General features: G+C 54.9%; 105 protein-coding genes, 1 tRNA gene and 1 riboswitch (2 of these 107 cut by a window edge). Of the genes, 86 read left to right on the plus strand and 20 right to left on the minus strand.

Annotated elements, in window-relative coordinates; genetic code table 11:
• The 3 genes from EYC82_RS01060 to EYC82_RS01070 form a co-directional block, all read left to right on the plus strand.
• Positions 1–185: the final stretch of a hypothetical protein gene (locus EYC82_RS01060; protein WP_279247700.1), read on the plus strand. The gene continues 424 nt to the left of window position 1, outside the view; only the last 185 of its 609 coding nucleotides appear in the window; the start codon falls outside the window, past its left edge; it ends in the stop codon at positions 183–185.
• 80 nt (positions 186–265) lie between these two features.
• Positions 266–3,469 (plus strand): carboxypeptidase regulatory-like domain-containing protein, encoded by a 3,204-nt coding sequence (locus tag EYC82_RS01065; RefSeq protein ID WP_279247701.1) that lies wholly within the window; start codon positions 266–268, stop codon positions 3,467–3,469.
• Between the two features lie 341 nt (positions 3,470–3,810).
• Positions 3,811–4,785 (plus strand): aldo/keto reductase, encoded by a 975-nt coding sequence (locus EYC82_RS01070; protein ID WP_279247702.1) that lies wholly within the window; start codon positions 3,811–3,813, stop codon positions 4,783–4,785.
• 84 nt (positions 4,786–4,869) lie between these two features.
• Here EYC82_RS01070 and EYC82_RS01075 read toward each other — a convergent pair whose 3' ends face one another.
• From EYC82_RS01075 to EYC82_RS01085, 3 genes are all read right to left on the minus strand, one after another.
• Positions 4,870–5,073, minus strand: coding sequence for a hypothetical protein (locus EYC82_RS01075; RefSeq protein ID WP_279247703.1), 204 nt, complete (start codon positions 5,071–5,073; stop codon positions 4,870–4,872).
• Positions 5,074–5,111: 38 nt separating this feature from the next.
• Positions 5,112–6,131: an SDR family oxidoreductase gene (locus EYC82_RS01080; RefSeq protein ID WP_279247704.1), complete on the minus strand. Its 1,020-nt coding sequence runs from the start codon at positions 6,129–6,131 to the stop codon at positions 5,112–5,114.
• 105 nt (positions 6,132–6,236) lie between these two features.
• On the minus strand, positions 6,237–6,686 hold the full coding sequence (locus EYC82_RS01085; protein WP_279247705.1) for a TerB family tellurite resistance protein: 450 nt from the start codon (positions 6,684–6,686) through the stop codon (positions 6,237–6,239).
• A gap of 590 nt (positions 6,687–7,276) precedes the next feature.
• Between EYC82_RS01085 and EYC82_RS01090 the strand changes: the two genes are divergently transcribed.
• The 3 genes from EYC82_RS01090 (at position 7,277) to EYC82_RS01100 (ending at position 11,488) form a co-directional block, all read left to right on the plus strand.
• Positions 7,277–9,241 carry a tetratricopeptide repeat protein gene (locus EYC82_RS01090; protein WP_279247706.1) on the plus strand — a complete coding sequence of 655 codons (1,965 nt, stop codon included), beginning with the start codon at positions 7,277–7,279 and terminating at the stop codon, positions 9,239–9,241.
• A gap of 391 nt (positions 9,242–9,632) precedes the next feature.
• Positions 9,633–10,160, plus strand: a complete 528-nt coding sequence (locus EYC82_RS01095) for a porin family protein (protein WP_279247707.1) — start codon at positions 9,633–9,635, stop codon at positions 10,158–10,160.
• A 212-nt stretch (positions 10,161–10,372) separates the two neighbouring features.
• Positions 10,373–11,488, plus strand: coding sequence for a linear amide C-N hydrolase (locus tag EYC82_RS01100; protein ID WP_279247708.1), 1,116 nt, complete (start codon positions 10,373–10,375; stop codon positions 11,486–11,488).
• 167 nt (positions 11,489–11,655) lie between these two features.
• On the opposite strand, the gene EYC82_RS01105 is transcribed toward EYC82_RS01100, so the two are convergent.
• Positions 11,656–11,895, minus strand: a complete 240-nt coding sequence (locus tag EYC82_RS01105) for a diguanylate cyclase domain-containing protein (protein WP_279247709.1) — start codon at positions 11,893–11,895, stop codon at positions 11,656–11,658.
• Between the two features lie 846 nt (positions 11,896–12,741).
• Between EYC82_RS01105 and EYC82_RS01110 the strand changes: the two genes are divergently transcribed.
• The 3 genes from EYC82_RS01110 to EYC82_RS01120 all read left to right on the plus strand — a co-directional run bounded on the left by EYC82_RS01110 (position 12,742) and on the right by EYC82_RS01120 (position 15,204).
• A complete protein-coding gene (locus EYC82_RS01110) occupies positions 12,742–13,356 on the plus strand; it encodes a ZrgA family zinc uptake protein (RefSeq protein ID WP_279247710.1) in 615 nt (204 codons plus the stop codon).
• A gap of 44 nt (positions 13,357–13,400) precedes the next feature.
• A complete protein-coding gene (locus tag EYC82_RS01115) occupies positions 13,401–13,820 on the plus strand; it encodes a MerC domain-containing protein (protein WP_279247711.1) in 420 nt (139 codons plus the stop codon).
• A gap of 376 nt (positions 13,821–14,196) precedes the next feature.
• Positions 14,197–15,204: a CobW family GTP-binding protein gene (locus EYC82_RS01120; protein ID WP_279247712.1), complete on the plus strand. Its 1,008-nt coding sequence runs from the start codon at positions 14,197–14,199 to the stop codon at positions 15,202–15,204.
• 1 nt (position 15,205) lies between these two features.
• On the opposite strand, the gene EYC82_RS01125 is transcribed toward EYC82_RS01120, so the two are convergent.
• Positions 15,206–15,802, minus strand: a complete 597-nt coding sequence (locus tag EYC82_RS01125; protein ID WP_279247713.1) for a DUF3299 domain-containing protein — start codon at positions 15,800–15,802, stop codon at positions 15,206–15,208.
• Positions 15,803–15,924: 122 nt separating this feature from the next.
• Between EYC82_RS01125 and EYC82_RS01130 the strand changes: the two genes are divergently transcribed.
• The 4 genes from EYC82_RS01130 to EYC82_RS01145 are packed head-to-tail and all read left to right on the plus strand — an operon-like array spanning position 15,925 to position 18,900.
• On the plus strand, positions 15,925–16,596 hold the full coding sequence (locus tag EYC82_RS01130; RefSeq protein WP_279247714.1) for an ABC transporter ATP-binding protein: 672 nt from the start codon (positions 15,925–15,927) through the stop codon (positions 16,594–16,596).
• A gap of 6 nt (positions 16,597–16,602) precedes the next feature.
• Positions 16,603–17,841 (plus strand): ABC transporter permease, encoded by a 1,239-nt coding sequence (locus tag EYC82_RS01135; protein ID WP_279247715.1) that lies wholly within the window; start codon positions 16,603–16,605, stop codon positions 17,839–17,841.
• Complete coding sequence (locus tag EYC82_RS01140; RefSeq protein ID WP_279247716.1) at positions 17,834–18,406, plus strand: hypothetical protein; 573 nt, start codon at positions 17,834–17,836, stop codon at positions 18,404–18,406. Before EYC82_RS01135 ends, EYC82_RS01140 begins: the two co-directional genes overlap by 8 nt.
• A 23-nt stretch (positions 18,407–18,429) precedes the next feature.
• Positions 18,430–18,900: a transcriptional repressor gene (locus EYC82_RS01145; protein WP_279247717.1), complete on the plus strand. Its 471-nt coding sequence runs from the start codon at positions 18,430–18,432 to the stop codon at positions 18,898–18,900.
• A 373-nt stretch (positions 18,901–19,273) separates the two neighbouring features.
• On the opposite strand, the gene EYC82_RS01150 is transcribed toward EYC82_RS01145, so the two are convergent.
• Positions 19,274–21,097, minus strand: a complete 1,824-nt coding sequence (locus tag EYC82_RS01150; protein ID WP_279247718.1) for an amidohydrolase — start codon at positions 21,095–21,097, stop codon at positions 19,274–19,276.
• Between the two features lie 331 nt (positions 21,098–21,428).
• On the opposite strand from EYC82_RS01150, the gene EYC82_RS01155 reads away from it, so the two are divergent.
• A complete protein-coding gene (locus tag EYC82_RS01155) occupies positions 21,429–23,003 on the plus strand; it encodes a hypothetical protein (protein WP_279247719.1) in 1,575 nt (524 codons plus the stop codon).
• Positions 23,000–25,327 (plus strand): fibronectin type III domain-containing protein, encoded by a 2,328-nt coding sequence (locus tag EYC82_RS01160; RefSeq protein WP_279247720.1) that lies wholly within the window; start codon positions 23,000–23,002, stop codon positions 25,325–25,327. The genes EYC82_RS01155 and EYC82_RS01160 overlap by 4 nt, the downstream gene beginning before the upstream one ends.
• A gap of 244 nt (positions 25,328–25,571) precedes the next feature.
• On the opposite strand, the gene EYC82_RS01165 is transcribed toward EYC82_RS01160, so the two are convergent.
• Positions 25,572–28,613, minus strand: a complete 3,042-nt coding sequence (locus EYC82_RS01165; RefSeq protein WP_279247721.1) for a glycosyl hydrolase — start codon at positions 28,611–28,613, stop codon at positions 25,572–25,574.
• A gap of 595 nt (positions 28,614–29,208) precedes the next feature.
• Here EYC82_RS01165 and EYC82_RS01170 point away from each other — a divergent pair.
• From EYC82_RS01170 to EYC82_RS01180, 3 genes are all read left to right on the plus strand, one after another.
• Positions 29,209–29,625, plus strand: coding sequence for a hypothetical protein (locus EYC82_RS01170; RefSeq protein ID WP_279247722.1), 417 nt, complete (start codon positions 29,209–29,211; stop codon positions 29,623–29,625).
• Positions 29,626–30,398: 773 nt separating this feature from the next.
• A complete protein-coding gene (locus EYC82_RS01175; RefSeq protein WP_279247723.1) occupies positions 30,399–30,878 on the plus strand; it encodes a hypothetical protein in 480 nt (159 codons plus the stop codon).
• Between the two features lie 553 nt (positions 30,879–31,431).
• A complete protein-coding gene (locus tag EYC82_RS01180) occupies positions 31,432–32,100 on the plus strand; it encodes a hypothetical protein (RefSeq protein WP_279247724.1) in 669 nt (222 codons plus the stop codon).
• Between the two features lie 694 nt (positions 32,101–32,794).
• On the opposite strand, the gene EYC82_RS01185 is transcribed toward EYC82_RS01180, so the two are convergent.
• Together EYC82_RS01185 and EYC82_RS01190 are read right to left on the minus strand one after the other, a co-directional pair.
• Positions 32,795–33,199, minus strand: a complete 405-nt coding sequence (locus tag EYC82_RS01185; RefSeq protein ID WP_279247725.1) for a ubiquitin-like protein — start codon at positions 33,197–33,199, stop codon at positions 32,795–32,797.
• 106 nt (positions 33,200–33,305) lie between these two features.
• Positions 33,306–33,530 (minus strand): sigma factor-like helix-turn-helix DNA-binding protein, encoded by a 225-nt coding sequence (locus EYC82_RS01190; protein ID WP_279247726.1) that lies wholly within the window; start codon positions 33,528–33,530, stop codon positions 33,306–33,308.
• Positions 33,531–33,721: 191 nt separating this feature from the next.
• Here EYC82_RS01190 and EYC82_RS01195 point away from each other — a divergent pair, with 191 nt between their 5' ends.
• Both EYC82_RS01195 and EYC82_RS01200 read left to right on the plus strand, forming a co-directional pair.
• Positions 33,722–34,759 (plus strand): hypothetical protein, encoded by a 1,038-nt coding sequence (locus tag EYC82_RS01195; protein WP_279247727.1) that lies wholly within the window; start codon positions 33,722–33,724, stop codon positions 34,757–34,759.
• Positions 34,760–35,138: 379 nt separating this feature from the next.
• Positions 35,139–36,938 (plus strand): leucine-rich repeat protein, encoded by a 1,800-nt coding sequence (locus EYC82_RS01200; RefSeq protein ID WP_279247728.1) that lies wholly within the window; start codon positions 35,139–35,141, stop codon positions 36,936–36,938.
• Between the two features lie 296 nt (positions 36,939–37,234).
• Here the strand turns inward: EYC82_RS01200 and EYC82_RS01205 are convergent.
• Positions 37,235–37,321, minus strand: a tRNA-Leu gene (locus EYC82_RS01205).
• A 199-nt stretch (positions 37,322–37,520) separates the two neighbouring features.
• Here EYC82_RS01205 and EYC82_RS01210 point away from each other — a divergent pair.
• From EYC82_RS01210 to EYC82_RS01240, 7 genes are read left to right on the plus strand one after another with little or no spacing between them, the layout of a single operon-like run.
• Positions 37,521–37,778 (plus strand): hypothetical protein, encoded by a 258-nt coding sequence (locus EYC82_RS01210; protein ID WP_279247729.1) that lies wholly within the window; start codon positions 37,521–37,523, stop codon positions 37,776–37,778.
• Between the two features lie 48 nt (positions 37,779–37,826).
• Positions 37,827–38,891: a tRNA preQ1(34) S-adenosylmethionine ribosyltransferase-isomerase QueA gene (gene queA / locus EYC82_RS01215; RefSeq protein WP_279247730.1), complete on the plus strand. Its 1,065-nt coding sequence runs from the start codon at positions 37,827–37,829 to the stop codon at positions 38,889–38,891.
• Between the two features lie 20 nt (positions 38,892–38,911).
• The gene (gene tgt / locus EYC82_RS01220) at positions 38,912–40,015 is read left to right on the plus strand and encodes a tRNA guanosine(34) transglycosylase Tgt (protein WP_279250633.1); all 1,104 of its coding nucleotides are present in this window, start codon (positions 38,912–38,914) and stop codon (positions 40,013–40,015) included.
• Positions 40,015–40,335 (plus strand): YqfO family protein, encoded by a 321-nt coding sequence (locus tag EYC82_RS01225; RefSeq protein ID WP_279247731.1) that lies wholly within the window; start codon positions 40,015–40,017, stop codon positions 40,333–40,335. Before tgt ends, EYC82_RS01225 begins: the two co-directional genes overlap by 1 nt.
• Positions 40,336–40,337: 2 nt before the next feature.
• Entirely contained in the window at positions 40,338–40,949 is a 612-nt protein-coding gene (locus EYC82_RS01230) for an NUDIX hydrolase (RefSeq protein ID WP_279247732.1), read from the plus strand.
• The gene (locus EYC82_RS01235) at positions 40,946–41,470 is read left to right on the plus strand and encodes a gamma carbonic anhydrase family protein (protein WP_279247733.1); all 525 of its coding nucleotides are present in this window, start codon (positions 40,946–40,948) and stop codon (positions 41,468–41,470) included. Before EYC82_RS01230 ends, EYC82_RS01235 begins: the two co-directional genes overlap by 4 nt.
• A complete protein-coding gene (locus EYC82_RS01240; protein ID WP_279247734.1) occupies positions 41,467–41,664 on the plus strand; it encodes a DUF1289 domain-containing protein in 198 nt (65 codons plus the stop codon). The genes EYC82_RS01235 and EYC82_RS01240 overlap by 4 nt, the downstream gene beginning before the upstream one ends.
• Here the strand turns inward: EYC82_RS01240 and EYC82_RS01245 are convergent, their stop codons facing one another.
• Entirely contained in the window at positions 41,665–42,921 is a 1,257-nt protein-coding gene (locus EYC82_RS01245; protein ID WP_279247735.1) for an HlyC/CorC family transporter, read from the minus strand.
• 88 nt (positions 42,922–43,009) lie between these two features.
• Positions 43,010–43,813 (minus strand): cytochrome C assembly family protein, encoded by an 804-nt coding sequence (locus EYC82_RS01250; protein ID WP_279247736.1) that lies wholly within the window; start codon positions 43,811–43,813, stop codon positions 43,010–43,012.
• Between the two features lie 117 nt (positions 43,814–43,930).
• Here EYC82_RS01250 and ffh point away from each other — a divergent pair, with 117 nt between their 5' ends.
• The 16 genes from ffh (at position 43,931) to EYC82_RS01330 (ending at position 60,364) form a co-directional block, all read left to right on the plus strand.
• Complete coding sequence (gene ffh, locus EYC82_RS01255; protein ID WP_279247737.1) at positions 43,931–45,304, plus strand: signal recognition particle protein; 1,374 nt, start codon at positions 43,931–43,933, stop codon at positions 45,302–45,304.
• A gap of 198 nt (positions 45,305–45,502) precedes the next feature.
• Positions 45,503–45,751 (plus strand): 30S ribosomal protein S16, encoded by a 249-nt coding sequence (rpsP, locus tag EYC82_RS01260; protein WP_279247738.1) that lies wholly within the window; start codon positions 45,503–45,505, stop codon positions 45,749–45,751.
• Positions 45,752–45,781: 30 nt separating this feature from the next.
• Positions 45,782–46,324, plus strand: coding sequence for a ribosome maturation factor RimM (rimM, locus tag EYC82_RS01265; RefSeq protein WP_279247739.1), 543 nt, complete (start codon positions 45,782–45,784; stop codon positions 46,322–46,324).
• Entirely contained in the window at positions 46,302–47,093 is a 792-nt protein-coding gene (gene trmD / locus EYC82_RS01270) for a tRNA (guanosine(37)-N1)-methyltransferase TrmD (RefSeq protein WP_279247740.1), read from the plus strand. The genes rimM and trmD overlap by 23 nt, the downstream gene beginning before the upstream one ends.
• A 50-nt stretch (positions 47,094–47,143) precedes the next feature.
• The gene (rplS, locus tag EYC82_RS01275) at positions 47,144–47,494 is read left to right on the plus strand and encodes a 50S ribosomal protein L19 (RefSeq protein ID WP_279247741.1); all 351 of its coding nucleotides are present in this window, start codon (positions 47,144–47,146) and stop codon (positions 47,492–47,494) included.
• Positions 47,495–47,625: 131 nt separating this feature from the next.
• Positions 47,626–48,531 carry a site-specific tyrosine recombinase XerD gene (xerD, locus tag EYC82_RS01280; protein ID WP_279247742.1) on the plus strand — a complete coding sequence of 302 codons (906 nt, stop codon included), beginning with the start codon at positions 47,626–47,628 and terminating at the stop codon, positions 48,529–48,531.
• Between the two features lie 83 nt (positions 48,532–48,614).
• Positions 48,615–49,364, plus strand: a complete 750-nt coding sequence (locus EYC82_RS01285) for a thioredoxin fold domain-containing protein (protein WP_279247743.1) — start codon at positions 48,615–48,617, stop codon at positions 49,362–49,364.
• 175 nt (positions 49,365–49,539) lie between these two features.
• The gene (gene alaC, locus EYC82_RS01290) at positions 49,540–50,730 is read left to right on the plus strand and encodes an alanine transaminase (protein ID WP_279247744.1); all 1,191 of its coding nucleotides are present in this window, start codon (positions 49,540–49,542) and stop codon (positions 50,728–50,730) included.
• Between the two features lie 34 nt (positions 50,731–50,764).
• Positions 50,765–52,075, plus strand: coding sequence for a homoserine dehydrogenase (locus tag EYC82_RS01295; RefSeq protein ID WP_279247745.1), 1,311 nt, complete (start codon positions 50,765–50,767; stop codon positions 52,073–52,075).
• Positions 52,076–52,095: 20 nt separating this feature from the next.
• The gene (gene thrC / locus EYC82_RS01300) at positions 52,096–53,493 is read left to right on the plus strand and encodes a threonine synthase (RefSeq protein WP_279247746.1); all 1,398 of its coding nucleotides are present in this window, start codon (positions 52,096–52,098) and stop codon (positions 53,491–53,493) included.
• 6 nt (positions 53,494–53,499) lie between these two features.
• Positions 53,500–55,227 carry a single-stranded-DNA-specific exonuclease RecJ gene (recJ, locus tag EYC82_RS01305; RefSeq protein WP_279247747.1) on the plus strand — a complete coding sequence of 576 codons (1,728 nt, stop codon included), beginning with the start codon at positions 53,500–53,502 and terminating at the stop codon, positions 55,225–55,227.
• Between the two features lie 274 nt (positions 55,228–55,501).
• Complete coding sequence (cueR, locus tag EYC82_RS01310) at positions 55,502–55,909, plus strand: Cu(I)-responsive transcriptional regulator (protein WP_279247748.1); 408 nt, start codon at positions 55,502–55,504, stop codon at positions 55,907–55,909.
• The gene (locus EYC82_RS01315; protein ID WP_279247749.1) at positions 55,906–56,991 is read left to right on the plus strand and encodes a permease; all 1,086 of its coding nucleotides are present in this window, start codon (positions 55,906–55,908) and stop codon (positions 56,989–56,991) included. Before cueR ends, EYC82_RS01315 begins: the two co-directional genes overlap by 4 nt.
• 77 nt (positions 56,992–57,068) lie before the next feature.
• Positions 57,069–58,167 (plus strand): peptide chain release factor 2 gene (gene prfB / locus EYC82_RS01320; RefSeq protein WP_423243892.1). Its coding sequence is split into 2 segments (ribosomal slippage): positions 57,069–57,143 and positions 57,145–58,167, totalling 1,098 coding nucleotides; the frame shifts between segments, so codons are not numbered across the junction.
• 29 nt (positions 58,168–58,196) lie between these two features.
• The gene (lysS, locus tag EYC82_RS01325) at positions 58,197–59,690 is read left to right on the plus strand and encodes a lysine--tRNA ligase (protein ID WP_279250635.1); all 1,494 of its coding nucleotides are present in this window, start codon (positions 58,197–58,199) and stop codon (positions 59,688–59,690) included.
• A gap of 95 nt (positions 59,691–59,785) precedes the next feature.
• On the plus strand, positions 59,786–60,364 hold the full coding sequence (locus tag EYC82_RS01330; protein ID WP_279247750.1) for a hypothetical protein: 579 nt from the start codon (positions 59,786–59,788) through the stop codon (positions 60,362–60,364).
• On the opposite strand, the gene EYC82_RS01335 is transcribed toward EYC82_RS01330, so the two are convergent.
• The 3 genes from EYC82_RS01335 to EYC82_RS01345 are packed head-to-tail and all read right to left on the minus strand — an operon-like array spanning position 60,330 to position 63,672.
• Positions 60,330–61,859: a sensor histidine kinase gene (locus tag EYC82_RS01335; protein ID WP_279247751.1), complete on the minus strand. Its 1,530-nt coding sequence runs from the start codon at positions 61,857–61,859 to the stop codon at positions 60,330–60,332. The genes EYC82_RS01330 and EYC82_RS01335 overlap by 35 nt on opposite strands.
• On the minus strand, positions 61,859–62,230 hold the full coding sequence (locus EYC82_RS01340; protein ID WP_279247752.1) for a response regulator: 372 nt from the start codon (positions 62,228–62,230) through the stop codon (positions 61,859–61,861). Before EYC82_RS01340 ends, EYC82_RS01335 begins: the two co-directional genes overlap by 1 nt.
• Positions 62,227–63,672, minus strand: a complete 1,446-nt coding sequence (locus tag EYC82_RS01345) for a response regulator (protein ID WP_279247753.1) — start codon at positions 63,670–63,672, stop codon at positions 62,227–62,229. Before EYC82_RS01345 ends, EYC82_RS01340 begins: the two co-directional genes overlap by 4 nt.
• 266 nt (positions 63,673–63,938) lie before the next feature.
• On the opposite strand from EYC82_RS01345, the gene EYC82_RS01350 reads away from it, so the two are divergent.
• Complete coding sequence (locus EYC82_RS01350; protein ID WP_279247754.1) at positions 63,939–64,586, plus strand: Crp/Fnr family transcriptional regulator; 648 nt, start codon at positions 63,939–63,941, stop codon at positions 64,584–64,586.
• 13 nt (positions 64,587–64,599) lie between these two features.
• Here EYC82_RS01350 and xseA read toward each other — a convergent pair whose 3' ends face one another.
• Positions 64,600–65,961, minus strand: coding sequence for an exodeoxyribonuclease VII large subunit (xseA, locus tag EYC82_RS01355; RefSeq protein ID WP_279247755.1), 1,362 nt, complete (start codon positions 65,959–65,961; stop codon positions 64,600–64,602).
• Positions 65,962–66,218: 257 nt separating this feature from the next.
• Here xseA and guaB point away from each other — a divergent pair, with 257 nt between their 5' ends.
• The 3 genes from guaB to tadA all read left to right on the plus strand — a co-directional run bounded on the left by guaB (position 66,219) and on the right by tadA (position 69,846).
• Positions 66,219–67,688 carry an IMP dehydrogenase gene (gene guaB / locus EYC82_RS01360; protein ID WP_279247756.1) on the plus strand — a complete coding sequence of 490 codons (1,470 nt, stop codon included), beginning with the start codon at positions 66,219–66,221 and terminating at the stop codon, positions 67,686–67,688.
• Between the two features lie 73 nt (positions 67,689–67,761).
• Positions 67,762–69,339 (plus strand): glutamine-hydrolyzing GMP synthase, encoded by a 1,578-nt coding sequence (gene guaA / locus EYC82_RS01365; RefSeq protein WP_279247757.1) that lies wholly within the window; start codon positions 67,762–67,764, stop codon positions 69,337–69,339.
• Positions 69,340–69,378: 39 nt separating this feature from the next.
• Positions 69,379–69,846 carry a tRNA adenosine(34) deaminase TadA gene (tadA, locus tag EYC82_RS01370; protein ID WP_279247758.1) on the plus strand — a complete coding sequence of 156 codons (468 nt, stop codon included), beginning with the start codon at positions 69,379–69,381 and terminating at the stop codon, positions 69,844–69,846.
• A 104-nt stretch (positions 69,847–69,950) separates the two neighbouring features.
• Here tadA and mltF read toward each other — a convergent pair whose 3' ends face one another.
• Entirely contained in the window at positions 69,951–71,378 is a 1,428-nt protein-coding gene (gene mltF, locus EYC82_RS01375) for a membrane-bound lytic murein transglycosylase MltF (RefSeq protein ID WP_279247759.1), read from the minus strand.
• A gap of 144 nt (positions 71,379–71,522) precedes the next feature.
• Here mltF and purL point away from each other — a divergent pair, with 144 nt between their 5' ends.
• The 30 genes from purL to EYC82_RS01525 all read left to right on the plus strand — a co-directional run bounded on the left by purL (position 71,523) and on the right by EYC82_RS01525 (position 102,013).
• The gene (gene purL / locus EYC82_RS01380; protein ID WP_279247760.1) at positions 71,523–75,422 is read left to right on the plus strand and encodes a phosphoribosylformylglycinamidine synthase; all 3,900 of its coding nucleotides are present in this window, start codon (positions 71,523–71,525) and stop codon (positions 75,420–75,422) included.
• 107 nt (positions 75,423–75,529) lie between these two features.
• Positions 75,530–77,410 carry a protein translocase subunit SecD gene (secD, locus tag EYC82_RS01385; RefSeq protein ID WP_279247761.1) on the plus strand — a complete coding sequence of 627 codons (1,881 nt, stop codon included), beginning with the start codon at positions 75,530–75,532 and terminating at the stop codon, positions 77,408–77,410.
• On the plus strand, positions 77,407–78,321 hold the full coding sequence (gene secF / locus EYC82_RS01390; RefSeq protein ID WP_279247762.1) for a protein translocase subunit SecF: 915 nt from the start codon (positions 77,407–77,409) through the stop codon (positions 78,319–78,321). Before secD ends, secF begins: the two co-directional genes overlap by 4 nt.
• Before the next feature lie 21 nt (positions 78,322–78,342).
• On the plus strand, positions 78,343–79,137 hold the full coding sequence (locus EYC82_RS01395) for an inositol monophosphatase family protein (protein ID WP_279247763.1): 795 nt from the start codon (positions 78,343–78,345) through the stop codon (positions 79,135–79,137).
• Positions 79,138–79,171: 34 nt separating this feature from the next.
• Entirely contained in the window at positions 79,172–79,915 is a 744-nt protein-coding gene (gene trmJ / locus EYC82_RS01400; protein WP_279247764.1) for a tRNA (cytosine(32)/uridine(32)-2'-O)-methyltransferase TrmJ, read from the plus strand.
• A 99-nt stretch (positions 79,916–80,014) separates the two neighbouring features.
• The gene (gene iscR / locus EYC82_RS01405; protein WP_279247765.1) at positions 80,015–80,491 is read left to right on the plus strand and encodes a Fe-S cluster assembly transcriptional regulator IscR; all 477 of its coding nucleotides are present in this window, start codon (positions 80,015–80,017) and stop codon (positions 80,489–80,491) included.
• A 30-nt stretch (positions 80,492–80,521) separates the two neighbouring features.
• Positions 80,522–81,736, plus strand: coding sequence for an IscS subfamily cysteine desulfurase (locus EYC82_RS01410; protein WP_279247766.1), 1,215 nt, complete (start codon positions 80,522–80,524; stop codon positions 81,734–81,736).
• 21 nt (positions 81,737–81,757) lie between these two features.
• Complete coding sequence (iscU, locus tag EYC82_RS01415) at positions 81,758–82,138, plus strand: Fe-S cluster assembly scaffold IscU (RefSeq protein ID WP_279247767.1); 381 nt, start codon at positions 81,758–81,760, stop codon at positions 82,136–82,138.
• Positions 82,139–82,144: 6 nt separating this feature from the next.
• On the plus strand, positions 82,145–82,468 hold the full coding sequence (gene iscA / locus EYC82_RS01420; RefSeq protein WP_279247768.1) for an iron-sulfur cluster assembly protein IscA: 324 nt from the start codon (positions 82,145–82,147) through the stop codon (positions 82,466–82,468).
• A 17-nt stretch (positions 82,469–82,485) separates the two neighbouring features.
• Complete coding sequence (gene hscB, locus EYC82_RS01425) at positions 82,486–83,025, plus strand: Fe-S protein assembly co-chaperone HscB (RefSeq protein ID WP_279247769.1); 540 nt, start codon at positions 82,486–82,488, stop codon at positions 83,023–83,025.
• Positions 83,026–83,030: 5 nt separating this feature from the next.
• Positions 83,031–84,911: a Fe-S protein assembly chaperone HscA gene (gene hscA, locus EYC82_RS01430; RefSeq protein ID WP_279247770.1), complete on the plus strand. Its 1,881-nt coding sequence runs from the start codon at positions 83,031–83,033 to the stop codon at positions 84,909–84,911.
• Positions 84,908–85,246 (plus strand): ISC system 2Fe-2S type ferredoxin, encoded by a 339-nt coding sequence (gene fdx / locus EYC82_RS01435; RefSeq protein ID WP_279247771.1) that lies wholly within the window; start codon positions 84,908–84,910, stop codon positions 85,244–85,246. The genes hscA and fdx overlap by 4 nt, the downstream gene beginning before the upstream one ends.
• 12 nt (positions 85,247–85,258) lie before the next feature.
• Positions 85,259–85,453: a Fe-S cluster assembly protein IscX gene (iscX, locus tag EYC82_RS01440; protein ID WP_279247772.1), complete on the plus strand. Its 195-nt coding sequence runs from the start codon at positions 85,259–85,261 to the stop codon at positions 85,451–85,453.
• Between the two features lie 240 nt (positions 85,454–85,693).
• Positions 85,694–86,125: a nucleoside-diphosphate kinase gene (gene ndk, locus EYC82_RS01445; protein ID WP_279247773.1), complete on the plus strand. Its 432-nt coding sequence runs from the start codon at positions 85,694–85,696 to the stop codon at positions 86,123–86,125.
• Between the two features lie 8 nt (positions 86,126–86,133).
• Positions 86,134–87,288, plus strand: a complete 1,155-nt coding sequence (rlmN, locus tag EYC82_RS01450; protein ID WP_279247774.1) for a dual-specificity RNA methyltransferase RlmN — start codon at positions 86,134–86,136, stop codon at positions 87,286–87,288.
• Between the two features lie 20 nt (positions 87,289–87,308).
• On the plus strand, positions 87,309–88,082 hold the full coding sequence (gene pilW / locus EYC82_RS01455; protein ID WP_279247775.1) for a type IV pilus biogenesis/stability protein PilW: 774 nt from the start codon (positions 87,309–87,311) through the stop codon (positions 88,080–88,082).
• Entirely contained in the window at positions 88,079–88,555 is a 477-nt protein-coding gene (locus EYC82_RS01460) for a helix-turn-helix domain-containing protein (RefSeq protein WP_279247776.1), read from the plus strand. Before pilW ends, EYC82_RS01460 begins: the two co-directional genes overlap by 4 nt.
• Entirely contained in the window at positions 88,552–89,679 is a 1,128-nt protein-coding gene (gene ispG, locus EYC82_RS01465) for a flavodoxin-dependent (E)-4-hydroxy-3-methylbut-2-enyl-diphosphate synthase (protein WP_279247777.1), read from the plus strand. The genes EYC82_RS01460 and ispG overlap by 4 nt, the downstream gene beginning before the upstream one ends.
• A 27-nt stretch (positions 89,680–89,706) precedes the next feature.
• Positions 89,707–90,981, plus strand: coding sequence for a histidine--tRNA ligase (gene hisS, locus EYC82_RS01470; RefSeq protein WP_279247778.1), 1,275 nt, complete (start codon positions 89,707–89,709; stop codon positions 90,979–90,981).
• Between the two features lie 18 nt (positions 90,982–90,999).
• Positions 91,000–91,716, plus strand: coding sequence for a YfgM family protein (locus tag EYC82_RS01475; protein WP_279247779.1), 717 nt, complete (start codon positions 91,000–91,002; stop codon positions 91,714–91,716).
• Position 91,717: 1 nt separating this feature from the next.
• Positions 91,718–92,896 (plus strand): outer membrane protein assembly factor BamB, encoded by a 1,179-nt coding sequence (gene bamB, locus EYC82_RS01480; protein WP_279247780.1) that lies wholly within the window; start codon positions 91,718–91,720, stop codon positions 92,894–92,896.
• On the plus strand, positions 92,896–94,308 hold the full coding sequence (gene der / locus EYC82_RS01485) for a ribosome biogenesis GTPase Der (RefSeq protein WP_279247781.1): 1,413 nt from the start codon (positions 92,896–92,898) through the stop codon (positions 94,306–94,308). Before bamB ends, der begins: the two co-directional genes overlap by 1 nt.
• 9 nt (positions 94,309–94,317) lie before the next feature.
• Entirely contained in the window at positions 94,318–94,695 is a 378-nt protein-coding gene (locus EYC82_RS01490) for a group III truncated hemoglobin (RefSeq protein WP_279247782.1), read from the plus strand.
• 15 nt (positions 94,696–94,710) lie between these two features.
• A complete protein-coding gene (locus tag EYC82_RS01495) occupies positions 94,711–95,322 on the plus strand; it encodes a c-type cytochrome (RefSeq protein ID WP_279247783.1) in 612 nt (203 codons plus the stop codon).
• An 8-nt stretch (positions 95,323–95,330) separates the two neighbouring features.
• Entirely contained in the window at positions 95,331–96,500 is a 1,170-nt protein-coding gene (locus EYC82_RS01500; RefSeq protein ID WP_279247784.1) for a cytochrome-c peroxidase, read from the plus strand.
• Positions 96,501–96,516: 16 nt separating this feature from the next.
• Positions 96,517–98,040 carry a parallel beta-helix domain-containing protein gene (locus EYC82_RS01505; RefSeq protein ID WP_279247785.1) on the plus strand — a complete coding sequence of 508 codons (1,524 nt, stop codon included), beginning with the start codon at positions 96,517–96,519 and terminating at the stop codon, positions 98,038–98,040.
• A 15-nt stretch (positions 98,041–98,055) separates the two neighbouring features.
• Positions 98,056–98,817, plus strand: coding sequence for an SDR family NAD(P)-dependent oxidoreductase (locus tag EYC82_RS01510; protein ID WP_279247786.1), 762 nt, complete (start codon positions 98,056–98,058; stop codon positions 98,815–98,817).
• 26 nt (positions 98,818–98,843) lie between these two features.
• Positions 98,844–100,007, plus strand: coding sequence for an acyl-CoA dehydrogenase family protein (locus EYC82_RS01515; RefSeq protein WP_279247787.1), 1,164 nt, complete (start codon positions 98,844–98,846; stop codon positions 100,005–100,007).
• A complete protein-coding gene (locus tag EYC82_RS01520; RefSeq protein ID WP_279247788.1) occupies positions 100,007–101,137 on the plus strand; it encodes a CaiB/BaiF CoA transferase family protein in 1,131 nt (376 codons plus the stop codon). The genes EYC82_RS01515 and EYC82_RS01520 overlap by 1 nt, the downstream gene beginning before the upstream one ends.
• Positions 101,138–101,164: 27 nt before the next feature.
• Entirely contained in the window at positions 101,165–102,013 is an 849-nt protein-coding gene (locus tag EYC82_RS01525) for an HTD2 family dehydratase (RefSeq protein ID WP_279247789.1), read from the plus strand.
• Between the two features lie 27 nt (positions 102,014–102,040).
• Here the strand turns inward: EYC82_RS01525 and EYC82_RS01530 are convergent, their stop codons facing one another.
• On the minus strand, positions 102,041–102,649 hold the full coding sequence (locus EYC82_RS01530) for a MarC family protein (protein WP_279247790.1): 609 nt from the start codon (positions 102,647–102,649) through the stop codon (positions 102,041–102,043).
• Positions 102,650–102,864: 215 nt separating this feature from the next.
• A complete protein-coding gene (locus EYC82_RS01535; RefSeq protein WP_279247791.1) occupies positions 102,865–103,308 on the minus strand; it encodes a hypothetical protein in 444 nt (147 codons plus the stop codon).
• A 146-nt stretch (positions 103,309–103,454) separates the two neighbouring features.
• Between EYC82_RS01535 and EYC82_RS01540 the strand changes: the two genes are divergently transcribed.
• From EYC82_RS01540 to EYC82_RS01555, 4 genes are all read left to right on the plus strand, one after another.
• Complete coding sequence (locus EYC82_RS01540) at positions 103,455–104,318, plus strand: phytanoyl-CoA dioxygenase family protein (RefSeq protein ID WP_279247792.1); 864 nt, start codon at positions 103,455–103,457, stop codon at positions 104,316–104,318.
• A 198-nt stretch (positions 104,319–104,516) separates the two neighbouring features.
• Positions 104,517–106,112 carry an isocitrate lyase gene (locus tag EYC82_RS01545; RefSeq protein ID WP_279247793.1) on the plus strand — a complete coding sequence of 532 codons (1,596 nt, stop codon included), beginning with the start codon at positions 104,517–104,519 and terminating at the stop codon, positions 106,110–106,112.
• 379 nt (positions 106,113–106,491) lie between these two features.
• Positions 106,492–107,010, plus strand: coding sequence for a winged helix-turn-helix transcriptional regulator (locus EYC82_RS01550; protein WP_279247794.1), 519 nt, complete (start codon positions 106,492–106,494; stop codon positions 107,008–107,010).
• 208 nt (positions 107,011–107,218) lie between these two features.
• Complete coding sequence (locus EYC82_RS01555) at positions 107,219–109,390, plus strand: FdhF/YdeP family oxidoreductase (protein WP_279247795.1); 2,172 nt, start codon at positions 107,219–107,221, stop codon at positions 109,388–109,390.
• A gap of 111 nt (positions 109,391–109,501) precedes the next feature.
• Here EYC82_RS01555 and EYC82_RS01560 read toward each other — a convergent pair whose 3' ends face one another.
• Positions 109,502–110,779 carry an O-acetylhomoserine aminocarboxypropyltransferase/cysteine synthase family protein gene (locus tag EYC82_RS01560; protein WP_279247796.1) on the minus strand — a complete coding sequence of 426 codons (1,278 nt, stop codon included), beginning with the start codon at positions 110,777–110,779 and terminating at the stop codon, positions 109,502–109,504.
• Positions 110,780–110,896: 117 nt separating this feature from the next.
• Positions 110,897–111,056: riboswitch (cobalamin riboswitch) on the plus strand.
• A gap of 171 nt (positions 111,057–111,227) precedes the next feature.
• Between EYC82_RS01560 and EYC82_RS01565 the strand changes: the two genes are divergently transcribed.
• The 5 genes in view from EYC82_RS01565 to cobU are tightly spaced (at most 25 nt apart) and all read left to right on the plus strand, a layout consistent with a single transcriptional unit that may run on beyond the window.
• A complete protein-coding gene (locus EYC82_RS01565; RefSeq protein ID WP_279250636.1) occupies positions 111,228–112,697 on the plus strand; it encodes a cobyric acid synthase in 1,470 nt (489 codons plus the stop codon).
• 25 nt (positions 112,698–112,722) lie between these two features.
• Positions 112,723–113,439 carry an adenosylcobinamide amidohydrolase gene (locus EYC82_RS01570; RefSeq protein WP_279247797.1) on the plus strand — a complete coding sequence of 239 codons (717 nt, stop codon included), beginning with the start codon at positions 112,723–112,725 and terminating at the stop codon, positions 113,437–113,439.
• Positions 113,430–114,467, plus strand: coding sequence for a FecCD family ABC transporter permease (locus EYC82_RS01575; protein WP_279247798.1), 1,038 nt, complete (start codon positions 113,430–113,432; stop codon positions 114,465–114,467). Before EYC82_RS01570 ends, EYC82_RS01575 begins: the two co-directional genes overlap by 10 nt.
• 2 nt (positions 114,468–114,469) lie before the next feature.
• Entirely contained in the window at positions 114,470–115,243 is a 774-nt protein-coding gene (locus EYC82_RS01580) for a heme ABC transporter ATP-binding protein (protein WP_279247799.1), read from the plus strand.
• Positions 115,240–115,343, plus strand: partial view of a bifunctional adenosylcobinamide kinase/adenosylcobinamide-phosphate guanylyltransferase gene (gene cobU / locus EYC82_RS01585; protein WP_279247800.1) — the start only. The gene runs 442 nt beyond the window's last position; the window shows 104 of its 546 coding nt (coding positions 1–104); the start codon lies at positions 115,240–115,242; its stop codon lies off the right edge, out of view. Before EYC82_RS01580 ends, cobU begins: the two co-directional genes overlap by 4 nt.

Consider the following 115,343-nt stretch of genomic DNA (forward strand, 5'->3'; position numbering starts at 1 on the left):
CATCGGACTTTACTCAGCTCTCTGTGTTGAGCGGGCCTTTGCTGGTAGACGCTTTCGGATCTCCACTCAGTGTGACGAGTCTGAGTGGGGCGAGCGTTCGGGGTGTATCCTCCCCGGGAACGCTTATGCTGCTGGTCGCTTCCATGCTCGGCTGGTCGATGGTTAGATACCGTCAACCGATATAGCGAAGGAAACGACAGTCGCTTACTTACCTATCATTCACAGCCATGTCTTAGCGAGCAAGCCCCGCCTCAGGAGATAGCTCATGCGATACGTACAAATCTTGGCTGCCGTAGCGGCCATCCTTTTTTCTGCGCACTCCAGCGCAATGTGCGGTGCGCCGCCGGCTCTCTCATGCGACGCTGATGGCAATGGCGATGTCAATATCGATGACATTAGCGCGATAAGCGAGGCCAATGGCACTCTGGCTTCCGGTCCTGGTGATGTCAGAGACATCGACGGTGACGGTACGATTACTCTACTGGATGCGCGGCAATGTGTAGCGTTATGCTCCCTTAGCCAGTGTGTCGACCCGCAAGAGCGGGCCTCTGCGAGATTGGCTGTTGGCGACGATCTTCTGTCTGGACCTATTGCGCGAGGCGTTGCGGGTGACTACGTCCTCGAAAATAGAAACCTGCGAGTCATCATCCAAAAGCCAGGTCGGCAGTGGCTGAGTATCGGTACTTTTGGCGGCAATATTATAGACGTGAGCGCGAAGGACGAGAACGGTGGCCTGCTACCGGATCATATGGAGGAGTTCGTTCTTGGGCTCAACATCGAGAACACACCAAACTATACCCAGGTGGCCATCGAAAGTGATGGCGGCGACGGTCTCCCGGCGAAAATCTGTTTTACAGGTCCGGATGATCTGTTGGAGCTGGCAAATGCGAGTTCCGCAATCGAGGCGTTCGGCGTGTCGTTACCAGCCAGTGCTGACGATCGAGACTTGCCGGTTAATATCGAGACCTGTTACAGCCTCAGGCCGGGGGCTCGCTACATAGAAATAGACACCACCCTCCATAATCTCGGCTTTGAACAGCTGGGCGTGTACATGACGGAATACCTCAATGGGTCGGGACAGGTCGAGTTCTTCCAGCCCTACGCGGGATTCGGGGAGCCCACACTCACGCCATCCTGCCCACTCGATACCTGGGTCACATGCGACTCTGAGTTCGGTGGTTCCTGCGATCAGTGCAACTACGCGGCCTATACCGGCGTCGACGGAGCCGCGGGAGTTTCCTACGGACTAATACATGAGGAGAAAGAGTCCTCTTCTTTCTCGACGGCGGGTATTAATATTTTGGTGTATGGGGCGTCTGTACTCGAGCTCATCCTGCTGGCTCCGGAACCGGAATACCAAATACCTGCCGGCGGAGAACTGTTGTTCAAGCGCTACTTCGCCGTTGGCGATGGAACAGTCGCCAGCATCGCAGACATCCGCAATGAGTTGTTTGGGATAGAAGCTGCCGAGATAAGCGGAAGCGTGAGCAGCGGCGGACAGCCGCTTGAGGGCGCGCAAGTGGCGGCGTATCAGGTGCTGGACGCGCAGTCCTCGCCGCCGACTCTGTTTATGGCCAACCACAGTCGCACCGATGACGCCGGTAATTACCGCATGAGTTTGCCGCCCGGAGAGTATGAAGTGCGGGCAAATATGGAGGGGTATCCATTTCCTGCGGCGGGGCCGGGAATCCTGTCGGTGGCTGCCGCACCTATTGTCCAAAACTTTGACATGCCACAACCCGGTTATCTCGATGTAACGGTGATAGACCACGTGGGCCCAGGCGCCGCCAAGGTACAGTTGGTTGGTTTTGATTCCAGTCCCCCTTTGGCAAATAATATTGGCGGTAACGAGGCTGGGGTATTCGGTGATATCAGGGCAGACAGTCTCCCCTATGGGGTGGCCCAAGCACTATTTATCGGCCGCGATGGCGTTGCTGAGCAGCTCACCGTGGAGCCCGGAGACTATCAAATAGCCGTAACCCGCGGCCCGCGTTACTCGGCGTACACCGAGAACATTACTATTGAGGCTGGCCAGGTGACGACTGTTCAGGCAGAAATCGTCGAAGTAGTGAGCACAGCTGGATTTGTCCACGGTGATTTTCATGTGCACTCTATAGATAGCCCTGACTCCGAAGTTACGCGAGCAGAGCGCATTTCTGTCATGCTGGCGGAGGGGATCAGTTTCTTTACGCCATCGAATCACGGCGTTCGCTCGGACTTCTTGCCTACGATTCAGTCGATGGGTGTTGCCGATCTTATTGGCGTGGCCATCAGTAGCGAAACCACAACTTTCGACTACGGGCATTTCAATAGCTGGCCGGTGACGCTGGATCCTGCCAGCATCAGCGGTGGGGCTTACGACTGGGCGGGCCCTGCCTCGCCTGGTGATGACTTTCCAGCCTACGGGAATTACAGCATTCCCCCCGCGGAGATTTTTACCGGGCTACACGCAGATCCGATGAATAACCTGGTGCAGATTAACCATGTGGCATCATTTTTTGATAGTTCCGGACTCGCGGTTGATACGGGTACGACACCGCCGCAGTCTGCGGTTGACTTGGCGAGTCGTCGCCTCGATCCCTCAATCCCGAATGCGTTTGACAGCGGATTTGATGCCCTCGAAGTGTGGATCGGAACGAATGGCCGCGGCGGAATCATCAACGGATTTCTCGGCCAAAACGCCGGGAACTGGTTCAATCTGATCAATCAGGACCTGGTGCGTATCGGGATTGCCAATTCTGACACGCATGACTTCCGTTTTACCAAGACCTCGGCGCGTACTCTCATTCCCAGTGCGACCACTGATCCCGCCGCGCTCACGGCGGCGCCAGAAGCACTGGCGGCAACGGTATTAGCAGGTAAGGCCATTGGCACCAATGCGCCGTTTCTGTTGCTGCAGGCGAGCGGTGTGTGGCAGACCCAGGCCCAGGAAGCTGGATTGCGGCTTGACGACAATACGCTCATGCCGATTGACGTGGGTAGTGATGTGGTCTTGACGGCGATTATCAGCACGCCCGCTTGGGCCGAGGTGGATAATGTCGAGTTCTATATCAACAATCAGCCGCAGCTGACTACGAGCGCGCCGGCCAGTCCTCGCTACGGCGTGTGCGCGGACGCGCGGATAGCGGCAGGTGATGCCGGCTGGAGTGAAGTAGACGTGGTGGTTGATGCATCTGTTCAGGGTGGATCAAGGACCGATATCACCGCGACACTCCTGCTGGAGGATGTGACTGAGGATACCTGGATCGTGGCTGTGGCTAGCGGCACGGACGGCGTATCGAGACCCCTGTTCCCGGTTTTGCCTGCCGATCTGAATCCTGGCAGTAATGCGACATTAGCCGACCTCACGGACGGTAACCTGGGAGAGGGCGGCACACCTGCGTTCGCCTTCACCAATCCACTGTTTGTCGATGTGGATGGTAATGGCTGGAATGCCCCAGGCGTCAATAACGCGCCCTGCTCGCCATAAGCCAAATCGGCGTCCGATCGTGACTCGATCGCTTGGGGTCACGTTATACCTCATGATATCGCTCGCCGCCGCACGCAGAAAGCGAATGCTATCTTAAGTTCTCCAATAACCCGCGATTAAGTGGTCGCGCAACAGGGCCTGAATTTACCTTGTGTGGGAGCGTTGATTTCCTTCCTGTTTCAATTCAGCCAGCGCGTGCATCATTTTTCGGGTAAATTTAGTGGCGCAGCAACGGACTAATTTTGTGCTGAATTCAGTCCCTTTTGGGGGTGCTCATGCAGAAATAGTGCAGGCCTTCTAATCTCGCGAATGTTGCGGAAAAGTGAAGAGGTGACAAATATATGCAGCGACGAAAATTGGGTCGGTTATTTGATGTGAGTCGGTATACCCTGGGCGGCGGCGGCATTGGACAGGTCTGGGGTGCCACGTCTCGGGAAGAGGCGATAAAGACAGTGCAAGACGCCCACGAGGCGGGCATCACTCTGTTTGATATGGCGCCCCTGTACGGTAACGGTGAGGCAGAAAAAGTGATGGGGTTGGCGTTTCCTACTGGTTATCCGCACACGTTGCGTCTAACCACAAAGTGCATGTTAGGCGGGGCAAATGGTACCGATGTTGAGCGGATACTTACAGCATCTTTGCAGGAGAGTTTGAAGTTACTAAAACGTGACTATATTGATGTCTTTATCTTGCATGGATATGTCGTGCCGGATAACTGGCATACGACTTTGCCGCCAAAATTTTTGTCAAAAGTTGCAGTGACCTTGTCTACATTTAATGATTTTGTTATCCCGGCATTTGAGAAGCTGAAAAAAAGTGGGCGAATCAAAGCATGGGGAGTGACTGCTGCCAGCACGCAGGTCACTAATCTGAAAATCATCAACTCAGAAAGCCCGCCTGATGTCGTTCAGTGTATGGCTAACGTACTCGACTCGGCAGGCAGTATGGAAATATCCGGGGAGAGAGCCGAACCCCGCGCCGTGATAAAGCAAGCGAAAGATCAATCTGTCGGCGTTATGGGTATCAGAGCGGTGGCGGCGGGCGCTCTGACTGACACTATTGACAGGCCTGTTGCTGCAGATTCGAGCGAACAATATGATTATGATCGTGCCGCACGGTTCCGCTTAATAGCCGCCGATATGGGTGCATCCCCAGCACAACTCGCGCATCGGTACGCGTTGTCTATGCCGGGGGTTGAGACGGTGGTGCTCGGAGTGAAGAATCGAGAGGAGTTGGTAGACTGTTTGCTTGCAGAGGCGGCCCCTGCTCTGGAAGCCTCTGTGGTTCAGCGTATCGACACCGCCGTCCGTAATTAAACGAGGTAGAGTATTTTCCCGAGTATATTTTTACGGATTGGATACATCGATATCAACGCAGGATGTGCATTTCCTGGTTACGGATCACTCGCCTCGTCGCTTGCGATCCCGCTTCGCGCGGGCTGTTTCATTTTCGCGAGGTTTTTCGCCTTTAGCCGCTTTAGATGCACGACTTTTTTCTATAAGATCCAGCGTTTCTCTGTCGGAGAGCTTGGCCGCATTTTTCTCCAATGTATTTAATTCCTCAAAGCTGTATACGTCGTTTTTCAACTTTTCTATTCTGTTCATGGCTGTTTCCTCGCAGACTGCCGCCCACCCCTATATAACTACGCCTTAACTAATTTCCCCATCTCCTCGAGTTGCCTCGCGGTGATCGTAAGAGACTCATCAGCGCTAATAAATTTCCAATCGAAGATGTCATGGGCTTTCGTTTTATCAAGATTAGCAATGCGGCCCAGAGATGCCTTCAGACCGCCAAGTTGTTTTATGAACGGCGCCATTAATCTTACCACAAAGTCTGGTATTTCCCTTGTCGGTGCTTTCATGTAACCAGCTGAATTAAGCACTTTACTTGCATCTGAGAAAAACATCTCTCGCTCGCTCGCGATTATTCTCTGGCCATTCGCTTTGCTTGATGTCATCGCGAAAACATGTGCCTTGGCAACGTCTCTAACGTCTACAAAACCCATGTGTATTTTCGGGACCACCGGCATCAAGCCACTCGCCAATTGAACAATAAAAGAATTGGAGGTCCCAATATCATCGGTAAGCATGGGTCCAGTGACTGCAGAGGGATTAATAGTAGTTAACTCGAATTTCTCATTATCCGCTAACTTTTCCATGAAGTCCCAGGCCGCTTTTTCAGCCAGCGTCTTACTTTTTGCATAAGCACTGATGTTTCCTGTGGTATCTGACCAGTCACTCTCGTCGAACAACGTCTTGCTTTTGCTGTGGCCGTAAGCGATCGCAGCTACCGACGATGTCAATACGACCTTCTGAACGCTACTGTTTCTGCAAGCAGCCAGTACCCTTAACGTACCTTCTACGGCAGGCCTAATGAGAACGTTCTCGTCTTCCGGATTTTCAATTACAAAAGGCGAGGCGACATGGAGTACATGCCGGCAGCCACTGACGGCTTCATCCCATCCTGCGTCCTGCAAAAGGTCTGCCACGAAAAACTCCAGATTTTCTGGATGCGAGGAGTGCTTTGTCATTGCGGCCACAATTTCCTTCTGTCTGTCGTTTGACCTGATCGTTGTTTTCACCTGAAAACCCCGATCTAACAGCTGTTGGATACAATGTAATCCAATAAAGCCTGATCCGCCCGTCACTAACACTTTTTCCATGTCTGCCCCTCAGTGCTCACTTGTAAAAAAACTCATTTCAATCGCCAGCAACGTGTACCAAGTCGCCGCCAAACAGCAGAGTGCCAATTTCGTTGAGTGCGGGTTCTAGCGCGCTGATTGAATTCCCGCTTGTATAGCCTCATCTGACAGTCCGAGGATCATGCCCGCGGTTTCTATCGTGCGGGCCTCACCGTCGGCTAAGTGTCCATCGGCTTTGACGACATCCAGCAGCATCGCAAAAATCTCATGACATTCAGTGTCAGTGAGTCCCAAACTAATCTCGCCGAGCCTCCCAATCAGATCGCCACCATTGATAAACGTTTTCACGGCGTCAGACAACAACCCCATTGCCTCAGCGCCGGAGCTGTCAAAGCGACTGGAGACGATCTCGACCATGCGATCGGTCTCTGTAGTGTCAATCTTACCGTCCCCCTTGGCCACATAAACAAGTAGCACTGAAATCAAAAATTTTGCATCTTGGGTAGCCGTATCTTTCCCGGTTCCGGCGACCAGTTGAGCGCCTTCAAAGTGGATGTCTCTCTGTTTGTCGTTCATATGTTCAGCCTTTGTTGAAAAAGGAGTATTAGGTCGGCGCGCCGTCGCGGTATTGTATTTGCAGATGGAAGTGATGCTCCATCGAATGTGAGCCGTTGTCGAACGTTAAGGTGTCAGTGTGATAAACAAGCTGCCGCGTTGTCTTGTTATCACGTTTGGCAAATAGTTGCGCTTCTTCATCGGCATAATGCTGGTGCGTGTCTCGCTATATTACACGCCGAGACACAGCGTTAAAAGGCGGCGTCAGGGCTTCTTTGCAGGTCTGGGACATGACCTCAATAATATCGGGAGCGGAAACTAAAAACGGTATCGTCTTGCCGCGGTTGTTGGCTGCCTCGCTGCGTCTTAGAGGGTGATCTGCGCTATTATTGTGTTGTCATGCTCTAACTCCTATCATGAGACTACTGCCTTTACCTTGTCATAAAAATAGTCGTTTGGGACAAAAATAGTGTCGGGATATCACGAAACTCGCAATAATGGGTTAAGCGTCATTGTGTTCGAGACCCGCACAAATATTAACGCTGTTTTTGCGTTATATAATCAAGAAGAAACACTTGGGACGGGCGTAATCAAGGACAACCCAAACGGTAATGGATGATTCAAAACTATATCTCATAGCAACCAGAGAGCTCGATGGCGATCGGATGAATTCGGCGGCCTGGGCCAAGGCAATGGCGCTCGGAAAAGGAGACAAGGAAAAAGCGAAGTGGGAGTACATTGAGATACGCGTGCAGCATTTTCGCTCAGTAGAGCAGGAGATTTCGCGGAGCGGCCAGCAATCGAGCGGGCAGGGAGGGGAAACTCAAGCGACAGTGCCCCCGCGGTTAAAGATAAGTGCGCAAGGACTGGCGCGCGTGATCGAAACGCACTCTGCGGCTTCGATAGAGGATAAAGCGTCTCCTGAAGACGAAATATTTAGCGAGCAGCAATCGGGTGGCGTTATTGCGGGCAATATGCGAAAGCAGAGATCAAATCGCCTCGCCCCTTTCGTTGTGCTGACGCTGATTATTGCGCTGCTTGGCATTCTTGCGTGGGTTTCTGTGCCCGCTTATCAGCGTTCAGTGGACCTTGCCAAGCTGTCGCCAGGGGTGGCGAGCGCGGCAGATTTTCGGCAAACAGTTCATGATTACCGTAAGACCGCGCAACAGGCATATGCTTCTGCCGGATACAAGCTCGGGACTTTATATGAACAAGCCAAAGAGGTTTCGCAGGATAACTGGCAGACGTTAGCCAGATATGTTGCCGGCATGCGAGAGGCCTATGCGCCTGCTTCTTATGAGCCTGAGGTGCTCTATGGCAAGGTCGAAGAGATTTCCCGGGATAACTGGCAGACGTCAGCCAGCTATCTTATCGCCCTGCGAGAGGCCTATGCGCCTGCTTCTTATGAGCCTGAGACGCTCTATCGCAAAGTCAAAGGAGTTTCGCAGAAGAACTGGCAGGCGGTGGCTGAGTATTTTCGTACCGTGCAACGGGCATTTGCAGCGGGGCAATACAATGTGGGCGCCATGTTTGACGAGGGAAAGGGTGTGCCGCAGGACGCTGCCCAGGCAGCAATGTGGTACCACAGGGCGGCTGAGCAGGGTTATGCACTCGCGCAATACAATCTCGGAGTGATGTATCACGACGGGGAGGGTATGCCACAGGACGATGGGCTTGCTGTTAAGTGGCACGGCAAGGCTGCCGAGCAGGGTTACGAGCTCGCGCAATACAATCTCGGAGTGATGTATGACGAGGGCGCGGGCGTGCCGCAGGACAGCAGGCAGGCGGTAGTCTGGTACCGCAAGGCCGCCGATCAAGGGAATGCGTCCGCGCAACTTAAGTTGGGTGTCAGTTACCGCGACGGTCTGGGTGTGCCGCAGGACTATGCGCAGGCCGTGAACTGGTACCGAAAGGCTGCCGGACAGGGGAATAGTTCGGCACAATTTAATCTGGGGGTGAGTTATCGTGACGGCTTGGGCGTGGAGCGGGACTATCGGCAGGCCGCTTATTGGTACCGCAGGGCAGCTGACCAAGGAGATGCTTCCGCTCAAAATAATCTGGGATTTATGCATGCCGAAGGTATCGGTGTACCGCAGGACTATGAGCAAGCGCTCGCGTGGTATCGCAAAGCCGCTGATCAGGGGTTCGCTTCCACGCAATATAATCTTGGCGTTATGTATGCCGAGGGTGTTGGCGTACCGCAGGACTATATTCAGGCGAAAGTCTGGTACCGCAAGGCTGCCGATCAGGGCGATGCACCCGCACAGAACAACCTCGGGTTTATGTATGCCGAGGGGGTGGGCGCAGCTAAGGATTACGAGCAGGCAGTAGCCTGGTATCGCAAGGCGGCGGTTCAGGGATTTGTCGACGCGCAGCTCAATCTGGGTGTGCAGTACGCTCGCGGCGAGGGCGTGCGACAGGACAATGTCGAGGCATATAAATGGTTCAAGTTGGCTGCGGTGAATGGCAATAAAGATGCGGCACGGAATCTGGAGTTAGTTGCCGAATCAATGACGCCCGGGCAGATCGCGATAGCGGAAAATCGCGTGCTGTGGTGGAATCCTGAAACTCAATAATCAATATGCGACAGTGGGCAGTAAAAAAAGTGAGCTGGCGGCGAGGTGGCTTCGGCATATACCCAACCTCGCGGTGTATAGCGAACCGGTTCAAGCGGTGAATATTTATGCCGGACTGCGGCTCAAATAATCAGTCATTGCTTAAGGTAATTTTTGCTGGATTAGTGCGCATAAAAGCGTATCGCTGGCGCATTATAGTTCCTATGTGTCGCCTGACTTGGCATACTCGCGGTACCATCATGTGACAATTACATCAAACGTACGCCACGCTGCACAAGAGCGGGGGAAGTTCAGTTAATAAGACCGGGACGCTGCGACAGCAGGGATTTTGCTGCGCGATGTTGTGCGCTGGTTGATAGCTGCTGACAGATAATATGAACACGAGGGACATATGAGCAAGACAATATATTCAGGCTGGAAGGCCTTGGTGCTGTTGGTTGCTACTTGCTGGGTAACAAGTGCAAGCGCCGATGGGTTCTACGTCGGTGCCGGTGCCTACAGGACGGATATCAGCATAGATGACTTTGACGATAATGATTACGCCCCCGCCGCCTTTGTCGGTTATCAGTTTCTGGATACAAATCTGCTAATGCTTTCTGGCGAAGTGGGCTACTACGATTTCGGGGACTACGAAAGCAACGACAATAAAGCTGAGGGGTCTGCTATCACTCTGGCTGGAGTCGCCTATTTACCCTTGGGTCCATTTTTCGAGATCTACGCGAAGGCCGGCATTGCATCGGCAAAAATTGAAGTAAAAGACTCGGGAGATCGACAAGATTTTGACGGGGAAGATGGCTTTGGTGGTATTGGTGTCGCCTTTGATATATTGGACACAATTGATATTTATGCAGAGTATTTGGCGTTCGATACCAAGCTGAACTCCAAGCTGTACGGTATTGGTGTGCGGTTGGATTTTTAGTCGCGGGCTCTGCACCGATTGGCCCGTTTTCTAGCGGGCTTAGCGGTCGAGGCCGGCTGTAAATAACGAGGCCGATCGCAATGAAATCAGGTGCCTGAGTTCGACAATACATGGAGTGATCAGCGGGCTACTGAGCCCGGGCGAAAATCCGTTCGCAGGACGTGCAAATGTTCTATACTTTTCGATTATTGTTTTGGGATGGACAAGCAAAAATGAACATGTCAAAGATGGTTTCTTGCCTGGTTGCAGTGGCACTGGTGAGTCTGCAGGTTAGTTCAGCAAGCGCATGTACTTTTATCACACTGACAGGCGCTGATGGCACAGTAGTCGCGTCACGGACGATGGAGTGGGGCGCATTTGATTTATCGCCGGAGATGACATTTGTGCCATCAGGCACGGCGTTCTCTGCAATGACCATGCCGGATGGACAGGACGGCGCTGAGTGGGTCGCGAAATACAATATTGCAGGTGTGACCTTACTGGGCCAGATGCTGTTTGGTGACGGCGTTAATTCCGAGGGATTGAATGTTTCATTGCTTTACTTACCGGGGTTCGCTGAATACCAAGCTTATGACCCTGACAAGGCTTCGATTTCCCTAGCTCCCGTCGACGTTGCGGGCTTTCTTTTGAGTCAGCATGCAACGGTTGCAGAGGTCAGGAATGGGCTCAATAACATCAGAGTCGTACCGATTGTTACCCCTGAACTGGGTGAGGCGGCGCCAGTGCATTTCTCAGTCACGGATAAAAGTGGTGACCAGATCGTGATCGAATATTTAGATGGCGCCCTCAGCGTGTACGACAAGACGTTGGGTGTTATGACGAATTCGCCGCCTTACGACTGGCATATCAATAACGCACGGAACTATGTCAATATGCGTGCTGACGCTTGGCCTTCGAGAGATGTCAACGGCATAGATATCGCGCCAATGGGCTATGGCAGTGGCTTGATTGGGTTGCCAGGTGATTTTACCCCTCCGTCGCGGTTTATCCGCGCGCTGGCTTGGACGCAAACAGCACGGCCCACTGAGGGTGGCGAGGACACGGTGCATGAATCAATCCGCATTCTTTCAAATTTCGTGCTCCCCATGGAAGCAGTTGATAAGAAATTGAACCCGGCGGAGCTTGAGGTTCTCAAGTATGGGGGGACGCAGTATACGGTGTCTTATGATTTGCGGAATTTGAAGGTGTATTTCCAGACCAGTGACAATCCAAGCGTACGCAGCGTGGATATGTCGACGTTTGACTTCGATGCGCTCTCAGGCCCGATAAAACTTCCAATGAGAAATTTAGCCGCCCCTTTTTCAACCGATGTAACGCCCGCGTCCTGAGTGGTACACGATTGCGGGCAGGACACCGTGTTGTGACCGCCCGCGGTATCATTGACCAGCGCGCCGCCAAGGTGCATTACCGCTCTTGCCGTGAGCTTGCTCTGACGTCAGATAGATTCTATTGCGGCCCGCCTCCCGGTCAGCATATAGCGCGCCATCTGTCCGATTCAAAAACTCTTAAAACGTTTGTCAGACTCCAGCAGCCTGACTACTCCGACGCTTACAGTGACCGACTGGCCATCAATCTCAGCCTTTGATTTTCCCGCCAGCGAGCGCTGCGCGATCGTGCCCGCATCCTCCAGATCGGTTTCAATTAGCAGGTGTGCAAATTCCTCGCCGCCAATCCGAGAACCAATGTCGGAGTCTCTAGAGAGGGCCAGACTCTGTTCGGCAATATTTTGTGGCACTCTGTGAATCAAGATGGCGAAGTAGTTGAATCGTCTGTTTAGTCTCGCCGCAATGGTACAACCGCAACGCGACACTTCCAATGGGAGCCGGGATTGAAGCAATGCGAGTCCTGAAACACTCGAATCTTCGATAGGTTGATTATGAGTGGACCCAAAACGAGATTGTTCTACACCACGAAAAAGTTTTTGCTAGAGGAGGGCAGAAAATTTTTCATCGAATGTAGATAGAACGGAATTGAGAGTCTTCGTCTAACTTACTGTCAGTAGCCTCGTTACGTTAACCGAGTTTTTGAAAATGCGAAATTGGAACGCACCTCGACAGGCCCTTGGCTATGTCCGTCGCCATTTTTTTTGGGACTATGCGTCACATCGCTACTCTGTTGTTTGGACGAATATATCGATTACGACTAGGGTGAGGAATAGCGCGGCGACGATCCAAAGGACGACCTTCAGCGATTCCTGTTTTTTCTTTTTGGGCTTTGTGGAATTTGTCATAGCGCGCTGTGAACCACTGCATCTGTGAGCCTTTACAGGATGCTGGCAAAGTAGCTCAAAATGATAGTCAGGCGCTATAGGGAGCGGCATAAATCGACCGGAAATATGTCCCAGAACCGCTGTGTGTAACGGGTTCCGGCGTCATCGCGTCAGGAGACCGGCGTGGGGCGCTCGCGGGCGGTTACGCCACAGATCTGTACCGCACAGATGAGTTAATTCCTCAGCACCGCTGATACATATCTGTACATTTAGTAATGATATGTTATATCATTCATTCCGTTGTAGTCTGACCAGTATAGAGAAAAACTCAGGCCCACTCCCAGTTAGGCGCGAGATTTAGCGGATGCTCCGATGAAGCGTATAGACATCGATCATATCTTTGGATTATCTGCAGGAATAGCGTGCCTGATGCTCGTGCCACCGGCGATGGGTGAGTCGCGTCAACACGGGGTGCACGTGCATGGCGTGGCCGAAATGACGCTGGTCCTGGATCAGCGTGACCTAGAGATTGAATTTTCCGGACCGGCAATGAGTGTCGTGGGTTTTGAGCACACCGCTCAGTCCACGACGGATATTGAAGCAGTGAAAAAAGCGCAGACAGCGCTAAATAACGGTGCGAATGTATTTACGTTCATCGGTACGCAATGCGTTATGCGAGACGTTACCGTTGATGTCAGTGCCGTGTGGGACGGTATGGCAGTTGACCGTGATGAAGGGGCGGGTCAAGGGTCGCATGCTCGAGCACACGAGTCACACGAAAAGCACGAAAAGCACGAAGAGTCTCACAGTGACATCAGTGCACATTATACGTTTCGTTGCATGGAGAATGACTCACCGCTGGCCGTGCGCGTAGGCGTGGATGACTTGCCCTTTGATGTTGAGGAAATACATGCGAAGTGGGTAACTGACAGCGGTCAGGGTGCTGCGCAGCTCAGTGCTGACAAGTCGCAGCTCACGCTTAGATAGCGTCAACGGCCGATTCGTAAATCAATTCGATTAGATGAAAAATAATGCGTAATTACTCGGATGTATTGCAGCCCTTCGCGGACAAGGCATCGATAGGATTGTCGTTCCTTTGCCTCTTGCATTGCCTCGCCTTACCGCTGCTGGTTGTATTGTTGCCATCGTTTGTGGCGCTGGGTCTGGAGGACGAGCGTTTCCACATCTGGCTGGTTGTGATGGTTATTCCGCTTAGTACGTTCGCCCTCACCCTGGGATGTACTCGCCATCGGCGCCTAAGTGTCTTATTGACCGGCGCGATTGGCCTATTATTTTTGTGCATGGCGCCGCTGTTAGGCCACGATTTGGTGGGGGAATTTGGCGAGCGTCTGATCACGCTGGTTGGTTCGGTGCTTATTGCTGCAAGTCATGTCAAAAATTCCCTGCTATGCAGGCAAGAGGCGACATGTGAGTGCAGCGATCGAACCTGAGCCCTTTGGCAGGAAAATCGTTTTCCATTAATGGAATTGAATCGACATGATGATACCTGCCCTGTTTTCAGTTTTGCTCTTTCATCTTGCTGAAAACCAACAGTGCCTGATATCTGCGACCACGCAGGCTGGTTACGTCGACAAGGCGTTGATGCCCAGCTGCGCAAATCAGGAAGCATCGGATTACACATGAGCGATCCAGCATCGGGCGGCAGCGCGTCACGGATTAAAGAGCAGATTAGTGCCTTTATTAAGTGGGCGCGTGATACCGGCTTCTACTGGGGTGGCGAATTTTTTTGCTTGAGCTCAGCGCTGGACGTAAGTCGGCGTCATCAGCGCATAGGAGATGAGTGCAATACGGCCAGGGGAGGATGCAATGAGTGCCGCTAAAACTCCGGTGTTTGCTGTACCAACTAATATTATTACGGGCTTTCTCGGCGCCGGAAAAACCACGGCTATACTTCACCTGCTCAAGGACAAGCCCGAGCAGGAGCGCTGGGCCGTGTTGGTCAATGAGTTTGGTGAAATTGGCGTGGATGGCAGTATGGTGCAAGGTCAGAGTAGCGAAGACAGCGGAGTATATATTCGTGAGGTGCCCGGGGGCTGCATGTGCTGCACCGCCGGTTTGCCTATGCAAATAGCGCTGACTCAATTACTCAGTCGGGCTCGGCCGCAGCGATTGCTCATTGAGCCGACGGGCTTGGGGCATCCGCTTGAGGTGTTGCAGACGTTGTCATCTGACTACAACCGTGACGTGCTTTCGATTCAGAAAACGCTGACATTAGTTGATGCTCGCAATATTTCCGATGAGCGGTATACGACGCATGACACGTTCAAGCAGCAGCTTTCGATCGCTGATGTTGTGGTTGCGAATAAAGATGACCTCTACTCAAATGAGGACCGCCGTAAGTTGCAGGCTTTCGTAAACGCGGTCTGCCGGCCGGATACTCCGGTTATATGCACACAGAATGGCAAGATTACACTCGATAGGTTGTCCGGCGCCACGCAAATTTTGGTAGAGCCTAGTGCCGAGCATGAAAGAAAATCGCAGGGACTATTGGCCGAAGATCTGTCGTTTCCAGATTGCGGTTACGTGACGGCAATCAATGGAGGCGAGGGCTTTGAGAGTATTGGTTGGCGCTTTAGTCCGGACAAAATCTTCGACCGTACGCGGCTCATTGATTTCCTGCGTGGTCTTGATGTGGAGCGCATGAAAGGAGTATTCATCACCCCCCATGGAGTATTTGCCTACAACTTGACCCGCGACGCCATGACCGAGACAGAGCTTGACGACTGCAGTGAGAGTCGCATAGAGATTATCGCCGACGAAATTAATTTGGATTGGGCCAATGAAATCACCAGCTGCCTTCTGTTAGACGACTGACTCACTCTTCGTAATTTTCGTAGGCTGCCATCGTCAATACATAAGCGGCGGTTGCCATGTCGTATTCCGTTACGCTTGCAGATAAAACGCCGGATACCCATATCGGAGTGTAAAGCTCATCCAGCGTTAGCCCCTGGGGAGAGTTGACCAGAATGATCTGGTTCGGCGGTGGTGGAGGCATGTGCAGGCAGGCGCCAAAGTAGGGGACAAGAAAAAATTGGGTGATTACCTGCTCATCATCAAACTCCAACGGTACGACAAAGCCCGGCAATCTGATCATCGCGCCATCCATATCGGCGTTTACCTCGGTCGAAGATAACGCCTGCTGGTATGGGTCGTCGCTGGCTGCGCCGATAGCGTTCTTGATGTTGTTTGCTATTTGATCCTCGGCAGAACCGTCTTCCATTTCGGTGATGTACTTTGGCGGGTTCATGAGCACTTCCAGGGTTTCTGGCGGAATCAGGTCGGGCCATTCGATGGTGGTGAATGTCTCCTGTTCATTGCTTTCAGCGCGGGTGGAGGCAGCAATGCCTGAGGAAAGAAGCAGTACCATTGCCGTAAAAAGGCATGTTATTGCCAGTGATAGTGCGTAGTGCATGTGCGGATGGCTCCTCTTGGCGAACTCTGGGGCGCGAGATTGAAGGGGATTTAGATATGATATATTGTAACGTCATGATGGTTCAACCCAGTACTCAAACGCTGGCTCATTAAGTGCGCTCTATGACGATTGAACTTAAGAATGTCAGCTTTACTCACCCGGACACTATGGGGAAACCGGTTCTTGATATTCCCAAATGGTCTGTCGCCGCCGGGCAGCGGTTGTTTGTGCACGGCCCCTCCGGATCAGGTAAATCAACTTTACTCAATCTGGTTAGCGGCTTGTTGGAATGCAAGGAGGGGGAGGTCGCCGTGCTCGGCGAACGATTGGATCGAATGAGTCGGCGTAAACGAGACCGCTTTCGCGCCCACCATGTAGGGTACGTTTTTCAGCGTTTTAACTTGATCCCTTATCTCAGTGCTATAGAGAATATTGAATTGGCGAGGTGCTTTTCGGAGGCTCGCCAGCGGCAGCGCGGTGGCCCATCGATACAGTCGCTGCTCGAATTGCTCAATGTCGCGTCAGATGAGTGGCACAAACCCACAGTGCGGCTCAGTATGGGCCAGCAGCAACGGGTAGCGATAGCGAGGGCGCTGATTAATCGTCCCGAGCTTTTAATCGCGGATGAACCGACCTCATCGCTTGACCAGAACAATCGCGATGCGTTCCTGTCGGTTTTGATGTCGATTGTGAATGAACATGATATGACGTTGCTGTTTGTCAGTCATGACATGGGCCTTGCTGAGCGATTTGATCAGGTGCAGGCGCTTAGTGATATCAGCCGAGCGGCTTAAACATATATGTTTTTCAAAATAGCATTGAAAAGTTTGCTGAATCGGAAAGGCTCCGTGGTGATGAGTCTGCTGGCTATCAGTGTTGCCATCTTCGTGTTGTTGGGCATTGAACATATCCGACACCAGGCCAGGGATAGCTTTGCCAGCACGGTGTCCGGCGTAGATCTGATCGTGGGTGCCAAAACTGGAAGTCTCAACCTGCTGCTCTATTCTGTCTTTCGCATGGGGGCGCCTACCGACAACATCAGCTGGCAGGCTTACCAGGATATTGCCTCAGATAAGGACGTGGCCTGGGCGGTACCCCTATCGCTTGGTGATTCCCATAAAGGCTTCAGGGTGTTGGGAACCTCGCCCGAGTATTTCGAGTATTTCAGCTACGGCAACAAGCGCAAGCTGGCGTTGTCGCAGGGTAGGGTGTTTGGGGACATTTACGATGTTGTGTTGGGCGCAGAGGTTGCCCGGGCGCTAGGGTATACACCCGGACAGGAAATTATCCTCGCCCACGGGGTGGTAAGCACTGGTTTTAGTCGTCATGACAATCACCCCTTTCGCGTTTCGGGCATTTTGGAGCCGACGGGTACCCCGGTGGATCAGACGGTGCACGTTCCACTGGCAGGTCTTGATGCAATGCACGCGGGCCCTGCAGCGCCTTCAAGGCCAGCGGATAGCGCGGCGCGCCAATTCGCAGATGCTGAACGGGTTCCCGAGAGTATCACCGCGTTTATGCTGGGCTTGAAGTCACGCATGGTGACTTTCCGGTTGCAACGGAAAATTAACGCGTATGGGGCCGAACCCTTGCTCGCGATTTTACCCGGGGTGGCCTTGTCTGAGTTATGGCAGATGGTCGGTGTGTTCGAGAACGTCCTGCGCCTTGTCTCTATGCTGGTGCTGGTCGCAGCTGTTCTGGGTCTGAGCGCTGTTTTGCTGGCGTCAGTCAGGGAGAGAAGCCATGAGATACACTTGCTGCGTGTTCTCGGTGCACCTCCGTCTTATTTATTTTATTTGATGGAAATGGAAGCCATCCTGATATGCCTGTCAGGCATGGCGTTGGGTGCCGCTGCTCTCTATATCTGTCTTACCTTCGTCGAAGAGGCGCTTTTTGCAAACTTCGGATTACACTTAAGTCCGGGGGTGCTCACCGGCGATAGTCTGATCATCGTGGCACTGGTGTTGTCGGCTGTACTGGTTGCGGCGGCCATTCCGTCAATGCGGGTCTATTTACAAGCGAGAGGTTATAATGAGTGATACATTAAACTGCGATGCGGGACATTGTGCGTCTGGAGGAGGAATGATGTCAGCCAGGGTATGTGTGCTCGTGTCCATTTGGCTGAGTTTGTTTTTTTTGCCGCTCAAGGCAATGGGGTGCGCCGGCCATTTATATTTTGACCCAGACAAAATGGGTTTTTTCGGCGGTACTGTGGCGAGGATGGCGGGACTGGTGCCGCCAAAGCCTGTATTTGGCCTCGAGCACGTCGACATGGCCAAAGCGGTAGTGGGTCAGGAGGGGGAGATTCTTGTGCAGTTCGACAGACCTTTCTTTTCCAAGAATGTTCGTCTCAAAGCCAGTAGCACCAAGAACTTGCGCGTGTTGAATGCGGAGTTTCCGCTGGAGGATCGTGAGGGCAGCATCAGCATTCCGTACCGTGTACTGGGTGAAGGGGCGGCAACGATCACCCTGACAGTCACCGGCGAACACAAGGGAGAATCTGTCCGCCAGCTGGGTCGAATTTATGTCAGGGCGAGCAAAGCGATTGCCGAGCCAGCTCAAAATCAAGATCAAGATCAAGAGCTTCAAGTGAGCGACCGATAGCACGGGTGATATGTGGAGATTGAATGTCCCATTCGGTAGAAATAGAGGCTTTGCTAGACGAGGCAGATCAGCGCTGCAAAAAGCGGGGCGCGCGGCTTACCACTAAGCGAAAGCAGGTGCTGGCTGGCCTGCTGCATTCTGATATCGCTCTATCCGCTTATGATCTAGTCGATTACTGTCGGGAAGAGCATGGCCAGGCTATCCCGGCGATGTCGGTATATCGGATGCTGGATTTCCTGCAAAGCCAGTACCTGGTGCATAAGCTCAGTCTGGCTAACAAGTATGTGGCCTGCGCTCATATCAGGTGTGACCATGAGCATGAGGTGCCGCAGTTTTTAATTTGCGGACGCTGTCAGCGTGTGGAAGAAATTAACGTACCGAAAGCGATGATAAAGACACTCAAGCGTGGCGTTGAAGAGGTAGGGTTCGAACTAGTGAGTCCCCAGCTCGAGATAAACTGTCTTTGCAATGACTGCCTCGGCGAGCCTGTTTGAAGTAGGGTTTAACTGGTCTTAAAAAACGGCCATGCCACCTGATTTTTCAAGTCCTGCTGGGCCATTTTTGGCAAACGGCTTCGAGTTTTTTCGCCGCGAGAGTCGTCTACTGCCGTCCGCTACTGTTACTGTGGCCGAATACGTCAGAGAGATGATGTGCGCTTTGTGTCACGCACGCCACACCACCTCCATCGGTAATAATTTATTTTCCCTCGGTAATAAAACGCGTCATGTTCTCAATCATGTAGGAAAATCCACTGTACCGTGCTGAAGATGCGGTGAAGGTCCGATGGCTTCCGGGGAACCGTGTCGACTAGAGTGGACGCCCACTTTTTTCTGTTTACTCGAACTTTGTATGGTCTCTCATGCCATATCACCAGCCCATAGGCCCCTCCGGTAGTTCCTGCACGGCACTGTCATCGCCAATTAATAGTTCTTCCAGGCCAAAATGGGAATCGTGAAAGATTTTCCCGTTCATCATCGTCAGGAGCACATTAGTCTCATGGATATCTTCTACATCCACTTCGAAGATATTCTGGTCGACGACAATCAGGTCAGCGAACTTGCCAACTTCCAGCGATCCCACGCTGCCTTCCCATCCGATCATGTAAGCGCCGTTGATCGTGTAGCTGCGGACCGCTTCTTCTACGGTCCAGCCTTCCCCTGCTGGCGGCAAGGGCTTGTTATAGGGCGGTTGATCGGGGCTTACGCCGGCCCATTCGAGAAAGGAGCGCGGGAAAGACCTGGTAACCGCAGTTTCGATATTCGCAAAAGCGTTGATGGCAGCTGGCGACAACCCACCAACTGGCCAATCGCTTCCCGAGGCGACGGGTACGCCGTCCTCGATCAGTTGATGAAAGCGATAGAGCTGCTCGTAGCGCTCTGGGCCCAGCCTGATCAAGTTGGCGTTGTTAGGCGTAAACCACAGCGGTGTGGTCTGCACCACCGCGCCCAGCTCCGCAAACCTTGGCAGGTCCTGATCGTCGACGAGTTGCACGTGTGTCAGGTTGAATCGGGTATCTAATCCTTTTTGCCGAATTTTTTCGAGACTATTCAGTGCGGCTCTAACGCCATGATCGCCAATAACATGAACCTGTATTCCGTAGCCGCCCTTGGCAGCTCCCAGCGCCAATTCATCCATTGCTTCCTGAGTGCCAAAGGTTAATCCACCCATTTCGTCTGGTTTGTCGTGGTAAGGGTGAAGGAGTGCTGCCTTGTGCGTTTCCATAACGCCGTCGCCGACGATCTTGAGGTGGTTCACTCGGAGTTGGGGTGAGTTGTAGCGCTTGCTGTAATTATTCAGGCTAGTCAGCGGGTCAGGGTCATAGGGCGCCATTACCGAGCCAGAAATACGGGTTGGCAGGGTCCCCTGTTCTTCGAAGGTGTGCATGACCTCGTATCCTGTTTCCATTCCCATGGGTGCACCCGAGTCAAACAATGTGGTAAAGCCCAATTCGCTAAAAGATTCCAAAATTGGCAGCATGCTTGCTGTGAGCGCTTCTTGTGAAAGCACGCCATTTGCGACCGCGATGGGCATATGCGCCGGGCCGCCGCGGATATAGCCAGAGGGCTGACCCACATCGTCCCGATCGTAGGAGCCAGCCGGCATTGGGTCAGGCGTGTCTGCGTTTATTCCCGCGTTTTTGAAGGCCTTGGTATTTGCCCATGCTGCATGCAAATCATTGCTTAGCAGCACTACTGGCCTGCCATCGGGAACGGCCTCGTCCAGCAGCTTGGTTGTGGCTCGTTGTTCGGCACCCGCCATGTTGGGAAAGTTGTGTCCCTGGCCGAAAATAACCGGCTTATCGGGGTTTTCGCTTGCGTATTGTCTCACTTCGTCGGCGATTTCCTCCGGTGTGGCATTCGCGGAAAAAGCCATGCCGGAGAGCAGTACCGCACCAAGGATTGAGTGGGAGTGTGACTCGATAAACCCTGGCAGCACCAACCTGCCTTCGACGTCAATGAGGGTGGTCTCAGTGCCGGTGTAGGCCTTTGCCCCGTTCTCACTGCCGACAAATACGATCTTGCCATTCTTTGCCGCAAGGGCCTCCGCCCAGGGTTGCTTGTCCGACAACGTGTATATGCGGGCGTTAGTGATCACATAATCAGCGGGTTCAACCGCTTGAACGCTATGTGCGATTACCAGGCTTGCTGCCGCGTAAAGCAACCAGGATCTGAAACTCAAAACCACTTTCATAAAGTACTCTCCGTTTTTGTAGCCAGTTGTTGTTGAATAATAGAGCGTCTAAAGCGCAGTAACTACCGGCAGTAGCAGGTTACAAGTTTCGTTTATGCGATACATTTCCTGTGGTAAACACCCCACGATACGCGACCGTCGCCAGAATGAGATCGCTTCGCGACCATATGAGCGTACCGTCAGCTTTTTTTACATATTAAGTATTATTACTCGCGATATAAACGCAGGTCCCTGATTCAAATCGAGTTTTTGCTTGTGGCATGAAACCTGCAATCTCCTTACAGGCCACTATTTGCAGGTGCACACGATTCAACATATTACGGAGAAAAATATGCCTCTCGGGCGCATTGTCAGTCACGTGTTACTTCTTTTTGTATTACTTTTTTCGATAGAGGTGCGTGCAAATTCGTCCGACTCCCAAGTAGCAGCCGAGTCGCAGGGTATTGCGGTAGCTATTTCGAACTGGACATCCTTCACCATAAATACACAGTTCAACGAGGGAAACTTTGGCGATGGAATCGTCGGGCCTGGCTTTCCGCTGACCATTTTGCCCTATCAAAATACAGGCACAGGAGTTTACTTGCGTGGCGGACCAGCGAGCGCCTATTACGTGGCAATGGAGTATGAGATTGCCAGCGGCGCAGAGATTCTACCGTCCTTCGGTATCCAATTTGCCGCCGACACTCAGTGGGACGTGAAAGCCGCCGCAAGCGACGTATTGCATGCTGTAAAAAAGAAAGTGACCAGCAACGCGAAGAAGAGTCTCAAAAAGACAGCCACGGAGTCAGGCGAAGATGCCCTTGAAGCGGCGGGTGCAGCGGATGGTATGACCGAGGTCTACGCAGCATTGAAAGTTATGGAAGATATTGCAAAATTGTTTAAAGCGCTCGATCCAAGCTATCAGATGACGTTTGTATGGTATCCCACGCTCTCAGAGGCAGGCAGTGAAATTCCATTCTATGAAAACGCCTGCATTTCCAGAAACGAGAACACGCCCGCTCCCGCGAACGTTGCCATACTTGGCCCCGATGAACCTCCCTCGGCCGAGAACAAGGATGAATTTTTTATTCTGTCTGCAGGCAGTGTAAATGCGAATCTTCCCGGGTTCGTCGATATGAGTATTAGCCCCATGTGTGATTATGTCTGCGCCGCATGGAATGCGACAGGTGAGTATCTCAATGAATATGCTCAATCCGATTGTACGTCAGCAACGTCTGGATCAACGGCACTGACGAACTATGATTCATTCGATAACCAGAATAACTGTCTCGTTGATCCCGCCGAAGGGTCAGAGGGGGTCCCCTGGGTAACGCCACCCACTGCCACGTATCAGCGGCTAGTGCCGCCTAACAACTGCTCAACACCGCTCAACGTCGGTTATCTGTCAGCAGCAGAAGGCGTTTGCGGAGCGTGCGTTGAAGTTGAATCTGGAGCCCCTGCAGGGAGCTGGAGCACATCTTGCAATCTCGATAGTTTTAGCGGCACAACACTGTGCGCTGATTGTGCCAACGATGACAGTGCAGATCGTGTGAACTACAGCTGCGCGAGTTGTAGCAATGAGGTCTGGAATAATGTGGACGGTACCTTGACGTGCGATACAGCGCCGCCGCCTGGCAGTTGGCTCGATAGCTGTGACTCCGATTGGAGCTATAATGGAACGGCCCAAACGCTTTGCGCAACGTGTGAAACCTCCGGGGGAGGCGGCTCAACCTATTCCTGCCAGACCTGCTCAAGTAACACATGGACAAACAGTGATGGCTCGCTCGTTTGTTCTGCCTCTGCGGCGTCTGCGAGCGATTCAGCGCCAGTATCTCCCTTTCTTTCTGTGTCACCGCCACTTTATGCGCAACTCTTCGCTGCGCCGCCCCCAAACCTCAGCATGCCTTTCGCGGGAGCAAGCCGATGAAGTTTATATTTTCTGTCGCTCAGGCGATGTTGGCGCTCGCAATTACTGTATTCATATCTGCGCCTCCTGCACGGGCAGTAACCCTCGATTCCTCAGGCACCAATGACGAGTACGTTGGCGTGGCGAACTATGCGTTCAGCTATACATCCGTTCCTTATGCACTTGAGGGGAGCTGCTACATTGCAAATGAGGAAAACAATAGCTCATGGGTGCCCATTCCCGGCACGTGCGACACCAGCACCACGAGCAGTTGCTGGGCCGATACGTGCACGAACTGCGCCAATTCAGACGACGTATTCGCCGATGCCTATATTTCAATGACGTCCATGCGGAAAGGGCTGCTGCAGTACTATGCGGACAATCACAAGGATGAAACCCAAGGCTATTGCAACTTCTCGATTGGTCCATGGAATTTTTCTGTTAACTTTGGCTACCGTGACACGGGTGTAGATTTTACTCTGTCACTTTACGCAGAAGGAGATTCACAAAATATTGTCAACAATTCGGACGGTTGGATAACGTCAGGCACTTGCCCCCCGGCCAACCCTTCCGCGCCTGCCGGTGTCATTCCACAGCAGTTCGATGCGAATACTGACCCGGCTTCGCAATACAACCTGATTTGCAACGAAGATTTTCTTATAAGTCTGGCGGCAGATCCGGATACTTCGAATGCCGCGATGATCTCAGTGGTCAACAATGTGAACGGATTAGCGACGGGGGCACAAGAGTTGTCTAACGAGACTACCGTAACAGTTAATCAAGCGTCGGCGCAGGGATCAAGCGAGGTGGGGCTGCGTCAGTTGGACGGTCGAAGTTCTGATTTCGAATCGGAAAGCTTGTCGAGCGAAACCACATTGCGCAGATTCAGTAACCGGACCGACACCGCGGGTCGCTGGCTTATCACTTCAGATGGCGATGGCCAGGAGTTTCGCGGTGTGCTGGTCTCTGGTTCTGAGCCATCCGAGACCGAACGGGTCGCCTGTCAACTAATTGGGCATGACGGCAATCCCGAGATAATCAAAAGGAACTATGAATACCAGTGTGACCTATCTTCCCTCGACGGAGTCTCTACGCGCAGTGACGTCATTTCCATGCCTGCGACCGTGCTTCGGGTGCGCAACAGAGCGGGTGGTTTGCCTGAGTTCCGGCGTACAGATGCCGACGTCGTATCCCATGCGAATGTGGCGATAAAAGCGTTTGCGAGAGGTGCCCGAGTTGGCGCTGCAGATGCCACGAAAAACCTCGTCTGGCACGGACAGACTGGGCAGAGTCGGGTTGTTATGGTGAAGGATGATTTAAGTGGCGACATCGAAATCGTCACACACTCTCCCAAAGCCTTAAGTCCTATCTTTATGTCCTGTGCAGCTGAGCCACAGGTTGATGCACTCAATCCTGAATACCTCTGCAAAGCAAACCTGAGGTGTACCGGCTCACCCTGTCCGGACGCTAGCTGGAGCGCGAGATCGAAGCTTACACTTCCGACCGCATTGTTCAAAAATAGGCCGTGTCAACCCGATAGCGGCGTGCCGGCTCAAGACCCAGTGCTCAAGTTAAGCGACTCTGTTGCCAGGGGGCGCAGCGGCCAACTGATATTTCAGGCGGGTATGGTATTGCCCGCAGGTAGCGCGATTCGGCCTGACCAGAATGGTTTTCGTTTACTGGTTGAGGACGCTGAAGGCCACACTGTCGTAGACTTTGATGTGCCCGGGAACACGCCAGATCAACCGCAACAGGGCTCATGGAGAGTGACTCAGGATTTAACTAAATTCACCTACAATTCCAGTGACGATGGTGGTCCTGGAATTACCATTGAGCAGAAAGAAGGTGGTAGCAACAGTTGGCTCGTAGCTGCCACTGGTAGCACAGACCGCCTGGACGATGGCGACCTCAAACCCCCTCTTGCGGCTAGCTTTACCCTCAATCCATCCGACGAGAATAGCGCGTTATGTGCTACCACTTACGGCGGAATAAAAGAACCTGCGGTAACCACTCGGTCAATTAGCCGCGACACAGTCTTGTTACAGTGGACACAGCCCGAGATGGAAGGTCATACGTTCGCCGGATACACGGTAACGTGGGGTTTGGAGGGATCAAGTATCCCTGCTGGTACTATGTTCATTTCAGACATTAACACCTTCTCCACCGTAATCACCGATTTGGATTGCGGCGCAAATTGTTCATTTAGAGTGAGCGCAGACAGTATTAGTCTCAGTGCACTGGCGCCACCGGCATCACGGATTCCTGCCGTCGGGGTTCAGGGATTGATTATTTTGATCCTGCTGATGCTTGGCATCGGTGCGGCGGGAATCAGAAGGTTTTCTTGACCAAACGCTAAAATAACAGTGTCAGCAAATTTTACTTGCGCATCTAGCGTACCCCAGATTCCTGTTTTTTCGCTCGAGGTGGTGTCTGACTATCGTTTTTAAAAATCATCCATGCATTGGTTATCACTATTCTTGCCCTAGAGGTATTTTATGCGTCTTTGCAAGTCTGAGTTTCGACCAAGCGGGGTCAAAATGAAAATACGCTTAAGCATATTCTGTATTTCTGTATTTCTGTATTTCTGTATCAGTGAGCTGTCGGTGCGCTCTCTATAATCTGCGCTGGTCCAACTAATCCTGCCGATACTCTCGCGCTGGTGCCAACGATGTCCGGAGCGTTCCAGCCGGGTTCGCTATTTTCAATTGCGGACACCAGGCGATTTTTTCGTGGCGGTGTGAGCTTCACCTCAAGCCGATTGTGTCCGGCCTTCAACGCTGCAGTGAGATTGACCGAGTACGGGGGCACCAAGGCGGCCCCCACTTGCGTGCCGTTCAGAGATACCGTCGCCGCTCCAAAAAGCTGATTTAGCTTGAGCTCGAAGTCATGGCCTTGTTCTCGTCGTGCTTCGATATCCGCTGGCGCGGTGAAGGTTGTAGAGTAGATGCCGGGGCCTCCGCTGTTGCGCAGTTCAGGAATGAGTAGCCAATCACCCGGCAGTGCACCCGCAGTCTGAATGTCTGCTCCTGCTACCTGCAGAGACCAGTTCTCAAGCGGGATCGTCTGCACTGCTTCAAAACTGTGTGGCTCAAAATCGATCGATTGTGTGGTGTCCATCCAGAGGAAGATAGAGCCGTAGGCAGGTATTTCAATCGAGACTTCTCCGTTATTGTCTGTTTTTATCGGAGTGACCTTTGCCTCCCACGCATCCAGCCACACGGCCTGACTGTATTGAGGGCCTAGCTGCAGCGTGAGCGTTGTGGCTTGCGCGGTTGGGTTGCTAAAGAATTGGATGAGTCCACCGTCGGTCAAGCGACGACGCACTGACTTTATTTGAGGGTGTTGAAACAGTGTGCGCTCAGAAATGAAACTGATATTGGCGGGAAGGTCATTGAAAACATGCTGGACGCGCGCGTCTCCTTCATCGCTATTGAGAAGACCGTGTTGGCGATGCGGTGCTATACCGCTAATGCGCACCGGCAGGCCCGCTTTTTTCAGTGTTGCGATGTGCTCAGCAACGCTCGGCGATACAGCATCGATATCGTGTAGCATAAGGTTCCCCGCGCGCAAACCGCCTGCGTGGATTTCGCCGTTGTCAAAAGTAGCGGTGCTGAGCGCGTGTTCGTTTACCCACTCCCAGCTCAGGCCCTGTTGCTCCAGGCTGCGAGTTTCACGCCATATAGATCGCATGCGTTTGGTGCCACGTCCCGGCGCAGGGTCCGCGGTGTCTGTTGTCAGTGCTTCCTCGCCTTCGAAGCGGCCCTGGTCGAAGGGTTCCGCAGGGTTACTGTAGCCCTGTGGAAAACCGAGACCGGGATAAAGTACTAACACGTCGGTATCGGGTTCCCCCTTGCGCAGCAAATACTGGCATCGGGCGATGTAGCGATTAATCTGTTCTGCGTGTTCCCAGTATGACCAGTTTTCACTGTAGTCCGTGGACAGTAGTCCTAGCTGCCAGGGGTACCAGCCATCCACTACTGGGTAGCCGCGGGCAGCGGACCCCTCTATGCGATAGGCCGTGCCGTGATAGATTAACTGGTTAACGCCAGCGGAAAATGCTTTATCTGCTAGTGCCTTTATTTTGACTGGCGTGGTCATAAACGCACGGCCTAAAAAAATAAATGACTCGGCCGAGACCAATGGTTTTTTAGCGATATGTGCGCCCGATGACACTGCTTTCATAAACATTTCTGAACCACCGGCATACAGTTGCTCGGTTTCTGGAATATCAGATTCGCCAGCGGCGCGTATAATGTCACTGGGGCCGCCATAAGCTTGTAGACGATGGGCGAGGCCACGCTGCGCACCCCAGTCTTTGAGTGTCTGAAAATAGCGTTCGCGGAAAAGGTCGGAGATGACCTTGTCCCAATCCTCGAGAAAGCGAGTGCCCTGATCGCCAAGAGCATACTCTGGTGCAGTGCGAATATTGACGGCATGGAATAACATCTGATCCTTACCCGGCTCCAATAGTGCGGCTAACCAGGGGCGCGGGTCATAGCCAGCACGGTTCTCGAATTCATCTAACTGTCCTCGAGCCCAATGGCGTTCCTGACGGAATTCGAGGCTATCATTGAAAAACGCGCGCAGCGGGTTGCCAAAATACGGACTTAGTCCGGTGGCTTCCCGGAACAGATAGTCCTGATTTGCACGCATTCGACGAGCGTCGAGATGGTCGACCACATAACCCGGCTTTGGATGCGCATAGCCGCCGGCGATGAGTTCCCCCCCGGGTAATTGCCACAATGTGGTTATTGCCCATTCACCGGGAGGCACATCCCACACTAGCCGATTATCGCTGACGGCGTCAGTGATCACGCGTAGTGATTCTGGCGCTAACGTGACCTGATCGAGAAAATCCCAAGGCTGCCAACTGCGCTCATTATTGGTGACGCGGCCTGCAACTACCGCGACCAATTTGCGCGCATCAGGAACAAACGTCTGCATTGGTATGTCGCCCAGCATCCCGAGCGCACCCGCGCCAAAGGTTGCTGCCGGCATAGCGGGAGCGGACAATTCAAACTCGACCCGGGAGGGCCCATGCACTATTCGCTCGCTATGTAACAGTTGTCTGAGTCCGTCCTCTAGTGCCACCTGTGGGCCGCCCGTGGGCCAGCCGGAGCCGTTGTTCAGATCCACGCCCATACCGAGCTCGCGCGCCTCCATCATGACTGACGCTAGGTGTTCATAAAACTCAGGTGAGTCCCATCCAGCCTGTTGCCAGCGCACAGAGTCGCGGTCCGTCTCTGAAACCGAAATAGCGAAGGGCTGAATTTCAACGCCCGCGATTCCGACTCCTGCGAATAGACGCATCTCGCGTTGCAATTCGTCAGTGGTCACCAGATTGCCTGGCCACCACCAGCGTGTCCATGGTCCAAAGCGTAGGGGAGGGCGAATAAATTGTGCGATATCCAGCGGCGCATATTGATGTTGACGCGCCGCGATTTCCCAAGGTGCTGCAACCGGAGAAACAGGTTCTGTAGAGTTTATCCAAGACGTGAGTGGCGTTTCAGGATCTTCGACAGGCAGCGTTTTGATATAGTGAACGCTATAGAAGAACCCCCCGGTGGCTACCAGTAAGAGCAGTACAAAGAGTGCGAGCAAGGCTTGCAATGTCCGCCAAAACCATTTCATACAGCACCCTGCAGACGTTTTTTTGACAGAACGTAGGATGTTCCCGTGAACCTAAACTGGCGGAAGGACGCAGATGAGTGCATTTCCTTGTCTGTGATTTCGTGCTCTGGGGAATGTCTTTGCAAATCGATCTCTTGTCGAATGGGGCGTCGCGCTAACATTAGGTAAAAAGAACGAAACTATCAATCTGTAATGGACCCCGTGGCCGCTCCTGTGAAATCGCAGACCCTCGCTAAAGTCTAGCTCGATGTTCGCTTTTAGGCGAAAGCGGACATCCTCGAATCACCTTTTTCCGTTCCGCCAGTCATAAGGATTGATCGGACTCGGATCAGCTCAAAGCCACAATTTTACGGCCTTCGCTTCATTTTCCGCAGACGCATACCGCTCTTGCTGCTCTGGTGACTGCTTTCTGGCATAGCACCGATAGTACCAATACCACCAAGCCATACTTGCGAACAACTGAGCAAGATGGTGGCGTAGTTGATCCGCATTTCCATGCCACGCCAGATGGGTTTGCCCCAGACGCTTCTAGTTCATCTCGCGTAAATCATTTAAGGTAGTTCCAGCGTTGCCAACACTACAGGAGATCGACAAAATGAAACTAGTAATATTTTTGAGTGCGCTGATAAGCTTGGGTTCTATGAGTAAAGTGTCGGCGGACGAATTTCCAAATATGGTTGGAACGTGGGAGGGAACCTCTGAGGCTTTGATTTTCGGCAACGCCTTGTACTATAAAGATAATCCGAGTGAGGGAATAACAAGACAGAGTAGCGCCCACTTTGTCATAAACCTGACGCATCAGGAGGGTCGCCTCTTCTGGGGGACTATGACTTCGAGCAGTATTACAGAGCAGTGGATAGGAGCTTTTTGGAATGACGGAGCATCGTTCAAAGCGGTTGATTCCGATGGCCAGGTCGTTGGCCGGATGATAGATAAAAATACGATGGAGGTAATTTACACGCAATTCGGCAGCACTCTAATTACGAGTCACGTTGTTTTCTCAAAGAAGTAGCGAGGATTCGAGTGGGCCAAGCAAAATAAGAAGCTAATATGAATAGAAATTATCGCAAAATGAAAGCGATATGCTGGGAATCGGTGTTACATAGGCCGGTCTCTGTACTCAGCTGTTATACACATATTCAAAAGATCAGAAATATACGAGTAATGTTAGCAATATGCGTTTGATAATTTTAGGAGCCTTAGCGCTACTCTGTCTGTTTGCAGTCCTTTCTTTCACGAAAAGTGGAGAAGTTTTAGAGGTGATGACGGGTGATGTCCAAAAGTGCGAGGTTCTGGGAGGAAGCGCCGTAGCGAAACTATCCCATGCCACAATTAAATCTGAAAATGGCACCTACGTTATTTCCAGTCTCAGAGACTGCAACCCCGGGGCAGAAGTGAATATCTTTATCAAACGCGGGGCACTATTTTTCAACACAATATATGCTTCAGAAAATGCATATTAAGTGTACTAACGAGCGCCCTCGACCGGACGCTCCAACGCGCGCCGTAATTTTGGGCGTCAGTCAGGCCAAGTGTAGTTCATGGAGGGAAAGTTCGAGAGTGACTTTATCGGCGGTGCGATAGATTGACGTCATCAGCAATCCTTGTCCGTGGCGTTAACAGAAGGATAGACAGGCTTCCGTCCTCTTTCACCTGAAAGCGGCCATCGCGAGTTTGGTCTCCCGAATTGGGCTTAGGTTTATAAATGCTACTAACGTAGACCAAAAGAATGTATTCCCGTAAGCTGCCGGACCGGAAACGGACGATTAGCTGGATATGAAAAAAATGCCTAAAATTCTTGTTCTTTTATCACTTATGATTTCTATCGTAGGATTTAGCGTTCAAGGAAACGCCCAGCCAGAAACCTCTGAGGGCTGCGATATACTCAATGGCGTCGATCTACCTGCTCGCAATCCGACAGGTGGGATACTCGGCGCCTCGCGAGCATATTTTGCTGGCGATACTATTTTGGCAACAGTTAGTTCACCCACTGAAAATGGCCCACCGACCAGTATAGAGCTGCGTGTAGATGGGAATGTCGTAGATTCAGATAGCTTCCCTGGCTCAGTTACTTATGTATTCCCCAGTGATGGTAACTTTGACGTAGATATGGACCTTGATGACGGTCAGGCTACGTGGACACTGACGTGTGGCCAGCCTCCTCAGGCGGTACCAACAATGCCCATTACTGGTCTTGTTCTGACCATCCTCGGCGTGTTGCTAGTGGCTAGCCGCCGTTTACAGGTATCCATCAAACGCAAGTAGTCCATATAGCACTCTTTGGTATTGCATGGCCCGCTGTAGAGGCGGCTTTCTTATGTCCGCTGTTCGGCGAAAGCGGATATTAATAGCCCATAAAAGGCCTGGAGGCTGGAACGTCCGCTTTCACCTCCCATTCGGAACGATCACGCCGGACTGGTAAAACGCGGCGCGGGATATGGTTGTTTGCAGAATGCAGCCCGTGAACTTGGACGGTTCGATAATATCGGAAAGGCGCACAACGGCCATAATTCAATACCTCAGTGTTTTGGATTAGCTCGCAAACACCACAGGTATCGGGAGGTGCGTCACGGGCGCAACAAAGAAAGGCGACCCCACAGGGATCAGTGGTTATCTACGCACAGAAACCGGCTCAAAATAGGATTCTGAGTGTTTGCTTTCCTACTCAATAGCGGTCATAGCGAGGCCTGCAGCGGGAACTCCCGGATTCGCCTACTTTCTGCCGTTTGGTTTACAATGAGATAAGGGGCCGCAGATGACTCAATGCGGAAGTCAAAAATGGCCTATGTGATTGAAGCATATCCGGTGAAGTGACCCATTGATATTTAACGATAAGTTCATTTTTGTTCATATTGGGAAAACAGGAGGGATGAGCTGTTCTCGTTATTTGCTCGAGAATCTTGACCGCCCTGTTTACAATTGCCACAAGGCAGCAAGAGACCAACTTAGAGCGCCAAAGTTGCGACATGCCATCCCTATGGAAGGGATAGGCAGGCACTGCACTTTGATTGAGGCAATGGATTTCATCCACAGATTCAATGGGAAGCGGCTGATTGATTTTGAGCGAGTAGTCTTGGTAATACGCCACCCCTATTCGCTAGAGTATTCATATTTCAGGCATATGCAAAAGCCTAAGATCCTGGACAAGAACAGAAGCCACCCTTTTTTCGCAAAATTGGCAACTTTGGACTTCAAAACCTTTATTGCCAAGTCGAACTATCACAGAAGAGATCACCCGCAAGAGAAGTTCTTTTTAGTTAATAACCAGATTCCGGATATCGTGCAGTTAGTTCGATTTGAGGATCTGTCCACCATGTTTCCGCGTGCAGTGGCGCCATTTACTTTACAGGGCCAAGAGCTGCCATTTCCAACCGCCAATCGGACAGAGTACACCTCAAGTATCGAAGAGCACCTGACAGAAGAAGTAAAAGAGCTAATTTACCAAAAGCACAAATACATGTTTGATTCCGGCTTCTACCTTAGGTAAATCCACTGACACAGTGAACGCTTCTGGCGCAGAACGACCCTCCAATTCGGCAAATTCTGCCCCTGTCTAATGACCGTTATGAGGTGAGGCTGTATGAAAACCAGCCCCTGCAACTATGGTCGTAAGACCGGCGCAGTTGGGTGCTACCAGAGTCGCTCAGCGACGATGGCCTGTGTGAACAACGCCATGAATCGACATAGTTCGATGAATTCTCGGCATACTTGGCGTTTCGCCTTACCGTTACCCTTCTGAAAGCCACGATGGTTATGCAACACCGGGAAAACATTCAAAGTTAACCCCCGTAATGGCCATTTCCTCGCAACTAAGACTCATGGGTATGTGACGGATACCTATGACGGCAGCGTTTACACCGACACCCCTTTGCTACAAATCGGCAAATGCGTCAAGATTTAGACAGCTAAGACCGCGCCGACTTAATATCGAATAGCCCCGGCCCTTCAGGTAGCTCATCGAGTACGCTCGGGCCAAGTCCTTTTAGCCTCCAGTGCCACCTTTAGCATTATCCAATGCCCTCTTCTCTCATCGAGGTTATTGTTATTAATGAACCCAATGGCCATAAAACACCCATTAGTGTCGTGTCTTCACCGTCTTAAACGATAATTGGCCCTGCCAGCGTTTTCCATAAACAGCGTAATCCGTCACATTCCCTAAATAAGGCTATACCCAGAGACGGTTAACTGCGTTCCGACTTCGGCAGCAGCCTACGATGAACCAACAGCGCGATCGGGAAGGACATGATCAAAGTCAGTAGTGCTAACAGAGGTAATGCGGGAACAGGCGCTACCGGGCCCGATATCAGGCTCAAGCGAAGCGTCGCCTCTTTCTGGATGTTGTAATCTGCAAGCGTGCGTGCATCTTCAAGCACTTTACCCGTAAAGACTAAAATTTGCTGGTCGAGCGCAATGCCCTCCTTGTCCTGAATCTTGGATTTGACGCTTTCGATGGAATCTGAACCCTCCACCTCAAGGGTGATGGTTTTGCCCGTTAGGGTCTTGACGAAAATCTGTATCGCCATTGCGTCGATCGGCATTAATAGTGCCGAACACACCAGCGCGGCCATAGTAATTTTTGATTTCATCTTTCCGACTCACTGAAATCTCAGACCTGAAGAACCAAACCATACCGTAGTAACCTAAACGCATAAAGCTATTCAAGTTTAAGCAGGATACAGGCTACGTTTGCTACTAATCTAATACAAACAACCGACAGCAGACATCATAGAAGCCGCGGACCTCGGTGCCAGCAGAATCCAGCGTGGTGGCCGTCAGGCCTTTAGCCTCTAGCGCCGCCCGCACCTTCGCCAGGGCCGTCTGCTCGATCTGCCTAACACGCTCCCTGCTAATCCCCAATTCCTTGCCCACTTCCGAAAGCGCATGGCAGTACCCACTTGATGTAAGAATGTTGCTCATATCATCGTCCCAGTGCGCTGCGCATGTTTGATCTTGCTGGCGGCATTTGCATAAATTTGCATAGACACGCGGAGAAATGAGGCAATTCGGCCCTGACCTGGCTGGGCTGTACTATACTTACGCTCTGCTCTTTGAAAATAATCCTGTGGAGCGCACCCTTCGCACCGCAGGTCCACGGAGAAGGAGTCAACATGTGCCAACGCGCCCACAAAGCTCTGCTAATAGTTTTCCTGGCTATTCTGGCAACAGGTTGCAAGATCTCATTAATGGTGAGTTCAGGGGGTGATGTGACGTCTCTCTCGGGAACCAACGACTGCGCAGGGGCCAGCCTCTGTGAATATGAAGTCAACGACATGAGTTTTGCTGAAACCTTCACTGCGGTGCCTAGAGAAGGATATGTGTTTTCAAAGTGGCAGGGGGGTGACGATTACCTTTGTCCGAATTCTCCAAACCCGATATGCACCGTCGAGAATGGTTTGTTAGCAGCGCTCCCAGATGGACCGCGAGAAATTGTAGACGCTATTATTGCATCGGGGAGGTTTTACTACCTACAGCCTTTATTCACCTTTGTTGGCATCGATACCGATGGAGACGGGATTCCGAACCATATTGATACCGATGATGACAATGACGGCGTGCTGGATCCTGATGACGACTGTCCTCTGCAAGGGCCAAATCTTGATGGCTCTGGATGTCCGGGCCCCAGGAAAACGGTATTCGTGACGAGCGAACGCTATAGCGGTAATCTCGGCGGTCTCACCGGTGCCGATCAAAAGTGTAACGCTCTCGCAGCGGCAGCCAGTTTATCTGGTACCTATAAAGCCTGGCTTTCGACTCCCGTGGCGTCGCCAGACTCACGATTCGTTAAGAGTGCGGTCCCGTATGTCACCGTTAACGATAGAGTTGTGGCGGATGATTGGCTTGATCTCATAGGAAACTCTGTGTACATCACGACGTCAGAGACAGGCGGGAGCATTGATATATTTTCCCGTGCATGGACGGGAACGAAGCCATCAGGGGAACCGGAGAAAGACACCGGCAATTTCTGCGCCGGACTTGGGGGGGCATGGAGCAGTAGCAATGTCTTTGATCAAGCAGCATGGGGTGTTCCTTGGGGCGGAGCCGTTTTCGCAACGGCATGGACATTATGTGACAATGTCGATCTCGGGTGTGTCCCCCAGGCGGCACCCTGCTCGTATTTGGGCCATTTGTATTGCTTCGAGCAATAACGACAACGCCAACCGGGGCGTCACTGTGCGGGTGGCCGTCTGCCCGTGGCCCCTGTGAGTGCTTTCTGTTCGACCAGCACCTGCGTCCCGGGCAAGCCAGCACGGGTGTGGTGGTAGCCCAGAAACGTGAAGCCCCAGCCTATCTTGCCCATCCAGGTTTTGCCGTAGGGGGAAACGCTGAGAAAGGATAATGGTACCAGAGGCCGGACTCATTTATAGAATAAAAGCTTTATAAAACAATAAGTTAAAATAAAAATAAATCTTTATGTAACTTTTCTGTAACTGTGGCAGGGGAGGGCATATCCGGGCAATATACAAGCAATCGAACAACCCTCACCCTTCTGCTACGGTGTGCATCTCGTTAAATGGAGTTAACCGAATGAAATACATCCTCGCTGCTCTAGCCCTGACATTCAGTATGCAGTCCAAACAGGATACCCTCTTGCCAGTTGATCGGTCGACACTTGGAAATGCAATGAGGCATCTCAATACACTGACAATGACACGCCGCCTTTTGGCCTCGTTGGCTTTCTTTATTTCTGTACTGTTATCGGCTCAGGCTTTGGCATTTGATGCATGCGCTCAATCTCTAAACTTTGTCTGCATCGGTAGCTTCAGTTATACCGCCAAAAGTAGAACGGAAGTCGAAGTAACGGGCCGAGCAGTGGGCATCTCTGACACTGAACCATTCATATTTTTGACGATTCCTGCCACAGCTTCGGATGGCACTACCGCCTACAGCGTTACGTCCATTGGAGATTTTGCTTTCTACGGCAACAACCTCACTGGCGTGGTTTTCGGAGATACCGGTGACGGAAACATCGAGAACAACGTTACGACCATTGGGAACTTTGCTTTCGGCAACAACGCCTACCTCACGAGCGTGGTTATTCCAGACAGTGTTACAAGAATTGGTGATCATGCTTTTCAAAGCGCGGGAGACGGCCTCACCAGCGTGACTATTGGGAGCAGCGTTTCAACCATTGGGGATTATGCTTTTTATGGCAACCGTCTCACCAGTGTAATTATTCCCGACAGCGTTACGAGCATTGGGGGTTTTGCGTTCGCGGGCAACAATCTCAGCCCCGTAAGTTGTGTCAACGACAGCGCCGTCGATAGTGATGGAGCGCCTGATAGCGAGGATAACTGTCCCTTCGAAACGAACAACGGCGGCATCCTCAACGGCTTGACCATTGGAAAGAGCGTTACGAGTATTGGGGGTTTTGCTTTCAGCAACAACGCCATCGAAAGCGTGACTATTCCAGACAGCGTTAGGAAAATCGGGATGTATGCTTTCGGCGAGAACGCCCTCACCAGCGTGACCATTGGGAGCAGCGTGACCAGAATTGGAGATAGTGCGTTCTACCAGAACGACCTCACCAGCGTGGCCATTCCAAACAGCGTTACGACTATTGGAGGCAACGCTTTCAGCGACAACGCCCTCGAAAGCGTGAGCATTCCAAACAGCGTTACGACCATTGGAAGCGGGGCTTTTAGCAACAACGCCCTCGGAAGTGTGAGTATTCCAAACAGCGTTACGACCATTGGAGGCCAGGCTTTCAGGAACAACGCCCTCGAAAGCGTGACCATTCCAAACAGCGTTACGACCATTGGTTGGAGTGCTTTCGCAAGCAACAACCTCATCAGCGTGACCATCCCGAGCAGCGTTACGACCATTCAGCCCTATGCTTTCTACGGCAACGCCCTGGTCAGTGCGGCCTTTAATGGTGCCTTTAGTAACTTTGACACCTCTGAGCTGTTCGATGCAAATCCAAACCTAGCAACGATCACCTACTGTGAAGGCAAAGGGGGTTGGCCGCGGGACTTTTTCAATGGCTCAACGATTATCACGGCAACGCCGATAAGTTGTCCCATTGACAGCGATACCGATGGTGATGGAGTGCCTGATAGCGAGGATAACTGTCCTTCTGTGGCTAACGCCGACCAGCTCGATACCGATGGCGATTTGCAAGGAAATGCTTGCAGCATAGATGACGACGGCGACAATTGGAGCGATGTTGATGACAATTGTCCCTTGGTTGCCAATCCTCAACAGGATGATGCTGATGGTGATGGTGTAGGCGACTCATGTGATAACTGCCTCATCACGTCCAACACTGATCAGCTCGATACCGATGGGAATGGTGTCGGTGATTTGTGTGATGCGATCGGCTGCTAGACTGCTCGTCTGCGATGGGCTTGGAGTCCCCGGAGACACATTCAAATATAACCCCCGTAATGGGCATTTCCTCGCAACGGCTACTCACGGGTATGTGACGGATTGGAACGGCAGCGCTTCCACCGACACCCCTCAGGTAAAAATCGGCCTGTGGCCCCGGTGAGTGACTCCTGTTCGACCAGCACCTGCGTCCCGGGTAAGCCAGCGCGGGTATGGTGGTAGCCCAGAAACGTGAAGCCCCAGCCTATCTTGCCCATTCAGGTTTTGCAGTAGGGGGAAATGCTGAGAAAGGATAATGGTACCGGAGGCCGGACTTGAACCGGCACGCTATCGCTAGCATCGGATTTTGAATCCGACGTGTCTACCAATTCCACCACTCCGGCACAGAGGGAAGGGCTACTAACCCGAACGTCGACGGACGCGAGTGTATAGCAAGCGACCCTTGAAGTTCAATATGCATTGCACTCTGTTCGCTTAACCTGTGTGCACTTTCCCTGTACACTGCGCGCCGGTTGCACTAGACCCTACTGTTTGTTGTCCTCTGTTGAGGCCATCCATCTGAGTACCTATGGAGAAAAGAGCATGAAATTGATCAAGAACACGGATGAGTACACAATTTACCAACGTCGCGATGGCCGCTATGCCGTTAAAAATGCTGATAGAGGCGCCGTTAATGGCGATGAAAAGGTCCGTATCCTGCTCGAAGAAGAGTTAATCAAAGCGGCGGCGCCCGCCGAGCCTGCTGCCGAGGTGGTCGAGGACGCGCCCGCTGAGGATGCGTCAGCAGATGCAGCAGCGGAAGACGAGGCTGCTCCCGCCGACAAGAGCGCAGACGAGTAGCACCGTCTTGCGAACAGACAAGCCGGCTCTGTGCCGGCTTTTTTGTCCATGAAAACAAGCGATTTTCATTTTGAGTTGCCCCCGGAACTCATCGCCCAGCACCCCCTTGAGGAGCGCAGTGCGAGCCGGTTGTTGGTGTTGGCGGGGTCTGGCGGCACGGTGCACCATAGTCGCTTTTCCCATCTGCCAGAACTGCTCGCTCCGAATGACCTACTCGTGTTCAACAACACGCGTGTCATTCCTGCTCGCCTGTGGGGCCGAAAGCCGACGGGCGGCAAGCTTGAATTATTGATCGAACGGGTAACGGGGTCGCACACAGCGTCAGCGCATATTCGTTGCAGCCGCTCGCCCGCGCCGGGTAGCCGTATTCTTCTTTCCGCCGGACCAGATGATGCTCCTGGGCACTATGAACTTGAGGTTGCCGGCAGGGACGGTGCTTTGTTCGAAGTGCGCTCACCGCACTCGGTGCCGCTGGCAGAGATTCTCAAGTCTATTGGCCACATGCCGCTGCCGCCTTATATTGAGCGCGACGACGAGCAGTCTGATCGAGAGCGTTACCAGACGGTCTATGCCCGACGCGAGGGCGCTGTAGCGGCGCCGACGGCGGGCCTGCACTTCACTGAGTCCCTGCTGGCGGAGCTTCGAGACAAGGGCGTAAGGCAGGCAGAGGTGACGTTGCACGTGGGTGCAGGCACCTTTCAGCCGGTGCGGGTTGACGACCTGAAAGACCATGTAATGCATCGGGAGTATCTCGAGGTTGACGAGTCGGTGTGTGAGGCGGTGCGGGAAGCCCGTGCCGCCGGTGGACGCGTGGTGGCAGTGGGGACGACGGCGGTGCGTTCTCTGGAGGCCGCAAGCCGTGACACCGGGGAACTCCGGCCATACCGCGGAGAAACGGATATCTTTATTTACCCGGGATACCGCTTTCACTGTGTCGATGCCATGATCACGAATTTCCATCTGCCCGAATCCACTTTGCTGATGCTGGTAAGCGCTTTCGTGGGTCAAGAGACTATAATGGTGGCCTATGGCGAGGCGATGGCACAGGGTTATCGTTTTTTCAGTTACGGGGACGCGATGTTCATAACAGCGGATCCGGCAGCGAGAGAATAGTCATGAGCCACGATGGTACTATGCGATTCGAGCAGCTGGGCTCCGACGGAGAGGCCCGCCGCGGCCGCCTCGTCTTTCCCCGAGGCACCGTGGAGACGCCTGCGTTCATGCCGGTAGGGACCTACGGTACCGTCAAGGGCATGATGCCTCGCGATGTGGCTGCCACTGGCGCAGAAATTGTGCTGGGCAACACCTTCCACCTCTGGTTGCGTCCGGGCACGGAGGTGATTGAGTCGCACGGGGATTTGCACGACTTTATGGGTTGGCAGGGGCCTATTCTCACAGATTCCGGTGGATTTCAGGTCTTCAGTCTGGGGGACATGCGCAAACTATCGGAAGAGGGCGCGGCGTTTCAGTCCCCGGTCGATGGCGACAAGGTTTTTCTCGATCCGGAAACGTCGATGGCAATCCAGCGCAAGCTGGGGTCCGACATCGTCATGATCTTCGATGAATGTACGCCATACCCCGCTACGCAAGAAGAGGCACGACTTTCTATGGAACTCTCTCTGCGCTGGGCGCTGCGCAGCAGGGCAGCGCACGGTGACAGCCCCGCCGCCCTGTTCGGGATTGTGCAGGGCGGCATGTACCCCGACCTGCGTCAGGCGTCGCTGGCAGGCCTGGTGAATATCGGTTTCGATGGTTATGCGATTGGGGGCCTCTCGGTTGGTGAGCCTAAGGATGAGATGATCAAGGTGCTGGATGCTATTGCGCCGCAGATGCCCGCTGATAAACCGCGTTACCTGATGGGTGTCGGTACGCCGGCAGATTTATTAGAGGGCGTGCGCCGGGGCGTCGATATGTTTGACTGTGTCATGCCCACGCGCAACGCGCGCAATGGCAATATATTTACCTCGCGCGGCGTGCTCAAGTTGCGCAACGCACGACACAAAACCAGCACTTTGCCACTGGACGAGTCCTGCGACTGTTACACCTGCGCCAACTTCAGTCGTGCCTACCTGCACCATCTCGACAAGTGCAATGAAATACTCGGATCCCAGCTTAACACCCTGCATAACCTGCATTTTTATCAGCGGCATATGCAGGGTATTCGCGAGGCGATCGAGGCCCGTAATCTGGATGATTTCGCGGCGGCATTCTATGCAGCACAGGCAAGGGGCGTGTAATGTATAAACTGTGTTTTTATGTGCCCGAATCACATCTTGAGGCGGTGAAGCAGCCGATGTTTGCGGCGGGCGGAGGTCGCATAGGCGACTATGACAGCTGCTGCTGGCAGGTAGAGGGCACCGGACAGTTTCGGCCCTTGAGCGGCAGCGCCCCTTTTCACGGCCAGCAGGGCGTTGTTGAGCGCGTGGCGGAATATCGGGTAGAAATGGTCTGCGAAGACCACTGCGTCAAGGCGGTAGTGGCAGCCCTGCGGGAGGCCCACCCTTACGAGGAGCCCGCTTGGGATGCGGTGTTATTGGTTACGGAGTTTTCTGGCTGACGATGGAACACACGCTTTTTAACTACTTGCGCGAAACACTATTGCCTCTGGAGGATGTATGGCCCGGTACTATCGGCAGCGCAGCGCATCCCCAGGCCGGTGTGCTGGTCGGCCTCACCGATGAGGCGGAACCCCGTGTGGTGCTGGGGCGGCGTGCTGCGCATCTGTCACTGCATCCGGGAGAAATAGCGTTCCCCGGGGGTAAGCGCGAGTTAGAGGATGCATCGCCCTGGCAGACCGCCGCGCGGGAAGCCGGAGAGGAGGTCGGCTTGACTCCCAGCATCTCCTCGGCACTGGGCAGGCTGGAGCCTTTGCTCACCCGCACCGGCTTCGAAGTCTATCCCTGCGTCGCGGTAATTCCCGCCGACCCTCAGCTGCGGGTGGACCCCGGAGAGTTCGACAGCGTCTTTCTGAGTCGTCTTGATACGTTTGCCGACAAAACGCTTTATCGGCTGGAAGTAATGTCTGACGGCGCACGGCAGCGCAAGGTGCCCCACTATCAAGTGGGAGACGACAACATTTGGGGAGTGACGGCAGCAGTACTGGCGCTGCTGGTCAATGTCGCCTACGATGCGGATCTTGATTTACAACGGGATTGGACACAAACACCATGATCTACCAGCTCGAAGACAAACGACCGACCCTGTTGGGCAAGGGCCACTTTATCGCGCCCGGAGCTGTCGTCATTGGCGATGTGGTGCTGCACGAGAACGCCAGCGTGTGGTTCGGTTGTGTGTTGCGTGGCGACGCGGATCGTATTGAGGTCGGCGCGGGCAGTAATATTCAGGATGGCACGGTAATGCATGCGGACCCCGGCTTTCCCATGACAGTGGGTGAGCGTGTCACTATCGGGCACAAGGCCATGTTACATGGGTGCACGATTGGCGACCGCACACTGGTGGGCATTGGCGCCATCGTGCTGAACGGTGCAAAGATCGGCAAAGGGTGTTTGATCGGTGCCAATGCACTGGTAACGGAGGGTATGGAAGTGCCTGATGGTTCGCTGGTGCTCGGTTCGCCCGGGAAGATCAAGTCGCAGCTCACATCAGAGCAACAGGAGGGTCTGCTGCTCAACGCCGATCATTACGTTAGCAATGCCCATCGATTCAGCGAGCACCTGAGGGAGTATTCATGAGCGCTGCCGACCTCGAGCCCAAATCACCCTGCATCAGCGTCTGCGTGCTGGACGAGAAAGATATCTGCATGGGCTGTTATCGATCGGCTGAGGAAATCACCGATTGGTTTCTGTGCAGTGATGAAAAAAAGACCGAGGTCCTGCGCCTGGCGCGCGAACGGCGCGACGCAGATACATCCATCAAATTATTCTAGTCAGTCGGGCCGTTGAGCCCGCACTGACCGCACCACATTGCCTTCCAGCGCGAGAATTTCCAGACGGTAGCCGTCTATGCTCAACGCCGCTAGGGCGTCAGGAAATGACTCCAGATGCTCAAGGATCAAGCCCGACAGTGTGCGTGGTCCGTTGGTGGGTAGTGACCAGTGAAGCGACTTGTTGATCTCGCGAATATGCTCGGTGCCGTCGATAACGTAGCTGCCGTCTCTCTGTAAAAAGATACTCTGCGTTCGCTCTGCAAAGTTTGATGTGAACTCCCCGACGATCTCCTCAAGAATGTCCTCAAGTGCCGCCAGCCCGAGCACTTCTCCGTACTCATCGACCACCACACTAAGGGGCATTTTTTTCTGCTGAAAGTTCAATAGTTGAGTGTGCAGCGGTGTACTTTCTGGCACGAAGTAGGGGGTTTCCATTTCTCTCTGCAGTGCGCCCCGGTCCAGCCCTGTATCTTTGAGTATTCGGCTGGCGGCGCGCATATGCAGTACGCCCTGAATATTATTTATATCGTCTCGCCAGACAGGCAGCCTCGTATGAGCGCTGGTGCGGATGCGGTTGAGAATCTCGTCGTCGCTGTTATCCAGATCAATGCCATACACCTCGTTGCGTGGCACCATGATGTCGTCCACGGTGATTTGCTCAAGGTCGAGGATATTAAGCAGTAGCTCCCGGTGCCGCTGCGGTATTAACGCTCCTGCATCGGTGACGATGGTGCGCAGTTCATCTGACGAGACATGCTCGTCAGCAATCCTGTCAGTCTGAAAGCCGAGAATCCGAATCAGTCCGTTGGTGACATAATTCACCAGCGCCACTACCGGGTACATAATCTTCATGAGAGGCAGCAATATCATGCTGGAGGGGAAGGCAATCTTTTCCGGGTACAAGGCCGCAACGGTCTTGGGCGTGACCTCAGAAAATACGAGAATGACGAGAGTCAGTATGATGCCCGCGGCGTAAATGCCCGAGTCACCCCAAAGACGGATGGCGATAACCGTAGCGATCACCGAGGCGAACACGTTGACCAGGTTATTGCCGATAAGAATAAGGCCGATAAGCCTATCCGGTCGCTCCAGCAATTTACCCGCCCGCAGCGAGCCCCTGTGATTCTGTTTCTGCAGGTGCTTCAACCGGTAACGGTTGAGTGCCATCATGCCGGTCTCTGAACTGGAAAAAAAACCCGAAAGAAGTATCAGAGCGGCGAGAATAGAGAAGAGTAAACCCAGCGGTGCCTCGTTCAATGCTGGTTTGATCCTCGAGTAAGATAAGGCGGCCTATCTTGAAGAAAAAGCAAAGGCGGGGCAAGCCCCCTTATTTCGTCAGCAGTATTCAGGCTTTTTGCAGTATGAGTTCCAGTACCAGCTTGGAACCAAAAAATGCCAGCATGAGCAGGGCGAAGCCCGCGAGGGTCAGTCTGACTGCGGTTTTGCTGCGCCAGCCCAAGCGATAGTGACCCCAGAGCAGAGTCGCGAAAAGGAGCCAGGCGGCGATGGTCAAAACCGTTTTGTGCACCAGGCTTTGAGCAAAGATATCATCGATAAAAAGCGCCCCGGAGACAATGGCGATAGACAGTAGGCCCAATCCGATCCAGAGCAGTTCAAATAGCATGGCTTCCATAGATTGCAGCGGAGGCAAAATTTGGATGATGCCGCGGGTATGACGGTGTTTGAGCTGGTGGTCCTGTAACGCCAGTACGGCGGCTTGCAGGGTGGCCAGTGTGAGCACTGAGTAGGCCAGTATGGAGCTGCTGATATGCAGGACCATGCCGCCATTAAGTGGGCTGACAGCGGACGAGGTCGCCGGTGCAAAGGTGGAGACATTGACCGCCAGAGCAGACAGGGGAAACAGTACGATAAGCAGGTTTTGCATGGGCCTGCGTGTGAGTGACGCAACACAAGCCAGATTGATAACCAAAAATATGAGGGCCGTCACCCTGAAGAAGCTGAAGTCAGCACCCGTGCTACGAAACACGATTTCCCAGACAACAAGGCCATGGGTAACCAGGGCCGCCAGCCCCAGCGCGCCGACACTGCGGTTGATTTTTTGGTTGTGCTGGGAGAGTTGCAACAACTGTAAACCGGTCGCTGCCAGATAAAGCAGGGCGCACAGGGGAGCAAGTAGAGTGGCTGGCATCAGTTTGGGGCTTCGGTCCGGGTCAAGTATACTGCGTTACTTGTACCGGCTTGTTCGGCGAGAAGCAATAGCGGACCCCCCCTTGTGACGCCGACATCCACAGATTAGAGGCATACCATGTTTGAGAGTTTGAGCGACAGGCTGTCTGGCAGTCTGCGCAGCATTACCGGCAAAGCACGCCTGACCGAAGAAAATATTAGCGACACCTTGCGCGAAGTGCGTATGGCACTGCTTGAGGCGGATGTGGCATTGCCGGTGGTCAAGGATTTCGTGAGCTCGGTCAAGCAGCGAGCGGTGGGTCAGGAGGTGATGAGTAGCCTGAGCCCGGGCCAGGCCTTTATCAAGATCGTTCAGTCAGAGCTCGAGGCGATCATGGGTTCCTCCAATGAGCAACTGAATCTCGCCACGAACCCGCCGGCAGTTATCATGATGGCGGGTTTGCAGGGGGCGGGTAAAACGACCACCGTGGCCAAGCTGGCCCGGCTGCTCAAGGAGCGCGACAAGAAAAAGGTTACCGTCGTCAGCGCTGACGTATACCGGCCGGCAGCGATTAAACAGCTGGAGACGCTGGCCTCGGAAGTGGGTGTAGATTTTTTCCCCTCGGCGGTTGATCAGGCCCCGGAGGCTATTGTGAACGCCGCGCTGTCTCACGCTAAAATTCAGTTTAGCGATGTGCTGATTGTCGATACGGCGGGCCGCCTTGCTATCGACGAGGAAATGATGGGAGAGATCGCGAGACTGCATGCTGCGGTCAAGCCGGTCGAAACGCTGTTCGTGGTGGACGCCATGACGGGTCAGGATGCCGCCAATACAGCCAAGGCCTTTGACGAAACGCTACCTCTAACCGGCATCGTATTGACCAAGGTGGATGCAGACACTCGCGGGGGTGCGGCGTTGTCCGTGCGGTCTATTACGGGCAAACCCATTAAGTTCCTTGGTGTTGGCGAGAAGACGGCTGCGCTGGATCCCTTTCACCCGGACCGAATGGCCTCCCGTATTCTCGGTATGGGGGATGTACTCTCGCTGATCGAAGAGGTCGAGCAAAAGGTCGACAAGAAAAAAGCGGCCAAACTGGCACGCAAGGTCAAGAAGGGCAAGAAATTTGACCTGGAGGACTTCCGCGACCAGTTGCAGCAGATGAACAATATGGGCGGTATTACCGGCATGCTGGATAAGTTGCCAGGAATGGGCAAGATGAGCCAGATGGCAGAGCAGAATCTGGATATGAAAATGTTTGCGCGGATGGAGGCCATGATCGGCTCCATGACCCCCAGAGAGCGCCGCAACCCGGAGCTGATCCAGGGGAGCCGCAAACGCCGCATTACCCGGGGTTCCGGCACGGAGGTACAGGATCTCAACCGCCTGCTGAAGCAGCACAAGCAGATGCAGAAAATGATGAAAAAAATGAAGGGCGGCGGGATGGAGAAGATGATGCGCGGCCTCGGTGGCATGATGCCACCGGGCGGACCGGGGGCCATGCCGCCGCGTTAGGGCCGCCTCCTGTCAGCGTTCCCCGCTCATGTGACGCCATAAGTCGTGGATTTACCTCAAAAGAGTGCACTTCGGGCTTTAACATGCCGTCTGTTTTCCGTATGATACGCCACCTTTCCGGCCTAGTGCTGGTGGTTTGTCGTGGGTGTGACTGCAGGAACGATCCTGGTGCCCACATTTTTCAGGAAAACACGCATTATGGTAACTATTCGTCTTTCTCGAAGTGGCGCCAAAAAGCGCCCCTTTTACCACGTGACGGTCACTGACAGTCGCAATTCGCGGGATGGTCGCTTCATCGAGCGCGTCGGCTTCTTTAACCCGGTAGCCCGGGGTCAGGAAGAGCGTCTGCGTATCGACACCGATCGTGTCGAGTACTGGCAGGGCCAGGGCGCGCAGGTCTCGGAACGTGTGGCCAAATTGTTGAAGGATGCTGCTGCAGCGGCCTGAGGTTATGCCGGCTGATCGCAGGCGGTCTGCATGATGGAGTCTGCCGCTGACGGGATGCTGGTGATTGGAAAGATTACCGGCTGCTACGGTCTCAAGGGCTGGGTGAAAGTCCACTCCTATACCGAGCCGCCTGAAAACTTTCTGGACTTTGGTGGCTGGCGACTGAAACGCCGTGACAGGTATGAAACTGTCGATTTTGACAGCGGTAGTTTTCGGGGCAAGGGCCTTGTGGCCCACATAGCGGGTGTCGATGATCGCACCCTTGCAGAGGCTTACCGGGGGTGCGAAGTGTGCATTCCCGAGAGCGCCCTGCCGCCGCTGCCGGAGGGCGATTATTATTGGAAGGATTTGCAGGGTTTGCAGGTCTGGAACCAGCAGGGCGACGATAAGGTTTTGTTGGGTGTGGTGGATTACCTGATTGAAACCGGCGCTAATGATGTATTGGTAGTGGTGGCCTGTGAAGGCAGCATAGATGAGCGGGAACGCCTGATTCCCTATTTGCCCGGCCAGTCGGTTGGCCGGGTTGATCTGGCATCGGGGGTGATAGAGGTTGATTGGTTCATCGACGAGTGATGTGCTCGAACAACGCACTGGAAAGGGTGTCGCGCGTATCGGCGTAGTGAGCCTCTTTCCTGAGATGTTCGCCGCGGTGAGCGAACATGGCGTGACAGGTAGAGCGGTGAGAGAAGGGCTGGTGAGTCTTTTTCATCAGAATCCACGCGATTATGCAGCGGATACTCACCGAACAGTGGACGACAGACCCTATGGCGGCGGCCCGGGTATGTTGATGAAGATTGATCCCCTGCAGCAAGCAATTGCGGCGGCAAGGGAAGCGACGGGAAACAGCAGCCGCGTGATTTATATGTCGCCCCAGGGGCGGCCTTTCGATCACGCTAAGGCTTTGGAACTGTCGCAAGTGGAGGGAATAGTGTTGCTTGCCGGCCGTTACGAGGGTGTCGACGAGCGTTTGATAGATGCCGATGTGGATGAGGAGCTGTCCATCGGTGACTACGTATTAACGGGCGGCGAACTGGCTGCCATGGTGGTGATCGATGCGGTCATTCGCCAAAAGCCCGGCGTGCTGGGCCACGGGTCATCCGCTGCGGAGGATTCGTTTGCGAATGGTCTGTTGGACTGTCCGCATTACACCAGACCAGAGGTCTACGGGAGCGAACGTGTTCCCGATGTATTGCTTAGCGGCGATCACGATAAGATTCGTCGCTGGCGGTTGCAACAGTCCCTCGGAAGGACATGGGAGCGGCGGCCGGATTTATTGCAGAACAGGGCCCTTGGGGCCGAGGAAGAAGCGCTGTTGGCGGAGTATCTCAGGCAACGGCAGTAGTTAAGACGCGCTAGCTGTGAAGCTGGCAGATGATTGAACAGGAGTACGACATGAGCACAAATAAGGTCATATCCGAGCTTGAAGCAGAGCAGATGGGAAAGGAAATTCCCGAGTTTGGCCCCGGTGATACCGTGGTTGTGCAGGTGAAGGTAAAGGAAGGCACCCGTGAACGCCTGCAGGCGTTTGAAGGCGTATGCATTGCCAAGCGTAACCGCGCACTCAACTCCGCCTTCACGGTACGCAAGATTTCTCACGGTGTCGGTGTGGAGCGTACTTTCCAGACTTACAGCCCCGTCGTTGACAGCATTTCCGTTAAACGTCGCGGTGACGTACGTCAGGCGAAGTTGTATTACCTGCGTGAACTGAGCGGTCGTGCTGCGAGAATCAAGGAGCGCTTGTAGTCGCTCTGGTGAAAGAAACAAAAAGCGGCCATTGGCCGCTTTTTTTGTGCCGGGCGTTTGCATTGCCCGGTGCAGGGCCCAGCCGCAGTGCGTCTGTCTGAACCTGTCGCGTTTCATGGTAGGCTCTGGCTATGAGCAAAGATGACCTGAACAGCCCCGATATCGACGCGTTCATCGACGCCATGTGGATGGAAAAGGGACTTAGCAGAAATACCCTGGCCGCTTATCGGCGTGATCTGTCACAGTTCCATGAATGGTTGTTGCAAGACGGTGACACCGCGATCCTCGAGGCGACACGTCAGTCGCTGCAAGCGTATCTTGGCGCGCGCATGCAGCGTGGCCAGTCGAACCGCTCCGCAGCGCGTTTTCTGTCCTGTGCCCGCGGTTTTTACCACTACCAGCTGCGCGAGGGCCGGATCTCGATCGACCCGACACTGGATATTGACAGTCCTCGTCTAGGCAGATCACTTCCCAGGGCGCTGTCAGAAACCGATGTGGACAAACTGCTGCAGGCACCTGATTCTGCGGTGGCCCTGGAGGCAAGGGATCGCACTATGCTGGAGTTGTTGTATGCCTGTGGCCTGCGGGTGAGTGAGTTGATCAGTCTGGAAATGTCGCAGTTGAGTATGAATCAGGGGGTGGTGCGGGTTTTTGGTAAGGGCAGTAAGGAGCGTCTTGTGCCCGTCGGCGACGAGGCCATGCGCTGGATGCAACAGTACCTGGCGGGCCCCCGGGGCGATCTTCTCAAGGGTATTCCCTCTGAAGTGGTGTTTCCCAGTCGCAGGGGGTCGCAAATGACTCGCCAGGCCTTCTGGTATCGTATTAAAATCTATGCCGAGCGGGCGGGGATCAAAAAGCACTTGTCTCCGCATACGCTGCGTCATGCATTTGCCACCCATCTACTGAATCACGGGGCGGATTTGCGCGTGGTCCAAATGTTGTTGGGACACAGTGACCTGTCGACCACTCAGATTTATACCCATGTCGCGCAGCAGCGAATGCAGGAATTACATGAGCAGCACCATCCCCGGGGTTGAGGAACTAAGACGCCGGTTTTCGTTCCAAAGAGTACCGAACAGACCAAACGAGTGGCACAGTCCACCAAAACTGAGGACAACACATGATTGACCGTATGATGAAAACAGCCCTGGCGGCCCTGTTCCTGGCGACAGCTTCGTTGGTGAGTGCTGGCGAACCGTTGAGCGAAGCGCAGGTGGATACCCTGAGAAAGGCTCTGGAAAAACCCAACATGGGACTGAAGGTGATCAGCGCTCAAACGACCGGTGTGCCCAACCTGGTCGAAGTGCAGCTGAGTGAGGGCCCAATGATTTACTCAACTCTTGAGGGTGACTATTTTATCGTCGGAGATCTCTACGAGGTTGGCCCGGAAAGCTATGTCAATCTCGCGGAGCAGCGCCGTGATGCCTTGCGCATGGAGACACTTGCAGAGCTGAATCGGGACGACATGATTATCTTCGCGCCTGAAAAAGAAACCCGCAGCTATATAACGGTTTTCTTTGATGATACTTGCTACTACTGCCAGAAGTTGCATGGCGAGGTCGCTGAGTTAAACGCCAATGGTGTTGAGGTGCGTTACCTCGCCTATCCCCGAGCAGGTCTGAGTTCCGATGCGTACAAGAATCTTGCGAGTGCCTGGTGCGCTGATGATCCAAATGAAACGCTGGTCAAGCTGATCAACAAGGAGTCTGTCCCCGTCAATGTGTGTGAGGGCAACCCGGTCGCCGCCCAGTTCCAGCTGGGTCAGGAATTAGGCGTGCGGGGCACGCCCGCCATTGTCACAGAAAGCGGCAAAATGATTCCTGGCTACCAGTCGGCCAGTGAGTTAATGGCGACGCTCGGTCTAGACTAGAGCGTTGCCACAGCGAGACGGCTGCGACTTGCATCCGTCTCCCGGGCTTGTCGAAAAAGCTGTCAATAATGCGCCGACGCCCGCCGTCGCGTTGACAGTGGGGGGCTGACTCAGTAGTGTTGCCAGCCCGTTTATTGCGCGGCCTGTGGCCGCGAATCTAGCAGGGTTGACAGCCGTGGATGATGAATTTCGGCGTATCGAGCGACTGCCGCCATACGTCTTTAATATTATTGGTGATCTCAAGCAGGAGGCCAGAGCCGCCGGTGAGGATGTCATCGATTTCGGCATGGGCAATCCTGATCAACCGACCCCCGAGCATATTGTCGATAAGCTGGTAGAGACGGCGCGTCGTGGCGATACGCACCGCTATTCGCAGTCGAAGGGCATTCCTCGCCTGCGCAAGGCGATTTGCGACTGGTACGAGCGTCGCTACAACGTCACTCTGGACCCCGGCAAAGAGGCTATTGTGACGCTCGGTTCCAAGGAAGGACTCGCCCATCTGGCGTTGGCCACCACCGGGCCGGGAGACGCGATACTGGTGCCTAACCCTTCATACCCTATACACCCCTACGGTTTTGTGATCTCAGGCGCGGACATTCGCCATGTACCCGCAGCAGGTAGCGAGGAAGAGTTTTTCAGCGAGTTGGAGAAAGCAATCCAGAACAGTTGGCCGCGGCCCAAAATGCTGGTGCTCAATTTCCCCTCCAACCCGACCTCTCAATGCGTTGAGCTCGACTTTTACGAACGCGTAGTTGCCATTGCGCGCGAACACTCGATCTGGGTGGTGCAGGATTTGGCTTATGCCGATCTGTGCTATGACGGTTATGTCGCCCCCTCTATTCTGCAGGTAGAGGGAGCTCGCGAAGTCGCGGTGGAATTTTTCAGTATGTCCAAGAGTTATAATATGCCCGGCTGGCGAGTGGGGTTTTGTTGTGGTAACGAGGTGTTGATAGCGGCGCTAGCCCGAATGAAGTCTTATCTTGACTACGGCATGTTCACTCCCATACAAGTGGCAGCGATTGCTGCGCTAGAGGGTGATCAGAGCTGTGTCGCCGAAATCAATGCAATGTATCAGTCGCGGCGGGACGTGCTGTGCAGTGGGCTCAACTCCGCGGGTTGGCCAGTGGCGTCGCCCAAAGCGACCATGTTTGTATGGGCCAGTGTTCCAGAGTTTTATCAGGACATGGGCTCACTGGAGTTCAGTAAGAAATTGCTGCGTGAAGCCAAGGTCGCTGTGTCGCCTGGTATTGGGTTCGGCGAGTACGGAGAAGGCTATGTGCGCTTCGGGCTGATTGAGAATGAGCACCGCACGCGACAGGCCATCCGCAGCATAAAACGAATGATCAGAAACGACGGCTTCGGCTGACCTTTTGCAAGCGGAGCCCGTATCGGGTAAGTAAATGAGTCCACCATTAAAAATCGGTATCTGCGGTCTCGGCACAGTAGGCAGCGGCACTTTCAATTTACTGCATGAAAATGCGGACCTTTTGAAGGCGAGGGCAGGCGTATCATTAGACGTCGTGCATGTGGGTGCGCGGCGGGACAACCCAGCCTGTGACCTGTCGGGCGCGCAAGTCAGTCGTGATATCTTCGCGGTCGCAGCGGATCCAGAGGTGGCTGTCGTTGTCGAGCTGATCGGCGGCACCACGGTAGCCAGAGAATTGGTTGAGGCAGCCATTCGTGCCGGCAAGCATGTTGTCACTGCGAACAAGGCCCTGATTGCAGAGCACGGTAACGCGTTGTTTGCATTGGCCGTCGAACATAGCGTGCAGCTTCGCTACGAGGCGGCGATTGCCGGTGGTATACCTATCGTCAAAGCTCTTCGAGAGGGCCTGTCAGGTAACCGTATCGAATGGCTGGCCGGTATTATCAACGGTACGACTAATTTCATACTGACCGAGATGCGCGACAAGGGTCGTGATTTCGCCGACGTCCTGGCAGAAGCTCAGGCGCTGGGTTATGCGGAAGCCGACCCCACCTTCGATGTGGAAGGCGTCGATGCGGCACACAAGCTGGTGATTCTTGCGTCGTTGGCATTCGGAATGCCGCTTAAGTTTGAATCAGTTTATACGGAAGGCATTACTCGATTGCAGCCTCAAGATGTTGCGTATGCGGAGGAGCTTGGTTACGTGATCAAGCATCTCGGTATTGCGCGGCAAACTAATCAGGGGGTGGAATTGCGGGTGCATCCCACGCTGATTCCTCGGCAGCGTTTGCTGGCGAATGTCGACGGTGTCCGAAATGCGGTATTGATTGAAGGCAATGCAGTGGGGCCGACACTGTATTGTGGCGCTGGCGCCGGTGATCGTCCCACGGCCTCCGCTGTGCTGGCAGATCTGGTCGACCTTGGGCGGGCAACGGGCAGCGCGGACCCCTCGCAGTTGCCGGCCCTTGGGGTAGCGTCTGGTAATCTTCAGGACTTACCGGTGCTCGCCATGGAGGACGTGGAGTCGCCCTGGTATCTGCGTATGGAGGCCCGGGATAAGCCCGGCGTAATGTCTGGGTTAACCAGTCTGTTCAGCGAGCAGGGTATCAGTATCGAAGCACTGATCCAGAAGGCGCCGCTGGAGGGGCAGACTCTGGTCTCTGTCATTGTGGTGACTAACCAGGCGCGTCAGGGTAGTGTGAAAGACGCGGTTCGTGCGATAGAGGGCCTCGACTCGATTGACGGCGATGTAACGTGCATACGCGTTGAGCAACTGGACGGGTAGCGCGCAATAGTGAGGTGTCGGTGAAATACATCAGCACGCGGGGCAACGCCCCCGCGCTCAATTTTGAACAAGTTCTTCTTACCGGTCTTGCGTCGGACGGGGGCCTCTATGTGCCCGAGACGCTGCCGACATTCAGCGCCCAGGAAATCGCGTCCATGGCAGGGCTTGAGTACCCGGAGTTGGCACGCAGAATTATTACGCCATTCGTGGCGGGCTGTATTCCAGACGAGGATCTGGCGGTCATACTCGAGCAAACCTATGCGGAATTTCGCCACACGGCTATCGCCCCTCTGGTGCAGGTGGGCGCCAATCAATGGGTGCTGGAATTGTTCCATGGCCCAACACTGGCCTTTAAGGATTTTGCATTGCAATTGCTTGGACGCCTGCTGGATTACGTCCTGGAGCGCCGTCATCAGAAAGTGGTGATCATGGGCGCAACGTCGGGCGATACCGGGTCTGCTGCGATTGAGGGCTGCCGGCATTGCGATAACATCGACATTTTTATACTGCACCCCCATAACCGGGTCTCGGATGTGCAGCGTAAGCAGATGACCTCGGTTGAAGGGGACAATATTCACAACCTCGCGGTCGAGGGTAATTTCGACGACTGTCAGGCTATGGTAAAAGCAAGCTTCGGTGACAAGCATTTTCTTCCCCAGGATCGCGGGCTGGTGGCGGTCAACTCGATTAACTGGGCTCGCATTATGGCTCAGATTGTCTACTATTTTTACGCAGCAGTTGCTTTGGGCGCCCCTCATCGGCCGGTGGCATTTTCGGTACCCACCGGTAACTTCGGTGATATTTTTGCCGGGTACCTGGCGCGTCAGATGGGGCTGCCCGTGGAGCAACTGATTATCGCCACCAATCGCAATGATGTATTGCATCGGGTGATGACCGAGAGTACATACGGGCGACAGCCGCTGGCGCATACGTTGTCGCCCAGTATGGATATAACCGTTTCAAGTAATTTTGAGCGGCTGTTGTTCGATCTTTACGGTCGCAAGGGCGCCGCCATTGCTGACCTGATGAATCAGTTAGAGTCTCACGATGTTCGCTTCAGTGACGCCGCTATGGCGGAGGCTCGCAAGCTGTTTAGCAGTCATTGCGTGTCGGACGCGCAGACCTGCGAGCAGATTGCGTCAATCTGGCGAGACAGCGAGTACCTGTTGGACCCCCACAGCGCTATCGGGGTGCATGCCGCACTGAACGCGGGCTTGGCGTCAGGTGTGCCGGTGGTCAGCCTGGCCACGGCCCATCCCGCGAAGTTTCCCGAGGCCATGGCCGCCGCAGGGCTGAATGATGCGGTAGCGTTGCCGCCGCATCTGGCGGACCTGTTTGATCGTCCAGAGCGTTTTGAGGTGTTACCCAACGATCTGACTGCGGTGCAGGCCTTTATTTCTGCCAACATCAACGCCTGACTGCGCATGGAAAAAATTATTCGTCGGCGACAGGCAGTGGACGTACCGGTCCGCGTCGACGAGGGAATCCACCCGCTGCTCGATCGCGTTTATTGTAACCGCGGTCTTCACTCTCTTCATGAGCGTGAACTGAAACTCGACGGCCTGTTGCCACCGTCACAACTCCTGCACGCCGACCGCGCTGCAACCCTGTTGGCAGATGCACTCGCCGATGACACCCGTGTTGTGGTGATAGGCGATTTTGATGCCGACGGCGCGACCAGTACGGCTCTGGTTGTTTCTGTTCTCAGGCAATTGGGAGCGCGTCATGTCGATTATCTCGTGCCCAACCGCTTCGAGTTTGGTTATGGGCTGACACCGGGTATTGTTGACGTGGCATCGCAGTCCGGACCTGAGCTCATCATAACGGTCGATAATGGCATTTCCAGCCTCGAGGGGGTGGCGCTTGCCCGTGAGCGCGGCATTGTCACGCTCATCACCGATCATCATTTGGCGGGCAGAGAGTTGCCCGCTGCGGATGTCATCGTCAACCCCAATCAGCCGGGTTGTCAGTTTCCGAGTAAACACCTCGCTGGTGTGGGTGTTATTTTTTATATCATGCTGGCACTGCGTGCTGAGTTGCGCGCCCGGGATTGGTTCGAGCGTCGCGAGGAGGTTAACCTGGCGCAGGTGTTGGATCTTGTCGCGCTGGGTACCGTGGCTGATGTAGTGCCGCTGGACCGTAACAATCGCATACTGGTAGATCAAGGCCTGCGGCGCATGCGTGCCGGGCAATTGCGCCCCGGTATCAGGGCGTTGCTGGAAGTGGCATCACGTCCCGTCGCCTCTGTGGTGGCCTCAGACCTGGGCTTCGCGGTCGCGCCACGGATCAACGCGGCAGGCAGGCTGGAAGACATGTCCGTGGGAATAGAGTGTTTGCTCTCGGAGAACACGGCAGACGCCAGAGCGCGCGCTGGCGTGTTGCATGAACTTAATCAGAACAGGCGACTGATCGAGCAGGACATGCAGGCGGACGCAGTAACTCATCTTGAAGCACTTTCGTTGGAAGAGGGCGCTGAGCCACCCGTCGCGGTCACGCTCTATCAGGGCGGATGGCACCAGGGTGTCATCGGTATCCTGGCCTCGCGTATCAAGGATCGCCTGCATCGCCCGACCATTGTCTTTGCCGACGGTGATGGCGATGAGCTGAAAGGATCTGCCCGCTCTATTGCGGGCATACATATCCGCGATATTTTGGACGCAGTAGCGACCCGCAACCCCGGGTTGATTACGCGGTTTGGCGGGCATGCGATGGCTGCGGGGCTGACACTTCCCAAATCCGTTTATCCGGTTTTTGCGTCGGCTTTTTTAGCGGAAGTAGAGCGCCATGCGGAAGATGTCGAATTGCAGGCCGTTGTCGAGACAGACGGTGAGCTGGCGGCTGAGGATTTTGAACTGGAGCTGGCGACAGAGTTGCGCTTCGCAGGACCCTGGGGGCAGCGTTTTCCCGAACCGGTTTTCGACGGCCGGTTTCAGGTCGTCAGTCAGCGTTTGGTAGGAGGCAAGCATTTGAAAATGGTGTTGTCACTCCCGGGTCATTCGACGTTGCTGGATGCAATCGCTTTTAATATCGATCCGCGACAGTGGCCCGACGACGCAGTGAGTGAAATAGAGATTGCCTACCGGCTTGACGTCAATGAGTTTCGGGGCAAGCGTTCCCTGCAGCTGATGATTGAGCATCTGGTCGCCGCTTAGTGCGGGGTTTGCCATACCCGAGTTTGGCGAGTGCTACCCGCGCTCGAACAGGGCGCGACCCCCTGCATAAACAGAACCGCTTCTGCTGCATTCGGACGACAATTCCCGCGCGCTGATAATTGACGGCGCCTCGATATGATTCTCCATCATGTACTCGCGCTAGGCGGTTTCATGGGCAGAGTGTCGGGCTTGGGGCGGGATACGGCGTCTGCGCGGCTTGACGTTCCAGTGACTGGAAGGTTTATAGTAGGGCTATATCTTACGGGAGGTGCCCATGAATATCTCCGCAGCGGCCCATCGAAGCGGCCTCAGCGCCAAAACTATTCGCTACTACGAAGAAATCGGTTTGATCGCGCCGGCAGCGCGGGCCGAGAATGGTTACCGGCAGTACGATAGCCAGGCAGTCGATGACCTCCAGTTTATCGCCAGAGCGCGCGAGGTCGGTTTTGATTTGCAGGAGTGCCGGCAATTGCTGGATTTACTGCGTGATCCCCATCGACAGAGTCGGCATGCACAGAAATTGGTGTTGGAAAAAAGCCAGCATTTACAGCAGCGGATTGATCAACTGGTTGCCATGCAGCGGGAATTGCACGCTATGGCGGAACGCTGCCGCGGCGACGAGGGACCCGACTGCGCGATTCTTGAGGATCTCGCGGCGCCGCCGGGAGCGCACCATCGATGAATCAGATTGTGCGCGCGGCCACAGAAGCCGACAGTGCCTGCGCTCCGCAGGAGGCCGAAGCTGCATGCTGTGACGCTCCTCGTCGCAGGGACTACTTGTTCTGGGTCAGTCTGTGCACTGTTGCTCTGGCTTACCCCATCGGTGGCATTCTGCAGCATGACCATACCTCTATCCTGAGTACTTTTTCTGGCGGTATTTTTGAGCTGTTTAACAAGATGTGGTGGGGTATTGCGATCGGTATTGTGTTTGTTGGCATCCTTGCGCGCATTCCGCGCGAAATGGTAATGGCTGTATTGGGCAGGGAGCGCGGCACACGCAGCCTGTTTCGAGCCACTCTGGCGGGGGTTTTCCTAGACCTGTGCAGCCACGGTATTCTTGCCGTGGGCATGAAATTGTATGAGCGCGGGGCGAGTATAGGGCAGGTGATTGCGTTCCTGCTGGCCAGCCCGTGGAATTCGTTTTCCCTTACGTTGATTCTGTTCGGCCTTATCGGCGTCAGTTGGACGTTGCTATTCATCTTTCTGTCGCTGGTGATAGGTATTGTGACCGGCAGCATTTTTGATCGCTTGGTGGAGCGCGGGCAGCTGCCGGATAATCCCTGGCAGGAGCAACTCAGTGACGAAACGCCGTTGCTGGAGCAGTGGCGCGCTTACAGGCAAACGCTGCAGTTTTCCCTGCAGGGCACGCTGGGAATTCTACGGGACGGATTTGCGGGCTCTCGGGTGGTGATTCGCTGGTCTCTGTTCGGCCTGGTGTTGGCTGGCCTTATTCGGGCTCTTGTCCCGGAGGAAGCATTTGCGACCTGGTTTGGGGCCACCATGGGCGGACTCTGGTTGACGCTGCTGGCGACGACCATCATTGAAGTTTGCTCAGAGGGGTCAACCCCGATCGCCGCAGACCTGATGAACCGCGCGAGCGCGCCGGGCAACAGCTTTACCTTTCTCATGGCGGGGGTAGCGACAGACTATACCGAGATCATGTCCATCCGCGACACTACGCGGTCCTGGCGAATCGCCCTTTGTTTGCCTTTGGTGACTGTGCCCCAGGTGATTCTGATCGGCGCATTGCTCAATCAGTTTTAGCGTCAGTGGTGCGGATAGTTCCCAGCCACTGATTGCTGGGGTAAAATGCGCGGCTTTTGACCAGACAGGCTGAGAACATGCTGGAAATCAACCCGCTGTTAATGCAACTCAAGGATATCGAAGCGCGCGCTGGCGTGTTGAGGGGGTACCTTTGACTTCGATCAGCGCAAGGAACGGCTCGCGGAAGTAGAGCTGGAGCTGGCAGAGCCGAGCGTCTGGGAAGACCCGGACCGTGCCAAGGAGCTGGGAAGGGAGCGCTCCTCTCTGGAAGATATTGTTGGCATTATTGAAACGCTGGAGGCGGGTGGCGCCGATGCGGCTGACCTGCTTGAGCTGGCGGCTGCAGAGGATGATGAAGCCACTGCTGCCGATATAGAGACAGATATCGCCAGTATGATCCGCCTGCTGGAAAAGCTTGAATTCCGCCGGATGTTTTCAGGAGAGATGGATGAAGCCAATGCCTACCTCGATATTCAGGCGGGGTCTGGCGGAACCGAGGCCCAGGACTGGGCGGAGATGATGCTGCGTATGTATCTCCGTTGGGGCGAGGATAAGGGCTTTAAAGCAGAACTGATCGAGGTGTCCGGCGGCGACGTTGCGGGCATCAAGAGTGCCACGATCCGTTTTGAAGGAGAGTATGCGTTTGGATGGCTGCGTACTGAAACCGGTGTGCACCGCCTCGTGCGTAAGTCGCCCTTTGATTCTGGTAATCGTCGCCATACCTCTTTCGCATCGGTTTTTGTGTCCCCGGAGATTGACGACAATATCGAGATCGATATCAATCCCGCGGATCTGCGCACGGACACCTACCGTGCCAGTGGTGCCGGCGGTCAGCATGTGAACAAGACCGATTCTGCCGTACGGATTACCCATTTGCCCACGAACACCGTGGTACAGTGCCAGACAGAGCGGTCGCAGCACCAGAACCGTGACAATGCAATGAAGCTTTTGCGCGCCAAGTTGTATGAGTTGGAAGTACTCAAGCGTAGCGAGGAAAAGCAGGCAATGGAAGACAGCAAAGCGGACATTGGCTGGGGTAGCCAGATACGTTCCTATGTGCTGGATGACTCCCGCATTAAGGATTTACGCACCGGGGTCGAGACCAGCAATACCCAGGCAGTGCTCGACGGCAATATCGACGACTTCATCGAAGCGTCTCTCAAGAGCGGATTGTAAGGAGTAGGATGAGCAACCCAGAGCAACCAGTGAGCGGCGACAGCAAGTCAGCGGCAGCGAGCGACGAGAACAAGCTCATAGCCGAGCGCCGTGCAAAACTGACCGAGCTGAGAAGCTCCGGGAACCCGTTTCCAAATGATTTTCGCCGCACTGCAGAGGCAGCGGAACTGCAGCGTGAGTTTGGCGACAGTGATAAGGCGGAGCTGGAAGAGAGCAACCGGGAGTTTGCGGTCGCGGGCCGGCTGATTCGCAACAGGGGTTCTTTTCTCCTGATACAGGACGGGTCTGAGACCATACAGCTTTATTTGAATCGTAAGGGACTCGATGAGAAAACGCTTGCCGCGATCAAGTCGTGGGATTTGGGTGATCTTGTCGGCGCCCGCGGCCCTCTGCATAAATCGGGAAAAGGCGACCTTTATATTAATATGGAGCAGGCGCGGTTGCTAACCAAGGCGCTGCGGCCGCTGCCAGACAAGTACCATGGGTTAGCCGATCAGGAGTTGCGCTATCGCCAGCGCTATGTCGATCTCATTGTAAACCCGGAGTCGCGCCAGCTATTTCGCACTCGCTCCCGCATAATAGAATTTATCCGCGACTATATGAGTGACAGAGATTTCATGGAAGTGGAAACACCCATGATGCAGATTATTCCAGGCGGTGCGGTTGCCCGGCCTTTTGTCACTCACCACAACGCACTGGGTCAGGATATGTACCTGCGGATTGCGCCGGAGCTGTATCTTAAACGGCTGGTTGTTGGCGGGTTTGAGCGGGTTTATGAAATCAACCGCAGCTTCAGAAATGAGGGCCTTTCCACACGGCACAATCCGGAATTCACCATGCTCGAGTTCTACTGGGCATATGCGGATTATCAGGATGCTATGGCGTTGACCGAGGATATGCTGAGAAATCTGACGGAATCGGTCCTGGGCAGCACTACGGTGCAATATCAGGGCAGCACCTACGATTTTGCAAGACCTTTCGATCGACTTACCGTGTTCGATGCCATCCTCAAGTACAACCCTGATATTGACCACAAGGATTTGTCAGAAGTCGACTCCGCGAGCAAACTCGCGGAAGCGCTGCAAATAGAGGTGAACAAGAGCTGGGGTCTGGGCAAGATCCAGATCGAGATATTTGAGAAAACCGTGGAGCACCGTCTCGATCAGCCTACGTTTATCACTGCATATCCGACAGAAGTCTCGCCGCTGGCCCGCCGCAATGATGACGACCCCTTCATAACCGATCGCTTCGAGTTCTTCGTCGGCGGACGTGAACTGGCTAACGGCTTCTCGGAATTGAATGACGCTGAGGATCAGGCGGCCCGTTTTGCTGAACAGGTAGCACAGAAGGAAACGGGTGACGAGGAGGCGATGCACTTCGATCACGATTATATTCGGGCTCTGGAGTATGGGTTGCCGCCGACCGCCGGTGAGGGTATTGGTATTGATCGACTTGTCATGTTATTGACTGACGCGACGTCAATTCGCGACGTGCTCTTGTTTCCGCACCTGCGGCCGGAGTAGGCTGGTCTATCGGCGTCCGCCCAGTGAGGCGTAAGTATGTTAGCGTGGCAGTGTGATTCGAGTGCGTTACACTTGAGCGCAGAGGGGAAAGAGCTTTGCCTGTAAGTCAAAATAAGAAAGTCATCGTGGTTTGCCTGGTGCTATTGCTTCAGGGTTGTGCTGCACAATCGACGCAAACAGCCGGGGGCAATGATGTAGACGGTGAGTCCGTTCCGGAACTGAATCTGAACTTGCCTGATCAGACCGATACGGCCTGCGCCTGCTCCCACGACAAATCCGGCGACCACAACTTGCTGGAGAAGGGTTTGCGCGCGTTGATGGCGGGTGATCATCGAGAAGCAGTGAACTATTTTCGGCGCTACCAGCGGTTGGAATCATCGCCGGAAGAGGGGTGGGAAGCGGAGGTGGCCGTCGCGTACGACAAGATGTTGCCCAGTAGCCCCTATTACAATCCGGATACAGCGAGCGAGAGTTACCGCCGCCTTGTGAGAAGGCAACCTGATCCGGAGACGGTGCACCCCTACATCCGCTTGTTGCTCGGCGCCCTTGCTAACTTCACCGCGCTGCATAGGCAGATAGATGATTTGCAGAACGAAAAAGATGACCTGACAGAAAGCCTTGAGAAACGGGAAGAAGCGCTCAAGCGGCTGCGTGAGTTGACCTTAGGTCAGTAGGCAGTGTCACGGTAAAGATGGACCCTGCGCCGGGCTGGCTGCGTACGACAATCGTGCCACCCATCAATGCGCTATAATTTTTGCAGATTGCGAGACCCAGGCCAGTGCCACCGTAGTTGGCACTGGTTGAAGAATCTGCCTGCACAAAAGCGTCGAATACTCTGTTGAGCTGATCATCGCTCATCCCGATACCCGTATCCTGCACAGTAAATTCCACCCACCCCGGGCGCCCCGCAATTTCTTCCGCGAAGATACGAATGATCCCTCTTTCGGTGAACTTGTTCGCGTTACTGAGCAGGTTAGTCATGATCTGGCGAAACTTGGCGGCGTCACTGTAAAAATCGGGCAGGGTCTTGATCTTGTCCGTACGCAGTTCGTTGCCGCTTTTTCGTAAAAGAGGGGTCAAGACATCGCAGGATTGTCGGATGATGTCCAGGGGATTGAACGTCTCGCAGTGCAGGGACATCTTTCCCGTCTCTATTTTAGAGAGATCCAGAATGTCATTGATGAGGGACAGGAGCTGTTGTCCAGAGCTCATAATAGTGCCAAGGTCCTGCTGGAATTGCGGCTTGTTGATCTCTGCGGTGTCGCCCAGTTCGTCCTGCAGCATTTCACTGTAGCCTATAATCGCGTTGAGCGGCGTCCTCAATTCGTGACTGACGTTGGCCAGGAAAATGCTTTTTGTAGCGCTTGCCTCATCTGCGACATCCCGTGCCTTGCGAACGTCGTAAATTGCGTTGCGCAATTTGTCTGACATGTCATTGAATGCTGCAGCCAGATCGCCCAATTCTCCAGTGTCGTCGATATCGTCAATGCGGTAGTTCAGATCGCCGCTTCCAATGCGCTCGGTGCCTTTTTTGAGTCTTTTCAGAGAGCGGTTGGTGTAGCTGACCAGGTAGTACCCCAATATGGCTGTCAGAAATATCGAAGCGAAAAATCCGATCACGGTAATGCGGTCGGTCAGCTCAATTGTACGGTCGATGATATTGGCTCTTTGGGAGGCAATGAACGCTTGTCGCGCTTCCAGTGCTTGTAATCGCTGGCTAACGTCGAGGAACGGGAGCGGATCATCCATGTCTTCGTTAAAGGTGGGGTCGTTATAGTTGCGATAAAAGGTTATCCAGTTATCAAGCAATGTTGAACTACTGTCCCAGAGCATTTCGAAATTAAGCTCTGTTACGCCGCGGCTGAGGAAGCCCAGCTTTTGTATCGCTGCGTTGATCGTATCAATGGCGGTTTCGGCCTGAACTAATTCCGTATCTTCCAACTGATCTTCGGTATTGTCACGCAAGGTGGCCAGAATCAGTACCTGCTGTCTCTGATCCTCCAGCAATTGCTCTATCTCGGTGGACAGCTGAGCTGCAGTGACCGAGTTGCGGTAGGCAGCCATGCTTTCGTTCCTCGCATAACTACCCCAAAAATGTGTACCGACATTGATCGCAAACAGGATCAGGATGGTGACAAGTGACAGGGTCAGCTGGCGTCTGAGGCTCATCAGCGGGTCAGCTTGTTGATCTTGATGAGCAGGCCAGGGAAATCAACGGGCTTGGTGGCGTAATCGTCACAGCCTGAGTCGAGGGCGTATTGGCGATGGTCGTCGGTGGCGTGAGCGGTGAGCGCAATAATCGGGATGTGGCCGATATCCTTATCCTCTTTGGCCTTGCGGCTGGCAGCCCAACCATCCAGCACGGGCAGGTTCATATCCATTAATACAATGCAGGGCATCTCCGAGCGCATAATATCCAGCGCCTGCTTGCCGTTGCCCGCCGTGAGCACATCAAGTCCCGCTCTGCTGAGTCGGCGAATCATCATGTCCCGATTCAGTTCGTTGTCTTCCACCAGCAGTACCGTGCCGCTGAGGTTCATTCTGCTTTTCCCGTAATCTGGTGGACCAGGATTGTCTCGTCAATTCCCTTTACGTTTACTTTCTTGCTGGTGCCAACCTTATAGTCGCCGGACAGGCTTATCAGCGTGCTTTCAGAGACAAGAATTTCGCCACCGCCGGTAATGTCTTCAATGCGGGAGGTGACATTCATGGCGTGCCCGACAAAGCCATACTTGCTGCGTCGTTCGGAGCCGATATTGCCGGCAATAACATCGCCTGTATTGATAGCGATGCCGGTGTGGACAGCCGGAAAGCCCTCCGCTTGATTCAAGGCGTTTATTTCGACCATAGCGGACTGCATGGCCAGTGCGCATGTAACGGCCCGATCCGAATCGTCATCCCGGCGTTGAGGAGCGCCGAATACGGCGAGGATCGCATCGCCAATGAACTCGTCTATGGTACCGTTGTGCGCCATGATGATTTCAGTCATGGTGCCAAGGTATCGATTCAGCATGGTGACAACCTGAGACGGGGCAAGGTGCTCACTCAGCGTGGTAAACCCCCGAATATCCGACAACATAATACTGACGCGGCGCAGGTCTCCCCCCAATTCAAGGCCCTCCGGCCGTTCCAAAATATCAGTAACGATCTCGTCCGAGAGATAACGACCGAAGGTGGCCCGAATAAATTTCTCGTTGCGTTCCAGTTGCTGGCGATACTGCTCTTCCCTGTCGTGCCAGCGTTTGCGCTCTATGCCTGCTTTTATGCGCGCCTGCAGGAGAACGGGGTTGAACGGTTTGAACAGATAGTCGTCGGCGCCGGCCTCAATGCATTCAATGATGCCGTCCATATCCTGATTGCCGGAAATAACAATGACCGGCGTCGCGCGCCAGTCCGGGTGGTCCTTGATGCGTCGCAGGACTTCGTGACCATCCATCCCGGGCATCAGCAGGTCCAGTAAGACGACATCGACATCGCTCTGTTCTAGAGCACGGAGTGCCTCCTCACCGCTGGCGGCGGTAATAACAATATGCCCGCTGTTGGACAGGTTCCTGGCGAGCAGTTCGCGATTCTCCTTGAGATCGTCCACTGCGAGGATAAAGCCGGGTTCCACGGTAAGAGAGCGTTTCTCGCTGCCGCCGGCGTCGGTATTGACGCTGCGGGTTGACTCAATATGTTGCAGCAGGGTCTCCAGCTGGGAGCTTAACTCCGGCAGGTCACCCTTGACGTCTTCACGCAGCATTTCAGCATAGCCACGCAACGCCGTGAGAATGTTCATCAGATCGTGGACGTTGGCAGCCGTTCCATCTGCTCTCGCTAAGCTCTCCAGTCGGTCTGCCGCCTCCAGGAGGCGGGCGAAGTCGTCAAGTGTATCGGCGGCGAGGGCCTCTTGCGCAGCCTCGAAAGCGTTGCGCAGATCCGGAATAGCCTCGAGCAGGTGCTCCTCCATGCGGGCGACGTCACTGTCTTGTGTGTTGTTCAACGCGGTACATCCCCCAGACACAGGTGGAGAGGCTTCAGCATGGTCGGGATGGATGAGTAGCGAGATGCCGGCAGACGCACAGGGCACTTCCTCTTTTTTATTTTGTCTGTGGGTGAAGTATAGCGACCTGTGTGTGACTGTGGAAATGGCTAATTCCGCCCGTCCAATAGTGGCACAAGCTAATTTGCCGACAGAGGTGCGATTTTCAGAACGTTTGGGTTACTATTGGTTCAACGTTATGCGCTTGAAAAGGGACTGGGTGTGTCATGCTGCAACAAGTAGAAATTTTTCGGGGTCTTTCGTCTGAGGAGCTGGATGCGCTGGCGGCAAGCAGCACCAGCCGATCGTTTCCCAAGAATACGGTAGTCATACACGAGAACGATCCGGCAGACTCCCTGTTTGTGATTGAGAGCGGCAAGGTGAAAGTCTATTGCAGTGACAAGAACGGCAAGGAGTTCATCATGAATACCCAGGGCACCGGGGATTACTTCGGTGAGCTGGCCCTGCTTGATGATTCAACCCGTTCCGCCTCCGTGCGCACCGTCGAAAAGTCGAGTTTTTGCATCATCTATAAGGAAGATTTCAATCGGGTGTTGGACCAGCACCCCAATATTGCCCGCCAGCTTGTGCGCAATCTGGCACAGCGGGTGCGCAAACTCACTGCGGATGTGAAGAGCCTGGCCTTGCAGGATGTCTACGGCCGGGTGGCCAATGTTCTGATGGACTTGTCTGAAGAGCGCGGTGACGGCACGCACTATATACCGGAAAAGCTGACTCAGCAGGATATCGCAGACCGGGTAGGGGCCTCACGGGAGATGGTGGCACGGATTCTCAAGGATCTGACGATCGGCGAGTATATTCGCTTCGAGGGGCGGCATATCATCATCAACACCCGCCTTCCGGCAAAGTACTAGCCGGCTCCTTCGGCTATTTCGATTCGTTGACGGTGAGATCGAGGCGACCGCTGGCCAATTGTGCTTGCAGCTTGTCGCCAGCGGAGACCTGACGGGCATCTCGTACCACCAGGCCCTCGTTGTCCGTGACGATGGCATAACCCCGTTGTAAGGTGCCCAATGGGCTAAGCGAGTCGAGCATTTGGCCCAGTGCGGCAATGCGCACTGTGCGCTGTCGCAGCCTCTGTAACATTAAATCCTTCAGCCGCAGACTGTCCCGCCGGTTGGCTTCCCCTGAACGTATTATGCGACTGTCTGGCGAGTGCGCCAGTAATCGACTGCCAGCAAACTTTACTCTGACGCCGTGCCGCTTCAGCAGGTTTCGTTGTGCCCGCATCAGTTGCAGTTCCAGATCGTCGATGCGCTGGGCGTTGTCTCGCAGCTGGGCGCCGGGGTGCCTCAGTTGGCGTGCGAGGTGGTTGACCAGGGTCGATGTATCCAAAAGGCGGCGCTTCATCCGGCGAACGAGGTCGCTATGCAGTGAGTCGAGATGTTGCTGCCACTCTTGGCGATCCGGGCTGATCATTTCTGCCGCCGCCGACGGGGTTGGCGCCCTGACATCAGCTGCCATATCGGCGATAGTGAAATCGACCTCATGGCCTACGGCGCTGATGATGGGCAGGGTGCTGCCTGCGATCGCCCGCGCCACGATCTCTTCATTAAAAGCCCACAGGTCTTCCATTGAACCGCCGCCGCGACCCACAATGAGCGCATCCAGTTGGACTTTTTTTTCGTCTTGCCAGCGGTTAGCACAGGCGATGGCGCGACCGATCTGCTGGGCAGCGCCCTCGCCCTGCACGGCAACTGGAAAAACACAAACCTCGATCGTCGGACAGCGTCGCTCGAGTACCTGCAGGATGTCGTGAATGACAGCTCCCGATGGAGAGGTAATAACGCCAACTCGCGCAACATCAGTTGGTAGGGCGCGCTTGCGCGCCTGAGCGAACAGGCCCTCGGCCTCTAATCTGCCTTTGAGTTGCTCAAACGCAGCCTGCAACGCTCCAGCGCCGGCAGGCTCCAGATGCTCTGCGATCAGTTGGAACTCTCCCCGGGCTTCGTAAAGGGAAGCGCGACAACGGACGCGCACCGCATCGCCGTTGGCAGGGGTGAACCTGACGCGCTGATTGCTGCGGTTGAACATAGCGCAGCGCACCTGGGATTTGCTGTCCTTCAATGAGAAGTACCAGTGACCGGAGGCGGGTGCGACGAAGTTGCTGATCTCTCCCTCAACCCACAGGGAGTCAAAATGGGAATCCAGAAGGGTCTTGACCTGACGATTGAGCTGACTTACCGAGATAGCAGTTTCAGGTGCGCCCGTATTGAAAGGGTTGTTCAAGGGTATGTTCGCCTTCACTGCGCTGGGATGTCCTGGCCAGTGTACTTGATTCGACCCCCTAAGGCATGCGGTACGACCCGTTCATGCGGCTCATTTGCGCCATAGCGGGTAATCCGTGCTGTGCCGCAAGCACTTCAGGGCAGGGGTAACAGCTGACAGACAAATTTCGATAAAGTGGCGCAGGTAATTGTGCTGCCGTGCCCGAGGTCTTATAATCGCGACCTGCAATGAGGCAGGCCCGCTGGAGATGAGTTTTTATGCTACGAATCGCCCAGGAAGCGCTCACATTCGATGACGTTTTGTTGTCGCCAGGGTACTCAGAGGTCGTAGCGACAGATGTTTCTCTGGCGACGCGCCTGACCCGCGACATCGATCTCAATCTGCCCATGGTGTCTGCGGCCATGGATACCGTAACGGAGCATCGCCTCGCGATTGCCATGGCACAGGAAGGTGGCATCGGCATCATCCACAAGAGTATGACCATTGCCGAGCAGGCAGAGCAGGTCCGCCGGGTGAAAAAGTTTGAAAGCGGTGTGGTCAAGGACCCGATTACCATCCAGCAGGGTGCCACAATCGGTGAGTTGATTGACCTGACCAATGCACATGGTATTTCGGGTGTGCCGGTGCTCAACGGAGAAGATCTGGTGGGTATCGTGACACGCCGGGATATGCGTTTCGAGTCCAACCCCGAGAAGTTGGTCTCCGCGATTATGACGCGCCGTGAGCAACTGGTGACGGTCAAGGAGGGCGCAGGCATGGCCGAGGTGCAGGAATTGCTGCACCGCAACCGTATTGAAAAGATTCTTGTCGTCAACGATGCCTTTGATTTATGCGGAATGATAACCGTGAAGGATTTCGACAAGGCTGAGAGTTTCCCTCACGCCTGCAAGGATTCTTATGGGCAATTGCGAGTGGGTGCCTCCGTGGGGACCAGTCCGGATACGGATGACCGGGTTGATGCGCTGATAGAGTCCGGGGTAGACGTACTGGTTGTAGACACTGCGCACGGACACTCCCGCAACGTGATCGACCGCATCAAACGCATAAAGCGCAGCTATCCTTCAGTTCAGGTTATCGGTGGCAATATTGCGACCGCGGCGGCAGCGGTTGCCCTCGCCGAGGCGGGAGTGGATGGCGTCAAGGTGGGGATTGGCCCGGGGTCAATTTGTACCACGAGGATTGTCACTGGCACGGGCGTGCCGCAGATTACAGCAATCGCTAATGTGGCAGAGGCGCTGCGGGGCCGGGATATTCCTCTGATTGCAGATGGCGGCATTCGCTTCTCTGGTGATATTGCAAAGGCCATTGTGGCGGGTGCTCATTCGGTCATGGTGGGTAGTCTGTTCGCAGGCACCGAGGAGGCGCCCGGGGAAGTTGAGTTGTATCAGGGCAGAACCTACAAAGCCTACCGCGGCATGGGTTCGCTGGGCGCAATGTCAAAAAGCCAGGGGTCTTCCGACCGCTATTTTCAGGACGCAAGCAAGGGTGCGGAAAAGCTGGTTCCAGAGGGTATCGAGGGGCGAGTACCCTATAAGGGTCCGGTTTCCACGATTATTCACCAATATATGGGCGGCGTTCGTTCTGCCATGGGCTATACGGGAAGCGCCACCCTTGAAATCATGCGCACCCGTCCCGAGTTCGTTCGAGTGACCAATGCCGGCATGGCCGAGAGCCATGTACACGACGTGTCGATTACCAAGGAAGCACCGAATTATCCAGTGAGCTAGTGATTCGGGTCAGGCATCCGGACCGGGACCACTTCGCACCAACCGTATTCACATTCTCGCAACGAGTAGACGCATGAGCGCAGATATCCACGCCCAGAAAATCCTCATCCTGGATTTCGGCTCCCAGTACACGCAGTTAATTGCCCGCAGAGTGCGGGAGGTAGGCGTGTACAGTGAAATTCGCCCGTTTGATATTGCAGAGGACGAGATCAGGGCGTTTAAGCCCAACGGTGTCATCCTGTCTGGCGGGCCTGAATCTGTGGTCGCCAGTGCCTCCCCCAGGGTTCCGGCATGTGTCTTTGATCTTGGTATTCCGGTGCTGGGTATTTGCTACGGTATGCAAGCCATGGCCGAACAGTTTGGCGGCAGAGTCGAGGGGTCGAATGTCAGCGAGTTTGGTTATGCCCAGATTAGACAGGTGGGCACAGAGGGGTTGCTGAAGGATATCCGGGACCATATCGATGAGGAGGGCGCCGGCCTGCTGGATGTCTGGATGAGTCATGGCGACAAGGTCGTTGAACTGCCGCCGGATTTCACCCTCATTGCCGAGACCGACAGTTGCCCCATTGCGGGCATGGCCCACCATGACAAGCCGTTTTTTGGTATCCAGTTTCATCCGGAAGTCACTCATACCCTGCAGGGCAAGCGCATCTTTGAGCATTTTGTGCTGGAACATTGTGCGTGTGAGCCGTTGTGGACAGCGGCCAATATTGTAGAAGACGCTATGACCCGGGTCCGCGACCAGGTGGGCAAAGACAAAGTCCTTCTGGGTCTTTCAGGCGGGGTGGACTCCTCGGTGGTGGCGGCACTGTTACATCGCGCAATCGGCGACCAGCTGACCTGTGTGTTCGTCGACAACGGCCTGCTGCGTCTCAATGAAGGCGATCACGTCATGGAGATGTTTGCCCGAAATATGGGGGTGAAGGTCATTCGCCGTGACTGTGAATCACTGTTTCTCGGGAAACTGGACGGGATCGCTGATCCGGAGGCCAAGCGTAAAGTGATCGGGAATACGTTTATTGAGGTCTTCGATGAGGAGGCGGTCAAGTTAGAGAACGTGAAATGGCTTGCGCAGGGCACCATTTACCCGGACGTTATTGAGTCGGCAGGCGCGGGCACAGGGAAGGCACACAATATCAAATCGCACCACAATGTAGGGGGCTTGCCCGAGGATATGGCCCTGGAACTGGTAGAGCCACTGCGCGAACTGTTCAAGGACGAGGTGCGAAACATCGGACTGGAACTGGGTCTACCATACGATATGGTATACCGGCACCCGTTCCCCGGGCCGGGTCTGGGCGTGCGTATTCTGGGAGAGGTGAAAAAGGAATATGCCGAGCTGTTGCGGCTGGCAGACGCGATTTTCATTGAAGAACTGCACCGTGACGACTACTACCACAAAACCAGCCAGGCGTTCGCAGTGTTCCTGCCGGTCAAGTCAGTGGGGGTTGTAGGAGACGGTCGGCGCTACGAGTGGGTGATTGCCCTGCGTGCAGTAGAAACCGTGGATTTCATGACAGCGCGCTGGGCGCACCTGCCGTATCAACTGCTTGAGCGCACATCCAACCGCATTATCAATGAGATTTCAGGGGTGTCGCGGGTGACCTACGATATCAGCAGCAAGCCACCAGCGACCATTGAGTGGGAGTAGCGATTTCTTTTTTTTGTGCAATTTCCCCGGTGAAAAGGGGTGATTCCATTGCCTGACCCGCCATCGCATGAAACGTGGATGCGCCGCGCCCTGACATTAGCAGATCGGGCGGCTGATGACGGTGAGGTGCCCGTTGGCGCTCTGGTTGTGCGCGACGGTGAGGTGCTGGGAGAGGGCTGGAACCGGGTGATCTCCGCGGCGGACCCGAGTGCACACGCCGAAATTATTGCGCTGCGCGCTGCCGCGGCCCGCGTCGGCAATTACCGGCTTCCGGGCGCGCTTCTCTATGTCACGTTGGAGCCCTGCACTATGTGTGTTGGGGCGATGGTGCACGCGCGGGTTGAGCAACTCGTGTTCGGTGCGGCTGAGCCAAAGGCAGGGGTGGTGTGCAGTCGACACCCGCTACTGGACGAGGCCTGGTTCAACCACCAGGTCAGTTGGCAAGGCGGAGTGCTTGCAGACGAATCCACCGCTCGTCTACAGAGGTTCTTTCAGGCCCGCCGCTAGTCTGTCAGAGCCATCCCGCGCTCTGCTGAAAGTTGCGCCGCTGCTGCGGTTTTGTCTTGCGTCCGGCCCAGCGCCGGGCATCCCTGATGGTGGCATTGAGGTTATTACAGTGCCCACAAGGTGATATCTCTGACGATTTCGGGGAAGTATTCCTCAGTTGATAAAGGCGCTTCTGGTTGCTGATCGGGTATGTCCTGCCAGGTCAGGATACTGTAGTAGTGGCGGATGTTCTGGACAAGGGTAACGGCCTCTTGTCCCCTGGCATAGCCGAAGCGTGTATTTTTGTGATACTGACTTTTCTGCAGCAACGGTAGACGCTCCATAACGTCCTGCCAGAGGTTCGGGTTACCGCCCTGACGTTCGGTCAGTGCCCTGGCATCGTGCAGATGTCCGATGCCGACATTGTAGGCTGCCAGCGCCATCCAGGTGCGATCCGGTTGTTGCACGCTTTTAGGTAGCCGGCGCATTAATTCCTTGAAATAGCGAGTGCCTCCGCGCAAGCTTTGGGCAGCATCGAGACGGTTATCCACGCCGAGTTCGCTGGCGGTCAGCTTGGTCAGCATCATCATCCCGCGTACGCCGGTAGGCGATGTTGCGCTCGGGTTCCAGCGGGATTCCTGATAGGCGATAGCCGCCAGTAGCTGCCAGTCGATCTGATGCTCGCGCGCTACTTGCTTGATGAGGGCGAGGTGGCGGGGGAGGGTGTCTCTCATGGCGCGGGTAAACTCGAAGGCGTTCATGCGCGTGACATCATCGGTATGGCCGAAGTACCTCTGCCGAAGTTGCTCCATGGTCCCGTCCGCTTGCAATCGCTGGAAGAATGCATCGATCAATGCTTTCAGCCGAGTGTTGTTCCTGTCCGGCGCGAGATACCAGACCATCGCCTGTTCTTCGCCCAGACTAAAAGCCATTTTCTGGCGCGGGTAAAGACTCTGCTGCACGGCAAATTCGTTGGAATCGATAACCGCGAGTTCCGCCTGACCTTGTTTCAACATCTCCAGTAGGTGCAGTGTGTCGGCCTCCTCGACAGGATGCCATGACAAATCGGGTAATTCTTCCTGCCGCAGGGCGTTTAATTGTTCCTCGTGACTGGAGCCCCGGAGCACCGCTATCTTCCTGTCTATAAGGTCCGGCAACGTACGGGGCCGTTTTTTCCCCGCGACGTAGATCACCTGCGGGGTCAGCTTGTAGTAGGGCATGCTGTGCGGGTATCTCGCCGCGCGCTGCTCCGTGAGCGTCAACCCTGCTGCGGCGATATCGGCCTCACCTCGCTCGAGTTCGTTAAATATATCCGGCAGAGTGAAGACGCTTTCCAGGTGGAGGCGCACCCCCAGTTCCTCCGCGAGTAACTGAATCAGGGCGTACTCGAAGCCGGTAGGACCATTCTTGTCAATGTAGTAGGTAGTCGGGCTGTTACGACTGACCACGACAAGCTCCCCCCGCCTCTGAATCTGGTCAAGAGTGTCACCTCTATCACAGCTGCACAGCAGCAAGACTATCGCAGCAATCAGTATGGGTCTGCCCAAGCTCATACTGGTCATTCTAACGGTGGAAAGTGGATTGCACAGGGGGACAATTACCTTGTCAATTGGATGTAAATTCGGGTAACGGGACCCGCCCAAGTGCAGTACAATGTGGCCACCCTGACTTGCCCCCTGGCCGGAGCCGTCCACAGAATGTTTACCCTGCGCGGTGCCCCCGCACTGTCTGAGTTCCGCCTGCAGAAACTGGCGCAGAAAATACACCCTATTCATCCGGATGCGCGCCTGCTGCATGCCGAGTTCGTGCATTTTATCGAGCTTGCGCGCCCCCTGCAGCCTCAGGCCGAGTCGGTATTGGCCAGCCTGCTTCAATATGGACCCCGGTCATCCTCCGTCTTTGAGCCTCCAGCGGATCGTACTTTGCGGTTAGTGGTGCCGAGGCCGGGCACTATTTCGCCCTGGTCCAGCAAGGCGACGGATATCGCCCATAGTTGCGGTCTCGACGGTGTGGTTCGACTTGAACGCGGTGTCGCCTGGTACTTCACCCTGCCCGTCGACCTTGGAGAATCCCAGCGACAGGCGGTCGAGGATCTGATCTATGACCGCATGACCGAATCGATTCTGCCAGATCTGGCTGCGGCGGAGGTGCTGTTTGAGCATGCGTCTCCAGCGCAAATGACCAGCGTGGATATTTTACAGGGTGGCCGCGAGGCGCTTGTCGCTGCGGATGCACGGTTGGGCCTCGCGCTGGCGAGCGACGAGGTCGATTACCTGGTACACAGCTTTTCGGCGCTAAGTCGCAACCCTAATGACGTAGAATTGATGATGTTCGCCCAGGCCAATTCGGAACATTGCCGGCATAAAATATTCAACGCCGATTGGACCATTGATGGCAAACCACAAGAGCGCTCTCTCTTTTCCATGATTCGTAACACGCATGAGCGGGCGGGCGATAACAACGTGCTGTCTGCCTACTCAGATAATGCGGCCGTGGTGGCGGGCCAGGAGGCGGGGCGTTTCTATCCGGATCCGGAGCTTGGCGAATACACGTTCAGCCAGGAAAATATTCACCTGCTTATGAAGGTGGAGACCCATAATCATCCCACGGCAATAGCGCCATACTCGGGCGCCGGCACTGGCGCGGGCGGCGAGATCCGAGATGAAGGGGCGGTGGGTCGAGGGTCCAAGCCGAAAGCGGGTCTCGCGGGTTTTTCCGTATCGAACCTCAATATCCCCGGCTATGGACAGCCCTGGGAGGAGGACTATGGCAAGCCTGAGCGTATCGTCAGTGCGTTGGATATCATGCTGGAGGGTCCGATTGGCGCAGCCGCATTCAATAACGAATACGGACGCCCCAACCTCTGTGGTTACTTCCGCAGCTTTGAGCTGGAAGCGGGTGGTCCCGGTGCTCGGGAAATGCGTGGCTATCACAAGCCCATAATGATCGCTGGCGGTTTCGGCAATATACGCGAAGAGCATGTGCAGAAGGGCGACTTCAGCCCCGGCGCGAAGCTGATTGTGCTGGGTGGTCCGGCCATGCTGATCGGTCTTGGTGGTGGTGCAGCGTCCTCCATGAGCAGTGGTCAGAGCGATGCGAACCTCGATTTCGCCTCCGTGCAGCGCCAGAATCCCGAGATGGAGCGGCGCTGCCAGGAGGTTATCGATCGCTGCTGGCAACTGGGCGAGGCCAACCCCATTGCCTTTATTCACGACGTTGGCGCAGGCGGCTTGTCCAACGCATTTCCCGAATTGGTGAAGGATGGGGGCCGGGGTGGACGCTTCGAATTGCGGCAGATACCGAATGACGAGCCCGGAATGTCACCGCTGGAAATCTGGTGCAACGAGTCGCAGGAGCGTTACGTGATGGCCGTCGAGCCAGAGGAGTTGCCCCGGTTCGAGGCGATTTGTGCTCGGGAACGCTGTCCCTATGCCGTGGTGGGCGAGGCGACGGAGGAGATGCATCTGGCACTGGCCGATGGTGAGTTCGGTGATCTGCCAGTCGATATGCCTATGTCGGTATTGTTCGGCAAACCGCCCCGCATGAGCCGCAGCTTTGAGCGCCAGGTGGTTGATCATCCGGCGTTGCAGGTAGAGCTGATCGTATCGGACGCACTGGAGCGCGTCCTGCAGGTGCCTGGTGTAGCGGGTAAGGGATTCCTGATCACCATCGGTGATCGCACGGTGACCGGTATGGTGGCCCGAGACCAGATGGTGGGCCCATGGCAGGTGCCGGTAGCCGATTGTGCCGTGACGACAGTGTCCTATGACACGTGTGCGGGAGAGGCCATGGCGATCGGGGAGCGCGCCCCGCTCGCGATTATAGATGGCCCCGCCTCAGGCCGCATGGCAGTGGCAGAGGCTATAACCAATATTGCGGCGGCCCCTATAGCGAGCATAAAGGATATCAAGTTATCGGCTAACTGGATGTGCGCGGCCGGCCACGGCAGTGAGGATCAAGCGCTGTTCGATACGGTGTACGCGGTCGGCATGGAGTTCTGCCCCGCTCTGGGCATTACGATTCCTGTGGGCAAGGATTCTATGTCCATGCGCACGACCTGGCGCGACAAGGAGGTGGACAAATCGGTCACCGCGCCCATGTCACTGGTCGTTTCGTCTTTCGCACCGGTTACCGACGCTCGGCTGTGCGTCACGCCCCAGCTCTGTGCGCAGGAAGATGCGGTATTGTTACTGATAGACCTCGGCCGAGGCGCTAACCGTCTCGGCGGCTCCGCGCTCGCTCAGGCCTGCGGCCAATATGGCAGCACAGTGCCTGACATGGACAGTGCTGATGACCTCAAGGCGTTCTTCACTCTGGTGCAGGGCGCGATTGCACGCGGTGAGCTGTTGGCCTACCACGACCGTTCTGATGGAGGGTTATTGACGTGCGTACTGGAAATGGCGTTCGCCGGTCACTGTGGCCTGCATCTCGATATAAGTGGTCTCCCCGGTGATACGCCGTTGGCGATTCTGTTCAACGAGGAGGCCGGTGCTGTGTTGCAGATGGCCAGTGCACACCTTGAATCCTTCCGGCAGACGGCGGGGGAATTGGGGTTAGGCGATAGTCTGCACGTGCTGGGCCGGGCGGTGGAGGGCGATCAGGTGCTGGTGGCCCAGGGTGACAGCGTCCTGTTGCAAGACGAACGCTCCCGATTGCACCAGGTCTGGGCGCGAACCAGCTATGAAATCCAGTCACTGCGAGACCATCCGGATTGTGCGCGTGAAGAATTTGAGCGGATCAAGCAAGCGGATGACGGGTTGTCAGCATCACTGAGCTTTGATGTTGATGAGGATATTAGCGCACCCTATATCGCCACGGGTGTCCGACCCCGTGTGGCAATCCTTCGGGAGCAGGGCGTCAACGGCCATGTGGAGATGGCTGCTGCCTTTCATCGAGCGGGTTTCGCCCCGGTCGATGTGCATATGAGCGATATCCTCGGCGGTCGATTGGACCTGGCCCAATTTTGCGGGCTGGTCGCCTGCGGCGGCTTTTCTTATGGCGATGTGCTTGGCGCAGGAGAGGGATGGGCCAAGAGTATTCTCCACAATGAACCGGTGCGCCTCGCGTTCAGTGATTATTTCGAGCGCAGCGATACGTTCACGTTGGGAGTGTGCAATGGTTGTCAAATGGTGTCGACACTCAAGGAGTTGATACCGGGTGCGTCCCACTGGCCGCGCTTTGTGCGCAATCGATCCGAACAGTTCGAGGCCCGGCTGGCACTGGTTCGGGTGGAATCGAGCCCTTCAGTGCTGCTGTCGGATATGGCGGGCTCTTATTTGCCCATTGCGGTAGCACACGGCGAGGGTCGCGCTGAATTCGCAGACGACTCGGCGCAGGCGGCCTGCGATGCCAGCGGAGGAGTTGCCTTGCGTTATCTCGAAAACAACCTGCAAGTGGCCGAGCGTTACCCAGCCAACCCGAACGGCTCTCCCCGGGGCATTACGGGCGTGACCAGCACGGATGGCCGGGCTACCATCATGATGCCGCACCCCGAGCGCGTTTACCGCAAGGTGCAGCATTCATGGGGGCCGCAGGCATGGGAGGAAGACGCGGGCTGGATGCGACTGTTCCGCAATGCTCGCCGGTGGCTGGGGTGATTGGTAGCCCCAAACTCCCCTTGTGACCGTCGCCTGTTAATTTATAATGGCGCACCTTTTATTCGGGGGCGTGAGACGTTTCCCCGCAAATCCTGCAGAGCAATGTGATGTTAAATAAGTATCCGCTGTGGAAATATCTCCTGGTGCTAATAGTACTGCTGCTGGGAATATTTTATGCAGCGCCCAATCTGTATAAACCGGATCCGGCCTTGCAGATTGCAGGAGAGAGCAGTGCACAGATCCTTGACGGGCGAATCCTCAAGCGGGCAACTGACGCGCTGACGGCGTCTGGTATAGCGTACTTTGGGGAGGAAATAGATGCAGACGGTCGCAGCGCGCTGCTGCGTCTGGTGGAGGAGGAGCAACAACTGGTGGCTCAGTCAACCGTGTCGAGGGCGCTGGGTGATGGCTTTATCGTCGCGCTCAATCTCGCACCGACCACGCCCGACTGGTTGAGTGATTACGGTGCGCAGCCGATGAAACTGGGTCTGGATCTCAGTGGTGGCGTGCACTTCAAGCTCGAGGTTGACGTAGATGCAGCGCTGGAGCGCCGTCGCGAGTTTTATGTCAACAGTATAAAGCGGGTACTGCGTGAGGCCCGTGTGCGCGGTTATGTCGCGCTCAAGCCGCAGGGAGTCATCGACGCGACCTTCAGGACTGAGGAACTTCGGGAGGAAGGGCGCAAGGCGGTCGCCGAAAACAGTCCCGAACTGTTGTTGGAGCGTTTCGAAGAAGGCGATAACTGGGGTCTGCGAGCCAGTCTTTCCGAGCAGCTGGAGAAGGAGATTGTTGAGTATTCTGTAAGCCAGAACCTCACTACACTGCGCAACCGGGTCAATGAGCTGGGTGTGTCCGAGCCGCTGGTGCAGCGACAGGGCAGTAACCGCATCGTGGTCGAACTGCCGGGTATTCAGGATACCGCAGAGGCCAAGCGCATTCTCGGCAAAGTGGCAAATCTGGAGTTCAGGCTGGTGGCCCAGATGGACGCTCCTGCCTCGGATAAGCAGCAGTTTGGTTATCGCAGCGCTGAGCGTCGCGAGACGAGCGAATGGCTGGAACGGGATGTCATTATTACGGGTGAGCGCGTGTCTAATGCCCAGGCAAGCTTCGACCAGAACGGTCAGCCCAATGTGCAGATAAGTCTCGACAGCGAGGGCGGTACGATGATGTCCCGCGCCACGCGAAACAATATCAAGCGGCGCATGGGCGTGTTGTTCATCGAACGCAAGTACCGTACACGCTACGAAATGGATGAAAACGGGGAGGAGATCGCGGTAAAAACTCCCTATGACGAAAAAAAGCTGCTGACTGCGCCGGTGATACAGTCGGCGCTGGGTGCCCAGTTTCAGATTACCGGCCTCGATAGTCCACTGGAGTCCTCCGAGCTGGCACTGATGCTCCGGGCGGGTGCTCTGGCCGCGCCAATCTCATTTGTCGAAGAGCGGACCGTGGGACCTTCGCTGGGCGCTGAGAATATCAGGCTCGGGTTGCAGTCGGTGTACTACGGTCTGGCCGCTGTGGTGTTGTTCATGGTGGTCTATTTTCGGGTGTTCGGTATGGCAGCGGTCATTGCGCTCACCAGTAATCTGATCTTGCTGGTGGCGGTCATGTCTGTACTGGGCGCTACTCTGACCCTGCCGGGTATTGCGGGCATCGTATTGACCGTCGGTATGGCGGTGGATGCCAACGTGCTTATTTTCGCCCGCATACGGGAGGAGATTCGCAAGGGGCTGTCGCCCCAGATGGCAATCCACGGTGGCTTTGAGCGAGCTTTTACAACCATTCTTGATGCCAACCTCACCACCCTGATTGTTGCTGTCATTCTGTATGCGGTGGGCACCGGTCCGATCAAGGGCTTCGCCGTGACCCTGTCGTTCGGCATTCTGACCTCGATGTTCACTGCCATTATGGGCACGCGCGCCCTGATCAACCTTTTTTATGGGGGCCGCCGGGTGCAGTCACTTTCCATCGGGGGTAGCAAGGCATGAAGACCATCAAGTTTATGAGTCATCGCAAGCTGGCTATGTCGATTTCGGGCCTACTGCTGGCGCTCTCTATTTACTCTCTGGCGACCCAGCAGCTGAACTGGGGACTGGATTTCACCGGGGGAACTCTTGTCGAGGTGCATTACAGTGACAGCGCCGACCTCGGTGCAATACGCTCTACACTGACGACTTCTGGCTATGCGGGTGCAGTGGTGGTCAGCTTCGGCAGTGACCGGGATGTCATGATTCGTTTGCCTCAGGGCTATTCTGATGAGCAGGGCGTGGAGTTGCTGGCGACCTTACAGAAGGCGTTCGCCGGTGATGTAGAACTGCGGCGCATGGAATTTGTGGGCCCCCAGGTTGGCGATGAGCTGCGCGAGCAGGGCGGGCTTGCGATGTTGCTGGCATTGGGTCTCGTCACCTTGTACATCGCGTTCCGGTTTCAACTCAAGTTTGCGCTGGGTGCTATTGCAGCGCTTGTGCATGACGTTATCCTGACGCTGGGCTTTTTCTCAATGACCGGGATGGAGTTCAATCTCACCGTGCTGGCCGCGATACTGGCCGTGATCGGTTACTCGATCAATGACACCATCGTGGTCTTTGACCGCATCAGGGAGAACTTCCGTAAACTACGTCGTACGGAGCCCGAGGATGTGTTGAATATTTCCGTCACCGAGACGCTGGCTCGAACGTTGGTTACCTCGTTGACGACTTTGTTGGTGGTCACCGCTCTTGCGCTGTTTGGCGGTGAAATGATCTTTGGCTTTGCCATCTCACTGATCGTTGGTATTACCGTTGGCACCTACTCATCGATTTATGTGGCTTCAGTCACGGCCCTGGTGATGGGCGTCACACAGGAGGATCTGTTGATTCCCGTGAAGGAAGGCGCTGATCAGGAAGACATCGCGCCCTGACGGGCTGACGGAGAATCTCTCATGGAACCGATGATGAATATCGCATTGCGGGCTGCGCGGAAGGCGGGCGAGAGTATCGTGCGGGCGTCCGATGATCTGCACCGTTTTGAGGTCAAATCCAAGGGTGTTAACAACTTCGTGACCGAGGTCGATATTGCTGCTGAGCAGGAAATTATTTACCACCTGCAAAAGGCCTATCCCGATCACGCGATACTGGGGGAGGAGAGCGGCCTGATTGGCAGTGAGGACGCCGAGTATCGCTGGATCATAGACCCGCTGGATGGCACTACCAATTTCGTGCGAGGCATTCCTCATTACGCAGTGTCAATTGGTTGTACCTATCGCGGTAGGTTGGAACACGCAATCGTGCTTGACCCGGTGCGCCGAGAGGAGTTCACGGCCTCCAGAGGTCAGGGTGCTCAGCTCAATGGCCATCGTATCCGCGTGAGTGAATTGCCGGGGCTGGAGGGTGCGCTTCTGGGAACAGGGATTCCCTTCAAGAATCACTGCGACGATCAACTGGAGCCCTACAGCGAGTCTATTAACCAGCTCGCCTCCCGCTGTGCCGGTATTCGCCGCGGCGGCGCCGCCTCCCTCGATCTGGCTTATGTAGCAGCGGGTCGCCTCGACGCATTCTGGGAAATTGGCCTCTCCCCCTGGGATCTTGCTGCCGGTGTTCTCCTGATACGCGAGGCCGGCGGTCTCGTTGCCGATATCGATGGCTCAGAAAACTATATGGAGTCTGGCAATATCGTCTGCGGAAACCCCAAGTGCTTCAAGCCGGTCCTGCAGGTGGTCAAACCTCTGCTGGGCTAACCCCCGACCCTTTAGCTGCTCCCCGGACAGACCCATGAACCCGGACAACATCCGCATCGTGCTGGTACACACAACCCACCCGGGCAATATCGGGGGCGTGGCACGTGCGATGAAGAATATGGGGCTACACCGCCTCTATCTGGTTGCCCCCGCGAGTTTCCCCAATGAGCAGGCCAATCGGCGTGCAGTGTCAGCAGATGATTTGCTCGATGGGGCGATTGTTACGGACACGCTGGAAGAAGCGATTGGCGATTGTCAGTTTGTGGTGGGTACCAGTGCCCGCGAGCGCCGTATCCCCTGGCCCCTGCTGGATGCTCGACAGTGTGCAGCGCGCGTGGCAGAAGCATCCGCTGCAGAGCAGGTCGCGGTCGTCTTTGGGCGAGAGGACCGTGGCCTCACCAACGAGGAGCTGAAGCAGTGCAATTTGCACCTCAATATTCCGACATCCAGTGAATACAGTTCGCTCAATCTGGGCATGGCAGTGCAAATAGTTGCGTATGAGCTGCGTATGTTGCGGGCTGCCCCTGAAAAACCTGCAGTGGAAACAGAGAATTGGGATACACCCTTTGCTTCGAGAGAGAACATGGAGCGTTTCTATACGCACCTGGAGGAAACGTTGATCGATATCGATTTTCTCGACCCCGCGGCCCCGCGCCAGCTGATGTCCCGTTTGCGTCGCTTGTACGGTCGGGTGCGCCTGGATGAGATGGAACTGAACATCCTGCGGGGTATCCTGACTGAAACCCAGAAATGGGTGGAAAGGGATTCGAAGGACTAATCCGCACCGCGAGTACTTGATAAAAATTGTCGGATTTAAAGTTGACCGTTTTGGTAGGGTATTGCATACTCTGAGGTCTGGCAAATCAGGAGAAAAGCCATGCGACTGACCACCAAGGGCAGGTATGCGGTAACAGCGATGTTGGATCTTGCATTGCACGGTACCGATCGCCCTGTCAGTTTGGCCGATATTTCAGGGCGGCAGGATATTTCTCTGTCCTACCTGGAGCAGCTCTTCGCCAAGCTGCGTCGCCACGGGTTGGTTAGCAGTGTGCGCGGCCCAGGCGGCGGCTATCGACTTAGCCGCGCCGGAGATGAGATATACATCGCACAAATCATTGATGCGGTGAATGAAGCGGTGGACGCCACTGGCTGTGGCGGTACCGCCGACTGCCAGCAGGGAGAGGTCTGTCTGACGCATCATTTGTGGTGTGATCTGAGTGAGCAGATACATGGCTTCCTCAGTGGGATAAGCCTCGCTGATCTTGTCGAACGCAGAGAGGTGCAGGACATCTCGGCACGTCAGAATGCGCGTAGCAAAGAGCAATACGCTACTCTTACGCTGACAGAAGTTTAGTCATCATCGCCTTACGGAGCGTGATTAAAGATGGATAAACCGATTTATTTTGATTATCTGGCGACCACTCCGGTCGACCCCCGTGTCGCGGAGAAGATGATCCATTGCCTGTCTATTGAAGGCAATTTTGGTAACCCGGCGTCCCGATCCCACCAGTACGGTTGGAAAGCGGAAGAGGCAGTCGAAAATGCCCGGCGTCAGGTGGCGGATCTCATCAACGCCGACCCTCGCGAGATTGTCTGGACGTCCGGTGCAACCGAGTCCGACAACCTTGCGATTAAAGGTGTCGCCCATTTTTACCAAAAGAAGGGCAAGCACATCATTACCTCCAAGATCGAGCACAAGGCGGTACTGGATACCTGCCGTCAGCTTGAGCGCGAGGGTTTCGAGGTCACCTACCTCGATCCCGACACTAGCGGCCTGATTACCGCGGAGGCCGTTGCCAATAGCCTGCGTGACGATACGGTGTTGGTCACGGTGATGCATGCCAATAATGAGATTGGCACGGTCAATGATATCGCGGCGATTGGTGAAGTGACGCGGCAAGCGGGCGTGCTTTTTCACGTGGATGCCGCTCAGAGTGTGGGTAAAATCCCTATGGACATGGCGCAGATGAAAGTGGATTTGCTGTCGATTTCCGCGCACAAAATGTATGGCCCCAAAGGTATCGGGGTGCTGTTCGTGCGGCGCAAGCCACGGGTGCGGCTGGAAGCTCAGATGCACGGTGGTGGACACGAGCGCGGTATGCGCTCCGGTACGCTGGCCACCCACCAGATTGTTGGCATGGGTGAGGCGGCTCAAGTTGCGAGAGATGGCATGGAGTTGGAAGCAGTGCGTCTCAGTGGGCTGCGGCAAAGGTTCTGGGAAGGCATCAGTGATATCGAGGAAGTGCATCTCAACGGCGATGAAAACCATCGGCTTCCTGGCGCACTGAATGTAAGCATTGCGTTTGTAGAGGGCGAGTCACTGATTATGGCGCTGAAGGATCTGGCGGTCTCCAGTGGTTCGGCCTGCACCTCGGCCAGTCTTGAACCGTCGTATGTTTTGCGGGCTCTCGGCTTGAACGACGAGCTGGCGCACAGCTCTCTGCGGTTCAGCTTCGGACGTTTCACTACGGAAGAAGATGTGGATGCTGCAGTTGCACAACTGCGCACGGCGGTAGAAAAATTGCGTGAACTTTCCCCTCTGTGGGATATGTATAAAGACGGTGTGGATCTCGACAGTATTGAATGGGCAGCACACTGATCTGTATTTGGAGGTAGGGCAATGGCATACAGCGACAAGGTCTTAGACCACTACGAAAACCCCCGCAACGTCGGCAAGCTGGACGCCGAAGACGATAACGTGGGCACAGGCATGGTAGGTGCGCCTGCCTGCGGAGACGTGATGCGGCTGCAGATCAAGGTGAATGACGAGGGCGTTATCGAGGACGCCAAGTTCAAAACCTATGGCTGCGGTTCGGCTATTGCGTCCAGCTCATTGTTGACTGAGTGGGTGAAGGGTAAGAATCTGGACGAGGCGGAACAGATTCGCAACACCGAAATCGCGGAAGAGTTAGCGCTGCCGCCAGTGAAGATTCACTGCTCGGTGCTGGCTGAGGATGCAATCAAAGCCGCCGTGAAGGATTTGAGAGACAAAAAGGGTTAGTGTGCTATGGGTGTATCGCTGACAGAATCGGCGGCGCAGCATGTCGCTGGCCAATTGACTTCACGTGGAAAGGGGTTGGGTATTCGTTTAGGCGTTACCACCTCGGGATGTTCCGGCATGGCCTATGTGCTGGAGTTTGTCGACGAGCTTCAAAACGAAGATCGGGTATTTGAGGATTTCGGCGTCAAGGTTTTTATCGACCCCAAGAGTCTGGTCTACCTGGAAGGCACGGAGTTGGACTTCGTGAAAGAGGGGTTGAACGAGGGCCTTCAGTTCCGCAACCCAAACGTCTCCGCTGAGTGTGGTTGTGGGGAGAGTTTCACCGTCTAGGGTGTGAGACCCCCACAATGTCCCAGGCAGAATTCCAGCGCAATTACTTCGAGCTTTTCGACCTCCCGGTCGGTTTTGAGGTCGACCAGCAGCAGTTGGGGACACGCTATCGACAGGCACAGGGCGAGTTGCACCCCGATCGTTATGCTGGGGCCTCAGCGCATGAGCAAAGACTGGCGGTGCAATACTCGGCTCTGATAAATCAGGCGTATGCCACCCTTCGGACACCGCTGAGTCGGGCGATTTATCTGCTGGAGCTGCGAGGTATCAGCCAGCAGGAGTTGACCAGCCAGCCGGTGGATGGAGCATTTCTTATCATGCAGATGGAGTTGCGCGAAAAATTGGAGACCAGTGCTGATCTCATGGATCCGGAGCCGGTGCTGGAGCATCTCATTGCTGAAATCAGTCAGGACATCGCCGCGGAGCAGGCTCGATTCGGCAGTTCCTGGGTGGCGGAAGAATTCACGCGTGCATCAAGCGCTTGTATCAAGATGCAGTATCTAGACAAACTGCTGCGGGAAGCTGAGCAAACAGAAGCAAACCTGTTGGAGAAATAGCGTTCATGGCGTTACTACAGATCGCCGAGCCCGGGCAGTCGCCCATGCCGCACCAGGTCAAACGGGCGATTGGAATCGACTTGGGTACAACCAACTCGCTGGTGGCAACCCTGCGCGGTGGTCGCCCCGTTGCGTTGCCCGATGAGGCGGGATCGGTCATGCTTCCCTCCGTGGTGAACTATTCATCCGGGGCTGCGCGGGTGGGCGAAACGGCTGTTGCCCTTGCGGCGCAGTATCCTGCTGACACTCTCATGTCGATCAAGCGTTTCATGGGGCGGGGCAGAGAGGACGCGGCGTCGGATGCGGCTCGATCCCATTATCAGCTCGCCGCTGGTAGCGAGGGCCTTGTGCGCTTCAGCACCAGCGCCGGCGATTTGAGTCCGATAGAGGTCTCAGCCGATATTCTGCGTGAATTGCACAAGCGCGCGGTCTCAACCGTGGGTGGCGAAATCGATGGCGCGGTGATCACCGTGCCCGCCTATTTCGACGAGCCCCAAAGGCAGGCGACGAAGGATGCGGCCACCTTGGCGGGACTGAAAGTACTGCGCCTGTTGAACGAGCCCACGGCGGCGGCGGTTGCCTATGGCCTGGACAGTGCGGAAGAGGGTGTAATTGCAATCTATGACCTTGGCGGTGGCACCTTCGATATTTCTATTCTGCGTCTGTATGAGGGCGTATTCGAGGTGCTTGCGACCGGGGGAGATACGGCGCTTGGGGGTGATGACCTCGATGCAGTTATTGCTGAATGGGTGGTGCAGCAGAGTGGCGATCCCGAACTCGCCGGCGGGCAGTTCCGGCAGTTACTGGCCGCTTCCCGTCGCGCCAAAGAACAGTTGAGTGATGCCGACAGTGTCGCGCTTGATCTGACGGGGGTGTTGCCCGCCGGTGGCAGTATCACTGTCTCCCGCGAAACCCTGGAAACACTGATACATCCGATGATTAAACGAACTCTGCGGGCCTGCCGCCAGTGTCTGCGAGATGCTGATATCGAGGGTGGGGTAGACAATGTGGTGATGGTCGGCGGTTCCACCCGTGTTCCCTTGGTGAGAGAGGTCGTGGGTGACTTTTTCAAGCGGGCGCCATTGACCGACATCGATCCGGATCAGGTGGTGGCGATGGGCGCCGCCATCCAGGCCGATATACTGGTTGGTAACCGGCCTGAGGGTGATTTGTTATTGCTCGATGTTATTCCGTTGTCCCTGGGTCTGGAGACGATGGGTAGCATGGTGGAGAAGATCGTACCCCGTAACACCACGATTCCCGCCAGCCGAGCGCAGGAGTTTACGACTTACAAGGATGGGCAGACTGCGTTGGCGCTGCATATCGTGCAGGGTGAACGCGAGATGGTGAGTGACTGCCGGTCCCTTGCCCACTTTGAGCTGCGCGGAATTCCCCCCATGGTGGCGGGCGCGGCTCGAATACGGGTAACGTTTCAGGTTGATGCCGATGGCTTGCTCAACGTTGAAGCGCGAGAAGAAGTGACTGGCGCACAGGCCAGTATTACCGTAAAGCCTTCCTTCGGTTTGAGTGATGATCAGATCACTGAGATGCTGCAGGCCTCTTTTACGTTTGCTGACGAGGATATGCAGTCCCGTCAGTTGGCGGAGCAGCGCCTTTCGGCCTGGCAGTTATTGGAGGGTCTGAAATCCGCATTAGAGGTTGACGGGGATGCGCTGCTGAGCCCTGCGGAGCGGGATGAGCTAAGCGATCAGATGACGCGGCTGCAGGCATTGATCGAAAGCGACGATGCGGATGCTATTCGGCAGAAAACCGATGCCTTAGGGCGTCGCAGCGAGGCGTTCGCCACCCGAAGAATGGATCGGAGCATTCGCGAGGCGCTGGCTGGTGTGTCACTCGATGCACTCGATGAAGAGGCGAAGCAATGACCAGGATTGTTGTATTACCCCATGAAAGTCTCTGTCCCGAGGGCGCGGTGTTTGAGGCCGAGCCCGGCGAGAGTATCTGTCGCTCGCTGCTGCGCAACGATATAGAGATTGAACATGCCTGTGAAATGTCCTGCGCTTGCACCACCTGTCATGTCATTGTGCGGGAGGGCTATGCGTCTCTGGAAGAGCCCGACGAACTGGAAGATGATTACCTCGATAAAGCGTGGGGCCTTGAGCCTGACTCACGGCTCAGTTGCCAGGCTATCGTAGCGGAGGAGGAACTGGTTGTAGAGATTCCCCGCTATACGATTAACATGGTTTCAGAGCAGCACTGACGGAGGCCGCTGATGCAGTGGACAGATGTTACCGATATAGCGATTGAGTTATTTGAGTCGCACCCGGACGTAGACCCTCTGGCGATCAATTTTGTGGATCTGCGTAAACATGTCATGGCGTTGCAGGAATTTGACGATAACCCTGATCGTTGTGGTGAGAAGATTCTCGAGGCAATTCAGGCCGCGTGGATTGAGGAGAGGGACTGAGCTGCGAGTGTGCTCACAGTACCCCGCCCTCGAGGGAAAAATAGTCCAGCACGGCTGCCCGCTCAGGGGTCCTGCGGCGTGCGAATCTGCCCTGTGCTGGCCCCGTTTCCCCGTTCTGAATGTAAGCTGCTGAAATAAAAGAAAAAGAATATGCCCGGTAAGTCCTCAGGCAGGTGAAACGGTGTGCTAAAGCCCGTATAATGCCGCGCTTTCTATTGTATGCTTTTTGGGAGACAAACCATGGCTGTTGAACGTACTCTGTCCATCCTCAAGCCGGATGCCGTCGGCAAGAATATTATTGGCAAGATTTACTCGCGTTTTGAGAGCAACGGACTGCGTATCGTTGGCTCCAAGATGCTGCGTCTGAGTGATCAGGTGGCCGGCGGGTTCTATGCGGAGCACGAGGGCCGCCCTTTTTATCCGGCCCTGATCGAGTTTATGACTTCAGGTCCTGTTGTTGTGCAGGTGTTGGAGGGCGATTCCGCGATCGCAAAAAACCGGGAGCTCATGGGCGCCACTAATCCCGAGGAAGCCGCAGAGGGTACGATTCGCTCGGACTTCGCTGCCTCTATCGATGCCAACGCTGTGCATGGTTCGGACTCTGCCGCATCCGCCGCTCGCGAAATCGCTTACTTTTTCGCCGCCAGCGAGATTTGCGATCGCCCTGAATAGGCCTCCTCATGACGGTGAACTCTGGCACTATCGAGTCTGACGCGAGTAAGGTCCCTGTGAATCTTATGGGACTGACGCGCGATCAGATGGAGCAGTTTTTTGAAGATATGGGTGAGAAACGTTTTCGCGCCCAGCAGGTGCTGAAGTGGATTCATCACGCGGGCATTACCCAAATCGAGGAGATGTCCAATCTTGGCAAGGCTCTGCGAGAGAAATTGATGCTGGTGGCCGAGGTGCGCCCTCCGGAAATTGTGAGTCAACAGGATTCCAGTGATGGCACACGCAAGTGGGCAATTCGGGTTGATGGGGGCGGTCTCGTTGAGACGGTGCTTATTCCAGCGGGTAATCGCGCCACTCTTTGTGTCTCCTCACAGGTGGGATGTAGCCTCGATTGTTCTTTTTGTTCAACCGGTAAGCAGGGATTTCAGCGCGACCTGAGCGCGGCTGAAATTATTGGCCAAGTCTGGGTGGCAATCAAATCCTACGATGCGTTCCAGTCAGGTAATGAACGCACCGTGACTAACGTGGTCATGATGGGTATGGGTGAGCCCCTTTTGAATTTTGATAACGTGGTGGCGGCGATGGAGCTCATGATGGAGGACCTGGCCTATGGCCTGTCAAAGCGCCGAGTGACCCTCAGCACATCGGGTGTTGTTCCGGCCCTCGATCGACTGGCCGAAGTAAGCGAGGTGTCACTGGCGGTCTCATTGCACGCACCCAACGACGAATTGCGTAATGAACTGGTGCCGATAAATCGAAAATACCCCATTGAGATACTGCTGGAAAGCTGCCGCAATTATATGGCTGCTCAGAAAGACAAGAGTCGAGTGGTCACAGTGGAGTACACGCTCATCGCCGGGGTGAACGACCACCCGGAGCAGGCCCGGGAGCTAGCGAATCTACTGCGGGATTTCCCCTGTAAGATCAATTTGATCCCGTTCAATCCGTTCTCGCTGTCCGATTATCGACGTCCCAGCGGGAACGCGGTGTCGCGCTTCTGGCAAGTGCTGGTCGATGCGGGCTATATTGTGACGATAAGAACAACCCGAGGCGATGATATCAGCGCGGCGTGTGGTCAACTGGTAGGAAATGTGGTCGATCGAACGGGTCGCAGCGGCCGCTACCGGGCGGGCCGCGAAGCAGAAATAATTACAGCGGGGTAGACATGGCCAGGCGTTTAAGCGTGAACAGTGTTCGTGGGGTGTTGCTCGTGATGCTGCTGGCGAGCGTGTCCCTAGCTGGATGCATTCGCACAACCCAGAGTGTATTCACCGAGGAAGCCTCTCCTGAAAAGGCGTTGCAGGAGCGCGTTGCTTTGGCGCGGCAGTATATCGGGGACGGCAATTGGGAAGCTGCCAAGCGTAATCTCAAGCTGGCAAAAGAGATAAATCCCAATAGCCCTGAAGTGCACGAGGCTTTCGCCCTTATCTATTGGCGCACCGGCGAATATGAGATGGCAGAGGAAAGCTTTAAAGACGCCATCCGAATGAAGAAAAATTTTTCGCGTTGCCGAAACAACTATGCGGCGTTCCTTTACAGCCAAGAGCGTTATGAGGAGGCAGAAAAGCAACTGGTTTATGTGGTTCAAGACACATTGTTTGACGCCAGGCCGTTGGCATTTGCCAATCTCGGACTCTGTCGCCTGCGGTTGTTCGACACGCAGGGTGCCGAAGAAGCCTTCGTCCGTGCGTTGTCGATGGATAGGACCAACACAATTGCACTGTTTGAGCTTGCGAGGATTCGCTATGAGGCCCAGGATTACGTAACAGCAATTCAGTTTTACGACACGTTTCGTAACGTTTCGCGGCGGCAGACCGCACCCGGATTGTTGCTGGGAATCCAGTTAGCGCAGCAGACAGGGGATAGGGATGCGGAGGCGAGCTATGCACTGGCTCTTGGCAATCTATTCCCTGCTTCCCCTGAATATCAGGCCTACAGGCGGACCGTGGGTCAGTGATAGACGGTGCAACACAACTTGATGCGTTTAATACGCCCGGCCTTTTGCTCAAGGCTGCCCGCGAACGGCAGGGTTATTCAGAGCGAGAGGCGGCTGATAGACTTAACCTGATGCCCGATTACGTTGGCATCATTGAGCGCGATGAGTACCAGTCACTGCGCAGCCCGTCGTTTGCCAGAGGCTACGTCAGAGCCTATTGTCGTATGCTGGAGCTGGACGAATCCCTTTTGCTGTCGCTATTTGACGAGCTGCAGGGCAGCAGCTCAGAGGTGACGAAGCGTATAGAAACCCAGTCGCTGCAGTTGCACCGCACTGGAAAAGGTGTCGTCATTGGCTTGGGGATACTGTTCCTGCTGGTGCTGGCATTATGGTGGTGGGGCAAAGAGTCGTCAGCGGAGCCTGCCTCTGCAGTTTCTAAGTTATCAATGTACCCGGTCGATACTGCATCGCGGGTCGCGGGAGATTCAATATGAAGGCGGATTCGCCGATAAAACGCCGCACCTCCCGGCAGATTTTTGTGGGTGATGTTCCGGTAGGGGGCGACGCACCTATCAGTGTGCAGAGCATGACCAATACCGATACCTGCGACGTCAAGGCGACAGTGGCTCAGGTACGCGCCATTGCCGATGCCGGCGCTGATATTGTGCGGATATCGGTTCCGACAATGGATGCGGCCGAGGCCTTCCGGCAGATAAGGGCGCAGGTCACGGTACCTCTGGTAGCCGATATTCATTTTGATCACAAAATTGCGCTTAAGGTAGCGGAGTATGGCGTCGATTGCCTGCGCATCAACCCGGGTAATATTGGGCGCGATGAAAAAGTGCGTGCAGTTATCGACAGCGCGAGAGACAAGGGTATCCCGATACGTATAGGCGTAAATGCGGGCTCACTGAGCAAGGAGCTGCAACGCAAATACGGTGAGCCTACGCCAGAGGCACTGTTGGAATCGGCCATGCACCATGTCGACATTCTTGACAAGTTTAATTACCCCGACTTCAAGGTCAGCGTAAAAGCATCCGAGGTATTCATGGCAGTGGCTGCTTACCGCCTGTTGGCGAAGGAAATTGACCAGCCCTTGCATCTCGGAATTACCGAGGCTGGCGGACTACGCGGTGGCACGGTCAAATCCTCTGTGGGTCTGGGTATGCTGCTAATGGATGGTATTGGCGATACTATTCGTGTCTCGCTCGCTGCAGATCCGGTGGAAGAGGTCAAGGTGGGCTTTGATATTCTCAAGAGCCTTAAACTGCGCGCAAATGGCATTAACTTTATAGCCTGCCCCAGTTGTTCGCGGCAGAATTTTGACGTCGTGGGCACTATGAATGAACTGGAGCAGCGACTTGAGGATATCCGTACGCCGATGGATGTTGCGGTTATTGGTTGTATTGTGAACGGTCCGGGCGAGGCGCGTGAGGCCGATATAGGACTCACGGGCGCGACGCCGAGCAACCTGATCTATGTGGACGGCGAGCCCGACCACAAAATCAGTAATGCGGATTTCATCGATCATCTCGAGGATGTAATTCGCAATCGGGCAAGGCAGCTGGAGCAGACGCGCGAGGAACAGGAAGAGCAACTGATCGCGCGGTCCGATTGAAATGGCGGATCGAACACTGGAGTGGATGTGAGTAAATTGACGGCTATTCGGGGCATGAACGATATTCTCCCGGAAGAGACACCGTGCTGGCAGCACCTGGAGCGCACTGTGTCGCACGTTCTGGCGAGCTACGGTTATGGCGAGATACGCCTGCCGCTGGTGGAAAAAACGGCATTGTTCAAGCGCTCGATTGGTGAAGTCACTGATATCGTTGAGAAAGAGATGTATACCTTCAACGATCGTAATGAGGACAGCATGACGCTGCGGCCGGAGGGGACGGCCGGCTGCGTGCGGGCCGCGATTCAGCAGGGATTGTTGTCTACAACATGCAGGCTTTGGTACACGGGCCCCATGTTCCGATATGAGCGTCCGCAGAAAGGACGTCAGCGCCAGTTTCACCAAATTGGAGTAGAGTCCTTCGGTGTACCAACGCCCGATATGGATGCTGAGCTGATTATCATTTGTGCCCGACTTTGGCGCGAACTTGGCATTGCGGACAGTGTTCGACTGGAAATCAATTCTATAGGCAGCACTGAGTCCCGAGCGATTTATCGGGCCGCGCTGGTGGCTTACCTTGAAAAAAATGTCAGCGCGCTCGATGAGGACAGCAAACGCCGATTGAAAACCAACCCGCTGCGCATCCTCGATAGCAAAAATGCGGACACGCAGACACTGCTGGAGGGCGCGCCGTCACTCAGTGATTATCTGGATCAGGAATCAGAGGCAGATTTCCATCGGTTGCAGCAATTACTGAACGAGGTGGGCGTTAAATTTGTGGTAAACGAGCGTCTGGTGCGCGGACTCGATTATTACAATAAGACGGTGTTTGAGTGGGTGACTGATCAGTTGGGGGCCCAGGGCACGGTCTGCGCGGGTGGGCGCTATGATGGTCTGGTGGAACAGCTGGGTGGCAAAGCGGTATCCGCTGTGGGCTTCGCCATGGGAATAGAGCGTTTGGTATTGCTCATGAAAGAGCTTGACGTGGTGATTCCCCGGGCGGCTGTCGATATTTATGTGGTCGCTGCCGGCGAGAAGGCCGAGTGTGTTGCGCTGGCAGCAACCGAGCGATTGCGCTCTGCACTGTCGGATCTTTGCATCGTGCTGCATGCAGGTGCTGGCAGTTTCAAGAGCCAGATGAAACGCGCGGACAAGAGTGGTGCTCGAGTGGCGTTGATCTGGGGCGAAAACGAGGTAGCGGCGCAATCGGCTATCGTAAAGCAGCTGCGCGATGGAAAGGGCGAGCAGAGTGCCATTCCCATAGCGGAATTGGAAAAGACAGTGCGGTCCATATTCGGGCCCTGAAAGAGTAATAGAGGATAAATGGCAGTGGACGAATACCGTACAGATGATGAACAACTGGATGCCTTGCGCCGCTGGTGGAGCGAAAATGGCAAGTCTCTCGCGGTGGCCGTAGTCACGGCGGTCGCTCTCAGCTTTGGCTGGCAGACCTGGCAAGCCAGTGAAGAGCAGAATTTGGCGCAAGCGTCGGATATCTATCAGGCCCTGTTGCGTAATATCAGCATCGGTGCGCCGGCAGACGAGAGCAGCAAGTACGCTGATGAATTGATTAACGATTACGCTGAAACAACCTACGCGCAGTTTGCTGCGTTTCACTTGGCGGCGATAGCTGTTGGGATGGATAAGCTGCCGGAAGCTGAGCGTCAGTTGCGTTGGGTGCTAAAGCATGCAGCGAAAGGCAGCGATAGCGCACAGTTGGCGGAGCTGCGTCTGGCGCGTGTTCTGGGAGCGTCTGGGCAGACTGAAAAATCGCTGGCTATTCTGCAAGGCGGTGCAGACGGGCATTTTGCGGCGGCGTATGCGGCAGCTGAGGGCGATGTGTTGTTGACCGCAGGCCGAAATGATGAGGCGCGCCTGGCTTACCAAAAAGCGATGGCTCTGGGCGGGATAGAGGGCAGTGCCTCGAGTAGCGTGAGCCAGAAGTTACAGAGTCTGATGCCCGCTGCTGTCTTGAATGATGTCCCGGTTGCAGTGGAGACAGTCGATGAGACCGAGAATCAACCTGGTCAGGGGGAATAGCATGATGAGGCCGATAACGCAGAGACTTCTTGTTGTAATCTTTCTCTTAGGGCTGTCCGGTTGCAGCACGATTTCGGGATGGTTCAGCTCAGACGATGATGATGCCACGGCGCCTGCGGCACTTGTCGATATCGATGAGACCGTCGCGATCGACAAGTTGTGGTCGGAGGGTGTGGGCAATGGGCAGGGAAGTGGTTTTTACCGTATTCGCCCTACTATTGACGGCGACACGATTTATATCGCCTCGGCAGAAGGAGAGGTGATGGCCATTGACCGTGTCGATGGCGATGTGGTTTGGGATGTCGAACTGGAATCGACCTTGTCGGGCGGTGTCGGTGTATGGGAAGAAGGCCTCTTTATCGGCAGCAGTGAGGGCGTAGTAATCAAGCTGGACTCCGCCACTGGAGCGCAGTTGTGGACAACAGCCCTGCGAGGAGAAATTCTTTCACCGCCACAGAGCAATGGACGGGTAGTAGTCGCGCAGACTTACGATGGTAAGTTACAAGGCCTGGACTTTGACACAGGCGAGCTACTCTGGGTTTATGACAGTAACGTGCCGGTTCTTACTATCAGGGGTACCAGCACCCCCATTGTGGACAACGATCGAGTATACGCCGGTTTTGCTAATGGCCGCGTGCTGGCCTTTGACATTAATTCCGGTGCGGTCGTGTGGGAGGTGCGAATTGCTATCCCCAGGGGTCGCTCCGAGATTGAGAGAATAGTTGATATCGACGGTTCGATGGAGCTCGCCGGAGGCACCCTTTACGCGGCCAGCTACCAGGGCAATGTAGTGGCGATCGATGCGCGCAGTGGTCGTAGGTTGTGGCAGCAGAAGGCATCGTCATACTCGGGTGTGTCTCAGAGTTTTGGTAACGTATATGTGGCCGATGCTGATGGCGCGCTCTCTGCATACTTGCGCACTGGTCAGGGCCTGCGGTGGACCCAGGACGCGCTGGCTTATCGGGAATTATCGCGGCCCACGCCAGTCGGCGGCTATGTGGCGGTTGCCGACGTTGAGGGGTATCTGCATATACTCTCTGTGGCTGACGGTACGTTTGTAGGGCGCATTAAAGTCGATAGCGCCGGTGTGCGCGCAGACATGCAAAGTGTTGATAACGTGATATACGTATTCGGAAATAGTGGTGACCTGGTTGCGTATGAGATCACAGCTGACCCTTGATGATTCCGGTAATCGCTCTGGTTGGGCGCCCCAATGTCGGTAAATCAACACTATTCAATCGACTCACCCGGAGTCGCGATGCACTTGTTGCGGATTTTGCTGGCCTTACCCGTGACAGAAAATACGGTGAATCCAGATTGGGTAGTCGGCCGTTTATCGTCATCGACACGGGTGGTATCACCGGCGATGAAACAGGCGTTGATTCCTCCATGGCACAGCAGGCTCTGGCGGCCATCGACGAGGCGGACGCCGTTCTGCTTATCGTGGATGCTCGGGAGGGGCTGAATGCAGCGGATGAAACGCTCGCAATGCGATTACGACAGCAGAGCAAGCCCTTCAATCTGGTGGTTAACAAGGTTGATGGTCTAAACGAGGAAGTAGCGGCAGCAGATTTTTACGCGTTGGGTACCCCGAGCCTGATGACGATCGCAGCCTCCCAGGGCCGCGGCGTGAGCAGTATGATCGAAGAGGTATTGGCGGCCTTTCCCGAGCCTCAGCTCGAGTCAATCGATGATCATCCACCGGACAGCATCCGCGTGGCTGTGGTAGGTCGCCCCAACGTGGGTAAGTCGACACTGGTGAATCGTTTGTTAGGCGAGGAGCGTGTCGTGGTCTACGATCAGCCGGGCACCACGCGAGACAGTGTCTATATCGACTTTGAACGCGGTGACCAAAAGTACACTTTGATCGACACCGCCGGCGTCAGGCGTCGTAAAAATGTCAGCGAGGTGGTGGAGAAGTTCTCTATAGTAAAAACCCTCAAGGCCATCGAGGATGCGCACGTGGTCGTGCTGCTGATGGACGCTCATGAGGGTATTGTCGACCAGGATATGCATCTGTTAGGGCATTGCATGGACAAAGGGCGCGCTCTGGTGCTCGGTGTGAACAAGTGGGATGGTATTGATAGCGACCAGCGAGAGTGGATTCGCAAAGAGCTGGATCGGCGCCTGCGCTTCGCCGAGTATGCCGATACACACTACATTTCGGCTCTGCATGGGACAGGTGTGGGCCATCTGTATAAATCTATTAACGGGGCCTATGCCTCCGCGACACGCAAGCTTTCAACTAACGCGCTCAATCGTATACTGGAGGGTGCCGCGTTCGATCACCCTCCGCCTATGGTTAATGGACGCCGCATCAAAATGCGTTACGCTCACGCCGGTGGTCAGAATCCGCCAATCATTGTCATCCATGGCAACCAGACCGCGGAGGTACCCAATAGCTATAAGCGTTACCTGGAGAAGGTTTACCGTCGAGAGCTGAAGCTGGTTGGCACGCCCGTGCGTATTGAATTCCGTTCTGGCGACAACCCTTATTCTGAAAAACGCAATAAGTTGACCCAGCGGCAGGTGCAGCGTAAGCGACGAATGATGGCTCACGTCAAAAAATCGAAGAAAAGCCGAAAGAAGTAGGCGCAGGATTTGGCGAAACGATCCGACATGAATAGTCGCGAGAACATAGCGTTTTTTGTGGAAAGATTCTATGAAGGGATGCTCGCTGACCCGCAGTTGGCCCCTATTTTTGTCGAGGTGGCGGATATCAACCTTGATGTACATTTGCCCCACATCAAGGATTACTGGTACAAGTTACTACTTGGCGATCAGCAGTATCAGCGCCATACCATGAATATACACAGAACGCTTCACGGTAAGCGTTCACTCGTGCCTGCAGATTTCGAGCGCTGGTTGGGGCTGTTTACGAGCACCGTAGACGCGTATTTCGTCGGTGAACGGGCGGAGCGCGCAAAACGTATCGCCGCCGCTATCGCGACTAATATGGAAAGCAGTCTGTCATCCTGATGAGGAGTTGCGATCATGTCTAGACCTTACGGGGTGCTTGCCGCCTCTGCGCTTCTCTTGGCGCTTTTGATGCAACCATTGTCTGCCGAAGAGCTGTATCAACCGTGTATCACCTGCCATGGCGATGTGGGGCAGGGTGACGTTACCACTGGCGCTCCGGCGCTGGCAGGGCAGGACGAGGCCTACCTGGCTCGGCAGCTGAGGAATTTTCGCGATGGCGTTCGAGGGGCCGTTGCTGGCGACGATCGGGGCATGCAAATGTCGGCGATGGCGGTGCCGCTGTCCGATAGCGATATCAGCGCTCTGGCGGCCTATCTCTCAGAACTGAACCGGCCGCCCACGACGGTTGTTGAAGGGAACCTGAGAAACGGCATGACGCTTTATCAGGGTAACTGTGGCGCATGCCATGGCCCAGCGGGCGAGGGCAACCCGTCACTTAACGCTCCGGCATTGGCCTGGCTGGATGGTGCCTATATCCAGCGACAGATAAATAATTTTCAGCAAGGACTGCGGGGCAGGCACCGGGGCGATCGCTACGGTCGACAGATGAACCTGATGGCCAAGGGTATTGAATCACGAGACCTTGATGACATCATCGCCCATATGCGATCCAGGACGAGGGACTAGTCTCCGCTATGCCCCGCTGCTTGCTATACCTCTCGCTGTTTGCTGTTGGACTCTCAGTGCAGGCGCAAGGCGCAACCCTGCGTACTGATTGTCCACCCAGCTTTGAGAAAACCGCGAGCGGTCAGTGCGCCCTGCGCACGTTTTACGAATTTTATGATTCGGTGCAGGGTGCGGGACTCGGTGGCACACAGACCGCATTGCCCGATCACCGGGACGGTTTCACGCCACAGCAGATAGATCTTGGAAGGTACCTGTTTTTTGACCCTTTGCTATCCGGTGACGGCTCCCTGTCTTGTGCCACTTGTCATCAACCTGCCCTGGGTTTCAGCGATGGTCTGCCCCGTGCGCTTGGCAGAGATAAAAGGGATTTGGGCCGCGCGGCTCCCAGCCTCTGGAACACGGCGTTTCTGAGCCATTTCTTCTGGGACGCCCGAGCACAATCGCTGGAAGAGCAGGCACAGGGCCCCTTGTACTCCGAACGAGAAATGAACAATACGCCGGCGGGGCTTTTGGCCGCGCTTAACACAGAGGAGGCCTACCGCGCGCTATTCCGTGAGGCCTACCCTGACCGGCGCAGTGACAAGATTGTGCTGGAGGAAGTGTACACAGCCCTGGCGGCATTTCAGGCGTCCCTGATTTCGCTGAACAGTCGCTATGACCAATATGCGCATGGCTACCACGATGCACTGAGTGAGCATGAGATCGAGGGTTTGAATATTTTTCGATCATTTGTAGCGCGTTGCGCTGAGTGTCATACCCCTCCGTTATTTACTAACCAGCAGGTGGCTGTGATTGGTGCACCGGAGCCCGAAGGATATCCGGTCGATATCGGCGCGGAGCGAACCTACAACGCGCCTCGACTGAGAGGCGGGTTTAAAGTCCCAACCTTACGAAATATCGCAAGTACTGCGCCTTACATGCACTCGGGCCGTTTCAACGACCTGCTCTCGGTAATGGAGTTTTATAACGGAGGCAGAGGGCATGCGGTACCCGAAGAAGTCGACTTGCACCTGCACTGGCATATATCATCTCCCAATCTATCTACGGATGAGTTGGCCCGTCTGGTAGACTTTCTGGGGGCATTAACAGATGAAAGCCTGACACCGGATATTCCGCCGCGGCTGCCGTCAGGGCTCGATCCTTTTGCTGCAATGCACGAGCGTAAACAACAGCAATGACGCCGAGAAGAATACTATGAAAGCGAAAAATATACTGGGGTTGATCTTTCTGATCGCCGCCTTCGTTGCGGGTTTGACGCTTGGAAAAACTGATGAAAAGAGCAGTCCGCCTGCGCTATCTAGCGGCTCCGGAGGCGCAACGTATACCGGTGGTGCCCAGTTGCAGGACAATGAGCTGGCGGTGACTGGCAACAGCCGTTTCGTAGCGGGTCCACCCATGAGCGACGAAGTGATTGTTGTCCATGACGGTGAGTCCATACAAGACGCCGTAAAAGAGGCTCGGCCTGGCACTACTATTCGCGTAATGCCTGGCACCTATAATGAAACGGTCTATATCGACAAGGATGGTATTCGTCTGATCGGCGTTATCGAGGAGGGTGAGCGCGCTGTGCTCGACGGAGAGGGGCGGCTCAACGATGCCATCCTGTACTCGGGTAACAACGTGGTGGTGGAGAATTTCAAGATTACCCGTTACAAAGGCAACGGTATTATGAGCCAGGCAGGTAATAACTGGGAGATTCGAAACAATATTATTATAGACACGGGTGTCTATGGCATCTTTCCGCAATTGGGCAAGAATGGTGTCGTAGAGTACAACGTGGTGTCAGGTATCGAAGACGCGGCGATATACGTTGGTATGAGCGACAATATTCACGTCGCCTACAATGACGTATTTGAAAGCGTAGCGGGCATTGAGATAGAAAACAGTCGCCATGCGATTGTTGAGTCCAATCGGGTCTACAATAATGCCGGCGGTATTCTCGCCTTTATTACACCGGGCCTGCCGATTAAAACGACCTATGACGTGATCATTCGCAATAATTTTGTGCTGGCCAACAATCACGTGAATTTTGCGGCGCCTGGTTCAACGGTAGCAGGTATACCCTCGGGCACTGGCATCCTCGTCATGGCGGCTGACGACGTCGTTATCGAGGGCAATATCATTCGCGATAATAAGAATACGGGTATTTTGATTACGGATCACGGTAACGCCGCGAACGTGACCATAGATCCCGAATCTGATCCGAACTCTGACAGGGTAAAAATCCTCAATAACACTATGTGGAATAATGGCAGTGAGCCGATCTCCGAAATCAAGGCATTTATGCTGACGGAGTTTAAAACCGGCAGTCCGGACATCGTGCGCGTGGGGCCTACGATTGACAGTTGCATTATCAACCGACACCGCTATGTTACGGTTGGAGTGTCTGATTTTAGTGAATGCGATTTTACACATACCAGCGCCATTGGAAATTACCTGCTGCCTACGGTCCCGCCGCGGGAAATAAGGCCAGAAGATCGGGGTGAGGTTGCATATCTCGGGATTTGTGCAGGGTGCCATACGTATACGGGCCGCATGATTGGGCCGCCTGTGCAGGTAATACAGGCGCTTTATATGGATAACCCCGGTGCGCTCGCGGAGTATATTGCCAAGCCGGTCAAAAAGCGCGACGACTATCCAGAGATGCCGCCCCAGGCCTACCTCGACGAGGCAACCCGCCTGGCAGTGGCGAATTACATGCTGCAAGTGAAGAATTGAACAAGGGAAATAACAATGGCGCAACTTGAAAAAAAGACCGCTATCGTCACGGGAGCAGCTCGCGGACTAGGGCGGGCGTACGCTGAGGCGATGGCTGGAGAAGGGGCATCAGTGCTGGCCTGTGATGTGAGTAGCTGTGAGGAAACAGTCGCCGCGATTCGTGCCGCAGGGGGTACTGCAGAGCATGTAGAAACAGACGTTACGTGTATGGACAGTTGCACGGCAATGGCCGAAGCGGCGAGCAATGCTTTTGGCCGCGTTGATATCCTCGTCAATAATGCGGCGCTCTATGGTGGACTGAAGGGCGGACGGTTTGAAGAACTGGAAGAGGATCAGTGGGACGCGGTGATGAATGTCAATGTAAAAGGCCTTTGGCAAGCCTCCAAAGCAGTGGTGCATCCCATGCGGGCTGCTGGTGGCGGTTCTATTATCAACATCTCTTCGCTGGCGGCGCTATTCGGCTTGCCTTACGGAATGGACTACGTTGCTTCGAAGGCCGCTGTCATCGGTATGACGCGGGCGATGGCCCGCGAGCTGGGCAGGGATCGTATTCGGGTGAATGCGGTGGCTCCGTCTGCGGTAATGACCGAGGGCACGGAAGAATTTTTCGGTGAGAAATTCGAAAAAGCCAAGGGCGTAATTGCCGCCGGACAGCTAATTCAGCGTAATCTGGAACCACGAGATCTCACCGGCACGATACTTTATCTGGCGTCTGATCAGAGTGAGTTCGTTACCGGCCAGACGCATATGGTGGACGGCGGCTCCTGGTTTTTATAGAACCTGCCTCACTGGGAGTGCAACAAATGAAGACCGCAACTGAATTGGACTACCCCGAAATCCGCGAGGCTGTTCAAGCATTGTGTGCCCGCTTTCCCGGAGAATACTGGCGCGCCCTGGACAAAGAAAAGAGCTATCCATCCGGGTTTGTCGCAGCGCTTACTGAGGCCGGTTTTCTGGCAACCTTAATTCCCGAGGCATACGGAGGCTCAGGTCTGCCGCTGGCTGCAGGCTGTGCTGTTCTGGAAGAGGTACATCGCAGTGGCGGAAATGGAGCTGCCTGTCACGCCCAGATGTATACCATGGGCACCCTGCTGCGTCATGGGAGCGATGCGCAAAAAGCGCAATATTTGCCCCTGATTGCCGACGGTTCTCTCCGTTTGCAGGCATTCGCTGTGACCGAACCCACGAGTGGAACCGATACATCGCGCATTCAGACACGCGCGATTCGCGATGGCGATCACTATGTGGTCAATGGCCAAAAAGTGTTTATCTCGCGCACTGAACATTCCGATCTTATGATTCTGCTAGCGCGCACCAAGCCGCGTGAGGAGTGTGCAAAGCATACAGATGGTATGTCGGTATTCCTGGTAGACATGCGTGAGGCCCTGGGTAATGGCCTCACTATTAATCCATTGGATACTATGATGAACCACGCGAGCACGGAGTTATTTTTTGACGATCTCCGGGTGCCAGCAGAAAATTTGATCGGTGCGCAAGGGCAGGGTTTCCGCTGTATTCTCGATGGCATGAACGCAGAGCGTATTCTTATTGGCGCGGAATGTATCGGCGACGCTCGTTGGTTTAATGAAAAAGCGGCTGACTATGCCACTCAGCGGGAAGTGTTTGGTCGGCCCATCGGGGCGAACCAGGGTGTGCAGTTCCCAATTGCGCGCGCCCACATTCAGGCAGAGGCGGCCGCCTTGATGGTGCGCGAGGCGGCGCAGACCTATGATGCGGGCAAGCCTGCGGGCTCGTTAGCAAACATGGCGAAGCTGCTGGCCTCCGAAGCATCATGGCTTGCTGCGGATACCTGCATTCAGACATTTGGAGGTTACGGTTTTACCACCGACTTCGATGTTGAGCGTAAATTTCGCGAGACACGTCTTTACCAGGTTGCCCCTGTTTCCACTAACTTGATCCTGTCTCACGTCGCCACGCGGGAACTGGGTTTGCCCCGGTCTTTCTAATGCACCAGCCGCTGGAAGGTCTTTTGATTATCGCGTTAGAGCAAGCTGTCGCGGCACCGTATTGCACCTCCCGTCTAGCCGATGCGGGGGCGCGTGTTATCAAGGTGGAGCGGGCTGAGGGTGATTTTGCTCGAAGTTACGATAATGTGGCGGGTGGCGAGAGTGCCTACTTCGTGTGGACTAATCGTGGTAAGGAATCGCTCTGTCTCGATATCAAGTCGCCAGAGGATGCGGCACTTCTTCGCCGCATGCTGCAGCGTGCTGATGTTTTTGTGCAAAATCTTGCCCCGGGGGCTGCGGCACGAGCGGGCCTGAGTAGCGAGATCTTGCGCGGCGCCAACTCCCGACTCATCACTCTGGATATTACGGGCTACGGCAGCGAGGGGCCTTATCGTGATATGAAAGCCTACGACCTACTGGTGCAATGTGAAAGTGGTCTAGCCTCGATTACTGGTGCGCCGGAGCAGCCGGGGCGAGTGGGCGTATCGATCAGTGACATTGCCTGCGGTATGTATGCGCATGCGTCGATTCTCGAGGCTCTGATCGAGCGTGGTCGCACCGGAGAGGGAAAGGCGCTTGCCGTGTCGTTGTTTGACGCTACCGCGGACTGGATGACTGTGCCGCTTTTGCACCAGGAGGGGGGAGAGGCACCTCAGCGCGTGGGTCTTCACCATCCCTCTATTGCACCCTATGGCGCATACACCTGCCTTGGCGGTGAGCAGGTGGTGATTTCGATCCAGAACGAGCGCGAGTGGACAGGCTTTTGCAGGCAGGTACTGGGTGATGCTGAATTGGCAAAGACCCCGCGTTTTGCTGATAACGCCGCTCGTTGTGACAACCGGCCTGCTCTGGATCAAGTAATAGAACAGATTTTCACTGGACTGTCCCGCGAGGAACTGGCGCAGCGCTTGGTAGAGGCAAACATAGCCTATGGTGCAATCAATTCCGTAGAGGATTTGGCTCGACATCCTCAACTTCGTCGGGTGACTGTCGATACACCCTCCGGGCCTGTGGACCTGGTGGCACCTCCGGCACAATCGGACCAAGGGCCCTGTGCTTTGGGAGCTGTGCCACCTTTGGGTGCGCACAGTGACGCCATTCGGCGGGAGTTTGGCGATGATGCTAATTGAGCATCCTTGCAATGGCGACTCCAGCGCATGAGCAAAGTGGATATTGACCGTTTGCAGACCTGGATTGGGCGCAGTGAAATGCGCGAAGACAGTCTTGTAGCCGCGCCCGTGGACCGCCTTTCTGCAACGCTGGACCACCCATCAAGCCTAGCGGGTCCCGCAGGTGCATTACCTCCCTGCTGGCACTGGTTGTACTTTCACAGTGCAGAGCCAAACTCCGGCCTGGGGTCGGACGGGCATCCTAAACGCGGCGGATTTTTGCCTCCGGTGCCGCTCCCGCGCCGCATGTGGGCGGGCTCACGCGTGACGTTTTTATCACCGCTCATGCTTGGGGATATGGCGCGTAAGCAATCCACAATTATCGATATCCGCCAGCGCCACGGCGGCAGCGGTGCTCTGGTGTTTGTAACGCTAAGGCATGAGATTTTTGTCAAAGACAAGCTTGTGATCGAAGAGATTCAGGATCTTGTTTATCGCGATCGGGACATCGCCCATGGCAAGACCGTGCCCGCACCTGATGAGGCTCAGTGGCAGCGTAAACTCAGACCGGATAGCGTTATGTTGTTTCGCTATTCGGCGCTGACGTTCAATAGCCACCGGATTCATTTTGACAGGAATTACGCTACAGCGGTGGAGGGTTACCCCTCGCTGATTGTGCAAGGACCTCTAACTGCAACCCTGCTGTTGGATCTGTTGTGCCGGCGACAGCCTGCTGTGACGCTTGCGTGTTTTGAGTTTCGAGCGGTGGCACCCGTGCTGGAAGGATCGGACTTAACACTACAAGGGCGTCGTGACGGTGAATTGATTACTCTGTGGGCAACGGATGCCCACGGTAGCTTAACGATGGAGGCACAAGCCCGTGTAGCTGTCGGTTGATCGCGTGCGTCTGACCTGATCCAGCCCTCATAGCCCGAAGTAGGCAACGATACCCTCTAACACGCTGGTTACCGCCATCGACGCGAGAATAATCCCCATGATGCGGCTTATAATGCTCGCGCCACTGTCGCCGATAATACGATGCACATAAGTAGAGGCGAGCATCAAGATCAATGCCGACGCCAGTACCAGCAACATTACCCCTGTGATCTGGGCCTGTTCTGGCAGGCTGTACAATGTATTCTCTGTTTGCATTACCGCTGCCAGCATGGCGCCTGGGCTAGCAATAGAGGGCACTGCAAGGGGAAAGATCGACTTGTCTTGCGCGTCTCCGCTGAGTTTCACCTCTTCCTCTGGCTTGCTCTCCCCAAATATCATCGTGAGCGCAAAAAGGAATAAAATAATTCCGCCGGAAACCTGAAACGCGGATAAGGGAATATCTAATGATTCGAGTATCTGCTCGCCCGCCAGTACGAAGAAAACCAGAATAACGGATGCCACAAGCGTAGCCTTCAGCGCGGTCCTGCGTTTTTCCGCTGGGTTCTGGTGACGAGTGACGGCGATAAACACGGGGACGGTGCCAATGGGATCGATCACGGCGAAAAAAAGGACAAAAATAGCGATGAGGTCGATCATGGATGAAGTCTTATCCGCAAAAAGTATGAGTGTCGGTTCTCTGTTTTATAAAATCAACTAATCTGTGGGTAGAGCGCATAGTAAGCCTATTGCTTTTTGATAACGGCATCCGGTTCCGTGCGTTATTACCGCCTAACTGACGCCTTCCCGCTGCGGGGTGTGTTGCCCTCAGTGTTATCGAGCAGTGGGTTGTTGATGGACAGGGCTTTACATCCCTAAATGCCTTTCGCATTTTCCGGGAGGTAGTCCTGAAAAATGTCTCCAAGATTTTCATTATCATGTGCGGGCACTCGGTAATAGGTGCGTATATTTACCGAGCTATTTTCGCCAAACTGATAGGTCTCAAGACTGTACTGTACCTGCGGGCCATCCTGTGATTCGAAATGATTTTCCAGGCACCACGCAACCTCGTTGGCGCAGACAAAGAGAGTGCCTGGCTGAATGCGAAAACGCACTCTGGGCTGAAACAGGTCCCAACTGTCCTCGCAGCAGGATTTGAACCCTTGCTTTTCTGGCGTGCCCACCGGGTCTAGCATGCGAAAGTCTCCGGTGGCTACAGACTGCCAGTTATCTATCCACGCTTGCTTGTCGCCAGCATTCCACAAATCCGGATAGTGTCTCGCCCAGCTTAGCAGAGCGTGTTTGTCGGGGTAGGTCATAGTCATTGCCTGGTGTCACGACGGGGCTGCGATGTTCAAGATTATAGTACCCGGGCGACGATGCAAATAGGCCATATGGAAATCGTAGGATTTGTCAGCGGGCGGGTGTACTCTGTGGGTCGCGCCGTAGTCCGGAGACATTGAATATGGCACTAGATATACCGACACTCCCTGCCGATGCGCCGACGCCGGAGTTACTCGCCGCGCTGGACAAGTGCGGCGCTGTTATTGTGGAAAACTTTTTAACGCGAGAGATAACCCGCACTCTTAATGTAGAGTTCGACAGGCTTTCAGAGGCTGAGGCGTGCAGGGAGCAGCGTTTTGTTAATCCAATTATTGCAGACTTTTTCGGCGATAATGTGTCTCACCTCGCGGGCCTTGCCGGCAAGTCCCCAGGGTTTGTTGAACATGTTTTGTTACATCCGCTGTATGCGGCACTTTGTGAGGCAGTTTTGAGGCCAAACTGCAGTGACTACCAGTTGAACATTGGCCACTTGATGACGCGTGAACCGGGATGCGATGCGCAGCTATTCCACCGTGATGCGTGGGTGTGGAAGCGTCTGCCGCCGCTGCCCGGTGAGGTGCAGTTGGCGTCTGTGATTGCGCTGGTCGATTTTACCGCTGGCAACGGCGCTACCCTGGTAGCGCCCGGCAGCCATCGCTGGGACGGTGATCGTTATCCGGAAATGCACGAAATGGCGCCTGCGGAAATGCAGGCGGGCAGTGCGATCATATATTCAGGCAACACGTTTCATGCAGGCGGTGCCAATACCTCTGCACGATCCAGCCGTCGTGGTATGCATGTGAGTTATTGCCTGGGCTGGTTGCGCACGGAAGAAAACCAGGCGCTGGCCACGCCCTGGTCTATCGCTGAAAAGCTCAGCCCGCGAGCTCAGCAGTTGCTGGGCTTCGGTATCCATGACGATATAGCCCAGGGGGGAGGATACCTCGGTACTGTGGAATTGGAGACGCCGGTTCGGGCTCTGACGAGGGGTTGCCCCGCCGCGTGACGGCGCGCCTGTGGGCATGTTCGTCGCGTGGCACACAGGCCAGGTAATTCAGCGGGTGAATGGCAAGTATCGCTACTATTAATTTCACTTATGGCAACGTCCTCATTAGAATAGCCGCCACAACAGAGCGACGGTGCCTAGTCTCAGGGCGGGTTCCGTTCACTATGATCCTGAAGGCCGCATTCAGAGGTGAATACCATGTCAGATTTCCAGAACGATCTCGCAGAAATAGCAAAGTTGCGCGACGCCGCAGGCGCAAGCTGGGGCCAGATCAGTCCTGAATCCGCGGCGCGCATGCGCCTCCAGAACCGTTTCAGGACGGGGCTTGATATTGCCCGCTACACCGCAGCCATCATGCGCAAGGATATGGCGGAGTACGATGCGGATCCTTCCAGCTACACCCAGTCACTGGGATGCTGGCACGGTTTCATTGGGCAGCAAAAACTGATCTCCATCAAGAAGCACTTTGGTGAAACCAACAAGCGCTACCTGTATCTGTCGGGCTGGATGATTGCCGCCCTTCGCAGCGAGTTTGGTCCGCTTCCTGATCAGTCCATGCACGAGAAAACATCGGTTGCTGCACTGATAGAAGAGTTATACACCTTCTTGCGTCAGGCAGATGCCCGCGAACTGGGTGGCTTATTTCGCGAGATGGATGCAGCCCGTGAAGCTGGCGATGATGTTGCTGAAAAAGCGGTGCAGAATAAGGTTGATAATTATCAGACCCACGTGGTGCCGATTATTGCCGATATTGATGCTGGCTTTGGTAACGCCGAAGCGACTTACTTGCTCGCAAAGAGGATGATTGAGGCGGGTGCCTGTGCTATCCAGATTGAAAATCAGGTGTCTGATGAAAAGCAGTGTGGACATCAGGATGGCAAGGTGACGGTTCCGCACGAGGACTTCCTCGCCAAGATACGCGCCGTACGTTACGCTTTCCTCGAACTGGGTGTTGATGACGGTGTGATCGTAGCCCGTACCGATTCGCTGGGCGCAGGTCTCACCAAGCAGATTGCGATTACTCACACGCCTGGTGATTTGGGTGACCAGTATAATAGTTTTCTCGATATGGAAGAGTTAACAATCGACCAGATGAATCATGGTGATGTGGTCATTAAGCACCACGACCAACTGCTGCGGCCCAAGCGGCTGCCTTCTAACCTCTACCAGTTCCGTAAGGATACGGGTGAAGACCGTTGTGTAATGGACTGCATTACCTCGCTGCAGGAAGGCGCAGATCTCTTATGGATCGAAACAGAGAAGCCCCACATCGGCCAGATCGCTGGCATGGTCAACCGGGTGCGCGAGGTAGTCCCCAATGCAAAACTGGTATACAACAATTCGCCTTCATTTAACTGGACGCTGAGTTTCCGTCAGCAAGTGTTTGATGTCTGGAGTGAAGAGGGCAAAGACTTGTCTGCCTACGACCGCGACGCGCTGATGAGCGAGGAGTATGATGATACCGAGCTTGCTGCTCAGGCAGATGAGCGTATTCGTACGTTCCAGGCAGACGCCGCACGCGAAGCGGGAATTTTTCACCACTTGATCACGCTTCCCACTTACCACACTGCGGCATTGTCCACCGACAACCTGGCCAAGGAATACTTTGGCGAGGCGGGGATGCTGGGTTATGTTAAAGGTGTTCAACGTAAAGAAATCCGTCAGGGCATTGCTTGCGTGAAACACCAAAACATGGCCGGATCTGATCTGGGCGACGATCACAAGGAGTATTTCTCTGGTGACGCTGCGCTGAAGGCGGCAGGTAAGGACAATACTATGAATCAGTTTGGCTAGACTGCTTTTGGTTGGCTCTGCTGGCAACAGGCAGCAGAGCACTGTTTTTCAGGCGAGCTAACTGCTCGCCTTTTTTTTGCCTGCCAGTGTGCATATTGAGAGCACTGCCGCATCCGAAAACCTGTGAGTGTGCGAAACCGATACGCGAGTCTCAGGCAATCATTTATACCGCTACTGCCCGATAGGGGGCGTGATTATGAAACAGGGTATCTGGACCCAGTGGCCTGAGCCTGGCGTTAAGTAATGGCCGATCTGGCCGTGCCAGAACGGTATAGTGTGGAGAGAGGAACAGGGCTTGGTCGCCCCTTTATCGGCAAGCGGACCAGGCTAAATTGAACTAGGATGTATACCATGGGGATACGTAGCACCGGGAGCTTTCATGCGTTGGGACGATATCGATAAACAGGTTTGCTCAGTGGCTCGCGCCCTATCCGTAGTGGGTGAGCGCTGGACAATGCTGATTCTGCGGGACGCATTTTTTGGCACCCGCCGTTTTGAACATTTCCAGCGTAATCTCGGCATCACCCGGCACCGCCTCTCGGAACGTCTCTCGAAGTTGGTGGAGCAGGGCGTTTTGGTCAAGGTGCCCTACCACGATCGCCCGTTGCGCTATGAATATCGTCTAACTCGCAAGGGTCTTGGTTTGTATCCCGTGTTGATGAGTCTCGCCTGCTGGGGCGATGAATGGATGGATCGAGGAGAGGGTGCTCCGCTGGAGTGGGTGCACCATACCTGTGGGGCCGCCACCACGCCCGTGCTCACTTGCAGCGAATGCGGCGAGGCATTGCGACCGGAGGAGGTGCGTCCCCGGCTTGGACCCGCGCTGCGTGACGCTGGGGAACCGGTCGACGGTGCGCCTCTGAGCGATATCCCTGCTTTACTAAAGCGCCCGGTCTAACCCACGGGGTCTGCAGGCTTTGGCGTGACCAGACGTCTTTCGAGCTTTCCTCGGCTGATTGGCGCGTGTGCAGTCAATGTTTGAGCAGCATCCAACGTGACCCATAAAAGGCTCCCCCTCCTCACAGGGCAGGGGTATCTGCGCTGGACGCGCTGGTGTAGTCTGGAGGCATCTAGCGCTAGTTAGACAGTTTTCGGGGTGGCAATCGATGGCAGTGGTGGGTGGTGGCACCAAGAAAATACTTTACACGCTGAAGACGGCTGCCCAGATAGGTTTGCTGGATTCCGCAAGGGCACTCGGTGCGAAAAACACCTGCAAGGCCTGCGGCCTCGGGATGGGTGGTCAACGTGGTGGCATGACGAATGAGTTGGACGAATTCCCCTCTGTCTGCAATAAAAGTATTCAAGCGCAATCTACCGATATTCAACGGCCTATTCCGGAAGCGATTTTTCAGCACAGCCTGGAGGATTTTCGAGACCTTACTGCCCATGAGCTAGAGCATCTCGGTCGATTGGGGCAGCCAATCTATAAAGCGGCCGGGGATGATCGCTACCGAACAGTGGGTTGGGATTGGGCCCTGGACCGTGCCGCGCATGGCTTTGCGAAATGCGCGCCAGAGCGAAGTTTTTTCTATAGTTCAGGCCGATCTTCCAATGAGGCCGGTTTTGTTTTGCAGCTACTGGCAAGGCTTTACGGCACTAATAATGTGAGTAATTGTTCGTACTACTGCCATCAGGCTACCAGCGAGGCATTAGCGAACACCATCGGTACAGGCACCTCGACAATCGAACTGGAAGATATATCGGGCTGCGATCTGTTTTTTCTGGTTGGCGCCAACCCCGCGTCAAATCATCCTCGATTACTGCACAAACTGATCGAGTTGCGTCGGCGTGGGGGCAAGGTAGTTGTTATAAATCCACTTAAGGAGCCGGGACTGGTGCGTTTTGCAGCACCAAAAATGGCGAGTTCTTTGATTAAGGGTGGCGATGAGGTTGCGAGTCTCTATCTCCAGCCTTTTGCGGGTGCAGATATCGCGCTTTTTAGCGCCATTGCCAAAGTGCTGGTGGAGCGCAATGCCGTCGACGAAACATTTATCAGTGCGCATACCCGTGACTTCGGGTTACTGCAGCAACATCTCGCGGGTCTGCAGACAAGCGAGTTACTGGCCGAGTGCGGCGTAAGCCACGCGCAATTGCATGAAGTGGTTACAGCCTATACTGACTCGAAGGCTACTATTTTTGCCTGGGGCATGGGTATGACGCACCATTGTCACGGCGTGAATAATATCGAATGGCTTTGCAACTTGGCTTTATTGCGGGGCATGGTCGGGCGTCGAAATGCCGGGCTTTTGCCGTTGCGAGGCCACAGTAATGTCCAGGGCATTGGCACGATTGGCGTTAAACCAGTGCTGCCGGAGCAGGTGTTTTCGCGCATTGAAGAACGACTTGGCGTTACCCTGCCACGCGAAGAGGGAAAACACACCATGGCTTCTCTGGAACAGGCTCATGCCGGGGATGTGGATGCGGCTTTGATGATGGGCGGCAATCTTTATGAGGCGACACCCGACAGTGATTGGGCTGCCCAAGCTCTCGATAATATTGATTTCAAACTGTACATGACGACAACACTGAACCGCAGTCATGTGACCGGAGTGGCCGCGGGAGAGAGCCTCGTGTTGCCCGTATGCGCCAGAGACGAAGAGCCAGAGCCAACCACACAGGAGTCCATGTTCAACTACGTTCGCTTGAGTGACGGTGGGATAAATCGTATCGCGTCGGTGCGCTCGGAGGTAGCCATTCTCGCTGATATCGGCGCTCGCCTGCTGCCCGACGCGGCCATTGATTTTTCCGAGTTCAAGCAGCACCGGAAAGTGCGCCAGGCGATCGCGGCGGTGGTGCCGGGTATGGAAGCGCTAGCAGATATCGATGTTGCTCGTCAGGAGTTTTACGTCGGAAATCGTTTGTTGCATACGCCCCGGTTTCAAATGGCTGATGGTCGCGCGCGGTTCGTGGCGCACAAGGGTCAGGCAACGCCAGCATCGGCGCATCTTTTTACGTTGCTCAGTATTCGCAGTGAAGGGCAATTCAACTCTATTATTTATGAGGAAGAGGATAGCTATCGCGGCATCAGCGATCGCTGGTCCGTTCTGATGAACGTGGCTGATCTGCTGGAGCTTGGCGTAGCTGAGGGGGACTTGGTGGATGTACAGTCGGATAACGGAATAATGAAAGGGCTTCGCGCAAAGTGCTTTGACCTGCCGCCGCGCTGTATCGCCGCCTATTATCCGGAGGCGAACTGCCTGACGACACGAGCCCTGGACCCGCGCAGTCACACCCCTCAATTCAAATCAGTCCCGGTGTCCGTCAGTGCGGCTCGCTAATGCCTTCGGCCCGACGCTGGCGAGGACGCAGGCGCCCTGCATCGCCAGCGAGCGCGCCACATCCCCGCATAGCGCGACAATCTAACGACCTGTGCTGTTGATAGTGCTCGGTTACCTTGCAGCCGCGGCGAGGGCCTGATTAATATCAGCGAGAATATCGTCAATGTGCTCAATACCGATTGAAAGTCGGACCATGTCGTCGCTGACGCCGGCTGAGGCCAGTTCTTCAGGATTCAGCTGCCGGTGCGTAGTGCTTGCCGGATGACAGGCGAGCGACTTCGCATCGCCGATATTCACTAGTCGTAGGATCATCTCCAGCGCGTCGATGAAGCGCGCCCCTGCCTCGCTGCCGCCTTTTATACCAAAGCTTAAAATACCTGCCGCTTTGCCGCCGCAAAACTTCTTGCAGTTGTCCCGGTAGGGACTGTCGTGCAGGCCAGCGTAGTTTACCCACTCGACCTGCGGGTGTTGCGCCAGATGCTTGGCCACTTTCTTGGCGTTCTTGCAGTGCTTTTTCATTCGCAGGGAGAGGGTCTCCAGCCCTTGCATGATCTGGAACGCACTGTTGGGTGATAACGCAGCACCCGTATTACGCAGTGGCACCACCCGACAGCGACCGATGTAAGCGGTCTCGCCCATGGCCTCTGTGTATACCACGCCGTGGTAGGAAGGATCCGGGGTAGTCATTATCGAGAACCGGTCGCTGTGTGCGGCCCAGTCAAACTTTCCTGAGTCAATAATAGCGCCTCCGATAGTGGTACCGTGACCGCCAATGTACTTTGTTAGAGAGTGCACAGAAATATCTGCGCCGTAATCGAATACGCGGCAGAGCAGAGGTGTCGCTACTGTGTTATCCACGATGAGCGGTACGCCGGCATCGTGGGCGATAGTTGCCCAACGTTCAATATCTACAATATTGCCTGCCGGATTACCGATCGATTCACAAAACAGCGCGCGTGTATTTTCATCGATCGATGAGGCCACTTTGGCAAAGTCATCTGCGGCGGAAAATCGGGTTTCAATACCCTGACGGGGAAAAGTATGTGCAAACAAATTATAGGTGCCACCATAAAGTTGTGAGGTGCTGACAATGTTGTTGCCTGCTTCCGCGATTGTTTCAATCGCATAGCGTATCGCCGCCATGCCAGAGGCTACTGCAAGCGCGCCGACTCCTCCTTCCAGTTCTGTCAGGCGTTGCTCCAACACCGCGTTGGTGGGGTTCATGATTCGGCTGTAGATATTTCCGGGTACGGCGAGATTGAACAGATCTGCTCCGTGCTGGCTGTCGTTGAAGGTGAATGATGTTGTCTGGTAGATCGGGGTGGTCGCCGAATTGGTGCTTGGGTCTCCATCGTAGCCAGCGTGCAGGGCAATTGTCTCTGGTTTCATGGTCGATATCTCCGGTATGCGCGATCGAAAACTGTGTGCGTGATATGGAGCTTATCAAAGCGCAGCGTGACTGCCTACGCTCCCGTGCTGGATTGACAATTAGGAGGTAAATCCCTAAAGTTTGGCCACATGTCAGGTGCTTGGCGAGATGTTAAAAATAGATGTCTCCCGGCCAAATGGGAAGTGTGGGTCTGGATAACAGGCGCCACCGCTGCCCCCGCAACGGTTGTCAGCGCACTGCTGAGAGTCCGATACCAGCCTGACACATGCGGCAACGAAGCGGAGGGCTTCAGTAAAGGTCGTTCAGCGCTAGATGCTGCACTCCCTTTCTAATAATCCTTCTTCTGTACAGTCATCATTGCCGGCGGCAGCTGGTATGTGTGCCGATTATTTGTCGGACCCAGGGAGTTCACCATTGTCGGCAAGGCCCAACACGAACAACACATTGATGGTACAGGGCACGACGTCAGACGCAGGCAAAAGTATTCTTGTTGCGGGGTTGTGCCGTGTGTTGGCGCGTCGTGGCTGCCGAGTCGCCCCTTTCAAACCGCAGAATATGGCACTGAACAGTGCCGTTACCGTGGATGGTGGTGAAATTGGTCGTGCCCAGGCCCTGCAGGCGCAGGCCTGTGGGTTAAAGCCGCACACGGATATGAACCCGGTCCTGCTAAAACCCACCAGTGACACAGGCGCACAGATCATTATTCATGGACATGCTGTTTCTCACCTTGATGCCCGCGCCTACCACGACTACAAGACAATCGCCATGGAGGCGGTGCTGGAATCCTATCGCCGCCTGATGCAGCGTTACGACTATATTGTGGTCGAAGGGGCAGGGAGCCCCGCGGAAATCAATCTGCGTGAAAGGGATATCGCCAACATGGGTTTTGCCGAACGAGTCGATTGTCCCGTTATCATCGTGGCCGACATCGACCGCGGTGGCGTATTTGCCCACTTGGTGGGCACGCTGGCGCTGCTGTCTGACTCCGAGCAGGACCGCGTCAGTGGTTTCGTGATCAATAAATTCCGCGGTGACATCGGCCTGCTGCAACCCGGCAACGACTGGTTGGAGAATAAGACAGGGAAGCCCGTGTTGGGTGTGCTGCCGTATTTGCAAGGCCTGCATCTCGACGCTGAAGATGCGATTGATACCGATCAGGTGTTGTCTCACAACGCAGAGGTGTTGACTGTCGCTGTACCGGTGTTCTCGCGTATCAGCAATCACACAGATTTTGATGCGCTGCGATTACATCCCCAGGTGGATCTAAAGTTTGTGGGACCGGGCGCTAAGCCACCGCCCGCGGACTTGATCGTTCTGCCTGGCAGTAAAAACGTGCGAATGGACCTCAATTGGCTGCGTAATAATGGCTGGTGCGAGTCGATCACCCGACACCTGCGTTACGGGGGGAAGGTTATAGGCATCTGCGGCGGCTTTCAGATGCTGGGACACGGTATAAGTGACACAGAGGGCATTGAGGGCCCGCCGGGTTTCACGCAGGGCCTCGGGTGGCTGGATATTGAGACTGAGTTGAGGTGTCAGAAACAGTTGCGCCAGGCAGGGGGTACCCTGAATATTGAGGCGAGCACAGAGCGCGGTAGCGTAGATGCGTTGGTGGAAGGCTATGAAATTCATTGCGGCATTTCAAGTGGTGCTGGGCTCGCGAGACCGGCAGTGCGTTTACGCGACGGACGTGATGATGGGGCTATCTCTGCAGATGGTCGGGTGCTGGGCACCTATCTTCATGGCCTGTTTGACCAAACTGCCTCGCGCGATGCACTGCTGGCCTGGGCGGGCCTGCGCGTAGCGGGCGAAGAGTTGGATGTAGCAGCAGTACGCGAGCGGGAATTGAACCGGTTGGCGGACGTGCTCGAGAACGAAATCGATTGCGACGCGCTTTTCCCGCGAAGTTGTTCATGATGGCTGATTCCCCCGAAGTGGTTACATGAGCATCGCCGACAAAGACAGTCAATGCTTGATGGAGGGTGTTTACCTGTCGACGACGCATAACCATGTGCACGTGCACTGTGATGCATCACACCGCGTCGTTAGCTCCGCCGTATTAAATGGCGGTTTTACCAGAGCGACCGATTTTCTCAATCTTAAAGTTGAAAGACAGGCCGAAAGCGGGGTGGAAGATCCCGCGGTAACGCTTCAGGCCGCTTGCGATAAGCTCGGTTGTAAGGATGTCACGGTAGGTATGATGACCGCCGCCTCGATGAAATCTCTACGCCTGTGTCGGGAAGACATTCAGGGTCGGCAGTTCGCTGTTCTGGTAACGACTGGCTTGGAGAATGCGCGTCGTTCCGGCGACAGGGCAGAGTATCGTCATCTGCATGCGGTGCCTCTTGAACGAGGTACGATCAACCTGTGTATGATAACCGACGCCCGGGTTCTGGATCACGCCATGATAGAGATGATCACTATAGCGACGGAAGCCAAGGTGGCGATTTTGCATGAGCTGAACATTGTGAGCCCTGTTAGCGGGGGTCTGGCGACGGGTACTGGTACTGACGCCGTGGCGGTATTCTCTGGCAACACCGGCGATCCCATAAGTTTTGCTGGCAAGCACACTCTGCTGGGTGAGCGTCTTGCGATAATGGTCATGCAAATTATTCGCGAGTCGATAGCCTACGAGGAAGAGGCAGGATCATGCGCCTGATGTCTCCCCATCGTCTGTTATTGGCACTGGCGGTCACACTGGTGCCTCTTTTGTTTTTGGCAATGATGATGGGACCGGTCATGATAAAGCCTGCCGCGCTGCTGGCAGCGACCGGTGAGTTGTTCAGTGCGACGCCTACTACTCAGGAGGGGCTTATCCTGTTCGCGATACGGTTGCCACGAGTTCTTCTGGCGGCATTGGTAGGGGTTTGTCTCGCGGTGTGTGGCACCGCCATGCAGGGCCTGTTTCGTAATCCATTGGCAGATCCATCCTTAATCGGTGTCTCCAGCGGCGCTTCTGCCGGCGCCAGCCTGATGATCGTGCTGGGAGGCGGCGCCCTTCTGCAGGGCGGCCAGTTCGCCGGTTTGTCGCTGGTTGCCGTCGGCGCTTTTGGTGGTGGGTTTCTGGCAGTGCTGCTTGTTTACCGTTTGGCGACCTCCACCACAGGCACTTCCGTTGCCACGATGCTGTTGGCGGGTATTGCCATTAGTGCTCTCGCTGGCGCGCTGAACAGCCTGTTCTCTTTTGTTGCTGACGACGAGATGCTGCGTCGTATTAGTCTATGGCAAATGGGCAGTCTCGATGCGGCCAATTGGCCACGCGTATGGATTGCCGCACTGGCGGTGGTGATAGTCATGACCATTATGCCTCGACAGGCGACAGCGCTGAATGCGTTCTTGCTGGGCGAGTCAGAGGCCCGTCATCTCGGCATCGATGTAGATGTCGTGAAGCGCAAACTGATTCTGATGACCGCGCTGGCAATCGGTATCGCAGTTGCTGTGGCGGGAACGATTTCCTTTGTCGGCCTGATCGTGCCGCACATGGTACGCCTTGTCATTGGACCCGATCACCGCTACCTCGTGCCGGCCTCTGCAATGCTGGGCGCCATTTTACTGATTGTGGCAGACGCGGTAGCTCGAGTGGTTGTCGCCCCTTCGGAATTGCCCACGGGTATTCTTACCGCCCTGTTGGGTACGCCTTTCTTCTTTTCATTACTTGTGCAAAAGCGCAAGTACGAGGTGTCCTGATCGTGGCGCTTTCGGCAACAGGTTTATCGCTGCGAATGGCCGAATTCCCGCTACTGGATAATGTTGATCTCGCTGTGGAGCCTGGCAAGGTTACCGCCGTACTGGGTCCCAATGGTGCTGGTAAAACCAGTCTTTTGCGGGTGCTGGTTGGCGAGCTGACGCCGGACAGGGGAGAGGTTCGCCTGAACCAGCGGGGCTTTCATGAGTGGCTTGCGGTGGAGCGAGCGCGAACCCTTGCGGTGTTGCCCCAGCATTCCCTTCTGAATTTTCCCTTCACTGCCGAGGAAGTGGTCATGCTGGGGCGGACACCTCACGATACTGGCGCGACGCAGGACAGGGCGATAGTTGCCGAGGCGCTGCGCGCAGTTGACGGTGACTATCTGTCGGATCGAGTTTACACCCAGCTGTCCGGCGGTGAAAAACAGCGCGTGCATCTGGCTCGCGTGCTTGCCCAGGTTTGGGAGCCCTCACCGTTGGGACATCGCTATTTGGTGCTGGACGAGCCCACCTCCAGTTTTGATCTTGCGCACCAGCAGTTGACACTGGATATTGTGAAAAGTCTTGCTGTCCGTGAGGTGGGTATCCTGATGGTTATTCATGACCTGAACCTGGCGGCACGTTGCGCGGATCAGATGGTGCTGTTGCAGTGCGGCGCCATTGTTGCATCTGGTTCCCCCGAGGAGGTGCTTGTCGCAGACATTATCAGGCAGGTATTTCAGGTGGATGCCAAAATTGGCACACACCCGGTAAGCGGTAAACCGCTGGTGATCACATGACAGGACAGGCGGTCGTAAGCGGTTTCTGTGAATTGATACTCGGTGGCGCCCGCTCGGGCAAAAGCGCCCTGGCGGAGGCGCGTGCCAAAGCCTCCGGGTT

The organism is Candidatus Marimicrobium litorale (genome assembly GCF_026262645.1).
Taxonomy (GTDB): Bacteria; Pseudomonadota; Gammaproteobacteria; order Pseudomonadales; family Halieaceae; genus Marimicrobium; species Marimicrobium litorale.

Excerpts from the sequence above, each read along its gene's own strand:
- EYC82_RS01570 (WP_279247797.1), top strand. The coding sequence starts at position 112,723 with ATGAGCATCGCCGACAAAGACAGTCAATGCTTGATGGAGGGTGTTTAC.
- cueR (WP_279247748.1), top strand. The coding sequence starts at position 55,502 with ATGAATATCTCCGCAGCGGCCCATCGAAGCGGCCTCAGCGCCAAAACT.
- EYC82_RS01575 (WP_279247798.1), top strand. The coding sequence starts at position 113,430 with ATGCGCCTGATGTCTCCCCATCGTCTGTTATTGGCACTGGCGGTCACA.
- hscB (WP_279247769.1), top strand. The coding sequence starts at position 82,486 with ATGTCCCAGGCAGAATTCCAGCGCAATTACTTCGAGCTTTTCGACCTC.
- EYC82_RS01240 (WP_279247734.1), top strand. The coding sequence starts at position 41,467 with ATGAGCGCTGCCGACCTCGAGCCCAAATCACCCTGCATCAGCGTCTGC.
- EYC82_RS01395 (WP_279247763.1), top strand. The coding sequence starts at position 78,343 with ATGGAACCGATGATGAATATCGCATTGCGGGCTGCGCGGAAGGCGGGC.
- EYC82_RS01535 (WP_279247791.1), bottom strand. The coding sequence starts at position 103,308 with ATGACCTACCCCGACAAACACGCTCTGCTAAGCTGGGCGAGACACTAT.
- xerD (WP_279247742.1), top strand. The coding sequence starts at position 47,626 with ATGAGCAAAGATGACCTGAACAGCCCCGATATCGACGCGTTCATCGAC.
- EYC82_RS01520 (WP_279247788.1), top strand. The coding sequence starts at position 100,007 with ATGCACCAGCCGCTGGAAGGTCTTTTGATTATCGCGTTAGAGCAAGCT.
- EYC82_RS01130 (WP_279247714.1), top strand. The coding sequence starts at position 15,925 with ATGACGATTGAACTTAAGAATGTCAGCTTTACTCACCCGGACACTATG.
- hscA (WP_279247770.1), top strand. The coding sequence starts at position 83,031 with ATGGCGTTACTACAGATCGCCGAGCCCGGGCAGTCGCCCATGCCGCAC.
- EYC82_RS01295 (WP_279247745.1), top strand. The coding sequence starts at position 50,765 with ATGAGTCCACCATTAAAAATCGGTATCTGCGGTCTCGGCACAGTAGGC.
- queA (WP_279247730.1), top strand. The coding sequence starts at position 37,827 with ATGAAAACAAGCGATTTTCATTTTGAGTTGCCCCCGGAACTCATCGCC.
- purL (WP_279247760.1), top strand. The coding sequence starts at position 71,523 with ATGTTTACCCTGCGCGGTGCCCCCGCACTGTCTGAGTTCCGCCTGCAG.
- EYC82_RS01495 (WP_279247783.1), top strand. The coding sequence starts at position 94,711 with ATGTCTAGACCTTACGGGGTGCTTGCCGCCTCTGCGCTTCTCTTGGCG.
- mltF (WP_279247759.1), bottom strand. The coding sequence starts at position 71,378 with ATGAGCTTGGGCAGACCCATACTGATTGCTGCGATAGTCTTGCTGCTG.
- EYC82_RS01565 (WP_279250636.1), top strand. The coding sequence starts at position 111,228 with ATGGTACAGGGCACGACGTCAGACGCAGGCAAAAGTATTCTTGTTGCG.
- EYC82_RS01340 (WP_279247752.1), bottom strand. The coding sequence starts at position 62,230 with ATGAACCTCAGCGGCACGGTACTGCTGGTGGAAGACAACGAACTGAAT.
- EYC82_RS01155 (WP_279247719.1), top strand. The coding sequence starts at position 21,429 with ATGCCTCTCGGGCGCATTGTCAGTCACGTGTTACTTCTTTTTGTATTA.
- EYC82_RS01315 (WP_279247749.1), top strand. The coding sequence starts at position 55,906 with ATGAATCAGATTGTGCGCGCGGCCACAGAAGCCGACAGTGCCTGCGCT.
- EYC82_RS01505 (WP_279247785.1), top strand. The coding sequence starts at position 96,517 with ATGAAAGCGAAAAATATACTGGGGTTGATCTTTCTGATCGCCGCCTTC.
- rimM (WP_279247739.1), top strand. The coding sequence starts at position 45,782 with ATGATGGAGTCTGCCGCTGACGGGATGCTGGTGATTGGAAAGATTACC.
- secD (WP_279247761.1), top strand. The coding sequence starts at position 75,530 with ATGTTAAATAAGTATCCGCTGTGGAAATATCTCCTGGTGCTAATAGTA.
- EYC82_RS01525 (WP_279247789.1), top strand. The coding sequence starts at position 101,165 with ATGAGCAAAGTGGATATTGACCGTTTGCAGACCTGGATTGGGCGCAGT.
- EYC82_RS01555 (WP_279247795.1), top strand. The coding sequence starts at position 107,219 with ATGGCAGTGGTGGGTGGTGGCACCAAGAAAATACTTTACACGCTGAAG.
- EYC82_RS01475 (WP_279247779.1), top strand. The coding sequence starts at position 91,000 with ATGGCAGTGGACGAATACCGTACAGATGATGAACAACTGGATGCCTTG.
- EYC82_RS01190 (WP_279247726.1), bottom strand. The coding sequence starts at position 33,530 with ATGAGCAACATTCTTACATCAAGTGGGTACTGCCATGCGCTTTCGGAA.
- EYC82_RS01530 (WP_279247790.1), bottom strand. The coding sequence starts at position 102,649 with ATGATCGACCTCATCGCTATTTTTGTCCTTTTTTTCGCCGTGATCGAT.
- recJ (WP_279247747.1), top strand. The coding sequence starts at position 53,500 with ATGGAAAAAATTATTCGTCGGCGACAGGCAGTGGACGTACCGGTCCGC.
- EYC82_RS01125 (WP_279247713.1), bottom strand. The coding sequence starts at position 15,802 with ATGCACTACGCACTATCACTGGCAATAACATGCCTTTTTACGGCAATG.
- iscU (WP_279247767.1), top strand. The coding sequence starts at position 81,758 with ATGGCATACAGCGACAAGGTCTTAGACCACTACGAAAACCCCCGCAAC.
- EYC82_RS01075 (WP_279247703.1), bottom strand. The coding sequence starts at position 5,073 with ATGAACAGAATAGAAAAGTTGAAAAACGACGTATACAGCTTTGAGGAA.
- EYC82_RS01225 (WP_279247731.1), top strand. The coding sequence starts at position 40,015 with ATGTATAAACTGTGTTTTTATGTGCCCGAATCACATCTTGAGGCGGTG.
- secF (WP_279247762.1), top strand. The coding sequence starts at position 77,407 with ATGAAGACCATCAAGTTTATGAGTCATCGCAAGCTGGCTATGTCGATT.
- EYC82_RS01090 (WP_279247706.1), top strand. The coding sequence starts at position 7,277 with ATGGATGATTCAAAACTATATCTCATAGCAACCAGAGAGCTCGATGGC.
- EYC82_RS01095 (WP_279247707.1), top strand. The coding sequence starts at position 9,633 with ATGAGCAAGACAATATATTCAGGCTGGAAGGCCTTGGTGCTGTTGGTT.
- EYC82_RS01350 (WP_279247754.1), top strand. The coding sequence starts at position 63,939 with ATGCTGCAACAAGTAGAAATTTTTCGGGGTCTTTCGTCTGAGGAGCTG.
- EYC82_RS01120 (WP_279247712.1), top strand. The coding sequence starts at position 14,197 with ATGAGTGCCGCTAAAACTCCGGTGTTTGCTGTACCAACTAATATTATT.
- EYC82_RS01080 (WP_279247704.1), bottom strand. The coding sequence starts at position 6,131 with ATGGAAAAAGTGTTAGTGACGGGCGGATCAGGCTTTATTGGATTACAT.
- EYC82_RS01170 (WP_279247722.1), top strand. The coding sequence starts at position 29,209 with ATGAAACTAGTAATATTTTTGAGTGCGCTGATAAGCTTGGGTTCTATG.
- rpsP (WP_279247738.1), top strand. The coding sequence starts at position 45,503 with ATGGTAACTATTCGTCTTTCTCGAAGTGGCGCCAAAAAGCGCCCCTTT.
- EYC82_RS01100 (WP_279247708.1), top strand. The coding sequence starts at position 10,373 with ATGAACATGTCAAAGATGGTTTCTTGCCTGGTTGCAGTGGCACTGGTG.
- EYC82_RS01545 (WP_279247793.1), top strand. The coding sequence starts at position 104,517 with ATGTCAGATTTCCAGAACGATCTCGCAGAAATAGCAAAGTTGCGCGAC.
- EYC82_RS01560 (WP_279247796.1), bottom strand. The coding sequence starts at position 110,779 with ATGAAACCAGAGACAATTGCCCTGCACGCTGGCTACGATGGAGACCCA.
- rlmN (WP_279247774.1), top strand. The coding sequence starts at position 86,134 with ATGACGGTGAACTCTGGCACTATCGAGTCTGACGCGAGTAAGGTCCCT.
- EYC82_RS01540 (WP_279247792.1), top strand. The coding sequence starts at position 103,455 with ATGGCACTAGATATACCGACACTCCCTGCCGATGCGCCGACGCCGGAG.
- EYC82_RS01195 (WP_279247727.1), top strand. The coding sequence starts at position 33,722 with ATGTGCCAACGCGCCCACAAAGCTCTGCTAATAGTTTTCCTGGCTATT.
- EYC82_RS01285 (WP_279247743.1), top strand. The coding sequence starts at position 48,615 with ATGATTGACCGTATGATGAAAACAGCCCTGGCGGCCCTGTTCCTGGCG.
- fdx (WP_279247771.1), top strand. The coding sequence starts at position 84,908 with ATGACCAGGATTGTTGTATTACCCCATGAAAGTCTCTGTCCCGAGGGC.
- EYC82_RS01140 (WP_279247716.1), top strand. The coding sequence starts at position 17,834 with ATGAGTGATACATTAAACTGCGATGCGGGACATTGTGCGTCTGGAGGA.
- EYC82_RS01185 (WP_279247725.1), bottom strand. The coding sequence starts at position 33,199 with ATGAAATCAAAAATTACTATGGCCGCGCTGGTGTGTTCGGCACTATTA.
- EYC82_RS01145 (WP_279247717.1), top strand. The coding sequence starts at position 18,430 with ATGTCCCATTCGGTAGAAATAGAGGCTTTGCTAGACGAGGCAGATCAG.
- bamB (WP_279247780.1), top strand. The coding sequence starts at position 91,718 with ATGATGAGGCCGATAACGCAGAGACTTCTTGTTGTAATCTTTCTCTTA.
- EYC82_RS01210 (WP_279247729.1), top strand. The coding sequence starts at position 37,521 with ATGAAATTGATCAAGAACACGGATGAGTACACAATTTACCAACGTCGC.
- EYC82_RS01085 (WP_279247705.1), bottom strand. The coding sequence starts at position 6,686 with ATGAACGACAAACAGAGAGACATCCACTTTGAAGGCGCTCAACTGGTC.
- EYC82_RS01070 (WP_279247702.1), top strand. The coding sequence starts at position 3,811 with ATGCAGCGACGAAAATTGGGTCGGTTATTTGATGTGAGTCGGTATACC.
- iscR (WP_279247765.1), top strand. The coding sequence starts at position 80,015 with ATGCGACTGACCACCAAGGGCAGGTATGCGGTAACAGCGATGTTGGAT.
- tgt (WP_279250633.1), top strand. The coding sequence starts at position 38,912 with ATGCGATTCGAGCAGCTGGGCTCCGACGGAGAGGCCCGCCGCGGCCGC.
- EYC82_RS01335 (WP_279247751.1), bottom strand. The coding sequence starts at position 61,859 with ATGAGCCTCAGACGCCAGCTGACCCTGTCACTTGTCACCATCCTGATC.
- ffh (WP_279247737.1), top strand. The coding sequence starts at position 43,931 with ATGTTTGAGAGTTTGAGCGACAGGCTGTCTGGCAGTCTGCGCAGCATT.
- EYC82_RS01410 (WP_279247766.1), top strand. The coding sequence starts at position 80,522 with ATGGATAAACCGATTTATTTTGATTATCTGGCGACCACTCCGGTCGAC.
- EYC82_RS01160 (WP_279247720.1), top strand. The coding sequence starts at position 23,000 with ATGAAGTTTATATTTTCTGTCGCTCAGGCGATGTTGGCGCTCGCAATT.
- EYC82_RS01510 (WP_279247786.1), top strand. The coding sequence starts at position 98,056 with ATGGCGCAACTTGAAAAAAAGACCGCTATCGTCACGGGAGCAGCTCGC.
- EYC82_RS01250 (WP_279247736.1), bottom strand. The coding sequence starts at position 43,813 with ATGCCAGCCACTCTACTTGCTCCCCTGTGCGCCCTGCTTTATCTGGCA.
- EYC82_RS01500 (WP_279247784.1), top strand. The coding sequence starts at position 95,331 with ATGCCCCGCTGCTTGCTATACCTCTCGCTGTTTGCTGTTGGACTCTCA.
- ispG (WP_279247777.1), top strand. The coding sequence starts at position 88,552 with ATGAAGGCGGATTCGCCGATAAAACGCCGCACCTCCCGGCAGATTTTT.
- iscA (WP_279247768.1), top strand. The coding sequence starts at position 82,145 with ATGGGTGTATCGCTGACAGAATCGGCGGCGCAGCATGTCGCTGGCCAA.
- EYC82_RS01135 (WP_279247715.1), top strand. The coding sequence starts at position 16,603 with ATGTTTTTCAAAATAGCATTGAAAAGTTTGCTGAATCGGAAAGGCTCC.
- EYC82_RS01150 (WP_279247718.1), bottom strand. The coding sequence starts at position 21,097 with ATGAAAGTGGTTTTGAGTTTCAGATCCTGGTTGCTTTACGCGGCAGCA.
- rplS (WP_279247741.1), top strand. The coding sequence starts at position 47,144 with ATGAGCACAAATAAGGTCATATCCGAGCTTGAAGCAGAGCAGATGGGA.
- EYC82_RS01110 (WP_279247710.1), top strand. The coding sequence starts at position 12,742 with ATGAAGCGTATAGACATCGATCATATCTTTGGATTATCTGCAGGAATA.
- der (WP_279247781.1), top strand. The coding sequence starts at position 92,896 with ATGATTCCGGTAATCGCTCTGGTTGGGCGCCCCAATGTCGGTAAATCA.
- guaA (WP_279247757.1), top strand. The coding sequence starts at position 67,762 with ATGAGCGCAGATATCCACGCCCAGAAAATCCTCATCCTGGATTTCGGC.
- EYC82_RS01200 (WP_279247728.1), top strand. The coding sequence starts at position 35,139 with ATGAAATACATCCTCGCTGCTCTAGCCCTGACATTCAGTATGCAGTCC.
- EYC82_RS01175 (WP_279247723.1), top strand. The coding sequence starts at position 30,399 with ATGCCTAAAATTCTTGTTCTTTTATCACTTATGATTTCTATCGTAGGA.
- iscX (WP_279247772.1), top strand. The coding sequence starts at position 85,259 with ATGCAGTGGACAGATGTTACCGATATAGCGATTGAGTTATTTGAGTCG.
- EYC82_RS01235 (WP_279247733.1), top strand. The coding sequence starts at position 40,946 with ATGATCTACCAGCTCGAAGACAAACGACCGACCCTGTTGGGCAAGGGC.
- EYC82_RS01165 (WP_279247721.1), bottom strand. The coding sequence starts at position 28,613 with ATGAAATGGTTTTGGCGGACATTGCAAGCCTTGCTCGCACTCTTTGTA.
- EYC82_RS01115 (WP_279247711.1), top strand. The coding sequence starts at position 13,401 with ATGCGTAATTACTCGGATGTATTGCAGCCCTTCGCGGACAAGGCATCG.
- EYC82_RS01065 (WP_279247701.1), top strand. The coding sequence starts at position 266 with ATGCGATACGTACAAATCTTGGCTGCCGTAGCGGCCATCCTTTTTTCT.
- trmJ (WP_279247764.1), top strand. The coding sequence starts at position 79,172 with ATGAACCCGGACAACATCCGCATCGTGCTGGTACACACAACCCACCCG.
- ndk (WP_279247773.1), top strand. The coding sequence starts at position 85,694 with ATGGCTGTTGAACGTACTCTGTCCATCCTCAAGCCGGATGCCGTCGGC.
- EYC82_RS01550 (WP_279247794.1), top strand. The coding sequence starts at position 106,492 with ATGCGTTGGGACGATATCGATAAACAGGTTTGCTCAGTGGCTCGCGCC.
- EYC82_RS01230 (WP_279247732.1), top strand. The coding sequence starts at position 40,338 with ATGGAACACACGCTTTTTAACTACTTGCGCGAAACACTATTGCCTCTG.
- guaB (WP_279247756.1), top strand. The coding sequence starts at position 66,219 with ATGCTACGAATCGCCCAGGAAGCGCTCACATTCGATGACGTTTTGTTG.
- EYC82_RS01515 (WP_279247787.1), top strand. The coding sequence starts at position 98,844 with ATGAAGACCGCAACTGAATTGGACTACCCCGAAATCCGCGAGGCTGTT.